The 115,091-nt window shown below is 65.2% G+C and carries 98 protein-coding genes (1 of these 98 running past the window's edge); 69 read left to right on the forward strand and 29 right to left on the reverse strand.

Annotation, left to right across the window (positions count from 1 at the left end):
* The first annotated feature begins 172 nt into the window (after window positions 1–172).
* A complete protein-coding gene (locus tag ACSU1L_RS09580) occupies window positions 173–592 on the forward strand; it encodes an RbsD/FucU family protein (RefSeq protein WP_438252834.1) in 420 nt (139 codons plus the stop codon).
* Window positions 593–666: 74 nt separating this feature from the next.
* On the opposite strand, the gene ACSU1L_RS09585 is transcribed toward ACSU1L_RS09580, so the two are convergent.
* Entirely contained in the window at window positions 667–1,539 is an 873-nt protein-coding gene (locus tag ACSU1L_RS09585) for a sugar phosphate isomerase/epimerase family protein (RefSeq protein ID WP_439255607.1), read from the reverse strand.
* Between the two features lie 201 nt (window positions 1,540–1,740).
* On the opposite strand from ACSU1L_RS09585, the gene ACSU1L_RS09590 reads away from it, so the two are divergent.
* The 3 genes from ACSU1L_RS09590 (at window position 1,741) to ACSU1L_RS09600 (ending at window position 5,350) form a co-directional block, all read left to right on the forward strand.
* A complete protein-coding gene (locus ACSU1L_RS09590; protein WP_438252836.1) occupies window positions 1,741–3,243 on the forward strand; it encodes a sugar ABC transporter ATP-binding protein in 1,503 nt (500 codons plus the stop codon).
* Window positions 3,243–4,274, forward strand: a complete 1,032-nt coding sequence (locus ACSU1L_RS09595) for an ABC transporter permease (protein WP_438252837.1) — start codon at window positions 3,243–3,245, stop codon at window positions 4,272–4,274. Before ACSU1L_RS09590 ends, ACSU1L_RS09595 begins: the two co-directional genes overlap by 1 nt.
* A gap of 71 nt (window positions 4,275–4,345) precedes the next feature.
* Window positions 4,346–5,350: an ABC transporter substrate-binding protein gene (locus ACSU1L_RS09600; RefSeq protein WP_438252838.1), complete on the forward strand. Its 1,005-nt coding sequence runs from the start codon at window positions 4,346–4,348 to the stop codon at window positions 5,348–5,350.
* A gap of 90 nt (window positions 5,351–5,440) precedes the next feature.
* On the opposite strand, the gene ACSU1L_RS09605 is transcribed toward ACSU1L_RS09600, so the two are convergent.
* Window positions 5,441–5,971, reverse strand: a complete 531-nt coding sequence (locus ACSU1L_RS09605; protein WP_439255608.1) for an adenine phosphoribosyltransferase — start codon at window positions 5,969–5,971, stop codon at window positions 5,441–5,443.
* A gap of 143 nt (window positions 5,972–6,114) precedes the next feature.
* On the opposite strand from ACSU1L_RS09605, the gene ACSU1L_RS09610 reads away from it, so the two are divergent.
* The 6 genes from ACSU1L_RS09610 to ACSU1L_RS09635 all read left to right on the forward strand — a co-directional run bounded on the left by ACSU1L_RS09610 (window position 6,115) and on the right by ACSU1L_RS09635 (window position 12,779).
* Entirely contained in the window at window positions 6,115–7,434 is a 1,320-nt protein-coding gene (locus ACSU1L_RS09610) for an ABC transporter substrate-binding protein (RefSeq protein ID WP_439255609.1), read from the forward strand.
* Between the two features lie 100 nt (window positions 7,435–7,534).
* Window positions 7,535–8,575, forward strand: a complete 1,041-nt coding sequence (locus ACSU1L_RS09615) for a carbohydrate ABC transporter permease (RefSeq protein ID WP_439255610.1) — start codon at window positions 7,535–7,537, stop codon at window positions 8,573–8,575.
* The gene (locus ACSU1L_RS09620) at window positions 8,572–9,462 is read left to right on the forward strand and encodes a carbohydrate ABC transporter permease (RefSeq protein ID WP_438252842.1); all 891 of its coding nucleotides are present in this window, start codon (window positions 8,572–8,574) and stop codon (window positions 9,460–9,462) included. The genes ACSU1L_RS09615 and ACSU1L_RS09620 overlap by 4 nt, the downstream gene beginning before the upstream one ends.
* Window positions 9,459–10,901, forward strand: a complete 1,443-nt coding sequence (locus ACSU1L_RS09625) for a GH1 family beta-glucosidase (protein ID WP_439255611.1) — start codon at window positions 9,459–9,461, stop codon at window positions 10,899–10,901. Before ACSU1L_RS09620 ends, ACSU1L_RS09625 begins: the two co-directional genes overlap by 4 nt.
* Before the next feature lie 21 nt (window positions 10,902–10,922).
* Window positions 10,923–11,918 (forward strand): LacI family DNA-binding transcriptional regulator, encoded by a 996-nt coding sequence (locus ACSU1L_RS09630; protein ID WP_438252844.1) that lies wholly within the window; start codon window positions 10,923–10,925, stop codon window positions 11,916–11,918.
* Window positions 11,919–12,107: 189 nt separating this feature from the next.
* Window positions 12,108–12,779, forward strand: coding sequence for an HAD family hydrolase (locus ACSU1L_RS09635; protein ID WP_439255612.1), 672 nt, complete (start codon window positions 12,108–12,110; stop codon window positions 12,777–12,779).
* 5 nt (window positions 12,780–12,784) lie between these two features.
* On the opposite strand, the gene ACSU1L_RS09640 is transcribed toward ACSU1L_RS09635, so the two are convergent.
* Window positions 12,785–13,639, reverse strand: a complete 855-nt coding sequence (locus tag ACSU1L_RS09640; RefSeq protein WP_439255613.1) for a VOC family protein — start codon at window positions 13,637–13,639, stop codon at window positions 12,785–12,787.
* 91 nt (window positions 13,640–13,730) lie between these two features.
* Between ACSU1L_RS09640 and ACSU1L_RS09645 the strand changes: the two genes are divergently transcribed.
* Both ACSU1L_RS09645 and ACSU1L_RS09650 read left to right on the forward strand, forming a co-directional pair.
* A complete protein-coding gene (locus ACSU1L_RS09645; RefSeq protein ID WP_439255614.1) occupies window positions 13,731–14,489 on the forward strand; it encodes a LamB/YcsF family protein in 759 nt (252 codons plus the stop codon).
* Window positions 14,489–16,033 (forward strand): carboxyltransferase domain-containing protein, encoded by a 1,545-nt coding sequence (locus ACSU1L_RS09650; RefSeq protein ID WP_439255615.1) that lies wholly within the window; start codon window positions 14,489–14,491, stop codon window positions 16,031–16,033. Before ACSU1L_RS09645 ends, ACSU1L_RS09650 begins: the two co-directional genes overlap by 1 nt.
* A 99-nt stretch (window positions 16,034–16,132) precedes the next feature.
* On the opposite strand, the gene ACSU1L_RS09655 is transcribed toward ACSU1L_RS09650, so the two are convergent.
* Window positions 16,133–17,473, reverse strand: a complete 1,341-nt coding sequence (locus ACSU1L_RS09655) for a uracil-xanthine permease family protein (RefSeq protein WP_439255616.1) — start codon at window positions 17,471–17,473, stop codon at window positions 16,133–16,135.
* Between the two features lie 161 nt (window positions 17,474–17,634).
* Here ACSU1L_RS09655 and ACSU1L_RS09660 point away from each other — a divergent pair, with 161 nt between their 5' ends.
* The gene (locus ACSU1L_RS09660) at window positions 17,635–17,898 is read left to right on the forward strand and encodes a type II toxin-antitoxin system VapB family antitoxin (RefSeq protein WP_438252850.1); all 264 of its coding nucleotides are present in this window, start codon (window positions 17,635–17,637) and stop codon (window positions 17,896–17,898) included.
* Window positions 17,895–18,287, forward strand: a complete 393-nt coding sequence (locus ACSU1L_RS09665; RefSeq protein WP_438252851.1) for a type II toxin-antitoxin system VapC family toxin — start codon at window positions 17,895–17,897, stop codon at window positions 18,285–18,287. Before ACSU1L_RS09660 ends, ACSU1L_RS09665 begins: the two co-directional genes overlap by 4 nt.
* Here ACSU1L_RS09665 and ACSU1L_RS09670 read toward each other — a convergent pair whose 3' ends face one another.
* Window positions 18,288–19,148: a phosphoribosylaminoimidazolesuccinocarboxamide synthase gene (locus tag ACSU1L_RS09670; RefSeq protein ID WP_439255617.1), complete on the reverse strand. Its 861-nt coding sequence runs from the start codon at window positions 19,146–19,148 to the stop codon at window positions 18,288–18,290. It abuts the gene before it with no gap.
* A 67-nt stretch (window positions 19,149–19,215) separates the two neighbouring features.
* On the opposite strand from ACSU1L_RS09670, the gene ACSU1L_RS09675 reads away from it, so the two are divergent.
* Window positions 19,216–20,763 carry an MFS transporter gene (locus ACSU1L_RS09675; RefSeq protein WP_439255618.1) on the forward strand — a complete coding sequence of 516 codons (1,548 nt, stop codon included), beginning with the start codon at window positions 19,216–19,218 and terminating at the stop codon, window positions 20,761–20,763.
* Between the two features lie 8 nt (window positions 20,764–20,771).
* Complete coding sequence (locus ACSU1L_RS09680; RefSeq protein ID WP_438253063.1) at window positions 20,772–20,831, forward strand: hypothetical protein; 60 nt, start codon at window positions 20,772–20,774, stop codon at window positions 20,829–20,831.
* Window positions 20,832–20,970: 139 nt separating this feature from the next.
* Here the strand turns inward: ACSU1L_RS09680 and ACSU1L_RS09685 are convergent, their stop codons facing one another.
* The 3 genes from ACSU1L_RS09685 to ACSU1L_RS09695 form a co-directional block, all read right to left on the reverse strand.
* Entirely contained in the window at window positions 20,971–21,975 is a 1,005-nt protein-coding gene (locus tag ACSU1L_RS09685) for a sugar phosphate isomerase/epimerase family protein (RefSeq protein WP_439255619.1), read from the reverse strand.
* Between the two features lie 31 nt (window positions 21,976–22,006).
* Entirely contained in the window at window positions 22,007–23,146 is a 1,140-nt protein-coding gene (locus tag ACSU1L_RS09690; RefSeq protein WP_439255846.1) for a Gfo/Idh/MocA family protein, read from the reverse strand.
* Window positions 23,147–23,227: 81 nt separating this feature from the next.
* Window positions 23,228–24,280, reverse strand: coding sequence for a substrate-binding domain-containing protein (locus ACSU1L_RS09695; RefSeq protein ID WP_439255620.1), 1,053 nt, complete (start codon window positions 24,278–24,280; stop codon window positions 23,228–23,230).
* A 295-nt stretch (window positions 24,281–24,575) separates the two neighbouring features.
* Between ACSU1L_RS09695 and ACSU1L_RS09700 the strand changes: the two genes are divergently transcribed.
* The 3 genes from ACSU1L_RS09700 to ACSU1L_RS09710 all read left to right on the forward strand — a co-directional run bounded on the left by ACSU1L_RS09700 (window position 24,576) and on the right by ACSU1L_RS09710 (window position 28,383).
* Window positions 24,576–26,060 (forward strand): sugar ABC transporter ATP-binding protein, encoded by a 1,485-nt coding sequence (locus tag ACSU1L_RS09700; protein ID WP_439255622.1) that lies wholly within the window; start codon window positions 24,576–24,578, stop codon window positions 26,058–26,060.
* A 5-nt stretch (window positions 26,061–26,065) separates the two neighbouring features.
* Window positions 26,066–27,121 (forward strand): ABC transporter permease, encoded by a 1,056-nt coding sequence (locus tag ACSU1L_RS09705; protein WP_439255847.1) that lies wholly within the window; start codon window positions 26,066–26,068, stop codon window positions 27,119–27,121.
* 83 nt (window positions 27,122–27,204) lie between these two features.
* Complete coding sequence (locus ACSU1L_RS09710) at window positions 27,205–28,383, forward strand: ROK family transcriptional regulator (RefSeq protein WP_439255624.1); 1,179 nt, start codon at window positions 27,205–27,207, stop codon at window positions 28,381–28,383.
* 45 nt (window positions 28,384–28,428) lie between these two features.
* Here ACSU1L_RS09710 and purD read toward each other — a convergent pair whose 3' ends face one another.
* Entirely contained in the window at window positions 28,429–29,706 is a 1,278-nt protein-coding gene (gene purD, locus ACSU1L_RS09715) for a phosphoribosylamine--glycine ligase (RefSeq protein WP_439255625.1), read from the reverse strand.
* A gap of 78 nt (window positions 29,707–29,784) precedes the next feature.
* The gene (locus tag ACSU1L_RS09720) at window positions 29,785–30,456 is read right to left on the reverse strand and encodes an NUDIX hydrolase (protein ID WP_439255626.1); all 672 of its coding nucleotides are present in this window, start codon (window positions 30,454–30,456) and stop codon (window positions 29,785–29,787) included.
* Between the two features lie 43 nt (window positions 30,457–30,499).
* On the opposite strand from ACSU1L_RS09720, the gene ACSU1L_RS09725 reads away from it, so the two are divergent.
* Complete coding sequence (locus tag ACSU1L_RS09725) at window positions 30,500–30,868, forward strand: sterol carrier family protein (protein ID WP_439255627.1); 369 nt, start codon at window positions 30,500–30,502, stop codon at window positions 30,866–30,868.
* Window positions 30,869–30,916: 48 nt separating this feature from the next.
* Window positions 30,917–31,225 (forward strand): potassium transporter Trk, encoded by a 309-nt coding sequence (locus tag ACSU1L_RS09730; RefSeq protein ID WP_438252863.1) that lies wholly within the window; start codon window positions 30,917–30,919, stop codon window positions 31,223–31,225.
* 107 nt (window positions 31,226–31,332) lie between these two features.
* On the opposite strand, the gene ACSU1L_RS09735 is transcribed toward ACSU1L_RS09730, so the two are convergent.
* Entirely contained in the window at window positions 31,333–31,938 is a 606-nt protein-coding gene (locus ACSU1L_RS09735; RefSeq protein ID WP_438252864.1) for a zinc-binding alcohol dehydrogenase, read from the reverse strand.
* A gap of 149 nt (window positions 31,939–32,087) precedes the next feature.
* On the opposite strand from ACSU1L_RS09735, the gene ACSU1L_RS09740 reads away from it, so the two are divergent.
* The 3 genes from ACSU1L_RS09740 to ACSU1L_RS09750 all read left to right on the forward strand — a co-directional run bounded on the left by ACSU1L_RS09740 (window position 32,088) and on the right by ACSU1L_RS09750 (window position 34,671).
* Window positions 32,088–33,134 carry a ThuA domain-containing protein gene (locus ACSU1L_RS09740; protein WP_439255628.1) on the forward strand — a complete coding sequence of 349 codons (1,047 nt, stop codon included), beginning with the start codon at window positions 32,088–32,090 and terminating at the stop codon, window positions 33,132–33,134.
* A 161-nt stretch (window positions 33,135–33,295) separates the two neighbouring features.
* A complete protein-coding gene (locus ACSU1L_RS09745) occupies window positions 33,296–33,997 on the forward strand; it encodes an IclR family transcriptional regulator (protein ID WP_439255629.1) in 702 nt (233 codons plus the stop codon).
* Between the two features lie 5 nt (window positions 33,998–34,002).
* Complete coding sequence (locus ACSU1L_RS09750; RefSeq protein ID WP_439255630.1) at window positions 34,003–34,671, forward strand: IclR family transcriptional regulator; 669 nt, start codon at window positions 34,003–34,005, stop codon at window positions 34,669–34,671.
* A 92-nt stretch (window positions 34,672–34,763) separates the two neighbouring features.
* Here the strand turns inward: ACSU1L_RS09750 and dctP are convergent, their stop codons facing one another.
* From dctP to ACSU1L_RS09775, 5 genes are all read right to left on the reverse strand, one after another.
* Window positions 34,764–35,816, reverse strand: coding sequence for a TRAP transporter substrate-binding protein DctP (dctP, locus tag ACSU1L_RS09755; RefSeq protein WP_439255631.1), 1,053 nt, complete (start codon window positions 35,814–35,816; stop codon window positions 34,764–34,766).
* Window positions 35,817–35,921: 105 nt separating this feature from the next.
* The gene (locus ACSU1L_RS09760; RefSeq protein WP_439255632.1) at window positions 35,922–36,359 is read right to left on the reverse strand and encodes a type II 3-dehydroquinate dehydratase; all 438 of its coding nucleotides are present in this window, start codon (window positions 36,357–36,359) and stop codon (window positions 35,922–35,924) included.
* A 28-nt stretch (window positions 36,360–36,387) separates the two neighbouring features.
* On the reverse strand, window positions 36,388–37,665 hold the full coding sequence (locus ACSU1L_RS09765; protein ID WP_439255633.1) for a TRAP transporter large permease: 1,278 nt from the start codon (window positions 37,663–37,665) through the stop codon (window positions 36,388–36,390).
* A gap of 2 nt (window positions 37,666–37,667) precedes the next feature.
* Window positions 37,668–38,255, reverse strand: a complete 588-nt coding sequence (locus ACSU1L_RS09770) for a TRAP transporter small permease (RefSeq protein WP_439255634.1) — start codon at window positions 38,253–38,255, stop codon at window positions 37,668–37,670.
* A 165-nt stretch (window positions 38,256–38,420) separates the two neighbouring features.
* A complete protein-coding gene (locus ACSU1L_RS09775) occupies window positions 38,421–41,096 on the reverse strand; it encodes an outer membrane protein assembly factor BamB family protein (RefSeq protein WP_439255635.1) in 2,676 nt (891 codons plus the stop codon).
* A gap of 135 nt (window positions 41,097–41,231) precedes the next feature.
* Here ACSU1L_RS09775 and purM point away from each other — a divergent pair, with 135 nt between their 5' ends.
* From purM to ACSU1L_RS09790, 3 genes are read left to right on the forward strand one after another with little or no spacing between them, the layout of a single operon-like run.
* Window positions 41,232–42,350: a phosphoribosylformylglycinamidine cyclo-ligase gene (gene purM / locus ACSU1L_RS09780; RefSeq protein WP_438252865.1), complete on the forward strand. Its 1,119-nt coding sequence runs from the start codon at window positions 41,232–41,234 to the stop codon at window positions 42,348–42,350.
* 6 nt (window positions 42,351–42,356) lie between these two features.
* Window positions 42,357–43,829, forward strand: coding sequence for an amidophosphoribosyltransferase (gene purF / locus ACSU1L_RS09785; RefSeq protein WP_438252866.1), 1,473 nt, complete (start codon window positions 42,357–42,359; stop codon window positions 43,827–43,829).
* Complete coding sequence (locus ACSU1L_RS09790) at window positions 43,826–45,118, forward strand: MFS transporter (RefSeq protein WP_438252867.1); 1,293 nt, start codon at window positions 43,826–43,828, stop codon at window positions 45,116–45,118. The genes purF and ACSU1L_RS09790 overlap by 4 nt, the downstream gene beginning before the upstream one ends.
* A gap of 94 nt (window positions 45,119–45,212) precedes the next feature.
* Here the strand turns inward: ACSU1L_RS09790 and ACSU1L_RS09795 are convergent, their stop codons facing one another.
* Window positions 45,213–45,398, reverse strand: coding sequence for a DUF3073 domain-containing protein (locus ACSU1L_RS09795; protein WP_438252868.1), 186 nt, complete (start codon window positions 45,396–45,398; stop codon window positions 45,213–45,215).
* A 150-nt stretch (window positions 45,399–45,548) separates the two neighbouring features.
* Here ACSU1L_RS09795 and ACSU1L_RS09800 point away from each other — a divergent pair, with 150 nt between their 5' ends.
* A complete protein-coding gene (locus ACSU1L_RS09800; RefSeq protein WP_438252869.1) occupies window positions 45,549–46,091 on the forward strand; it encodes a universal stress protein in 543 nt (180 codons plus the stop codon).
* Between the two features lie 22 nt (window positions 46,092–46,113).
* On the opposite strand, the gene ACSU1L_RS09805 is transcribed toward ACSU1L_RS09800, so the two are convergent.
* Entirely contained in the window at window positions 46,114–46,746 is a 633-nt protein-coding gene (locus ACSU1L_RS09805; protein WP_439255636.1) for a PadR family transcriptional regulator, read from the reverse strand.
* Complete coding sequence (locus tag ACSU1L_RS09810; protein ID WP_439255637.1) at window positions 46,743–47,582, reverse strand: DUF4097 family beta strand repeat-containing protein; 840 nt, start codon at window positions 47,580–47,582, stop codon at window positions 46,743–46,745. Before ACSU1L_RS09810 ends, ACSU1L_RS09805 begins: the two co-directional genes overlap by 4 nt.
* A 203-nt stretch (window positions 47,583–47,785) precedes the next feature.
* On the opposite strand from ACSU1L_RS09810, the gene ACSU1L_RS09815 reads away from it, so the two are divergent.
* On the forward strand, window positions 47,786–48,160 hold the full coding sequence (locus ACSU1L_RS09815) for a hypothetical protein (RefSeq protein WP_438252872.1): 375 nt from the start codon (window positions 47,786–47,788) through the stop codon (window positions 48,158–48,160).
* A gap of 4 nt (window positions 48,161–48,164) precedes the next feature.
* Window positions 48,165–48,986, forward strand: a complete 822-nt coding sequence (locus ACSU1L_RS09820; RefSeq protein WP_439255638.1) for a nitroreductase family protein — start codon at window positions 48,165–48,167, stop codon at window positions 48,984–48,986.
* Here ACSU1L_RS09820 and ACSU1L_RS09825 read toward each other — a convergent pair.
* Window positions 48,972–50,501 (reverse strand): FAD-dependent oxidoreductase, encoded by a 1,530-nt coding sequence (locus ACSU1L_RS09825; protein WP_439255639.1) that lies wholly within the window; start codon window positions 50,499–50,501, stop codon window positions 48,972–48,974. The two genes, ACSU1L_RS09820 and ACSU1L_RS09825, sit on opposite strands and share 15 nt — an antisense overlap.
* A gap of 102 nt (window positions 50,502–50,603) precedes the next feature.
* Here ACSU1L_RS09825 and ACSU1L_RS09830 point away from each other — a divergent pair, with 102 nt between their 5' ends.
* The 3 genes from ACSU1L_RS09830 (at window position 50,604) to ACSU1L_RS09840 (ending at window position 54,589) form a co-directional block, all read left to right on the forward strand.
* On the forward strand, window positions 50,604–50,984 hold the full coding sequence (locus tag ACSU1L_RS09830) for a fluoride efflux transporter FluC (RefSeq protein ID WP_439255640.1): 381 nt from the start codon (window positions 50,604–50,606) through the stop codon (window positions 50,982–50,984).
* Window positions 50,981–51,340, forward strand: coding sequence for a fluoride efflux transporter FluC (locus ACSU1L_RS09835; RefSeq protein WP_439255641.1), 360 nt, complete (start codon window positions 50,981–50,983; stop codon window positions 51,338–51,340). Before ACSU1L_RS09830 ends, ACSU1L_RS09835 begins: the two co-directional genes overlap by 4 nt.
* A 93-nt stretch (window positions 51,341–51,433) precedes the next feature.
* Window positions 51,434–54,589 carry an efflux RND transporter permease subunit gene (locus tag ACSU1L_RS09840; protein ID WP_438252877.1) on the forward strand — a complete coding sequence of 1,052 codons (3,156 nt, stop codon included), beginning with the start codon at window positions 51,434–51,436 and terminating at the stop codon, window positions 54,587–54,589.
* A gap of 52 nt (window positions 54,590–54,641) precedes the next feature.
* On the opposite strand, the gene ACSU1L_RS09845 is transcribed toward ACSU1L_RS09840, so the two are convergent.
* Window positions 54,642–55,538: an aldose 1-epimerase family protein gene (locus ACSU1L_RS09845; protein WP_439255642.1), complete on the reverse strand. Its 897-nt coding sequence runs from the start codon at window positions 55,536–55,538 to the stop codon at window positions 54,642–54,644.
* A 236-nt stretch (window positions 55,539–55,774) separates the two neighbouring features.
* On the opposite strand from ACSU1L_RS09845, the gene ACSU1L_RS09850 reads away from it, so the two are divergent.
* The 12 genes from ACSU1L_RS09850 (at window position 55,775) to ACSU1L_RS09905 (ending at window position 69,683) form a co-directional block, all read left to right on the forward strand.
* Entirely contained in the window at window positions 55,775–58,180 is a 2,406-nt protein-coding gene (locus ACSU1L_RS09850; RefSeq protein ID WP_439255643.1) for a DEAD/DEAH box helicase, read from the forward strand.
* A gap of 233 nt (window positions 58,181–58,413) precedes the next feature.
* On the forward strand, window positions 58,414–59,250 hold the full coding sequence (locus ACSU1L_RS09855; RefSeq protein WP_439255644.1) for a MurR/RpiR family transcriptional regulator: 837 nt from the start codon (window positions 58,414–58,416) through the stop codon (window positions 59,248–59,250).
* Between the two features lie 3 nt (window positions 59,251–59,253).
* Window positions 59,254–60,219: a phosphate/phosphite/phosphonate ABC transporter substrate-binding protein gene (locus ACSU1L_RS09860; protein ID WP_439255645.1), complete on the forward strand. Its 966-nt coding sequence runs from the start codon at window positions 59,254–59,256 to the stop codon at window positions 60,217–60,219.
* A 61-nt stretch (window positions 60,220–60,280) separates the two neighbouring features.
* On the forward strand, window positions 60,281–61,114 hold the full coding sequence (gene phnC / locus ACSU1L_RS09865; protein ID WP_438252882.1) for a phosphonate ABC transporter ATP-binding protein: 834 nt from the start codon (window positions 60,281–60,283) through the stop codon (window positions 61,112–61,114).
* A gap of 2 nt (window positions 61,115–61,116) precedes the next feature.
* Window positions 61,117–62,847: a phosphonate ABC transporter, permease protein PhnE gene (gene phnE / locus ACSU1L_RS09870; RefSeq protein ID WP_439255646.1), complete on the forward strand. Its 1,731-nt coding sequence runs from the start codon at window positions 61,117–61,119 to the stop codon at window positions 62,845–62,847.
* A gap of 38 nt (window positions 62,848–62,885) precedes the next feature.
* Window positions 62,886–63,320 carry a phosphonate C-P lyase system protein PhnG gene (locus ACSU1L_RS09875; RefSeq protein WP_439255647.1) on the forward strand — a complete coding sequence of 145 codons (435 nt, stop codon included), beginning with the start codon at window positions 62,886–62,888 and terminating at the stop codon, window positions 63,318–63,320.
* Window positions 63,317–63,961 (forward strand): phosphonate C-P lyase system protein PhnH, encoded by a 645-nt coding sequence (gene phnH / locus ACSU1L_RS09880; RefSeq protein WP_439255648.1) that lies wholly within the window; start codon window positions 63,317–63,319, stop codon window positions 63,959–63,961. The genes ACSU1L_RS09875 and phnH overlap by 4 nt, the downstream gene beginning before the upstream one ends.
* Window positions 63,961–65,082 (forward strand): carbon-phosphorus lyase complex subunit PhnI, encoded by a 1,122-nt coding sequence (locus tag ACSU1L_RS09885; RefSeq protein ID WP_439255649.1) that lies wholly within the window; start codon window positions 63,961–63,963, stop codon window positions 65,080–65,082. Before phnH ends, ACSU1L_RS09885 begins: the two co-directional genes overlap by 1 nt.
* A complete protein-coding gene (locus tag ACSU1L_RS09890; RefSeq protein WP_439255650.1) occupies window positions 65,082–66,890 on the forward strand; it encodes an alpha-D-ribose 1-methylphosphonate 5-phosphate C-P-lyase PhnJ in 1,809 nt (602 codons plus the stop codon). Before ACSU1L_RS09885 ends, ACSU1L_RS09890 begins: the two co-directional genes overlap by 1 nt.
* 8 nt (window positions 66,891–66,898) lie before the next feature.
* Complete coding sequence (locus ACSU1L_RS09895; RefSeq protein ID WP_438252888.1) at window positions 66,899–67,669, forward strand: ATP-binding cassette domain-containing protein; 771 nt, start codon at window positions 66,899–66,901, stop codon at window positions 67,667–67,669.
* Window positions 67,666–68,880, forward strand: coding sequence for an alpha-D-ribose 1-methylphosphonate 5-triphosphate diphosphatase (locus ACSU1L_RS09900; RefSeq protein WP_438252889.1), 1,215 nt, complete (start codon window positions 67,666–67,668; stop codon window positions 68,878–68,880). The genes ACSU1L_RS09895 and ACSU1L_RS09900 overlap by 4 nt, the downstream gene beginning before the upstream one ends.
* Window positions 68,874–69,683 (forward strand): alkaline phosphatase family protein, encoded by an 810-nt coding sequence (locus tag ACSU1L_RS09905; protein ID WP_438252890.1) that lies wholly within the window; start codon window positions 68,874–68,876, stop codon window positions 69,681–69,683. The genes ACSU1L_RS09900 and ACSU1L_RS09905 overlap by 7 nt, the downstream gene beginning before the upstream one ends.
* A 3-nt stretch (window positions 69,684–69,686) precedes the next feature.
* On the opposite strand, the gene ACSU1L_RS09910 is transcribed toward ACSU1L_RS09905, so the two are convergent.
* Both ACSU1L_RS09910 and ACSU1L_RS09915 read right to left on the reverse strand, forming a co-directional pair.
* Window positions 69,687–70,235: a YaeQ family protein gene (locus ACSU1L_RS09910; RefSeq protein WP_438252891.1), complete on the reverse strand. Its 549-nt coding sequence runs from the start codon at window positions 70,233–70,235 to the stop codon at window positions 69,687–69,689.
* 46 nt (window positions 70,236–70,281) lie between these two features.
* Window positions 70,282–71,328, reverse strand: coding sequence for an Rv2578c family radical SAM protein (locus ACSU1L_RS09915; RefSeq protein WP_438252892.1), 1,047 nt, complete (start codon window positions 71,326–71,328; stop codon window positions 70,282–70,284).
* An 84-nt stretch (window positions 71,329–71,412) separates the two neighbouring features.
* Between ACSU1L_RS09915 and ACSU1L_RS09920 the strand changes: the two genes are divergently transcribed.
* Both ACSU1L_RS09920 and ACSU1L_RS09925 read left to right on the forward strand, forming a co-directional pair.
* Window positions 71,413–72,339, forward strand: a complete 927-nt coding sequence (locus tag ACSU1L_RS09920; RefSeq protein WP_439255651.1) for a M15 family metallopeptidase — start codon at window positions 71,413–71,415, stop codon at window positions 72,337–72,339.
* A 141-nt stretch (window positions 72,340–72,480) separates the two neighbouring features.
* Window positions 72,481–73,644, forward strand: a complete 1,164-nt coding sequence (locus ACSU1L_RS09925) for an acyl-CoA dehydrogenase family protein (protein WP_439255652.1) — start codon at window positions 72,481–72,483, stop codon at window positions 73,642–73,644.
* A 118-nt stretch (window positions 73,645–73,762) separates the two neighbouring features.
* Here the strand turns inward: ACSU1L_RS09925 and ACSU1L_RS09930 are convergent, their stop codons facing one another.
* From ACSU1L_RS09930 to ACSU1L_RS09950, 5 genes are all read right to left on the reverse strand, one after another.
* Window positions 73,763–74,596, reverse strand: coding sequence for an energy-coupling factor transporter transmembrane component T family protein (locus ACSU1L_RS09930; RefSeq protein WP_439255653.1), 834 nt, complete (start codon window positions 74,594–74,596; stop codon window positions 73,763–73,765).
* Window positions 74,593–76,344 (reverse strand): ABC transporter ATP-binding protein, encoded by a 1,752-nt coding sequence (locus ACSU1L_RS09935; protein ID WP_439255654.1) that lies wholly within the window; start codon window positions 76,342–76,344, stop codon window positions 74,593–74,595. The genes ACSU1L_RS09930 and ACSU1L_RS09935 overlap by 4 nt, the downstream gene beginning before the upstream one ends.
* A 95-nt stretch (window positions 76,345–76,439) precedes the next feature.
* Window positions 76,440–76,982 (reverse strand): ECF transporter S component, encoded by a 543-nt coding sequence (locus tag ACSU1L_RS09940; protein ID WP_438252897.1) that lies wholly within the window; start codon window positions 76,980–76,982, stop codon window positions 76,440–76,442.
* 95 nt (window positions 76,983–77,077) lie between these two features.
* Complete coding sequence (locus ACSU1L_RS09945) at window positions 77,078–78,010, reverse strand: pirin family protein (RefSeq protein WP_438252898.1); 933 nt, start codon at window positions 78,008–78,010, stop codon at window positions 77,078–77,080.
* Window positions 78,007–78,333 (reverse strand): GNAT family N-acetyltransferase, encoded by a 327-nt coding sequence (locus tag ACSU1L_RS09950; RefSeq protein ID WP_438252899.1) that lies wholly within the window; start codon window positions 78,331–78,333, stop codon window positions 78,007–78,009. The genes ACSU1L_RS09945 and ACSU1L_RS09950 overlap by 4 nt, the downstream gene beginning before the upstream one ends.
* Window positions 78,334–78,438: 105 nt before the next feature.
* Between ACSU1L_RS09950 and recQ the strand changes: the two genes are divergently transcribed.
* From recQ to ACSU1L_RS09970, 4 genes are all read left to right on the forward strand, one after another.
* On the forward strand, window positions 78,439–80,457 hold the full coding sequence (gene recQ, locus ACSU1L_RS09955) for a DNA helicase RecQ (protein ID WP_439255655.1): 2,019 nt from the start codon (window positions 78,439–78,441) through the stop codon (window positions 80,455–80,457).
* A 312-nt stretch (window positions 80,458–80,769) separates the two neighbouring features.
* Window positions 80,770–84,204 carry a choice-of-anchor G family protein gene (locus tag ACSU1L_RS09960; RefSeq protein ID WP_439255656.1) on the forward strand — a complete coding sequence of 1,145 codons (3,435 nt, stop codon included), beginning with the start codon at window positions 80,770–80,772 and terminating at the stop codon, window positions 84,202–84,204.
* 118 nt (window positions 84,205–84,322) lie between these two features.
* Window positions 84,323–85,120: a DUF5819 family protein gene (locus ACSU1L_RS09965; protein ID WP_438252905.1), complete on the forward strand. Its 798-nt coding sequence runs from the start codon at window positions 84,323–84,325 to the stop codon at window positions 85,118–85,120.
* Window positions 85,107–86,135: an HTTM domain-containing protein gene (locus ACSU1L_RS09970; protein ID WP_439255657.1), complete on the forward strand. Its 1,029-nt coding sequence runs from the start codon at window positions 85,107–85,109 to the stop codon at window positions 86,133–86,135. Before ACSU1L_RS09965 ends, ACSU1L_RS09970 begins: the two co-directional genes overlap by 14 nt.
* Before the next feature lie 4 nt (window positions 86,136–86,139).
* Here ACSU1L_RS09970 and ACSU1L_RS09975 read toward each other — a convergent pair whose 3' ends face one another.
* A complete protein-coding gene (locus ACSU1L_RS09975; RefSeq protein ID WP_439255658.1) occupies window positions 86,140–86,562 on the reverse strand; it encodes an OsmC family protein in 423 nt (140 codons plus the stop codon).
* Window positions 86,563–86,636: 74 nt separating this feature from the next.
* Here ACSU1L_RS09975 and ACSU1L_RS09980 point away from each other — a divergent pair, with 74 nt between their 5' ends.
* From ACSU1L_RS09980 to ACSU1L_RS10065, 18 genes are all read left to right on the forward strand, one after another.
* Window positions 86,637–87,398 (forward strand): methionine ABC transporter ATP-binding protein, encoded by a 762-nt coding sequence (locus ACSU1L_RS09980; RefSeq protein ID WP_438252910.1) that lies wholly within the window; start codon window positions 86,637–86,639, stop codon window positions 87,396–87,398.
* Window positions 87,398–88,069, forward strand: coding sequence for a methionine ABC transporter permease (locus tag ACSU1L_RS09985; RefSeq protein WP_439255659.1), 672 nt, complete (start codon window positions 87,398–87,400; stop codon window positions 88,067–88,069). The genes ACSU1L_RS09980 and ACSU1L_RS09985 overlap by 1 nt, the downstream gene beginning before the upstream one ends.
* 52 nt (window positions 88,070–88,121) lie before the next feature.
* Window positions 88,122–88,946, forward strand: a complete 825-nt coding sequence (locus ACSU1L_RS09990; protein WP_439255660.1) for a MetQ/NlpA family ABC transporter substrate-binding protein — start codon at window positions 88,122–88,124, stop codon at window positions 88,944–88,946.
* Between the two features lie 175 nt (window positions 88,947–89,121).
* Complete coding sequence (locus tag ACSU1L_RS09995; protein WP_439255661.1) at window positions 89,122–91,182, forward strand: acyl-CoA dehydrogenase family protein; 2,061 nt, start codon at window positions 89,122–89,124, stop codon at window positions 91,180–91,182.
* Window positions 91,183–91,213: 31 nt separating this feature from the next.
* The gene (locus ACSU1L_RS10000; RefSeq protein ID WP_439255662.1) at window positions 91,214–91,783 is read left to right on the forward strand and encodes a DNA-3-methyladenine glycosylase I; all 570 of its coding nucleotides are present in this window, start codon (window positions 91,214–91,216) and stop codon (window positions 91,781–91,783) included.
* Between the two features lie 162 nt (window positions 91,784–91,945).
* On the forward strand, window positions 91,946–97,981 hold the full coding sequence (locus ACSU1L_RS10005) for an Ig-like domain-containing protein (protein ID WP_439255663.1): 6,036 nt from the start codon (window positions 91,946–91,948) through the stop codon (window positions 97,979–97,981).
* A gap of 30 nt (window positions 97,982–98,011) precedes the next feature.
* Window positions 98,012–98,983 carry an AAA family ATPase gene (locus tag ACSU1L_RS10010; RefSeq protein ID WP_439255664.1) on the forward strand — a complete coding sequence of 324 codons (972 nt, stop codon included), beginning with the start codon at window positions 98,012–98,014 and terminating at the stop codon, window positions 98,981–98,983.
* The gene (locus ACSU1L_RS10015) at window positions 98,983–100,245 is read left to right on the forward strand and encodes a DUF58 domain-containing protein (protein WP_438252923.1); all 1,263 of its coding nucleotides are present in this window, start codon (window positions 98,983–98,985) and stop codon (window positions 100,243–100,245) included. The genes ACSU1L_RS10010 and ACSU1L_RS10015 overlap by 1 nt, the downstream gene beginning before the upstream one ends.
* Window positions 100,242–102,626 carry a transglutaminaseTgpA domain-containing protein gene (locus ACSU1L_RS10020; protein WP_439255665.1) on the forward strand — a complete coding sequence of 795 codons (2,385 nt, stop codon included), beginning with the start codon at window positions 100,242–100,244 and terminating at the stop codon, window positions 102,624–102,626. Before ACSU1L_RS10015 ends, ACSU1L_RS10020 begins: the two co-directional genes overlap by 4 nt.
* On the forward strand, window positions 102,623–103,822 hold the full coding sequence (locus tag ACSU1L_RS10025; protein WP_439255666.1) for an RDD family protein: 1,200 nt from the start codon (window positions 102,623–102,625) through the stop codon (window positions 103,820–103,822). The genes ACSU1L_RS10020 and ACSU1L_RS10025 overlap by 4 nt, the downstream gene beginning before the upstream one ends.
* The gene (locus tag ACSU1L_RS10030) at window positions 103,819–104,631 is read left to right on the forward strand and encodes a PP2C family protein-serine/threonine phosphatase (protein ID WP_439255667.1); all 813 of its coding nucleotides are present in this window, start codon (window positions 103,819–103,821) and stop codon (window positions 104,629–104,631) included. The genes ACSU1L_RS10025 and ACSU1L_RS10030 overlap by 4 nt, the downstream gene beginning before the upstream one ends.
* Window positions 104,631–105,899, forward strand: coding sequence for an FHA domain-containing protein (locus tag ACSU1L_RS10035; protein WP_439255668.1), 1,269 nt, complete (start codon window positions 104,631–104,633; stop codon window positions 105,897–105,899). Before ACSU1L_RS10030 ends, ACSU1L_RS10035 begins: the two co-directional genes overlap by 1 nt.
* Window positions 105,896–107,530: a protein kinase domain-containing protein gene (locus tag ACSU1L_RS10040; protein ID WP_439255669.1), complete on the forward strand. Its 1,635-nt coding sequence runs from the start codon at window positions 105,896–105,898 to the stop codon at window positions 107,528–107,530. Before ACSU1L_RS10035 ends, ACSU1L_RS10040 begins: the two co-directional genes overlap by 4 nt.
* Window positions 107,527–108,777, forward strand: a complete 1,251-nt coding sequence (locus ACSU1L_RS10045) for an RDD family protein (protein WP_439255670.1) — start codon at window positions 107,527–107,529, stop codon at window positions 108,775–108,777. The genes ACSU1L_RS10040 and ACSU1L_RS10045 overlap by 4 nt, the downstream gene beginning before the upstream one ends.
* Complete coding sequence (locus ACSU1L_RS10050; RefSeq protein ID WP_439255671.1) at window positions 108,774–113,333, forward strand: FtsK/SpoIIIE domain-containing protein; 4,560 nt, start codon at window positions 108,774–108,776, stop codon at window positions 113,331–113,333. The genes ACSU1L_RS10045 and ACSU1L_RS10050 overlap by 4 nt, the downstream gene beginning before the upstream one ends.
* A 59-nt stretch (window positions 113,334–113,392) precedes the next feature.
* Window positions 113,393–113,689 (forward strand): WXG100 family type VII secretion target, encoded by a 297-nt coding sequence (locus tag ACSU1L_RS10055; protein WP_439255672.1) that lies wholly within the window; start codon window positions 113,393–113,395, stop codon window positions 113,687–113,689.
* Between the two features lie 110 nt (window positions 113,690–113,799).
* Window positions 113,800–114,024, forward strand: coding sequence for a hypothetical protein (locus tag ACSU1L_RS10060; protein WP_438252933.1), 225 nt, complete (start codon window positions 113,800–113,802; stop codon window positions 114,022–114,024).
* A gap of 10 nt (window positions 114,025–114,034) precedes the next feature.
* Window positions 114,035–115,091: the 5' portion of an ABC transporter substrate-binding protein gene (locus ACSU1L_RS10065; RefSeq protein WP_439255673.1), read on the forward strand. It continues 644 nt past the right edge of the window; only the first 1,057 of its 1,701 coding nucleotides appear in the window; the start codon lies at window positions 114,035–114,037; its stop codon lies beyond the right edge, outside the window.

Genomic DNA, 115,091 nt, shown 5'->3' on the forward strand with positions numbered 1-115,091 from the left:
GCTGCGACGCTGAATCGTCGGCCCCGACCCACCCTCGAGCTTCAGACCCCAGCCAACCGGCTGAACGAGCTGCTACTCGCCGCTTAAACCCCCGGCGTTGCTCCCACCATTTGACATTGCCTCGATTTGAGCAGCACCAATTGCGACCGGAGCGACAGGAAAGGAAAAGAACATGCTCGAAGGAATCAACCCGCTCCTCACCGGTGAGTTGCTGCTGCACCTGGATCGGATGGGACATTCGGATGCTGTCGTGATCGCCGACGCGCACTTCCCCGCGTGGGCGCTCGGCCGCAACGTGATCGACCTGCCCGGCACGACAACGCCCGAGGTGCTCGCCGCGATCCGCACGGTGATCCCCCTGGACGATGCGCCGGGGCTCGACCTGATGGAATCCGCCGACGCCGTGGTCCTCGACGTGCAGCGTGAGCTGATGGATGCTGCCGGAACGACTGTCGAGACCACCCGATTCGTCGAACGCTTCGCGTACTACGACCTCGCCGGGCCTGCGTACCTGATGGTGCGCACCGGAGAGACCCGCAAGTACGGCAACGCGCTGCTGCGCAAGGGCGTCGTCGGGCACGCGTCGGCGTAGCCGCAGGAGCGCGACAGCCCGGGTGAACGGCCCAGGCCTAGGCCCAGGCCTGGGCCTAGGCCTGGGCCCGCGACCTAGTGCTGGTCGATCGTTCCGACGGCGTGCAGGGCGTCGCGGATGTAGCGGTTCGCGTGGGCCGCGAGGTCATCGGAGTCCTGCCAGAGGTTGCGCCAGATGCCGAGGGTGTTACTGAGCTCTGCGCTGACCACGGCCGACGAGAACGACTCGAACACGACCGGGCCGTCGTAGGCGACGTCGTGCAGCGCCCGGAAGAACGTCGCGAAGTCGACGGTCCCGGTGCCGAGGTATCCGCGGTGGCTGTCACCGATGTGCACGTAGCCGAGCTTTCCTGCGCGCGCGACGTCGTGCACAGGCTGGAAGAAATCCGACTCCTCGATGTTCATGTGGTACGTGTCCAGGTGCACGCTGACGTCGCCGTCCACGCCATCGAGGAAGCCCAACGCGCCGCGACCCGTGTTGAACACGTTCGACTCGTAACGGTTGACGACTTCGAGCGAGAGCCGGATGCCGCGCTCAGCGGCCTTCGCGGCAAGCCCCGAGATCGCGGCCTGGCTGTTCGCCACGCCCCGTGCGGTCACCGGTGCCATGTACTTGCCCATTGCGGAGTAGATGACGCCGCACAAGACATCGCCGCCCATCGTCGCCACATGATCCAGGCAGCGCTCCAGTGTCGAGACGCCTGCGGCGACGACTGAGGCGTCGTCACTGGTCAGGTCGGTCGCGTTCGTCAGCCCGAGGGATGCCGTCACGGCGAGGTCGTTGTCGCGCAGCATCCGTCCGGCCAAAGCGGAGTCGAAGGCGGCGGCGTCCATCAAGGGGATCTCGATCAGGTCGAATCCGGCGTTCTTGGTGCCTTCGATCGCGCGCCGCAGGCCCGCCTCTTCGAAGGTTCCCGTAAAGACCAGGCCGTGCGCACCTATGAGCATTTCAATCCCTCTTTCTGCGCATGCGCGCATTCCGTGACGAAGTTGTTATTACAGGTCTAGCATGATGAGACGACGTTAGGTACATTTAGATACAACTTGCATCACACAGGATGCTGGTACACAATTGATCCGATGTTTGACGGTAATCTCGGTGTCGACATCTTTTCAGAAATCACGACCTTCAAGGGAGCAGGTGAACATATGAGCGATCCGATCCTCCGAGTAGACGGCATCAGCAAAGGCTTCCCAGGTGTGCAGGCACTGAAGGATGTGCACCTCGAGGTGCGCGCCGGTGAAGTGCTCGTTCTCGTCGGCGAGAACGGCGCTGGAAAATCGACGCTGATGAAGATTCTCTCGGGCATCTACACCCGCGATGAGGGAACGATCACGTTCGAGGGGCAGCAGGTCGAACTGACCAGCCCGTTGCAGGCGCAGCAGCTCGGCATCACGATCATCCATCAGGAACTGAATATGATGCCCGACCTGACGGTTGCGCAGAATATCTTCATCGGACGCGAGCCCACATCTGGTCCGCTGCTGTCCGAGCGCAAGCTCAATAAGCAGACCACTGAGCTACTCAAGGGGCTCGGTATCAAGCTGAACCCGAAGCAGAGCGTGGGCGAGTTGACCGTCGCCGAACAGCAGATGGTCGAGATCGCCAAGGCGCTGTCGTTCAACGCCAAGGTGCTCATCATGGATGAGCCGACATCGGCGCTCACTGACACTGAGGTTGAGACGCTCTTCGTCCTCATCGAACAGCTCAAGGCCAACGGCACCGGCATCGTCTACATCTCTCACCGCATGGACGAACTCCGCCGCCTCGCCGACCGTGTCTCGGTGCTGCGAGACGGTCAATACATCGGATCACTTGAGAAGAACGAGATCAGCGTCCCGAAGATCATCGAGATGATGGTCGGCCGGGTGATCGACGAGGGAACGCGTCCCAGCGCCCGCGATCACGCGAACGATCCGGTCGTGCTCGATGTCGCGAACCTGTCGACCAAGGCGCTGCTGAAGGATGTCAGCTTCCAGTTGCACCGCGGCGAGATTCTCGGCTTCGCCGGCCTCATGGGCGCCGGTCGCACGGAGACCGCTCGTGCCGTGATCGGCGCGGACGCGCGCAGTGCTGGCACGATCTCGATCAACGGCCGCGACGCCAAGATCCGTCAGCCCGAGGATGCCGTCAAGCGCGGCGTCGGCTACCTCTCCGAGGACCGCAAGCAGCTCGGCCTCATGCTCGAGCAGGATGTCACCTTCAACACGGTGCTGGCATCCCTTGGCCGCTACGCGAACGCGATCGGCTGGATGGGTGACAGCAAGGCGAAGAATCAGACCAAGGACTACGTGCAGCAACTGCGCGTGAAGACCCCGTCGGTCAACCAGATCGTCAAACTGCTGTCCGGTGGAAATCAGCAGAAGGTCGTCATCGCCCGGTGGCTGATGCGCGACTGCGACATCCTCATTTTCGACGAACCGACGCGAGGCATCGATGTCGGCGCGAAGGAAGAGATCTACCGGCTCATGCAGCAGCTTGCCGATGCCGGCAAATCCATCATTGTCATCTCGTCGGAGCTTCCCGAGATCCTGCGCGTCGCCAACCGCATCGCGGTGTTCGCGAACGGCCGGATCACCGGAACTCTCCGCAATGAAGAAGCCAGCCAGGAGAAGATCATGCAACTCGCAGCCCACGGGGAGGAAGACTGATGAGCACCCCAAAGCAGTCCGGAGAGACGACGACTGTCATTCAGCAGGCCGTCAACGAGAACACCGACAAGCGTGATGTCGTCGGCTACCTGAAGCGTCAGGTCCAGCAGTCGCTGGCCTTCGGCACGCTCATCGTGCTGGTGATCTTCTTCTCGATCGCCAGCCCCAACTTCTTCACCTTCAGCAACATCGCAACGGTGCTGCTGTCGACAGCGGTGATCGGCATCCTCGCCCTCGGCACGACGTTCGTCATCATCACCGGCGGCATCGACCTCTCACTCGGCACCGGTATGGCGCTGTGCGCGGTGATGACGGGTGTCTTCGTCACCAATATGGGCCTGCCGGTCTGGGTTGGCGTCATCGGCGGTATCGCCACCGGCGTCCTGATGGGGTTCATCAACGGCTTCAATGTCACGTTCCTGAACCTGCCTCCCTTCATCGCGACTCTCGCGATGATGATGATCGCCGGTGGCCTCGCCCTGGTCATCTCCGGTGTCGCCCCGATCTACTTCTCCAGCTCCGCACCGGATTTCAAGAAGATCGCGCTCGGCATGATTATCCCGGGCATCCCGAACGCCGTCCTCATCACCGCGCTGCTCGCGATCGTCGCGTTCCTCGTGCTGTCGAAGACGCTGCTGGGCCGGTACACCTTCGCGATCGGCTCGAACGAAGAGGCCACGCGCCTGTCGGGTGTGAACACCCGCCGCTGGACGATCCTCATCTACATGTTCGCGGGCGCCTTCACCGGTGTCGCGGGCATCATCATCGCCTCGCGCCTGGATTCCGCACAGCCGCAGATCGGCAGCGGGTACGAACTGCAGGCGATCGCCGCTGTCATCATCGGCGGCACCTCCCTGCTGGGAGGACGCGGTTCCATCCTGGGCACCGTGATCGGTGCACTGATCATGAGCGTGCTGGTCAACGGCCTGCGCATCCTGTCGATTCAGACCGAGTGGCAGAACGTTGTCGTCGGCGCTGTCGTGCTGCTGGCTGTTTTCCTCGACTCGCTGCGCAACCGCCAGCGAACCTGACCCTTCCCTTCCCTTCCCCATCCACACCGTCGGTCATATGACCGACATCCACACAGAACAATGGAGTTTCCATGCGATTTGGCAAGAAGACCGCATTCGCGGCACTCGTGGCCGCATCTGCGCTCGTTATGGCTGGCTGCGCAGGCGGCGGCGGCGAGGTCATCGAAGAGGGCGCCGGCACTGACGGCGGCAGCAGCAGCGACGAGATGTACATCGCCCTGGTCTCGAAGGGCTTCCAGCACCAGTTCTGGCAGGCCGTCAAGACGGGTGCCGAGCAGAGGGCTGAAGAGCTCGGCGTCAAGATCACCTTCGAAGGCCCCGCGGCCGAGACGGAGATCGCGCAGCAGCTCGAGATGCTGACCGCAGCTATCGACAAGAACCCGGATGCCATCGCGTATGCGGCCCTTGACCCCGAGGCGTGCGTCGCACCGCTTGAGAAGGCAGCGGCCCAGGACATCCCGGTCGTGTACTTCGACGCGCCGTGCAACGGTGACGTGGGCCTGAGCCTGGCGGCCACCGACAGCAAGGTGGCCGGTGCGCTGGCTGCAGAGCACATGGCAGAGCTGATCGGCGGCGAGGGCGAAGTCGCCATCGTCGGTCACTCGCAGATCAACTCGACCGGTGTCGAGCGTCGTGACGGTTTCGTCGACAAGATCGAGTCGGACTACCCCGACATCGAGATCGTCGACATCCAGTACGGCGATGGAGATCACCTGAAGTCGGCTGACATCGCGAAGGCCATGATCGCCGCGCACCCCGACCTCAAGGGCATCTACGGCACCAACGAGGGCTCGGCCATCGGCGTCGTGAACGCCGCTAACGAGCTCAACCTCGAAAAGGGCAAGATCCAGATCATCGGCTTCGACTCCGGTGCAGCTCAGCTCAACGCCATCAGGGACGGCCTGATGGCCGGCGCCATCACGCAGGACCCGATCGGCATCGGCGCGCAGGTTGTCCAGGCGGCTTACGACGCTGCCAACGGCGAGGCTGTCGAGGAGTTCTACGACACCGGCTCGTACTGGTACGACGCTGACAACATGGACGACGAGAAGATCGCTGCTGTTCTCTACGAGTGATCTGATCTGACGCAAAAGCGGCTCCTCACCTTCGGGTGGGGAGCCGCTTTCGTGTGCGTGCGGTGCAGTGCGGATGCGTCCGCAGTGCGGTTAGGAGTGGAAGACGGTGTGCAGGTCGCCGACGAGTTCGCGACCGCCGAGGCCGTCGATCTCGAACAGCACCGAGATGCCGGCGACGTGCGAGCCGAGGCGCTCGATCAGCTGGCGTCCCGCCGCGAGGGTTCCGCCGGTGGCGAGCACGTCATCGATGAGCAGCACGCGGGAGCCGGCGGGGATGTCGTCGTGCATCTCGATGGTCGCGGTGCCGTATTCGAGGGCGTAGTCGACGGATGCTGCGGGGCGAGGAAGCTTGCCTGCCTTGCGAATCGGTACCAGACCAACGCCGGCGGCGAGAGCGGCGGCGCTGGCGATCAGGAAGCCGCGCGCTTCGATGCCGGCGATGACGTCGAACTGTCCGAGGAAGGGCTCGATGATCGCCTCGGTGGTCGCCCGCAGGGCGTCGGCGTCGGCGAGCAGCGGGGTGATGTCACGGAACAGGATGCCGGGCTGGGGGTAGTCCGGGATGCTGCGGATCAGGGACTCGGCGCGGGTAAGAGCAGGGGATATTTCGGCTGAGGGCACTGATCGATGCTACTTCACCGCGCTGAGGGTATCTTTCGCTTGACATTCGTGGGAGCGCTCCCATAAAGTAACTGAGCAATGCGTGGGAGCGCTCCCACGTAGTCGCATGACCGACCCGCACCATTTCGCACAAAGGAGTGACCATGAACACACGCGCCCGCCGACGGATGCTGGCCACAGCAGCTGTCGCCTCCATCTCAGCCCTCGCCCTTGCCAGTTGCTCGGCCGACACCGGCAACGCCGACGCCGATGCAGGTGCCTCGTCTGACGAACAGGTCACCCTGTCCGTCACGACCTTCGGCACCTTCGGCTACGACGACCTCTACAAGGAATACGAGGACCTGAACCCGAACGTCACCATCGAAGCGACGAACATCGACACCGGCGGCAACGCCCGTACCGACGTCTTCACGAAGATCGGCGCCGGCGGCGGGCTCAGCGACGTTGTCGCGATCGAAGAAGGCTGGCTCGGCGCCATCATGGACGTCTCGGAGCTCTTCGTCGACCTGCGTGACTACGGCATCGAAGACCGCAAGGGCGACTGGCTGGAGTGGAAGTACGACCAGGGAACCGACGCCGAAGGCCGCGTGATCGGCTACGGCACTGACATCGGTCCGAGCGGTATCTGCTACAACGGCCCTGCCTTCGAGGCTGCGGGTCTGCCCAGCGACCGTGAGTCGGTCGCAGAGCTGCTCACGGGCGACTGGGACAACTACTTCGCCGTCGGCGCCGAGTACACGGCCAAGACGGGTAAAGCCTGGTACGACCACTCTGGATTCGTCTGGAACTCCATGGTCAACCAGCTCGACGAGGGCTACTACACCGCAGATGGTGAGCTCAACGTCGAGGGCAATGCCGAGCTCAAGAAGCGATTCGAGACGCTCGGTGCAGCAACCGAGGGTGGCCAGTCCGCTGCCGAGGCCGCCTGGGATTGGAACGGTGGCAAGTCGTTCGTCGACAGCACCTTCGCCACCCTGGTCTGCCCCGGATGGATGCTCGGAAACGTCGCCGGCAAGCTGGAATCAGGCGGCGGTGACGCATCGACAGGGTGGGACTTCGCCGATGTGTTCCCCGGAGGAGCGACCAACTGGGGTGGCGCGTTCCTCACCGTTCCCGAGACCTCTGAGCACAAGGAAGCCGCTGCGGCACTTGCCAACTGGCTGACCCAGCCTGAGCAGCAGGTCAAGCAGTCCGCTGCTGCTGGCAACTTCCCGTCGACGGTCGCCGCACAGGAGGAGCTGGCTGCTGCAGCGACTCCGAACGAGCTCTTCAACGGCGCACCGACGGGTGCGATCCTCGCAGAGCGCGCCAAGGGCGTCGTTGCACAGTTCAAGGGCGCGGATGACTCCGTCATCCAGGAGAACGTGTTCGGCCCGCCGCTGAGTGCTCTTGACCGTGGGGAGTTGGGCACTCAAGAGGCATGGGACAAGGCCATCGCGCTCCTGAACGAGCTCGTCGGCTGACCATCCCATCACGCTCAGGTCGCACTTTCTGTCGCTTCGGCGCTGCCTTAGCGACAGAAAGTGCGACCTGAACCGTGCAATCCCTCAGAGGTAGGAACACATGACTCTCACCGCCCAGCGCCGGGACACGGCATCCGCTGCGCCGAAGAAGCCGATCGACAAGGCCAAGCCCTCCTGGCGTCATCGCGCATCTCGGTTCGACCAGAAGGCCTCGCCCTACTTCTACATCTCGCCGTTCTTCCTGGTGTTCGGCATCGTCGGGCTCTTCCCCCTCATCTACACCGTTTACGTCGCCGTGCACGACTGGGATCTGCTCAAGGGCGAGGGAGACTTCGTCGGCTTCGCCAACTTCGTCGAGATCCTCGGCGACGGCATGTTCTGGAACTCGATCTCCAACACCCTGAGCATCTTCCTGCTCTCCGCGATTCCGCAGCTCGCGGTCGCGCTCATCGTCGCCTATCTCCTGGATCGCGGACTCCGCGCGCCCACGTTCTGGCGCATGAGCATCCTCATCCCCTTCGTCGTCACTCCGGTGGCTGTGGCGATCATCTTCTCCAGCATCTTCAGTGAGGCTGACGGCCTGGCCAACAACCTCCTCAACCTGCTCGGCATCGTCGACCAGGAGTGGAAGCACAACACCTTCCTCTCGCATATCGCGATCGCCACGATGGTCAACTTCCGCTGGACCGGATACAACGCACTGATCCTGCTCGCTGCGATGCAGGCCGTGCCACGTGACCTCTACGAATCCGCTGCCATCGACGGTGCGGGCCCGATCCGCCGCTTCATCTCCATCACGATCCCGACGATCCGTCCGACGCTCATCTTCGTGATCATCACAGCGACCATTGGCGGTCTGCAGATCTTCGCCGAGCCGCGCCTGTTCGACGTCTCCACCGCCGGCGGTATCGGCGGCAGCGAACGGCAGTTCCAGACGACGGTGCTGTTCCTCTGGGAGATGGCGTTCTTCCGGCGGAACCTGGGCGAAGCATCCGCGGTCGCGATCCTGCTGTTCCTGCTGATCGTCGGCATCGGCGTGATCAACTTCCTCATCTCACGGGGCATCTCCACAGGTGACGCACCCCAGAACAGAGCTGCGCGTCGTCGCGCCCGCCGTACCGCGAAGGAGCTGAACCGATGAGCGCCACCCAAGCACTGAGCGTGCCCGAGAAGATCCGTCGCAGGCGAGGTATGACCGGCGGCGCAGCCGGCATCGGCAGCCGTCCCGGATTCCTCACCTACGGACTGCTGGCCGCGTTCATCATCGGCAGCGTATATCCGCTCTGGTGGTCCCTCGTCGTCGCCAGCGGCACCAACGCCACCCGTGGTGAGACCCTGCCGATGATCCCCGGCGGAAACTTCTTCGCCAACGCCGCCAAGGTGCTCGATGCCATCCCGTTCTGGCTGGCACTGGGCAACTCGGTCATCATCTCCAGCGTCATCACACTCTCGGTCGTGACGTTCTCCACGCTCGCCGGCTACGCCTTCGCGAAGCTGCGATTCAAGGGCCGTGACGGCCTGATGATCTTCGTCATCGTGACCATGGCGATCCCGACACAGCTCGGAATCATCCCGCTGTTCATGGTGATGCGCGAGCTCGGCTGGACAGGCTCGATCGGCGCCGTCATCGTGCCGACACTGGTCACAGCATTCGGCGTCTTCTTCATGCGGCAGTACCTCGTCGACGTCATCCCGGACGAGCTCATCGAGGCCGCACGCATGGACGGGGCGAACCAGTTCCGCACCTTCCTCACCGTCGGCCTTCCCGCTGCGCGGCCCGCCATGGCGATCCTCGGGCTGTTCACCTTCATGACCGCCTGGACCGATTACCTCTGGCCGCTCATCGTTCTCCCACCCCAGAACCCGACGCTGCAGACGGCGCTCAGCCAGCTGCAGTCCGGCTATTACGTCGACTACTCGATCGTGCTCACCGGTGCGGTGCTCGCGACCCTGCCCCTGCTCATCCTCTTCGTGGTGGCAGGCAAGCAGCTGGTCAGTGGCATCATGGCGGGCGCGGTGAAAGGATGATATCTATGACCCCCAGGCCGTTCCCGGACAACTTCCTCTTCGGCGCAGCCACTGCCGCCTATCAGATCGAGGGCGCCGCTCACGAGGATGGTCGTACGGACTCGATCTGGGACGCATTCTGCCGCGTGCCCGGTGCCGTGATCGGCGCGGAGAACGGTGACGTGGCATGCGACCACTATCACCGGTACCCGGAAGATGTCGCGCTCATGACCGAGCTCGGACTGCAGACCTACCGCTTCTCGACGTCGTGGTCACGGGTGCGCCCCGACGGCGGGGCCGTCAATGAGAAGGGCGTCGACTTCTACAAGCGTCTGGTCGATGAGCTGCTCGGTGCGGACATCCTGCCGTGGCTGACGCTGTACCACTGGGACATGCCGCAGGCGCTGCAGGAGACCGGCGGCTGGACGAACCGCGACACGACCTCCCGCTTCCTCGAATACGCCGCCACCATGCACGACGCGCTCGGCGACCGGGTGAACGTGTGGACGACCCTGAACGAACCGTGGTGCTCGTCGTTCCTCTCCTACACCGGCGGCGAGCATGCCCCCGGGCACACGAGCGTCGCCGAAGGGCTGCTCGCCTCGCACCACCTGCTGCTGGCGCATGGCGCGACCGTGCGTGAATTGCGGTCGCGCGACGCGGACCTCAACCTCGGCATCACGCTGAACCACACCGTCGCTGACCCGGTGAACCCGCATGACCTGGCCGATGTCGACGCCGCCCGCCGCATCGATGGCCAGTTCAATCGCTGGTTCCTGGATCCGATCTACCGCGGCGAATACCCGTCGGATATCGTCAGGGACATTCGCGCGGTCGATGCGGATGCTGTGGACCAGTTCGAATCCGCGATCCACGACGGCGACATGCAGACGATCTCGCAGAAGATCGACACCCAGGGCGTGAACTACTACCACGGTGACTTCCTCTCCGGCACGGCTCCTGCCGAGAGCCCCGTCGCGGGCGGTCCGCCCACTGAGCGACGGGTGCGCAGCCCGTATCCGTCCAGCGAACGCATCCATTCCGTCGAGCGAGGACTTCCGCGCACCGCGCAGAACTGGGAAGTGCAGCCGGAGGGCCTCACGCGTCTGCTGCAGCGGGTCTGGACCGACTACGCGGAGCCGGCCGGAACGGTGCTCTACATGACGGAAAACGGCGCCGCCTACGATGACGAGGCGGTTGTGGAAGACGGTGTGACGCGGGTTCACGATGCTGATCGCACCGAGTTCCTGCGGCTGCACCTCGGCGCGGTTCTGGATGCGGCGGATGCCGGCGTCGACGTTCGTGGCTACTTCTACTGGTCGATGTTCGACAACTTCGAGTGGGCGTGGGGCTACGACAAGCGCTTCGGAATCGTGCGCGTCGACTACGACACTCAGCAGCGCGCTCTGAAGGACAGCGGTCGGGAGTACGCTCGCATCATCGCTGCACGTTCTCTCTGAGTGCGCGAAGAAGGGGGAGCCGTGCTTTCACGCGCAACCATCGAAGAGGTGGCTGCGGCCGCCGGAGTGTCCAGGTCGACGGTTTCTCGCGTGGTCAATGGCTCGACCGCGGTCAGTCCGGCCGCGCTCGAAGCCGTACAGAACGCGATCGCGACGTTGCGCTATGTGCCCAACCGTGCGGCGCGTTCGCTCGCGTCACGACAGACGCACGCGATCGCGTTGATTGTTCCGGAGGACACCACGCGGTTCTTCGGTGAACCCTTCTTCGCATCGATCGTCGCCGGTATCACCGGTGCGCTCGGCGGCTCGGACTACCTGTTGAATCTGCTCGTGGCCAGTGACGATCCCGGGGCGAAGATGACGAGTTTCGTGCGCAACGGGGGAGTGGATGGGGCGCTGATCGTCTCGCATCACACCAGTGACGCGTTCATCGAGCAGATCATGGATGCTGTGCCTGTCGTGTTCGGTGGACGATCAGCGAACCCGCGGCCCGGCGACTATGTCGTCGACGTCGACAACGTGGCCGCCGCTCGCGGGGCCACCCAGCACCTCGTCGACAGTGGGCGCACGCGCATTGCGACGGTCTCCGGGCCCTCGACGATGCTTGCCTCGGTCGATCGTGTGCAGGGTTATCGTGAGGTGCTCTCCGAGTCAGGGCTCACCCCCTTCGCCGAGGTGGAGGGCGACTTCAGCGAGGAGAGTGGTGTCGAGGCCGCGCGGCAAATCCTGGAGATCGGGATGCCGGATGCGATTTTCTTCGCCAGCGATCTGATGGCGCGCGGGGCACTGACTGTGCTGCGCGGTGCGGGGATCCGCGTGCCGGAGGACATCGCCGTTGTGGGCTTCGACGACTCGGCGGTCGCGCTGAGCGCGGTTCCGCAGCTGACGACAGTACGCCAGCCGATGTATCAGATGGGCGAGACAATGACCGCGGTGCTGCTGTCGCGACTGAAGGGCGAGGAGCCGCCGCAGACGACGATCCTGCCGACGGAACTGGTGGTGCGCGCTTCGGCGTAGAGAAACGGTCCGTTTGTTCTGGTCCTCTATCCTGTGCCACGTGGTGAGAGTGAGGACAGTGCGATGACCCGGTATCCGGAGATCGCCGATGACCTGCGCCGCCACCAGACGCGCGGTTGATTCACCCCTGCTCGGCCTCGTGCACGGCTTCACCGCCTGCACGAGGCCGAGCGCTGAAACAGGAGCACCATGAGTAACAGACAGCCCGCAAACCGCCGTCCGGCCGCGGTTCTCTGGGATATGGATGGCACGATCGTCGACACCGAATCGCATTGGATCGCCGCCGCAGACGAGATCCTCCGATTCCATGGCATTCAACCGAGCGCAGAGGATCTGACCCCACTGGTCGGAATGGCACTGACCGACGGCGCTGCGCTCATGCAGCGGCTCGGTGCTGACGCATCTGTGGCGGAGCTGGTCGAGCGGCACTTGGAGTTGGCCATGCGCAACACCGCTCTGGCCGGTCTCACCTGGCGTCCCGGAGCGCTCGAGATGCTCGCGGCGCTTCGCGGTTCCGGCATCCGACTCGCTCTGGTAACCATGTCGTATCGGACCTATGCCGACACGATTATCGCCGCACTGCCGAAGGACACCTTCGATGTCGTCGTGACCGGTGACGACGTCGAGCAGGGCAAACCGTTCCCGGACGCGTACCTGCGGGCGGTCGAACTGCTCGGGGTCGAGGCGAGAGACTGTGTGGCGATCGAGGATTCACTGATCGGTCTCGCGGCGGCTCGAGCAGCCGGGACGCAGACTCTGGGGGTGCCGCATCACATCGAGATTCCGACGGATGCCGCGGATGCTGTGTGGCCGACCCTCGCGGGCCGCCATCCTGCCGAGTTGCGCGTTCCGCTCGGCTGATTCGCTCAGGAAGCCGCCAGTTCCGCCTTCAGCGTGTTGTGCCACGGGTCGAGGAATGTGAGCGTCTTGCCGTCATCGGCGACCTGAGTGCCGAAGTGCTTCAGGCGCTCGCTGAGGTCAACGAGGGCATCCGTGTTCGGCAGGGCGAGGTCGACCTGACCGAGCCCGAGTGCGGGCATCCGTGGGCCTGCTCCGCGCGAGTTCCATACGTTCATCGCCATGTGATGGTGATATCCGCCGGCGCTGACGAACAGCGCCTGATCGCCGAGCGAGGCGGTCGCGTCGAAGCCGAGCTGGTCGACGTAGAAGCTGCGCGCGGTTGCCGCGTCGCCGACGGAGAGGTGCACGTGGCCGATCTGGGCAGGGGCCGTGTCGGTGGGGGCCTCGCCGAGGTGCTCGCGCAGAAAGGTGTTGGGGTCGAGGTAGAGGGTGGCCATCTCGACCTGGCCGTGCGTCCAAGACCACTCCGAGCGGTCACGATCCCAGTACAGCTCGATGCCGTTGCCTTCGGGATCGGTGAGGTAGAACGCCTGGCTGACGAGGTGGTCCGCGCTGCCGGTGAACGTCTGGGGCGCATGCTGCGCGACCGACAGCAGTGCCGAGGCGAGAGCTGCCTGCGTTTCGAACAGGATGGCGGTGTGGAACAGACCGGCCGATCCGGCGGCCTGGTGCTTGAGTGTCGGCTCGTGCTGCAGGATGACGATCGGTGTTCCGGAGCGTCCAAGCACCACACTGTCGCGTTCGGTGCTCAGCACCTGAAGGGTGACGATGTCGCGGTAGAACGCTGTCATAGCATCGAGGTCGCCGACGAACAAAGTGACGGCACCCATACTTGTTGCCGCGGCAAGTTTTTCGTTCATGCTGGGGATAACCCCGGGCCCGTGCGAGATATTCCCGACCGGATCACGCCTACACTCGGGGGTGAATCGCCAGCTGACGAATCGGAGCGCCATGGGAAGCATCGACCTGAACTCCGACCTGGGCGAGAACGTCGCAGACTGCATCGTCAGCGATGACGCAAGCATGCTGCGCATCGTCACCAGTGCCAATATCTCCTGCGGATTCCACGCCGGGAGCCCCGAAGGCATCCGCGAAACGCTCACCAGAGCTGCACGGGGCGGCGTCACCATCGGCGCGCATCCGAGCTACCGCGACTACGCGAACTTCGGGCGCATCCCGGTTGATATCGACTCAGCGACGCTGCAGGCACACGTCGAATATCAGCTTGGCGCGCTGATAGGGCTCGCGTCCGCGGCTGGTACGACGGTCTCGTACGTCAAGCCGCACGGTGCGCTGTACAACGCGATCGCGCACGATGAGCGTCAGGCGAAGGATGTCGTCGCTGCCGTCCGGGCGATCGACCCGAGCCTGGTACTGCTGGGACTGGCCGGCGGCATCGCACTGGACGTCGCCCGACAGACGGGGCTCGCCGTGGCCGCCGAGGCGTTCGCCGATCGTGCCTATACGCCCACCGGTCAGTTGCTCGCGCGCACCCAACCGGATGCTGTTCTGCACGATCCGCGCGAGGTGGCCGATCGCATGGTGCGACTTGTGACCGAAGGGGTGATCCGCGCGGTCGATGGCTCGGACATCCGGGTGGATGCGCAATCGATCTGCGTGCATGGTGACAGTCCCGGTTCTGTGGCCATGGCGGCGGAGACTAAGCGCTCGCTGCAGGGGGCGGGCGTGACGATAGCCCCGTTCGTCTGATGCGCATTCTTCAGGCATCCGATCGCGCACTTCTCGTTGAAGCCGCCGATCTTGCTGAGGCGATGCGGATGAACCGCGCCTGGGAGCAGGTGCCGGGAATCATCGAGCGCATTCCCGCAGCACGCACGGTGCTCGTGAGGTTCGATCCCGTGCAGGTCTCGGCCGCATCTTTGGCTGCGGCGTTGGAGGCGACCGGGACGGATGCCGCGCACGAGTCGGCGGAGCACGAAGTCGTCATTCCCGTGCACTACGACGGTGAAGACCTTGCGGAGGTCGCCGCGCTGCTCGGCGTATCGCCTGAGGAACTGGTGACTCGACACCTGGCCGCGCGCTGGGAGGTGGCCTTCTCGGGATTCGCGCCCGGGTTCGGATACCTCGTCGGCGATGATCCGCTGTTCCAGGTGCCGCGCAGGTCGTCGCCACGGACGCGTGTTCCGGCAGGGGCGGTGGCGCTTGCTGGCGAGTTCACCGGGGTGTATCCGCGGGAGAGCCCGGGCGGGTGGCAACTGATCGGCCGCACCGACGCCGTCATGTGGGACATCGACCGTGACCCGCCCGCGTTGCTGGCGCCCGGGGCCGCGGTGCGATTCGAGCGCGCCCGGCGGGACTCAGCCGCTGCTGTGGCCGTACCGGGACGGCGGGAGGTCCCAGATCATCCGGCAGTTGATCGGCGCGCGGGCGGCATCGAGGTCGTGCAGACCTCGCTGCAACTGCTGGTTCAGGATGCGGGCAGACCGGGCCATGCGGCGCTCGGTGTCTCAGCATCCGGAGCCGCCGACCGCAGAGCGCTGCGCGACGCGAATCGAGCGGTCGGAAATGAGCCCGGTTCCGCCGTAGTGGAGAGTGTCGGCGGCGTGGTGCTGCGCTTCCGTGGTGCTGGGGTCGCCGTGGTCACCGGCGCCATCGGAGCGCTTTCGCTTGTAGATGCCGCCGGCCCCCGCACTGCCGTGCACGGTGTGCCCTTCGCGACGGCCGACGGCGATGAACTCACACTGGGGCATCCGACCAACGGCCTGCGCTACACGATTGGTGTTCGTGGCGGTGTGGATGTGGCATCCGCTCTGGGTAGTCGGGCCAGTGACACGCTCGCCGGTCTCGGTCCTGCGGCACTGCTGAGCGGAGATTCGATCCCGATCGGTTCGACCAGGCGCGGGGTGGTGGAGCCCATTGCCGCTGAGCGGATGCTGCCAGCACCCGGAGATCTCGTCGAGCTGCAGATCACGCTCGGCCCCCGCGACGACTGGTTCACCGCGAAGGCACGCGCGACGTTGACCGAGCAGGAGTGGCTGGTCACGTCCCGCTCCGATCGCGTCGGCATGCGGCTGCAGGGCGACGTGCCGCTGGAGCGCAGCATCCTGAGCGAACTTCCCAGTGAGGGCGCGGTGACGGGAGCGATCCAGGTGCCACCGGATGGGCAGCCGGTGCTGTTCCTGCCGGATCACCCGCTCACCGGCGGCTACCCGATCATCGGCGCCGTGACCGATCGGTGCTTGGACCTCGCCGGGCAACTGCCGCCGGGCGTGCGCATCCGATTCCGCGTGTGAGGGTGTTACGCACAGCGGAGCCTGTTGCATCTGTCGGAGGTTTCTCTAGAATTCCTCCGACGGATGCAACAGGCTCCGACAAGTGCAACAGGCGAGAGGCTACTCCGGGTCGCCGCCCAGCGGGCCGACAGCGGGAATGGGGCCGCCGTCATCGGCACCGGTCTTGCGAGCGCGAGCGATCGCGTTGCCCAGGTGGTAAATGAGGAGGGCGGCGACGGTGCCCAACACGATGGCGCCGAGCTCGAAGCCGTCCCAGTTCATGGCGTATCCGCCGATGGCGAGCACGAACGACACGGCCACCGTGTACTGGTTGACCGGCCGGGAGAAATCGACGCGGTTGTCGACCCAGATCTTGATGCCGATGACGCCGATGAGGCCGTACAGCGCCGTCGTGACGCCACCGAGGACCCCTGCGGGGATCGTGTTGAAGATGAATCCGACCTTGGGTGAGAAGGCGAGCAGGATGGCCGCTGCGCCGGCGACCCAGTAGGCCGCGGTCGAGTACACGCGAGTCGCCGCCATCACGCCGATGTTCTCGCCGTAGGTGGTCGTGGCCGAACCGCCGAATCCACCCGCAAGCGCTGTGGCGACACCGTCGGCGAGGAGTGCGCGACCGGTGTGCTTGTTGATTGACGGGTCGTTGGTCATGGTCGCGACGCCGCGGACGTGACCGACGTTCTCGGCGATGAGCACGAGGATAACGGGCAGGAACATCGGCACGTAGGCCCATGCCATCGGGTCGGTGATCGCGGCGAGGTGGAAGTCGGGCAGGCCGATCCACGCAGCATCCTCAATGCCCTCGAACCGCACCTGATCGGTGAAGATCGCCACGATGTAGCCGACGATGACGCCGAGGAAGATCGAGATGCGTCCGAGGAAACCCCGGAACAGCACGCTGAACAGGATCACAGCGATGAGGGTGATGGAGGCGAGCTCGGGCTGAGCGTTGAAGTTGTTCCAGGCTGCGGGGGCGAGGTTGAAGCCGATGAGGGCAACGATGGAGCCTGCCACCACCGGAGGCATGAGCTTGTCGATCCAGCCGATGCCGACGGCCTGAACGATGAAACCGATCACCGCGAGCGCGACACCGACGACGAGGACGCCGACGAGCGCCTGGGTGATCTGCTGCGCCGTCTCGAGCGACTGGCCGGCGTTGATCGCCGTGATCGGCGCGAGGAACGCGAAGGACGAACCGAGGTAGCTGGGCAAGCGGTTGCGCGTGATCAGCAGGAACAGCAGGGTGCCGATACCCGAGAAGAGCAGCGTGGTCGACACGGGGAAGCCGGTGATGATCGGCACCAGGAACGTCGCGCCGAACATCGCGACGATGTGCTGTGCGCCGATTGCGAAGGTGGCCGGCCAGTTCAGTCGTTCTTCGGGTTTGACGACAGAACCGGGTGCGACGGTGTGACCGTCACCGTGAATTTTCCACACGGGCATGCGGGAGCTCCTCATTTCGGGATGGCGGAAGTGCTGGAGTAACACTACCGATTCCTGAGGGTTAGCTGGATGCTGGCGCGGTCCTGCACTGGGCGCGGCAATGGCGGATGCCGAGGGTAGAACTGTGGCCGTAATGGTAGAAGGGTGCGAAAATGGGTGCCATGAGCCTGAACATCAAGAATGAAGAAGTGCACGCTCTCGTGCGCCGGCTCGCGGAACTCACCGGCCAGAGCCAGACGAGCGCGGTGGAGGATGCTGTGCGCCGAAGACTCGAAGAGGTGGACGGAGCGAAAGAGAAGCAACGCGCGGAGAAACTTGCGGGCATCGCCCGGATCGTGGAGGAGGCCAGCAGAGTTCGGTACACGTGGGCTGATTACGAAGCGATCATCGATGAGATGTATGACGAGAATGGATTGCCGCGATGATCGTCGACTCCTCGGCTTTCGTCGCCGTTCTGCTCGATGAGCCCGAAGGCAAAGCGTACGGCGCGCTTCTCGCGAGCGAACCCGTGAAGCTTTCGGCGGCGACTTTGACTGAATGCAGCATCGTGCTCGAAGGGAAGCGTGAGCGAGGACTCACCGAGCGCTTCGAAGAGCTGTTGCGCGTGACAGACGCCGAAGTCGTTCCCGTCAATGAGGCGATCGCCCGAACGGCGTTCGCCGCGCATCGTCGATACGGGCGCGGCTCCGGAAGCCCGGCGAAGCTCAACTTCGGTGACTGCTTCAGCTACGCTCTCGCGATCGCGCGCGACGAGCCGCTCCTGTTCAAGGGCGACGACTTCATCCACACCGACGTGCGAGTGGCTGCGCCCTGATTACGTGGTCAACCGGGTGATGAGCTCGCGGTAGCGGTCGGCGGTGCGCACGACGATCTCCTCGGGCAGCACGGGCGGCTCGCCCTGCTTGTCCCAGTTCGCGGCCAGCCAGTCGCGGACGATCTGCTTGTCGAAGCTTGCCATCCGCTCGGTGGGAGTCGTGCCGGCCTGCCAGGCCGCGGCATCCCAGTAGCGGGAGGAGTCGCTGGTGAGAACCTCGTCGCCCAGGCGCAGGGTGCCTTCGGCATCCGTTCCGAACTCGAACTTCGTGTCGGCGAGGATCAGACCGTGTTCTTCGGCGATTGCGGCAGCGCGCGTGTAGATCGCGATGGATGCGTCCCGCAACTCAGCCGCACGCTCTGCTCCGACGAGCTCGACGACCTTCTCGAACGTGATGTTCTCGTCGTGTTCGCCCATCGGCGCCTTATAGGCGGGAGTGAACAGCGGCTCGGGAAGGCGGTCGCCGTTCTGGAGACCGGCGGGCAGCGGGATGCCGCAGACAGTGCCGTTCTCGACGTACTCGGCCCACCCCGTTCCCGTGATGTATCCGCGCACGACGCACTCGATCGGCAGCATTTCCAGCGACTGCGCGAGCATGGCGCGGTCGGCGACAGCATCCGGGACTTCACCCTCGGCGAGGTGATTAGGGAAGTCGAGCTGCGCGAACCACCAGCGACTCAGCTCGGTCAGCAGCGCGCCCTTGTCCGGGATGCCGGGGGACAGAACGAAGTCGAATGCGCTCACCCGGTCGCTGGCGACGACGAGGATGCGGGTGTCTGCCGGATCCTCGGAGGCGTAGAGGTCGCGGACCTTGCCCGAGTAGAGGTGACGCCAGTTGGGGATTCTCGTCGCTTCGCTCACGTGTTCATTATCCCGGGTGGGACGGATGCCGGGAACCAGCGTCCCCGGCCGGGTGTAGCGTGGCGGCGTGACCGAGCAGCGCCCATCATCGACAGCGTCCACGCCCGCGCCCGAGCGCAGCCCGTGGCCGGCGCTGTGGGCGCTCGTCATTGGCTTCTTCATGATTCTGGTCGACACGACGATCGTCTCGGTCGCGAACCCGGCCATCAAGGCAGCGCTGGATCCCACCTCGAACAACCTTGACCGGGTGGTGTGGGTCACCAGCGCCTATCTGCTCGCTTACGCGGTTCCGCTGCTCATCACCGGCCGCCTCGGCGACCGCTTCGGTCCGAAGAACATCTATCTCGCAGGACTCGCGATCTTCACGCTGGCATCGCTGTGGTGCGGTCTGTCGACGACCCTCGATGGGCTGATCTGGGCGCGCGCCGCGCAGGGCATCGGCGCGGCATTGCTGACGCCGCAGACGATGGCGGTGATCACCCGCACGTTCCCGCCCGAGCGGCGCGGAGCGGCGATGGGGCTGTGGGGCGGAGCATCCGGCGTCGCTATGCTCGTCGGTCCGCTGGCCGGCGGATTCCTCGTCGACGGGCTCGGCTGGGAATGGATCTTCTTCATCAATCTGCCCGTCGGCGTCGTCGGGTTCGTGCTCGCATGGATGCTGGTGCCGAAACTGGAGACGCACAAGCACCGTTTCGACATTCCGGGTGTCTTCCTCAGCGCCGTGGCGATGTTCCTCATCGTCTTCGGCCTGCAGGAGGCGGAGGCTTACGACTGGGGAGTGATCTGGGGCCCGATCTCTGTGTGGGGTCTGATCATCGCGGGTGTCATCGTGCTGGGACTGTTCCTCTGGTATCAGTCGCGCACCAAGAATGAGCCGCTCGTACCGATGGACCTGTTCCGAAACCGCAACTTCGCCTGGTCGAATATCACGATCGTCACGGTGGGCTTCACCGTGACAGCGCAGGGGCTGCCACTGATGTTCTTCCTGCAGACGGCGCGTGGACTCACACCGACCGAGTCAGCGCTGCTGCTGATTCCCATGGCGATCGCAGCCGGGGTCGTATCGCCGTTCGCGGGCCAGCTGCTGGACCGCATCGACCCGCGTCTCATGCTGGTTCCCGGGCTGCTGCTCGTATCGGTGTCGTTGTTCCTGTTCGCCGCGATGATGAACACCGAGATACCGATCGGCTGGCTGCTCATTCCCTCGGCGCTGCTCGGCTTCGGCAACGCGGGAATGTGGGGGCCGCTCGCCACCACAGCAACGCGCGATCTGCCGATGCACCAGGCCGGTGCCGGAGCGGGCATCTACAACACCGCGCGCACGATCGGTTCGGTCCTCGGCTCCGCCGCCATCGCCGCGTTCATGCAGAATCGGCTGGTCGCGAATCTGCCGGGCTCAGAGGATGGATCGGGCAGCTTCGGTGGTGGCAAGCTGCCGGATGCCGTCGCCGCACACTTCGCAGATGCCATGGCGCAGACGATGCTGCTTCCGGCGGCCTTCATTCTGCTCGGCGTTGCCGCAGTGCTGTTCCTGCGGCGTCCGAAGCATCTGCCGCCGCGACGTAAGCGCGGCCAGGAGATTAAACGCACTCATTCTCCACGGAAATCGGCGTAGGCGAAGGCATCCATTGGCCACAGATCGACGAGGATATCTCGATAGCGGCGCTTCTTCGCGGCCGCTGAGCGGTGTCCGTTGAATCCTGCTTGCGCGAATGAAAGTGGCACGCGCTGCAGAAAGAAATGCAGCGCGTGCCACGAACGACAGCGCGAGTAAGGGAACGACACCGCGAGCCGCAGTCGACTCAGCGGGTCGAGAAGACTCTCATTTCGTAGAGAACGCCGAGTCGAACGCGGCATCCGACGGCCGGTACTTCGACAGCTTCCGCACGAACTCCAGTGCCTCTGGAGCTCCGACGAGCCGGTCCATGCCTGCATCCTCCCACTCCACCGACAGCGGCCCGGTGTATCCGATGGCATTCAGCATCCGGAAGGCGTCCTCCCACGGCACGTCACCGTGACCGGTGGAGATGAAGTCCCATCCGCGGCGCGGGTCAGCCCAGGGAAGGTGCGAGGAAAGGCGGCCGTTGCGGCCGTTGCCCAGGCGCTTCTTGGTGTCCTTGCAGTGCACATGGTAGATGCGGTCCTGGAAATCCCAGAGGAAGGCAACCGGGTCGATGTCCTGCCACACCATGTGCGAGGGGTCCCAGTTCAGTCCGAACGCCTCGCGATGCCCGATTGCCTCGAGGGTGCGCTTGGTCGTCCAGTAGTCGTAGGCGATCTCAGACGGGTGCACCTCGTGCGCGAAGCGGACACCGACCTCATCGAACACATCGAGGATCGGGTTCCACCGATCGGCGAAGTCCTGGTAGCCGGCCTCGATCATCTCGTCGGTTGCCGGCGGGAACATCGCGACGTACTTCCAGATCGATGAGCCGGTGAATCCGGTGACCGTCTTCACGCCGAGCTTGGCTGCCAGCCGGGCTGTGTTCTTCAGCTCTTCCGCTGCGCGCTGACGCACGCCCTCGGGATCGCCGTCGCCCCAGACGTGGTCCGAGACGATGTTGCGGTGGCGCTCGTCGATCGGGTCGTCGCAGACGACCTGACCCTTGAGGTGGTTGGAGATCGTCCAGACTTTCAGGCCGTTGCGCTCCAGGATCGCAAGTCGGTCCTGGATGTACTCGTCGTCATTCCAGCGCCAGGGGTCGAGGTGATCGCCCCAGCAAGCGATCTCCAGGCCGTCGTAGCCCCATTCGCCCGCGAGGCGACACACCTCTTCGAACGGCAGGTCGGCCCACTGGCCGGTGAACAAAGTGACTGGTCGTGACATCGTCGTCCTCTTTCTCTTGTCTGTTTGTCGTTTAGACGTCGGTCCAGGCGGATCCGCCTGCCGCGCTGCGCGCAACCGCATCCAGAACCCGCTGCACGAGCAGGCCCTCGGCGAATCCCGGGTGCGGGTCGGTGCCGGATGCAACCGCCTCGACCAGGTCTTTCACCTGATGGGAGAAACCATGTTCGTAGCCGAGCATATGGCCGCTCGGCCACCAGCCCGAGAGGTAGGGATGCTCGGGTTCGGTGACGAGCACGCGGGTGAAGCCCTGCGTCGCGGTATCTGCGGTCGCGTCGTAGAACTCGAGCACGTTCATGTCTTCCAGGTTCCAGTGCAGCGCACCGGCATCGCCGGATATCTCGATGTCGAGGGCGTTCTTGCGTCCGGTTGCGAATCGCGTGGCCTCGAAGGATGCCAGAGCGCCAGAGTCGAGACGCCCGGTGAAGATGGCGACGTCATCGACGGTGACCCGGCCGCGACCAGCACCTGCGGTGCCGCCGAGGCCGACGCTCTCGCCCATCAACGGGCGTTCCTTGACGAGTGTCTCGAGCACACCGGACACACTGGTGACGTCCTGGCCGGTAACGAACTGCGCCATATCGATCGCGTGCGCACCGATGTCCCCGAGGGCGCCGGAGCCGGCGCGATCCTTGTCGAGGCGCCAGGTCATCGGGGATTCGGCGTCGGCTAGCCAATCCTGTCGATAGCTCGCCCGCACCTGGCGGATGCTGCCGATCCGACCCGCGGCGATCATGTCGCGCATGAGGGTCACTGCCGGCACTCGCCGATAGGTGAATCCCACCATCGCGCGCACGCCGCGCTCAGCGGCTTCGGCAGCGGCCTGGGCCATCGCCTCCGCCTCAGCTACGGAGTTGGCCAGTGGCTTCTCGCACAGCACGTGCTTTCCGGCGGCGAGTGCGGCGATGGCGATCTCGGCGTGTGATTCGCCGGGGGTGACGATGTCGACGAGGTCGATGTCGTCGCGTTCGATGACAGCGCGCCAATCCGTAGAGGTCTCGGCCCAGCCCCATTTGCGGGCAGCGGAGGCGGTCTTGTCCGCGTCGCGGCCGACCAGCACGCTCATCTGCGGTGCGAGAGGCAGATCGAACGCGGCCGGTGCCTGGCGCCAGCCGACGGAGTGCGCCGCTCCCATGAATCCGTGGCCGATCATGGCCACTCGCAGCTCAGTTGTCATCTTTACTCCAAGAAATAGCGTGGGGCGAGCACGGAAGTGCCCGCCCCACAGAGGTGATCAGGACTCGAACGCGAGATCGATGAACTCGTCGACGTTGTCCTTAGTGACCACGGGAGCATCCAGCACGATGCGGAACGGGACGCTCGGTGTGATCAGGTCGCTCATCGTCTTGCCCTGCGCGATCAGTCGCGCCAGCGCGATGCCGTCGGCAGCCTGCGTGGACGGGTAGATGACGGTCGCCTTCATGACGCTGTCATCCGCCTTGATCCGGTCCATCATGTTGACGCTTCCGGCGCCGCCGACCATGAAGAACTCGTCACGGCCCGCGGCCTCGATCGCGGCCATGACGCCGACACCCTGGTCATCGTCGTGGTTCCAGATGGCGTCGATCTTCGGGTTCGCTGCAAGCAGCTGGGAGGTCGCGCTCTCGCCACCAGCGACGGTGAAGTCTGCGGCCACGCGCGGGCCGACCTCGAGGCCGCACGCCTCGAGTGCGTCAGTGAAGCCCTCGGAACGGTCCTGAGTCAGCGGCAGCGAGTCGATGCCCGCGATCTCGGCGACGATCGCGTCGCTCTGACCATCGAGCTGCTCGCAGATGTAGGTACCGGCGCTGACGCCCATGCCGTAGTTGTCACCGAGGATGGTCACCCGAGACGCGAAGGTGCTCGAGAATTCGCGGTCGACGTTGATGACGGGGATGCCGGCATCCATTGCCTTCTGCGCGACCTGGGTGAGGGCTGCGCCGTCGGTGGGCAGCAGGACGATGGCGTCGACGTCATCGTTGATGAACTTCTCGATAGCGGCGATCTGCTGGTTGGCGTCGTTGGTGCCCTCCGCCTGGAGCAGTTCCACGTCGTCGAAGCTCTCGGCGGCGTTGATGGCGCCGGTGCTGATCGCGCCGAGCCAGCCGTGGTCGTTGTCCGGGCCGGACCAGCCGATCGTGACCGTGTCGCCAGAAGCAGTGTTCTCGTCGCTGGTCGTGCCCTGGTTCGCGGTGCCTGTGTCGCTCTCGGTTCCATCGCTGGTGCAACCGGCCAGCAGGGTGACCGCGAACAGTGCGGCCGCTCCTGCCATCAACGGACGAAGCCTGCGTGTGCGCATGCTGTGCATGTCTTTCCTCCTTGAAATGTGATGCAGATGCGTTCGATGCGCACGCGGAGCGGATTGCTTTACTCACGGACGCACGAGCACTGACACCGTCAACGTAGCAGAAGCATGCGCACGTTGGCCAGCTTTTGCATTTGTTTAGGCAAAAGATTATGCAACGTTGGAATCCAGTCGTTCAGCAGGACCTCCGTGCTGTGCCGCACCGATTTGGATCCAGCGGCGTGGTCTCGCATTCGCAAAGAGAGCGTGTTATGTTCCTGCTGTGATCAAAGACGACCAAACTTCGGCATTACTGGAAATGCGTGGAGTCGAGAAGACCTTCGGTGCTGTCCGAGCGCTGCGCGGGGTCGACCTCGCGATTCTCCCGGGCGAAGTGCACTGCCTGCTCGGGCAGAACGGCGCGGGAAAGTCCACGCTGATCAAGACGCTTGCCGGCGTCTACCAACCCGATGCCGGCGAGATGCGCTGGAACGGGGAGATCGTCACGATCGACAACCCGCAGGCAGCCATCGATCTCGGTATCGCCACCATGTACCAGGAACTCGATGTCGTCGACGACCTGACCGTGGCCGAGAACATCTTCCTGGGGCATGAACTCTCTCGTGGCGGATTTACTCGTCGCAGCGAGACCACCGCGCAGACCCGTGCCCTGCTGAAGCGGCTCGGGCACGAATCGCTATCGCCGCACGCCGAGGTGGGTTCGCTCAGCGCAGCCGAGAAGCAGATCGTGAGCATGGCCAGGGCGCTGTCGCACGACATCAAGCTGATCGTGATGGATGAACCATCGGCCGTTCTCGACTCCGAAGAGGTGCGCAATCTCTTCCACATCGTGAAGGACCTCACAGCTGAGGGCATCGCCGTGATCTACATCACGCACCGCCTTGAGGAGATCCGCACGATCGGCGACCGGATCACCGTGCTCAAAGATGGCGCGAGCACTGCGAGTAACCTTCTGGTCGCAGATACGCCGACCCCCACGCTCATCAAGCACATGACCGGCCGAGTCGTGGAGAACGTCTTCCCCGCAGCCGTGCCGATCGCCGCCGACGCCCCCGTTCTGCTCGAGGTCGAGGACCTCAGCCTGGACGGCGTCTTCGATGACGTGTCGTTCTCGGTGCGAGCCGGCGAGATCATCGGACTCGCGGGGCTGGTCGGCTCCGGTCGGTCCGAGATTATCGAGACCGTCTACGGTGCTCGGTCCGCGACCTCGGGCAGCGTCCGAGTCGAAGGCAAGCCGCTGCGGAAGGGTTCGGTGTCCGCCGCCGTTCGGGCAGGGCTCGGCCTCAGCCCGGAAGAGCGAAAATCACAGGGGCTGGTTCTCGGAGAGCCGATCTTCCGCAACATCACCCTGTCCTCGTTCGCTCGGGAGGCGAAAGCGGGCTGGCTGGATGAGCGGGCTGAGCGCGCGATCGCCCGGGAGCAGATCGCGGCGATGGAACTGCGTCCGGCTGACCCTGACCTCCCGGCTGGAACACTCTCCGGCGGTAACCAGCAGAAGATTCTGCTGTCGCGCTGGCTCGTGCACGGCAGTCGCATCCTCCTGCTGGATGAGCCCACGCGCGGCGTCGATGTCGGCGCCCGTGCTGAGATCTACGCACTGATCCGCAATCTGGCCGCGGACGGCCACGCGATCATCATCATCTCCAGCGAGATCGAGGAAGTCCTCGGTCTCGCCGACACCGTGCTCGTCATCGGCGACGGGCGCGTACTCACTTCTCTTCCCGCTTCCGAGATCGACGAGCACGGTGTGCTCGATCTCGTCATGAAAGGAACCGCCGCGTGAGCGAGCTGACCCAGAATCCCGCCGTCGACCAGAAGCCGGCGTCGCCGCTGAAATCGCTGTTCTCCGGTGCCGCCGGCCGCAACATCGGCCTCGTGCTGGCGCTGCTGGCGATCATCGTCGTGGGCATGATCACCGCATTCGACACTTTCACGAACTTCGGTAACGCGCTGGTGATTTTGCGACAGTCGTCCATCGTCGGCGTGATCGCCGTCGGCATGACATTCGTCATCATCGCCGGTGGCATCGACCTCTCCGTCGGCGCGGTGCTGGCACTGGCGTCCGTCGCCGGCTCGCTGGCTGCGATCCAGGACATCGCCAAGTCATCCCACTGGATCGTCACCGTTATTGTCGCGCTGCTTGTCGGAACCGGGGCGGGCCTGGTCAACGGTGTCATCATCGCCTATGGCAAAGTCGCGGCCTTCATGGCGACGCTCGCCATGATGGTTGGTGCGCGCGGACTCGCGGAGGTGCTCGCCGATAACCGCACGCTCGTCGTTTCGGATCGCGACTTCCTCAAGGCTATGAACGTCGACCTGCTCGGCGTCGACATCCTCGTCTGGATCTTCGCCATCGTCGCCATCGCTGGCTGGCTGTTGCTGAATCGCACCACTTTCGGCCGTCGCACCGTCGCGATCGGCGGCAACAGTGAGGCCGCCAGGCTCGCCGGTATCAAAGTGAAACAGCACGTCATGTGGCTGTATGCGCTCGTGGGGCTGACCGCGGGCATCGCCGCAGTGATGATGCTCGGGCGTACCCAGGCAGGAACATCGACCCATGGCAACTTCTATGAGCTGGATGCCATCGCCGCCGTGGTTGTCGGTGGAACCCTGCTGATCGGCGGACGGGGAACCATCACCGGCACAGTGTTCGGCGTTCTCATCTTCCAGACACTGAGCAACGTGTTCGTGCAGAACAACATGTCCTCGTCACTGCAGGCGATCGCCAAGGGCGTGATCATCGTCGTCGCGGTGCTGCTGCAGCAGCGTTTTGCAGGAGGGAGCGGCGCCAAGAAGACGCCGAAGGCGTTGACGGCGATGAAGACGCCGACACCGCGCGGCTAGACTTCCCCTTCGGAAGACGAAGCGCCGACCAGCACCGGACGGCGCGGCTTTCAGACGCTGATCACGACATCTACAGGGGCACCATGGCAAGCAATTTGAGCGGTCCCGGCGTCGGGGAACTCTTCCAGTTGCTCCGCGATGGCGAGCCGCGCACCCGGGCCGAGCTGGCGAAGACGTCTGGTCTCGCGCGCTCGACGGTGGCCGCACGCGTGGATGAGCTCATGCGAATGGGGCTCATCACCCCGGTCGCCGACGCAGTCTCGACGGGAGGGCGTCCGCCCTCGCAGTTCGCCCTGAACCCTGCCTCGAGGGTGGTCATCGGCGCTGATATCGGCGCCTCGCACACGACCGTCGCCGTCACAGATCTTGCGGGCACCATCTTGGCCGAGCGCACCGGCGACATCGCCGTAGCGACCGGACCCGAGGCAGTGCTGAACTGGCTGGTGGACGCGGTGACCGAGCTGATGATCGAGATCGATCTCGAACGCAGCCTCATCGCTGCCATCGGCGTCGGTGTTCCGGGGCCGGTGGAGCATTCCACCGGTCGCCCGGCTGGTCCGCCGATCATGCCCGGCTGGGACGGCTTCGACGTGCCCGGTTGGGTGCAGCAGCATCTGCATGTTCCGGTTCTCGTCGACAACGACGTGAACATCTCGGCTCTCGGCGAGAGGGCAGCTGCCTGGCCGACGACCGATCACCTGATCTTCGTGAAAGTGGCGACCGGCATCGGTGCGGGCATCATCTCCGGCGGTCAGCTGCTGCGCGGGGCCCAGGGAATCGGCGGCGATCTCGGACATGTGCGCGTCGCTCGCGGCGCGGACGTGCCGTGTCACTGCGGCAACACCGGATGCTTGGAAGCGCTCGCCTCCGGACCCGCGATCGCACGCAATCTCGCTGCGCAGGGGATCGAAGCTCGCAGCGGTCACGACGTTGTCGAACTCGTCAAGGGTGGCAGTCTCGACGCGGTTCAAGCGGTGCGGCAGGCAGGACGCGACCTCGGCGAGGTGCTCACGGCATCCGTCAGCCTGCTGAATCCCTCGGTCATCGTCATCGGCGGGGCAATGGCTCGCGTCGGAGAGCATCTCATCGCCGGGGTGCGCGAGGTCGTCTACACCCGTTCGATGCCGCTGGCCACCGAGCAGCTCGCGATCGTGCAGTCGGCGACAGCCGGGCAGGCTGCCGTCCGCGGGGCGAGCATGCTCGCTGTGGAGTACGCGCTTTCACCCGAGATTCTGCCGCGCAGCTTCAGCCTCACCAGGTGAGGCGCTCGGCCGCGAGGTGCTCGGCAGCCGGTGCTCGGCCGCTGGTTATTCGCTGACGCGGGCGGCGATGTCGCTGCGGAAGTGTGCGCCATCCAGGCTGATGCGGTTCATCGCCTCGTAGGCCTGTGCGCGCGCGGCGGCGAAGTCTGCTCCGACCGCGACGACGTTGAGTACGCGACCGCCGGTGGCGACGAGGTCTCCGCCCGGGGCATCCGGACCCGCAGTCGCAGCATGAACGATGCGCACGCCCTCGACGCCTGAGGCATCCGCGAGCCCGGAGATCTGGCGACCGGTCTGCGGGGCCTCTGGGTAGCCTTCGCTGGCGAGGACGACGGTGATCGCGACGTCGTCGCTGAAGACGGGCTGCGGCTGGTCTTCGAGGGTTCCGGATGCTGCGGCCAGCAGCAACTCGGACAGCGCCGTGACGAGCCGGGGCAGCACGACCTGCGTCTCAGGGTCGCCGAAGCGCGCGTTGAACTCGATGACCTTAATGCCCGCATCGGTGAGGATGAGTCCGGCGTACAGCAGGCCGATGAACGGGGTGCCTTCGGCATCCAGCTGGCGGATGACGGGGAGGGCGACTTGCTCGGTGACCAGGTCGACGAAGGCTGCTTCGCTGCCGAACTGCTCATCCAGCCACGGCAGTGGTGAGTAGGCGCCCATGCCGCCGGTGTTGGGGCCCGCGTCGCCGTCGTAGGCGCGTTTGAAGTCCTGCGCGGGGCTGAGCGCGCGCACCGTGTCGCCGTCGGAGAGGAAGAACAGCGAGACCTCAGGGCCTGCGAGGAACTCCTCGATCAGCACCGGGCCGGTCGGCAGATAGTGCTCGGCGTGCGCGAGTGCCTCGGCGCGGTCGGAGGTGACGATGACTCCCTTGCCAGCTGCGAGGCCGTCGGCCTTCACCACGTAGGGTGCGCCGAGTTCATCGAATGCGGCTTCGACTTCGGCGGCGGATGCTGCGCGCACGGCACGTCCGGTCGGCACGGATGCAGCATCCATGATGCGCTTCGCGAAGGCCTTCGACCCCTCCAGTTGAGCGGCAGCCTTGCCCGGTCCGAACACCGGGATGCCGCGCTCGCGCAACGCATCAGCGACGCCGGCGACGAGCGGAGCCTCGGGGCCGATGATGACAAGGTCGACAGCATTCTCGTTGGCGAAGGTGGTCACCGCTCCACCGTCGAGCTGATCGACGGTGACGAGCGTCGCATCCTCGGCGATGCCGGCGTTGCCGGGGGAACAGAGCAGTTCGTGCTCCGTCTGCTCGGCCTTCAGGGCGAGGATGATCGCGTGCTCACGGGCACCGGAACCGAGGACGAGGATCTTCACCCCTCCAGACTAGCGACGCTCGCGTGCCCGGGGTGGCGAGACGGGGTCTGCGCGCCGGGACGAACGGGCCCGGACCGGTCAGATGGGCCGTTCGATCGTGGCATCCCAGGGAACCGTCCACCCGGCTGCATCGAAGATGCGGTCGAGCACGATGGCGGTGAAACCCCACACGATCGTGCCGTTGATGTCGAATGCCGGGCTGCGGAATCCGACGTTTTCGCGGCTGACCACCGAGGTGTAACGGTTGGCGGGGTCGAGCAGCTGTGCAACCGGAACCCGGAACACCTCGACGGTTTCGGCATGATCGACAGCGGCCACCTTCGACGGCTTCGTCCACCAGGCGAGCACCGGAGTGACGCGGTGGTTACTGGCGGCCAGCGGCAGCTCAGGCAGGGTCGCGAGCACTTCGACTCCGGTTGGGTCGAGTCCGGTCTCCTCTTCAGCCTCGCGCAGTGCGGTTGCGGCAGGATCGGCATCGCCGGATTCGCGCCGACCGCCGGGGAACGAGACCTGCCCGGGGTGCGATGAGAGCGTGGGCGCGCGACGTTGCAGCAGGACGTCGAGGTCGCGGGCGACAGCGGCGTCCGCAGTCGGTGCGGGGATGCTGTCGAGCACCCCGAACAGGATGAGTACCGCAGCCCGGCGCGCGGCCGAGGCATTGGCGAGTTCCGGGAACGGACCCGCCCACCCGTGTGAGAGCGCCCCGAGCAGCTGAGCGCGTGCGTTTTCCGAATGCTGACTGTCACCCACAGTCCGACCATACGCGGTGCGCACGATCAGACAAGATGGAGACATGGCCAAGAAGATCGACATCTCGGATGGGCGAGCGGCACTGGATGCTGTGCGCTCTGCGCTCGCCGCGGGGGAGAAGCCTGCGCGTCCGGCGTCGGCGACGGCCGTTCGCTACCTGCTGCAGTTGCTCGATGAGAAGGCCCCGGGCAACAGTGTCGAGGTGCGGGTGCCGCCGTTCGGCGCCGTGCAGGTCGTGCAGGGACCGCGGCACACGCGTGGCACCCCGCCGAATGTGATCGAGATGGATGCGGCGACCTGGATCGCTCTGGCGACCGGGGTGGAGGATTGGGCCGATGTGTACGCTGCGGGCCGGGTCCACGCATCCGGAACTCGCGCCGATCTGCGCGACCTCTTGCCGTTGCGCCCGTAGCGCCCGGTATTCGGCGTGCACCGAGGTGAACAGTGGGACAATGGAGACATGTCTGCCCCTGACTCTCACCACACCGTCGAAGCGACCGTTCGGCGGGTGCCGCGCTATGGAGTGTTCCTGGGCATCGGCATCGTGGTCGGCATCATCGCCGCAGGCATCCTGACGATGGTGGGAAACTACGAGCCGTCTCCCGTGCTCGATGTGGTGTACCCGCCGAGCCAGGTCTTCGGTTTCGCGCTGCTGTGGACCGTTCCGATTGGTGTCGGCCTCGGTGGCATCGTCGGCATGGTGCTTGAGCGCATCGCGCGTCGCCACGACCGCGTCGTCCGCGTCGATCGCGAAACCATCGTCGAGTAATTCTCGTTGCGAGTGGCCGGTTGTGGCTCGCTTTTGCGTGATTTTCGAGCCACGCGCGCCCACTCGCAGGGGTGATATTGGGGGCGCAGGGGCTACGGGGGGTGGGGCTACGCTAGCTCGCCGATAACGGGGCGGATGGCCTCGTCGAACGCGACCACATCGCGCCGCAGGCCGTCGGTGACGGCGACAGTGAGAGCGCCGATCCACCAGATGCCGCGCTGAGTGAACGGCAGCACCTGCACATTCAGCTCGAACGAGTGCGCGCGGCGACCGATCTCTCGTTCGAACTCGGCGATTGCACTCGCGTAGGCCCGGTACGAGTCGCCGCCGGTGGAGGTGTTCATCGAGTCCACGTAGCGGTTGTGCGCGGTCTGGGCGTACTGCTGCGCAGGCGTGGCCAGCGGAGTGATCGCCTCGCGCAGCTGCTCGGCACCGCTCGCGGGCAGTGCGACGATCGTGTCGAATCCGTCGACGAGTTCCAGCGGGCCCTCGGCAGGATGCGCCCGCGGCTCCACGGTCATATTCCAGTAGTCGCGCCACTGCTTCTCCAGCGCGAGGGTGGCATCGGCAGCATCCGGAGTACGCACCGGCAGGTCGCGCAGTGCCGGCAGGTCTTCGGGAACTCGGATGCCGAGGTGCTGGCGCAGCGCAAGGGCGACGAGCACCGGGACTCCGGCGTCTTCGCGGATCAACCACTGCGGCTTGTCGGCCATGGCACCATCCTAGGGAGACTGCGCACGCTTTGCCGGTGCGGGTCTGACTTACTGGATGGAACACGCGTTGCCACAGCCTCCACTGATGCCTAGGTTCAGGGTCGAGCCGGCTCTTCTGGCTTCCGATTCGAATGATCGAGGGAGATCACGTGAAATCCATATTGCGTTCGGGCATCGCGCTGGTGGCGGCTGCCGTTCTCGGCGCTGGCCTCTTCGCCGCGAGCACGTCGACCGTGAGCTTGAACAACGGAAACGGGCACAGCAACAGTGGGAACAACGGCAACGGCAACGGCAACGGCAACAACGGCAACAACGGCAACAAAGGTAACGGCAACAAGCCGGTCACGGCCGATGCGGTCTACCTAGACGGCATCAAGGACTACGGTGTCTGCCGCGGACTCAGCGCCGACTGCTACCACGACTGGGGCAACACCTGGGAAGAGGGCGAGGAGAAGCGGATCCTCATCTGGAGCCGCACCGGCGGCCCCCGCCACGCCCACCTCGGCACGCCGCTCGAGCCCGGACTAAACCCGCCACTGAACGCGGACAACGTCGCGCAGGCCGGGCTGAAGACCTGGGCCGAGGAACGTGGCATCGCGGTTGACTACACCGAGGACCTGTCCGCATTCTCCCGCCTGAACAACTACCAGGCGATCGTGTTCCTGAGCTCCACCCGCGACAGCCTCGACGACTCGGCACAGACGGCGCTCATGCAGTTCGTTCGACGCGGCGGCGGTTTCGTCGGCATCCACAACGCTTTCGGCACCGAGTACCACTGGCAGTGGTACGAAGGACTGCTCGGCGGCACGAACTTCTACGATCACGCGCCGAACCGGCCCGGCACCGTGGAGGTCATCAACGACAAGGATGTGTCGACGGAGTTCATGCCTGAGACGTGGGGCTTCACCGACGAGTGGTACAACCTGCACCCGTACCCGAGCTACGTCAACGTGCTCCTCGAAGTCGATGAGCAGACGAGCCTCAACGGACGCGAGTCGGGTCACCCCGGCCACGGGGCCGAGCACCCGGTCAGCTGGTGCCACTACTACGACGGCGGCCGTGCCTGGCTGACAACGCTCGGTCACTCCGTCGAGGTATGGACCGATGCCGAAGCCGAGAACGATGACCTCTTCCAGAGTCACGTCATGGAGGGACTCGAGAGCGTCATGGGAATCAAACCGTTCTGCGCGGTCTGATCCACCCGCAGGGCCCGAACGTGCAACACGCGTTCGGGCCCGTTGCGCTCCCTCACACCACGCAGTAGCTTCGATCCCGAGCGGATCGAACAGACCGCCTCTTTCGAAGGGTCCCGATGTCGAGTCTCTCTCCCGTTCCGGCAGAACGTCCCTCAGTATCCGTGCTCACGCGTATTCTGTCGATTTTGGATGCCGTCAAGAGTGCGGACGGTGCGATCTCCGTCACACAGATCGCTTACGCCACCGACATTCCGAAGTCCACGGCTGCACGGCTCGTGAGCGAATTGGTCTCGCAACGCTATCTGGTGCGCGGCGATGGCGGCATCAGTCTGGGGCTTCGACTCTTCGAGCTCGGCGCCAGGGCAACGATGCCGCGCCGGCTGGTCTCCGCGGCGGCACCGATTATGAGCCACCTCGCGCAGCGCACGGGCGAACGCGTTGGCCTGTGGGTGCAACAGGGCACGGATATGGTTTCGCTGGCCGCGGCGCCGGGCAGGCTCCCCATGCTCCCCACCTGGGCCGGCATGCGCTCGCCCGCCCTGACCACCGCGAGTGGCAAGGCCTTCCTCGCCTTCTGCGAGGACGAGCGCGTCATCGACCTGGTCAGCGCACCGCTCATCGCCGCAGAGATGCTGCGCTTCCGCCGAGAGCTCACCGACGTGCGCTCCTCAATGCTGGCGACCGACTCCGGGGCTTCCTACCGAGGTGTGCTGGCTGTCGCGAGTCCCATCATCGGCTCGGACAGCAGCGTGATTGGCGCGATCTCTGTCGCCGGTCCCTCCGATGCGATGCGCCCGGACAACGTGGCGCCGCTGGTGCGCGCCGCCGGTGTCTCGCTGGCCAAACGACTTCCTGCGGCCTGATCGTCATGCGTACGGCGTCGTGGACGGAAGCTGTCAGCGTGCTCGATCGGATGAGCGCGATTCTTGATGCCTTCGGAGAGCTGGGCGAGGGACTCGGAGTTACTGAACTCGCGCGGCGAGCGAACCTGCCGAAATCGACGGTGTCGCGCATCGCGGCCGACCTTGTGGCGGAAGGCTACCTCGATCGCGTCGACGCCAATCTCTACCTCGGGCTGCGCCTGTTCGAGCTGGGGCAGAACGTCGAGCAGCCCCGGCGGCTGCGCCGGCTCGCGATCAGCACGATGACTGCGCTTCGCGATGCGACGGGGCAGAACGTGCAGCTTGCCATCGCCGACGGCGAGGAGATCGTCATCATCGCCAATGCGCACGGGCGTGAAACCGACCACCCGGTTGCGCGCATCGGCGAGCGGCTGCCGCGCGCATCGACTGCTCTCGGTGCGGCCTTCGAGATGTTCACCGCACACGACAGTGCGCGCGCACGTCACGATGTTGCGCCGGTGTCTGAGGTCGTCCATGGTGGCCACGTGTGCCTGGCCAGCCCCGTGTACGAGCGGGCCAGCGTGATCGCGGCGCTGGCAGTGAGCGGCGGGATCGGTGACCTGGTCCCCGGCGACGCCGCACCCTTCGTGCGCCGCGCGGCCGTAGCGCTCAGTAAGCGCATCGCTGCAGACTGAGCAGCCGAACCCTGCCCCCAAAAGCGAACCCTGCCCCCCAAAAGCCCTGTGGGGCAGGCGCCGACGCGCCCGCCCCACAGATTCAGCTCAGATCAGCCGGCGCTTTCGCGGATCGCCTGGTAAGCCTCGAGGGTCTCCCCTGAGTAGTACTCGCTGAAGAAGTCCTCCGACTGCGAGATGAAGGCATCCATGTCGATCTCATCCTGTTCGATAACGGTGAAATCGGGGTTCTCACGGTAGCCGTCGATGATCTCCTCGGTCTCCTCCTCGACGCAGGTGCGGTTCTCGCCGCGGATCTCGCGGATCGTCTTCTCCAGCAGTTCGGTCTGCTCGTCGTTCAGCTTCTCGTAGGTCTTATCGCTGACCACGGCGAACTGGATGCCGACGTTGTGGTTGTTGAGAACCGCGACGTTGAGCACCTCGTCGTAGCTGGACGAGTGGGTCGCCACGATCGGGTTCTCCTGGCCGACGGCGATGCCCTGCTGCAGAGCGGTGTAGACCTCTTCCACCGCGACCGAGACCGGACTGTCCACACCCAGGGCCTCGGCGTTCGCCAGGAATCCGGGGGAGTTGGGGAAGCGGATGGGGACGCCCTTAAGGTCTTCGGGGCTGCGGATCTCGACGTCCTTGGTGGTGAAGGTGCGGTTTCCGAACAGCCAGCCGTCGACGATCTTCACACCGGTGGCGTCGTGGAACGCGGTGAACAGGTCCTCGGATCCGTTATCCATCCAGGAGAAGGCATGATCGACGTCATCGAACGCGTACGCGGCATCGACGGCTTCGATAGGAGCGAATGTGGTCGCAAGCTCCGAGCCGCCGAGCAGGTCGATGTCGATGTCGCCAGCCTGCACCATCGGGAAGCGATCGGCGTGCGGGCCGAGCTGGCTCGATGGGTACAGCTCGACGGTGAATCCGAGATCTGACGCCTCCAACCGGTCCTTCAGCAGTTCGACGCCGCAGTAGTAGTTCGGCGTCTGCTCGTTTTGCGTGAGAGACACCGTGAGGGTCACGTCGTTCGCGTCTGACCCGGACGCGCCGTTCTCAGCGGGCGCGGCACCACCGCTGCAGCCCGCGACCATGAGCGCGGTGGCGGCGAGCGCCGATACTGTGACGACGCTGCGACGCATCGTGATGTTGTTTACCATGTGACTCTCCTCTTATCTCGCGCTTCATCGCGCTGGTCTGGGGCTTATGTTGACTCTTGCCTGCGGGTGCCAGATCACAAACAGGGCTCTCGACGAGTGGAACGCTCAGCTGGCGAGCGCGTCTGCTGCGCGGACGGCGAGCTGATATCCGAACGCTCCGGCGCCGGCGATAACCGTGGTCGCGACGGTCGACATCAGCGAGTGGCGGTGCGCCTCGTCGCGAGCGTGGATGTTCGAGATGTGGACCTCGACAATCGGGATGCTGAGGATGCGCAGCGCATCGAGCACCGGAACGGACTGGAAGCTCAGTCCCGCTGGGTTGATGACGACGGCGGCACCGTCGCGATGCGCATCGTGCAGCCACCCGATGATCTCGTGCTCGGCGTTGGACTGCTCGAAGGAGAGCTCGAACCCCAGCTCTTCGGCGAGGTTTGCGCACTCGGTCTCGATGTCCTGCAGGGTCACAGTGCCGTAGATGTCGGGTTCGCGCATCCCCAGCATGTTGAGATTCGGGCCGTTGAGCACGTAGAGCTTTCGGATCACGGTCGGGTCCTTTCGAGGCGACGTCATGTCAGAGGTTCAGCAAGGTCGGCACGATCGTGACGATCGTGGGGAAGAGCGTCAGCAGGAGCAGCACCGTGCCGAGTGGGATCAGGAAGGGCAGGATGCCCCGGAACAGCTCGCCCATCGGCCGTCGAGTGACCGAGCCGACGACGAACAGCACGGCGCCGACCGGTGGAGTGAGGGAGCCGATCATGAGGTTCACGATCATGATCACGCCCAGGTGCACCGGATCGATGTCGTAGGTCGCCGCGATCGGCAGCAGGATCGGCACCAGCACGAGGATCACCGGCGTCGCTTCGAGGAAAATTCCGAGCAGGATCAGCAGCACGTTCAGCAGCAGCAGGAACACGACGGGATTGTCGGTAAGGCCGAGGAGCAACTCGCCGAGGTTGCGCGAGACCTGCTCGCGGGTGAGGACCTGGCCCAGCAGGTTCGAGGCGCCCAGGATCAGCAGGATGCCACCTGACATCAGGACCGTCTCCTTGGCTGCCTTCCAGAAGGCGCTCCAGGTGAGTGTGCGGTAGACGGCACCGAGTGCGAGCACGACGGCCGCGGCGATTCCCGCGCTTTCGGTCGGGGTGAACCAGCCGCTGAAGATACCGCCGAGGATGATCACCGGGATCATCATTGGGCCGAGCACGCGTACGGTCGCGCGGCGCAGCATCGTTCCGTTGAAGGGCCGGCCTCCGGCGATGTTCGGGTGGAAGCGCACCCAGACCGCGATGTAGACGCCAAGACCCAGCGCCATCAACGCCGCCGGGAGCACGGATCCGGCGAACAGCGCGCCGGTCGAGATAGAAGCTGTGGCGGCGAACAGCACGGCCGGGATGCTGGGCGGCATCACGGTGCTCAGCAGCGAGCTTGACGCGGTGAGGCCGGCGGAGAATCCGTAGGGGTAGTTCGCCTTCAGCATCTGCGGCACCTGCACCTTGCTCGTGGACGCGGCATCCGCAAGAGCAGAGCCACTGATCCACGAGAAGCCGACCGCGGTGGTGAGGTTGACGTAGGCGAGGTTGCCGGGAAGGCGCGGCAGCAGGGCGCGGGCGAAATCGTACAGCCGCGTGGCGATGCCGAGATGGTTGGCGACGGTGCCGACGAAGATGAACAGTGGCACCGCCAGCAGCGGGAAGCTGTTGATGCCGTTGACGATCGCGGTGGTGGTGTACCCGGCTGAAAGATTGTGGGTGTAGAAGTAGAGCATGCTCGGCGCGATCATCGCGAAGGCGACGGGCACGCGCAGCAGCAGCAGGACGACCATCAGGACGACGAAGAGCCAGAGGTCCATGATCAGCCCTCCATCTCAGAGATCTCGAGTTGCCGTTCCGGCCGGTTCGCATGCGGGATCTTCCACAGCGAGTGGATGCCGGTGGACACACCACCGATGAAGGCGAAGATGTAGAGGATCCCCAGGGGGATGCCCATCGCGGCGCTGACGCGCATCCACTCGAGGCTGACCTTCACGTAGGCGTCGTAGACGAGCGCGATGCTGGTGATCACCATGATCACAGCCGAGACGATGCGCAGGGCGACGAAGAGCTTCTTGCCGCGCAGCACGCCATCGAACACCTCGATGACGATGTGGCCGTTGCGTCCGGTGAGATACCCCATCATCATGAACGTCATCGCAATCATCGACAGCAGTGCGAGCTCACCCGCACCGACCCAGCTGATGACAGGGAAGTAGCGACCGGCCACCTGATACATGACACCGAAGAAGATGCCGCCGAACAGAATGACGCCGACGATCATCTCGGTGTGCGAGAGCACCCGGATGAACAGTGACTCCTTCGGGACATCTGAGTTCAGCTCCGGTGTCGTGAAGACGGTCTCGGTGTGGCCGTAGATCGACGCCTCGCGATCCTTGCGTCCTCGCATGGTTGACCTCTCTGTCTCGGCGGTTTTCTGACCGCCGTGCTGGCAACTCTGGTCGGGCGGGCCTGGTGTGACCAAGCCTCGTCCCGACGAATGGAACGGCCCCCACGCGCACGTGTGCCGCGCCGCCGGGGAAGGCGACGCGGCACACGCGATTGCGAGATCCGTCTACTTGGTTACGGTAACGCTCACCGTCGATCTGATCTGCTTCTGGACACCTTCATGTACGGCGTGCGTGATGACGGTCAATTCGGTCACTCCCGCCGGCACGTTGTTGTCGAGGTCAGCCTTGTCGAACTTCAGGACGACGTGATTCCTGCTGCCAGTGACCTTCGACGCGGGGACGGGCTGGAGTCCGAGCTCGGTCTCCAGCAGCACTTCACCCTCGTGTACGTATCCCTTCGGCAGATCGAGGTGCGCGTTGACGGTGCCCTTCACCTTCGTGAAGAGTCCCTTCTTCGCGCTCAGATCCAGCGAGCCAGGGCGGAACGTCAAGGCGCCGGGGTGGTCCTCCGACTCGGCATACACTTCGATCTTTCCGGTGGGTCGGGGATCGGTGCAGTCGTTGAAGAAGTAGTCGCCCGCCTTGTCGAACGTGTGCTGGTAACTCTCCCCTGGCTGCAAACGCGCGTTGAACTCCCCTTCGAAGAACTGGGTCGCGCAGTGCTCCAGCTGGTTCGGATGCGTGGTGAACGTCTCCGCACCCGGGTTGAGGAATGTCACCGCGGTTCCGACCGGCACCCGCAGGTGCGTCGGCTGCATCGCTGCCTGGTTCGTGCTGTCCGCAGCTTCGGCAGTGTCAGAGGTGCGATCCGAACGGGCCAGCAACACGGTGTTGTCGACCGTTGCGCCCTCGACCGCTGAGCCCTGCACCGGCCGCCGAATCGACAGCGGAGCGGTCAGTGGGCCTTCCTGGCTGCCGGATGCCGTCACGAAGTCACCGCCGAGCTTGAACGCCCACAGGGCGTCGCCCTTGGTCACCGATCCGCCGTAGGGGTTCGTGGTGCCAGCCGCGAAGACAGCGACATACTGCTCGCCGTCGACCTCGTACGTCACCGGTGCCGAGCCGATGCCGGTTCCGGTCTGGAACTGCCAAAGCACATCTCCCGTGACGGCATCCATCGCGAGCAGTCGTCCATCGATCTGGCCGACGAACACGAGATCGGATGCTGTCGCCAAGGGCCCCTGACCGTGCGACATGTCGGTGCCGAGGTGCTGCAGCCACTCGACGGCTCCGGTGGAAGCGTCATAGGCGACGATGCCGCCGGTCTGGTACTGACCGATCGCGCGCTGCCCGTTGGCGGATGCGCCGTTCCAGTGCGCCACATTGTTCGTGCCGTAGGGGAAGTACACGAGGTTCGTGTTGTGGCTGTAGGCGTTGTTCGACCAGTCGCCGCCGCCGTTCTGGCTGGTGGTAGAGAGGATTGGGAGATCCCACTGCGGGTCGTACATGCAGCCCTCGCGATGTCCTACATGGCCGTCGGGATAGGTCAGGTGCTCTTGATCTGCGGCGACGTAGCTGTCCGGGTTGAATACGAGGTTGCCGTCTTCGTCCGGCTGATAGCCGTTGTAGTTGGGCACGCCGCGCCAGGGGTCGCCGGGCACGTTGTCGGGACCGAGCTTCTCCCAGGCCACGCATTCCGGAAGCAGCCGCTCGAGGGGGAACGGCTGGGTCTCAGCATTCGCCTGGCGGTCGTCAGTGATCACCGGCTTGTGCTCAGTCGGCAGTACCGGTTCACCGTTCGTGCGATCCAGCACGAACTGGTGGCCGGACTTGCTGCCGTAGAAGATCACCTGGCGCTCCACACCATTGACCTCGATGTCGGCGAGGTTCGGGGCGTGCACGTTGTCCATGTCCCAGATGTCGTGGCGGATCGATTGGTAGTGCCACTTGTAGTCGCCGGTGGCGGCGTCGACAGCGACGAGGGTGTCGGAGAAGACGTTGTCGCCGGGGCGGCCGGAGCCGTCCTGCGAGGTGTTGCAGCTGCGCGGGTTGCCGAACGTCATGTAGTACATGTCGAGTTCCGGGTCGACGGCGCCGTGCATCCACGATGTTGCGCCGCCTTCGACCGCGCAGTCGGTACCGTCCTCGTGCACCGGCCCCCACGTTTCGGAAGCGTCGAAGGATTCTCCGTTGACGCCGGTGAAGATTTCACCGCGGTTGGGGCCGCCGAAGAAGTGCCAGACGTAGCTGCCGTCGCTGGCGTCGAGAGCGACGACGGCGCCGCGGTCGCCGTCAGCAGCGTGCGCGTAGACGATCCCCTCCGAGTAGACCGTTGCGACCTTCGCCACCCGGCCGAGGTTCTCGCCGTCGGGTCCGACCGGCTGTACCGCCCAGATCTCCTCGCCCGTGGTCTGATCCAACGCCACGACACGGTTGTCGCCTGCGAGCGTGTAGATGCGGCCCTCACCGGCAGAGACCCCGCGGCGCGTGCTCGACATTCCGTACTCGTGATTCTCCCACTTCCAGACAGAATCGCCGGTGGCGCCATCCACGGCGATCACTCCGCCGCTGGGGGTATCGAGATACATCACACCGTCGACGACGATCGGTGTGGTCTGCTGACCGGTGGCACCGGATGCCGGAGCGACTGCCGAGACGTTCGTACGCCACGTTGGTGCCAGCTGGTCGAGGTTCTTCTTCGTGATCTGGTCAAGGGCGGAATAATGCTGGTTTCCCAGATTTCCGCCGACAGTCGGCATATCGTGCCCGGTCGGCGCTGTGGCGGTCAGGCCATCGCCTGCGCCTTCGTCGACTGCGTAGACGGGGCTGACGGCGAGGGAAAGCGTCACAGCCGCTGCGATCCCCGCCACCCCCAGCCGTGTTGCGAGATGGGTGGACATCGTTCGGCTCCTTGGTCGTCATCGGTCCCTGGATGCTTCGGAAGCTAGCGCGGTTGCCCGGTGCTGCCAATCGATGGCCCATCGGATGAGACGCCGGCGGAATCCGGGGGCCCGCGGCGGCGGTAGTCTTGTCACGTGGCTGCCTCTCCCACTAATCCCTATTCCGAAGCCGGCGTCGATACCGCTGCGGGTGATCGCGCTGTCGAGCTGATGAAGTCGTCTGTGCGCGCAACGCACGGACCTGAAGTGCTCGGAGGCGTCGGCGGGTTCGCCGGGCTCTTCGATGCCACAGCTCTTCTCGGCTACACCAAGCCGTTGCTGGCAACCAGCACGGATGGTGTCGGCACGAAGGTCGCGATCGCGCAGGCCATCGACAAGCACGACACGATCGGGCAAGACCTGGTCGGCATGGTCGTGGACGACATCGTCGTGGTGGGGGCGAAGCCCCTGTTCATGACCGATTACATCGCCTGCGGCAAGGTCATCCCCGAGCGCATCGCCGACATCGTGCGCGGTATTGCGGATGCGTGCACCGCGACCGGCACGGCGCTCGTCGGTGGCGAGACCGCTGAGCACCCGGGCCTTCTCGGCGTCGACGACTACGACGTCGCTGGCGCCGCAACCGGAATCGTCGAGGCTGGTGCCGTCCTCGGTGCCGAGCGCGTGCAGGACGGCGATATCGTTCTGGCGCTGGCATCCAGCGGTCTGCACTCCAACGGCTACTCGCTCGTGCGTCACATCATCACCGGTGCTGGCATCGGCTACGGCGACACCGCAGCCGACTTCGGCGCGACGTGGGGCGAGACGCTGCTCGAGCCGACCCGCCTCTATACGCTTCCGCTGCTGCGCCTGATCGACACCCTCGCCGATGGCAGCATCCACTCCCTCAGCCACGTCACCGGCGGCGGCATCTCGGCGAACCTCGCCCGTGTGCTCCCCGTCGGCAGCTGGGCAGAGGTCGATCGCTCCACCTGGTCACCCAGCCCGATCTTCCGCGTGCTCAGCGACATCGCCGGGACCACGCTCGAGTCGGCCGAGGGCACCTGGAACCTCGGAATCGGCTTCCTCGCGGTGATCGACGCTTCGCAGAAGGATGCCGCGATCGCAGCGCTCGCCGAAGAGGGCATCAACGCCTGGCAGGTCGCGACCGTCGGAACCGGCGCACGTCCGGCCGGCGAGTTCGAAGAGGGCGCCAAGGGCGTCGACGGTGGTGCAGTGCGTCTGATCGGCGCGTACGCGGACGGAGCGAAGTAACACCCCATGTGCGGAATCGTCGGAGTGGTCGCAGGCGGCCCGGTCAATCAGGACATCTACGACGCGCTCCTGCTGCTGCAGCACCGCGGTCAGGATGCCACCGGTATGGCCACTGCAGAGCCCAGCGGTGTCATGCACATCATCAAAGCCGAGGGCATGGTGCGCGAGGCCTTCCGCACCCGCGACATGCGCTCCTTGCTCGGAAACGTCGGCCTCGGCCATGTTCGCTACGCCACCAAGGGCACAGCATCCAGCGAAGAAGAAGCCCAGCCGTTCTACGTGAACTCGCCCTACGGCATCATCCTGATCCACAACGGCAACCTCACCAACACCCGCGAACTCACCGCCGACATGGCCAAGCGTGATCGCCGGCACCTGAACTCCTCCAGTGACACCGAGCTGCTGCTGAACGTGCTCGCCGGTGAGCTGCAGGCGACGACCTCCGATGTTGATCTCGACTCCGAGCGCATCTTCGAGGCGGTCAGCCGCACGCATCAGCGTATTGAGGGTGCCTATGCCGTGATCGCCGTGATCGCCGGTCACGGGCTCCTCGCATTCCGTGACCCGCATGGCATCCGCCCGCTGATCCTCGGCCGTCGCGACGGCGCTGGGGCGAACGGTGAGACGCAGGACGAATGGATTGTGGCCAGCGAGTCGCTCGTGCTCGAGAACGGCGATTACGAGGTCGTCCGCGAGGTCGCACCGGGTGAAGCAGTCTTCATCACAGACAAGGGCGAGCTGTTCACACAGCAGTGCGCCGAGCAGCCGCAGCTGTTCCCCTGCGCGTTCGAGTACGTCTACCTCGCCCGTCCAGACTCGACCATGAACGGCATCGCGGTGTACGAGTCGCGACTGCGGATGGGGGAGCGCCTGGCCGACACGATCGCGAAGCACGTGCCGCGCGAAAAGATCGACGTCGTCATGCCGATCCCGGACTCGGCCCGTCCCTCCGCGATGGAGGTGGCCCGCAAACTCGGCATCGAGTACCGCGAAGGCTTCTACAAGAACCGCTACGTCGGGCGCACCTTCATCATGCCGGGGCAGGCAGTGCGCAAGAAGAGTGTGCGGCAGAAGCTCAACGCGATGTCGACGGAGTTCCGCGGCAAGAACGTGCTGCTCATCGATGACTCCATCGTGCGCGGTACGACGAGCAAGCAGATCATTCAGATGGCGCGGGATGCCGGTGCCCTCTCGGTCACCTTCGCCTCGGCCGCCCCACCCGTGCGGTACCCGCACGTCTACGGCATCAATATGCCGTCCAAGCATGAGCTGATCGCCTACGGCCGCACGATTCCGGAGGTTGCCGCCGAGCTCGGCGCCGACCACCTGGTCTACCAGGAGGTCGAGGATCTGAAAGCGGCGATCATCGAGGGGTCGGATATCACCGATCTGGACATGAGCTGCTTCGACGGCCGGTACGTGACCGGCACGGTCACCGACGAGTACCTCGAGTGGGTCGAGAGCTCGCAATCTTCGTGACCCGGCCCCTGTGGCGCGGGCGTGCCCTCGCGGTTCTCGGCATTCTGCTGTGTGCCTTCTCGCTGCGTTCGGCGGTGGCTTCGCTCTCACCGGTAATCGACTACATCGGCGCGGACTTCCCCCTGCCCACCGCGGTCGTCGGGTTGATCGGAACGGCGCCACCGGTGTGCTTCGCGATCTTCGGACTCTGCGCACCTCTGCTCGAGCGGCGCTTGGGGTTAGAAGCGGTGACCGTCATCGCGCTCTCCGCGATTGCAACGGGGCTGGTGCTGCGCGGGCTGTCGTTCGGATCGGTTTCTCTGCTTGCGACGACGGCACTGATCTTCGCCGGCGTGGGCATGGGGAACATTCTGGTGCCGCCGCTGGTCAAGAAGTACTTCCCCGACCGGCTCGGCCTGATGCTCACGCTTTACACAACGGCGATGGCGCTGTCGACGTTCCTGCCGCCGCTGATCTCGGTTCCGGTGGCGGACGCTGCGGGCTGGCGCGTATCGCTGGGGCTGTGGGGTGTGTTCGCTCTTGCCGGGGTGCTGCCGTGGATGGCGATCCTGGTGAGCGGTCGGGCGGCACGTCGGCCGGCGATGGATGCTGCGCCCGCTGGCGCGACGAATGCCACGGCATCCGATCCTGCTGAACTGTCGACCGGGCCGATCGCCGTCGTGCCGACGAACTCGCGGGCATTCGCTCGGCTGGTGCGACTGCCGATGGCCTGGTCGATCGCCGTCGTGTTCAGCACCTCGTCGATCGCCGCCTACGTCTCGTTCGCCTGGCTGCCGGCCATCGTCACAGATGTCGCCGGAGTCTCGGCGAGCACGGCGGGGCTGCTGCTGTCGGTTTTTGCCGTCATGGGGCTTCCGGCTTCACTGCTCGTGCCGGTTCTGGTGGTGCGATTCCAGGCCACGCGCCCGCTGTATGCGGTGGGCTCTGCCAGTGCGCTGCTTGGTGTCGCAGGTCTCCTGTTCTGGTCGAACGCGGTCACCATCTGGTTGTGGGTGACGATCTTCGGCATCGTCGGCGTGATGTTCCCGTTGGCGCTGGTGCTCATCAGCATCCGCTCGCGTACGCCGGAAAGCGCTGTGGCACTGAGCAGTTTCGTGCAGAGCGCCGGTTATGTGATTGCTGCGGGCTTCCCGTTGCTGATCGGCGTGCTGCACGACATCAGCGGCAGTTGGACTGTTCCGCTGCTGGTGCTGGGCGCTGTATTCCTCGCCTCGATCCCCTTCGGAGTCATCGCCGGTCGGCGGCGGACGGTCGAAGAAGAGTGGGAACGACGCCACGGAACCTGGTGACAGGTCACCGAACCTGGTGACAGGTTGCCGAACCTGTGACAGGGTACGACGAAGGCCCCGCTACCGAAGTCGCGGGGCCGCGCACGAAAAGCGGTCAGGCCTTTTCGAGCTCGTCTTCGTCTTCATCCGCGTACTCGTCCGCCCATTTATCGACGTAGGCGTTTTCGTCCGTCGGATGAGCCAGCTCGCGCTCCAGCGCAGAGTAGTTCACCGAAGGACTGTATGCCTTGAGTTCGCGGGCGATCTTTGTGTGTTTCGCCTTTTGACGGCCACGGCCCATGCGCGAGACCCCCTCACGAGTTAAGCTGTCGGACAAGCGAGTGCCCGAAGCGTTTCACGACACCGGCGCGCAGCCGGTAAGAGTAACATTTAGGATAGCACGAGGGCCAGGTCCTCTGGCCTTCGCCGGTTGGTGAAGGGAACGATTCTCATGGCAGATGCAACCTCCTCTCCGTCCGACGAAGCGGCTCAGGATGCCGCCCTGCAAAAGGCGGTGATCGTCGGGATGCAGCCGGATCAGGCGCCGCACGTCCTGCAGGAGGCGGCCCGCTTCGCAGCCCTGCTGAACGTTCCCATCGTGGTCGCTCACGTCGACGTCACGCGATTTGTCACCTATGAAGACCCGGACGGCTACGTGCACTCGGCGCCGATCGATCTGAACATCGAAGCGGGCGTCGCTGAGTTCGAAGAGGTCCAAGATCAGGCGCGGGCCCTTCTTGAGGGCAGCGCCCTCACCTGGGCCGCACGACAGCTCGTCGGCGACCCTGCTCTTGCCATCAAGCAGCTCGCGAACAGGCTCGATGCGCAGCTCATCGTCGTCGGAACCCGCAAGCGCGGTCTCGGCGAATCGATCCGCGAATTCTTCACCGGCTCCGTGGCTGCTCGTCTCGCCCACCGGCAGCACCGCTCGGTGCTTGTGGTTCCGTTGGAGCAAGAGGTCCCGGACGACCAGGCCGAGATCTGGACCGAGTAGCCGCACGGCCGCGGCTCTCGGCCTAGCTGCTGGATGAGTGCAGCGCACCGGTCACGGCGTGAGCTGCGGCATCCATCGCACTTTCGAGATCTTTCACCGTCGCTTCACTCAGCGTTCCCCCCCGCGCGACGTGGGTGCGAAGGTCGGTGCGCACGCGTGCGCGGAAGTCGTTGATCGCAGCGTCGGCGCGGTGCAGCTGCTCACGACTGGATGTGCGCTCACTGGTTGCCGGCTTCGATGTCGACGGGCGACTCTTCGCGGTAGCTCGCTCATCGTGCGCTGCTGATGCGAGGTCGGCACGAAGGCTCTTCATGGCGTCCTGCACGCTCTGTCGCACCTCGTTGGCGATCAGTCGAACGGAATCGGCGAGGCCCGACTCGATGCCGGCCAGGTCGTTCTCGCGGCTGGCGAGCTCAGCGCGACCGGCGCCGGTGATCGCATAGATCGTGGTGCGACCATCGATGGTCTTACTGACCAGTCCCTCTTCCTCAAGCTTCGCAAGCCGAGGATAGATGGTGCCCGCGCTCGGGGTGTAAGTGCCCCCGGTGCGATCGGTCAGAGCCTGGATGATGCCGTAACCGTGCTGCGGCGATTCGGCCAGTAGCGACAGCAGATAGAGGCGCAGGTCGCCGTGCGAGAAGACGGCGGGGCTCATGAGTCCCACTCCTCGTCGTCGGCAGCGGTGGTCAGCGGGCGACGCAGAACTGTCGTGTCCCCGGAGACCGAATTCGTGCGGATGTCGACGAAGGAGCCAGCCAGCTCACCGGTGGAACCAGCGAAGCTGGTGGGTCCGGAGCTGGCGCGGTCGATGCCGTCGATCGTCACGGCGCCGCTCATCGAGCGCGCCACGTAGTTGGCAGGCAGCGTCTCTTCGAGTCGAATCGTGTTGTCGCCCGAGACGGTGTTCAGAGTGATCGAATTGACGGCGCCGCCAGCATCCACCCAGATGGCACCGGAGACGCTGTCGACAGTCGCCTTGCGGATCGAACCGGTGATGGCGACGTCGCCGGAGACGCTGTTCGCGTTCACGGAACCCGTGAGACCGCGCACCTGCACGTCGCCGGAGACGGAGTTCAGCGTCAGATCTCCGGTGTGCGTGTCGACGATGAGTTCGCCGGAGACCGTGTTCAAGCGCGCGTCGTTGGTGAGCCCGGAAATCAGGGCACCAGCGCTGACGACGCCGAGGTTCAGGGCGATGCTGCGGGGGACTGCCACGCTGACTTCGGCACGCGGCCCGCCAGAGCCGAAGTTGCGGAACACCTCGAGGAAGTTGTCCCACCCCAGCTGCGGGTGATCGATCTCGATCTGGGTGCCGTCAGATTCGATGCGCAGGTCTTTGACGCTGACTCCGTGCACCTCGATGCGGATGCCGGGTTCGTCGTGTGCGATGACATCGACCTGGCCGCGGACGAGGCCGACCTTGAGCCGGGTCGCCTGGGGGATGTCGATGACACGTTCTTCGCCGGGGGCGATGAGCCATTTCTCGGTCATGTTCTCTCCTGGGGTTGATCGTGCTTCGGTTGGTCCGTCTGGGGTTGATCGCGATATATCGCGTGTTTCGACAATAACACGATATATCTCGAGTTTGTCAAGCCTTCTTCGTTCGACAAGCACAAATGGCTCGATCCGTGGTTCCAATGCAGCCATTTGTGCCTGTTGAACGCAGCCGGAAGCGAACGGCATAGGGTCAAGACATGGACCGCCGTCGGCACCCCACGAACGCAGCGCCGCTGTTCGCCGCAGCAGCGCTGAGCTATACCGCGAACTGCGCGCTGGGGACAGCTGTCGCCGCAAAACTCATTGACTCCAGTGGCTTCCGCTGGTTGCATCATGCGCTGTACATCGTGACCTGCGCAGCCAGCGCGGCCGCCGTCTCTGCGGCATGGTGGGCAACGCCGCGGAGCGCGAGTCGTCGAGCGGCGCTCGCGCTGCTTCCCGCCGCAGTGCCGCTCGCTGCGATCGCATATGTGCGAACGCACAGCCGACAGCATCCACTCATCGCTCTCGCTGCTGCCCCGTTCATCGCCAGGGGCTTCGCATTGTCGCGTCGTCCCGCAGACCGGAAGTGATCGCATGGAACTTCTCGACGCCATCCGCCGCCGTAAGACGACCAACGGTGCCTTTCTTCCCGACGCCGTCTCCGAGGAGCATCAGCGCCTGCTTCTGGAAGCCGCCGGCCGGGCACCGTCGCAGCTGAACAGCCAGCCGTGGCGATTCGTCGTCATCGAGAACCGCGAGACGATCGACGAGATCGCCCGTGTCTCCGGCGAGAGCATGACAGAGGCGATGTCCAACGGCACGTTCTTCGAGCGCTACAAGCCATACTTCCGCTTCAGCCAGGCCGAGATGGACTCCCAACGCAGCGGAATGCTGTTCGACAAGCTCCCTGCGGCGCTTCGACCCTTCACAAGCCAGGTGTTCACGAAGCGTGGACAGACGCTGATGAACGCCTTCGGAGTGCCGAAGACACTCGGCGCGGAGAACCGGAAGCTCGTCGCCGGCTCCCCACTGCTGCTGGGCGTGATGCTCGATCGCAGTGAGTATCGCCCGGGACAGCTGTCATCGTTCTATTCGGTGTTCAGCATGGGCGCGGCGATGGAGAATATCTGGCTGACGACGGTCGAGCTCGGCATGGGCATCCAATTCATCTCCTTCCCGATGGAAGTCCCTGGCCGCTGGGATGAGATCGTCGGGCTGCTGCGCGTTCCGGATGACCTTGAGCTGATGGCCGTCTACCGGCTCGGATATCTGCCACCAGAGCAGCGCCGACCGGCGATCGACTGGTCGAGCAGCCAGCGCAAGCTCGTCTCGCAGTACGTCTATCGCGAGAACTGCGAGACACCGCAGCAAGGCTGGGATGCTGCCACACCCGGGGCTGCGTCAACTCGGCCCTGACCTCGGGAGATTCGGCAGGTCTCGCAGTGCCGGGCCTTCGATTCGCGTCCCGTCCGGCGCGAAGCGCGACGCGTGCAGGGGGCAGTCCCACGTGCACTCCGCATCGTTCCAGTCCAGGACGCCGCCGAGGTGGGTGCATACGGCACTGACAGCGCGGGTGACGCCGTCGACAGTCGAAACGCCGACCGGGCGGCCCGCACGATTGGCCACCACACCACTGCCCTCGGCTGGCCGCGGAACCGGTACTGGCCGAGACTGGGCTCCGGACCAGCCCGAGGCGAGGGCGGCTGCGACGCGGCCGGTCTCGGCGGCTCCTCTGCCGATGTCGGCGGGCACCGTCAGACGCGTCCCGATCGTCCTCATCCAATCCGGACGGTCGCGCCGGCTGGTACCGACGATCTCGGCGGTCAGGCGCATCGCGGCAGCCGGAGCGTTCGACAGCCCCCATTTGGCGTATCCGGTTGCGAAGCGGATGCGGCCGAGTCCGCGCGGCATCGCGCCGACGAAGGGGATGAGGTTGTGCGATTGGTAGTCCTGAGCCGACCAGCGGTGCGTCTCCTCGGCATCGGGAAAATGCTGCCGGGTCCAGGAGATGAGGTCGCCGATGGCCGCGGTCTCTCCGTGAGATCGTCCAACCGGATGCCCGTTGCCGCCGACGATGAGCCGTGCGACGCCGCCCGGCCCATCCTCGTCCGAGACCGGACGGAGGGAACGCGTCGGCCCGTCTACGGAGATGAACGTGCTGTCCGGTACCTTCCCCGGCACCCGGAACGAGACGCAATATGACCTCAGCCCCCGCACCTTCGCGAAGTAGAGGCCGCGGTCGATGACCGGCGTTCCGGTCGCGAGCACGATGTGTGTGCTGAACAGCGGTCCGGCCGCGGTCTCGACGCGCGGTTGCGGAAGTGCGTGCGCTCCGGTGACGCGGATGCCGGTGTGCAGCGTGCCTCCTTCAGCGAGCAGCTCCCTCGCCATTGCGTGCGTGACGAGTACCGGATCGATTGTCACCTGATCGTCGAGAGCGACAGCGCCGGTGATCGGGAACGATGCCGCCGGCATGTCTTCGGCCGCTAGCATCCGGGCGGGAAGTCCGGCTTCGCGAGCGGCGGCGTGCTGGGCGCGCAGCGCATCGACGCCGCTCGCCGTCTGCGCGTACGAGTGATCTGTCCGGCGGGCGTAGGGCACGCCGGCAGTGTCGGCGAAGTCGGTCAGCCACTGCATCCCCGCGCGGTTCGCGTCGACATACGCGCGCACGAGAGCAGCCGGGTGGTGGCGACGGATATTCGCCAGTGTCAGGCCCTGGAGGAGCGACACTTTTCCGGTGTTCCCGCCCGAGGCGAGTTCGGCGACCTCGCCAGAGTCCACGACGGCCACATCCAAACCCTCCCGCGCCAGCATCACGGCGGTCGCAAGCCCGGTCAGGCCTGCGCCGACGACGATCACGTCGTGATGCACGCCGGGTTCGAACGGAGAGCGGGGAGGGGCCGTCGGGGAGACCTTCCAGAGCGGTGTCATGGCGTCAGTCAACGCCGTTATCTGCCTCGCTCACACCGCCTTGACATCGCCGTGGCGCACTGGCAAGGGAGGGGATCGGATGCCACGACTAGAGTTGCCGACGTGACCTTTCGCCGGCTGTTCCTCGTCATCGCCGGCGGCACTGTGGGAACTGCGGCTCGGCTCGGCATCGCCCTGCTGATCGCGGATGCTGGGGGCATACCGCTCGGAACGCTCGCGATCAACGTCACCGGAGCCCTGCTCATCGGTGTGCTGGCAGCCCGGATGCCACAAACATCTGACCTGCGAGTCTTCTTCGGCACCGGCATCCTGGGCGGCTTCACGACCTACAGCGCGTTCGCGGTCGGTGCTGTCGGGCTGTGGGCGGACGCGCCTCTCGTGGCAGCGGCATACGTCGTGCTGACGCTGGCGGGTGGGATCGGCGCTGTCATTCTCGGTCTGCGCCTCGGTCGGCGCCTCGGTCGGAAGCGGGCGATCGCGTGACGCCGCTTCTGTTCGCACTCGCATCCCTCGCCGGTGGCATCGGCGCAGGCCTGCGCTACCTCGTCGATCTCGGCGTCATGTCGGTGACGAAGGGGCGCTTCCCATGGGGGATCGTCATCGTGAACGTCACCGGATCGTTCGCGCTCGGGGTGGTCACAGCATCCATCCCAGAGTCGGCATTCATCGTCGGCGCCGGTCTTCTCGGTGGGTATACGACCTTCAGCACCGCGATGCTCGACACGCTCGCGCTGTGGAAAGACGGGCGCCGGCCCGCCTCGGTCATGCACCTGGTGGGCACACTGGTCGCATCCGTGATCGCCGCAGTCGCCGGGCTTGGAGTGGGCGCACTGCTGTGACCGCGGAATCGCTCACAGCATCCTGAATATTTGCTGTGGAATACTGACCGCGCACCTTTGTCGAGCAAATTCCTCAATCGAGAGTCTCCTGCCTTGTCGAAACTCGCTTTCTTCAGCCTGCGCAATCGCGCGCTGATCGCCCTCATCACGATCGTCGCTGCCGTGTTCGGCGGTTTGGCGTTGACCAACCTCAAGCAGGAGCTCATCCCGACGCTCGAGCTGCCGGCGCTGATCGTTATGACGACCTACCCGGGGGCGTCGCCTGAAGTTGTGGAGAACGACGTCTCGACGCCGATCGAGACTGCGATCCAGGCCGTTCCGGGCCTGGAATCCACGAGTGCGACGAGTACGACGAACGCCTCGATCATCCAGGCGATGTTCACCTATGGCGAGAACCTCGCCACGGCAGAGCAGAAGATGCAGCAGGCGATCAATCGCATCTCCTCGCAGCTGCCGGCCGATGTCGAACCGCAGGTGATGACCGTCTCGCTCGATGATCTGCCGGTGATCCAGATTGCTGTCACCGGCTTCGGTGAAGCGGATGCTGCGCAGACCGAGCTCGAGAACGTCGTGGTGCCCGAGCTCGAAGATGTCGATGGTGTGAACACCGCCGCGATCATCGGCGGCACGGGGCAGCGCGTCACGATCACCCCGGACAACGCCAAGCTCGCGGCGGCAGGTGCGAGCACCCAGGCGATCAGCAGCGCTATGGAACAGAACGGCATGCTCTTCCCCGGCGGCGACATCACCGAGAACGGTGAGACGCTCACGGTGCAGACCGGATCGAAGATCACCTCCGTCGAAGAGATTGCAGCCCTTCCTCTCATCGGCGCGGGCGTCACGATCGCCGATGTCGCCACAGTCGCACTGGAGAACGACGCGATCTCCTCGATCTCCCGCGTCAACGGCGAGGATGCCCTCTCGATCTCGATCTCCAAGCTTCCTGCCGCGAACACGGTGGAGGTGTCGGACGGGGTCATCGCCGCGCTCGACGAGCTCTCCAAGACATTCCCGGATGCCGAATTCACGATCATCTTCGATCAGGCGCCGTTCATCGTGCAGTCCATCGAGACCCTCGCCGTCGAGGGACTGTTGGGCCTGGTGTTCGCGGTTGTCATCATCCTGGTGTTCCTGATGTCGATCCGTTCGACCCTGGTGACGGCGATCTCGATTCCCACCAGCGTGCTGATCACGTTCGTCGGGCTGCAGGCCTTCGGGTACTCCCTGAACATGCTCACCCTCGGTGCGCTGACGATCGCCATCGGACGTGTGGTGGATGACTCGATCGTTGTCATCGAGAACATCAAACGTCACTACGTCGGCAGCGCTGACAAGGGCAAGTCGATCCTGCTCGCCGTGCGCGAGGTCGCCGGGGCGATCACGGCATCGACTGTCACGACGGTTGCGGTGTTCCTGCCGATCGTCTTCGTCGGCGACATGGTCGGCGAGCTGTTCCGACCGTTCGCGATGACGGTCACGATCGCGATGGTGGCATCGCTTCTGGTGTCGTTGACGATCGTGCCGGTGCTGGCGTACTGGTTCCTGCGTCCGGGTAAGGAACTCGCGGATGCGAACGGCGTCGCGATCGACCCCGAGCACCCGGATGCTCCGCCCACACGCCTGCAGCGCTCCTACCGGCCCATCCTCACCTGGACGCTGAAGCACTCCGGCGTCACGCTGGTCATGGCGCTCGTCGTTCTGGGGGGAACCCTGGCTGCGGCGCCGCTGATGAAGATCAACTTCCTCGGCGACACCGGCCAGAACACCATGACTGTCACGCAGGATCTCGGTCCGACCGCGAGCCTGGAGACCAAGGACGCCGCCGCGGCTGTCGTGGAGGAGGCGCTGCAGGGCATCGACGGAATCGAAGCCGTGCAGGTCTCGGTCGGCTCGAGCGGTTCGCCGCTGGCAGATGTGTTCTCCGGCGGCGCCGGTGTGACGTATTCGATCATGACGGCATCCGGCGCGGATCAGGAGCAGATCCGTGCGGACGTCGCTGACGCGGTCGAGCCACTCGAAGACGTCGGCGATATCGATGTGAGCGCCGCAGCCGGATTCGGATCCACCGACATCGCCGTGAACATCTCCGCACCGAACGGAGAGACCCTCACCGAGGCGACGGAGGCGGTGACTGCAGAGCTCGACGGACGAGAGGGCATCGGCGCAGTCTCGAACAACCTCGCAGCGTCCCTGCCCTACATCGCCGTGGTCGTGGACCGTCAGGCGGCAGCCGACGTCGGTCTGTCCGAGGTCGCCGTCGGCTCGATCGTGTCGAGCACGATGCGTCCGCAGCAGATCGGATCGATCGAGCTGGACGACTCCGCCCTGACGGTGTATCTCGCGGCCACCGAGCCACCGGCGAGCCTCGAGGCACTGCAGACGCTGGTGATCCCGAGCGCTCTCGGAATGATCGAGCTGCAGGACATCGCGGTCGTCGAGCAGCGAGAAGGCCCCACCTCGATCACCACCGAGCAGGGTCGTCGCACTTCGACGGTCACTATTCCTCCGGCGTCCGACAACCTCGCCGTCGCGACCGCTTCGGTCACCGCGGCGCTGGAAGCCGTCGACCTGCCTGATGGTGCCCGCGCCGACGTCGGCGGTGTCGCTTCGCAGCAGGCTGATTCGTTCTCGCAGCTCGGCTTGGCCATGCTCGCGGCTATCCTCATCGTCTACGTCGTGATGGTGGCGACATTCAAGTCGCTGCGTCAGCCGCTGCTTCTGCTGATCTCCGTGCCGTTCGCGGCTACCGGCGCGATCCTGCTGCAGATCATCACCGGCGTGCCGCTGGGGGTGGCCTCCCTCATCGGCGTGCTCATGCTGATCGGTGTGGTGGTGACGAATGCGATCGTGCTCGTCGACCTCGTGAACCAGTACCGCGAGAAGGGGCTCTCCGCGGTCGATGCCGTCATGGCCGGCAGCGAGAAGCGCCTGCGGCCGATTCTCATGACGGCGCTCGCGACGATCTTCGCGCTCATCCCGATGGCGCTGGGCATCACCGGGCACGGCGGGTTCATCTCGCAGCCGCTCGCCATCGTGGTGATCGGCGGTCTGATCTCCTCAACCGTGATGACACTGATCGTGCTGCCGACGCTCTACAACCTCGTGGAGGGCGCTAAGGAACGTCGCCGTGCGCGTAAGGGCGGACCGGATGCTGCCGCTGCTGACTCTGCCGATGGCGACGAGCCGACACCCGAGGCGCCCGCAGGGCAGCTGACCCGCCGCGAACTGCGCGAGCAGCAGTCAGTCTGAGGCGTTTCGGCTCGCCCCGCTCGCGCCGGTCGGGGCGAGTCGAAACGCGGCTCTAGCTGAGTTCGACGCCCCAGGACACGCTCCAGCTCTCGCCGGTTGCGAGGCGGCGGATGCCGAGACCGCTGTTGAGCGCATCGGCTGGAGCCGTCATCGGCTCGATAGCGACGGCGAGCGACTGGCCGGGGTAGCTGCTGGTGGTGTACACCTGCACGAAGTCGAAACCCTCGCCCTGCCAGAGGGAGACCCGGCGGCCATCCGGTGTGGTCAGACTGTGGCGCACACGTCCATCGGAGTCACGGTCCAGGTCGGTGAATCCGGTGTCGAGTGTGATGTCGCCCAAGCGCACACCGGCACGCAGATTTTCCGGCGCGGCGGATGTTCGCGTCGGCAGCATTCGCTCGTCGGTCTCGAACTGCGTTGCGGCGGGAATCGTGAGCATGAGATCGTGCGGATCAACGTCGCCGATCGTGACGAACGGGTGGGTTCCGAGGGCGACCGGAGCTGCGGCATCCGATCGGTTCGTTAGCGTGTGCGTCACCTCGATGCCGGCATCCGTCAGCGCGTACCTGACGGACGTTTCGACCTCATAGGGGTAGCCGGTCTGTGGGTGGATCGTCGCGCTGAGAGTAGCCGTGGCATCCGTCTGCTCGATCTCATAGGCGCTGAATCGGAGGAGTCCGTGACTGGCGTTATCGAGCTTCGGCTCGGTGAGCGCCAACTGCTGCCCGGTGCCATTGTCATCCCAGCGTCCGTCGCGCACGCGATTGGGCCAGGGTACGAGCACGACCCCGGAGCAGGAGGGGGTAGGAATGTTCTCGGGATAGCGCGCGATGAGATCGACGCCGCCGACGGTGAGGCCGCGAAGGGATGCTCCGACCTGAGCGATCTGCGCCGTGACGGCGCCGTGCTGCAGGTGGATCTGGATGCCAGTGGGAGAGAGAGATGTCACCACGCAATCGTACGGGGGTCTTTCCCAGGTCGCTCGGATAAACTTGTGGGGTCGGCTTCGGGCAGCCGCGCTACTGCGCGGGTGTTTTTGTTCCAGTGTGAGCCCAGGGGCCGATGGTTCAACAACCATCACATGAATGGCCCCGGCCGACGAACGCCCGGGTATATCCGCCGTGCGCTGATCTCTGTGCGCCGGAGCGGACGCTGTTCTCGTGTCAGAGACAGTCAGGAAATACCATGCCCAAGAACGGCAAGCCCAAGGGCGGACGCCCCGCTCGCAACTTCGAGCCGCGTTACGCCAAGAAGACTCCCTTCCACGAGCGTCACGCTGGCGGACGTCCGGCACGCGACGAGCGGTCGGATGCCGGTGAGCAGCGCTCATCGTCGACGCGCGGTGGTTACGACCGCCGTCCGGGAAGCACAAGTCCCAATCACCGCGGCTTCCGCGCCGATGAGGGCGGTGCCCCCAAGCGTCGCTGGACCGATCAGGAGCGCGCCGGACGCGATGAGGCCCGGGGCATCCGTGGCCGCGCCGAGTCCGGACGCCGCGAGACCCCTCACCACCGTGATGAGCGCCCGCGCTATGACGAGCGTCCTCGCACTGAGGGTCGTCGCTCGAACGACGACCGTCCGCGTCGCGATGATCGCGGTGGCGCCGGTGAGCGTCCTCGGTACAACAGCGAGCGTCCGCGGTTTAACAACGATCGTGGTGGCGAGCGTCCTCGTTTCAACGACGATCGTGGTGGTGACCGTCCTCGTTTCAACAACGACCGTGGTGGTGACCGTCCCCGTTTCAACAACGATCGCGGCAACGACCGTCCTCGCTTCAACGACGATCGTGGTGGTGACCGTCCTCGCTTCAACGACGATCGTGGTGGTGACCGTCCTCGTTACAACAACGACCGTGGTGGTGACCGTCCCCGTTACAACAACGACCGCGGTGGCGACCGTCCCCGTTACAACAGCGATGACCGTCCCCGTCAGAGCAACGACCGCGGCGAGCGTCCCCGTTACAACAACGATCGTGGAACTGAGCGCCCCCGCTTCAGCGACCGCCCGCGTTTTAACAGCGATCGCACGAACGAGCGTCCCCGCTTCAACGATGACCGCGGCGGTGACCGCCCGCGTTACAACAACGACCGAGGCAGCGATCGTCCGCAGTTCAACCGCGACGAGCGTCCGGCACGTGACACCCGTCCGGCACGCGACACCCGTCCGAACCGTGACGAGGGCGACGACCGCCCCCGGTACAACGCGCGTCCCCGTGTCGAGGGGCGTCGTTTCGAAGACGACCGTCCCCGCCGTGATGACCGCCCCCGCCGCGACGACCGCCGCGAGCAGCGCCCGAGTCGCGACGACTGGAACAAGACAGCTGCGAAGCCGTTCGAGCGGACTGAAGACGTCGTGCACGAGCGTCTTGAGGCTAAGACCATTGCCGCTCCGGAGGTCGAAGGCGCGTCATTTGCTGGCCTGGGACTCGGGGCCAATATCGTCGAGACGCTGAACACCCTGGGTGCGGCGGCGCCGTTCGCGATCCAGGCTGCGACGATCCCCGCGATCCTCGCCGGCCGCGACGTGCTCGGCCGTGGCCGCACCGGCTCTGGCAAGACCATTGCCTTCGGTGCGCCTCTTGTTGAGAACGTACTGAAGTCGCAGGCCGGCAAACGTCGTGAGTACGGGCGCAAGCCTCGGGCGATCATTCTCGCTCCGACCCGCGAGCTTGCCCTGCAACTGGATCGCACGATCCAGCCGATCGCCCGGAGCGTCGGCCTGTTCACCACGCAGATCTACGGTGGTGTCCCCCAGGGGCGTCAGGTCGGTGCGTTGATGAAGGGCGTCGACATTGTGATCGGCACCCCCGGTCGTATCGAAGACCTCATCAAGCAGCGCAAGCTCGACCTCTCGGAGTGCCGCATCGCAGTTCTCGATGAGGCCGACCACATGTGCGAGCTCGGCTTCGTCGAGCCGGTGCAGCGGATCCTCCGCCACACCGCAGACGGCAGCCAGAAGCTGCTGTTCTCGGCGACGCTGGACCGTGAAGTTGCAGCTCTTGTCGACGAGTTCCTTGTGGACCCGGCTGTGTATGAGGTTGCTGGCGAAGACCAGGACTCCAGCACGATCGAGCACCGTGTGCTGGTGATCGAGCACCGCGACAAAGCTGACATCCTGAGCTCTTTGGTCGACCGTGAAGGCAAGACGCTTGTCTTCGCCCGCACCCGTGCGTACGCCGAGATGCTCGCCGAGCAGTTCGATGATGCCGGCATCCCGGCGGTTTCGCTGCACGGTGATCTCAACCAGGCTAAGCGCACGCGCAACCTTGAGCGACTGACCTCTGGTCGCGTCAACGTTCTCGTTGCCACGGATGTCGCAGCACGCGGCATCCACGTCGACGACATCGATCTGGTGATCCAGGCCGATGCCCCTGACGAGTACAAGACATACATGCACCGTTCTGGTCGTACCGGTCGCGCCGGCCGTTCAGGCCGTGTGGTCACGTTGATCACGCGTCAGCGGCAGCGTCGCATGACCGAGCTGCTGGATCGCGCCGAGATCGACGCCCCCTTCGAGCCCGCTCGTATGGGTGACGACATCATCGAGGAGATCACCGGGCGTCTGCTCACGAACTCCCAGCTGACCGCGTAACCCCGCAAGCGCGTTCACAACTCCTGAGAATTTGGCAGGATCTGGGCCCCGGAAGCGATTCCGGGGCCCTTCTGCGTCGTTCTTCAGGAGTTATGAACCGCGCGGCGCAACGCGAACCGCAGAATCCACCAACGCACGGAACGATCTTCCATTTCCCAATGGCAAACGGAATGTTCGTTCCATAGCCCCAGCGCGACACCTGCCTGTAACCGTCGATTCTTAGCGTCGTAGACATGCACACGGCGATCGAACGGGAACGGGCTTGGGCGCGTGCCGACCCTGCGCCGATCGGCGTGCTGGAGAGTCTGCGCGCAGCGCTCCCCTCGCTGTCCGCACGCAGTCGCCAAGCGGCCGGTTTCGTGCTCTCTCATCCCGACCTCATCGTCGGGATGTCAGCCGCCCGAATCGCTGGAGCAACGAACACCTCTGTCGGCACGGTCGTGCGGCTGTGCCACGCCGTCGGACTTCCCGGCATCCAGGAGCTCAAGCTCCGGTTGATCTCTGAACTCGGACTTGGCCGCATCGCCGACTCCGTGCCGACCGACAGCCAGGGCGCAGCAACCCTGGCGCGCATCATCGAAGACCTCTGCCGCACTGCCGCCGCGCTTGATCACGATCTCATCGAGCGACTTGCCGCCGCTCTCGGGGGAGCGGATCGCGCGCTCCTGGTCTCCAGCGGCACATCTCAGCCGCTCGCGATTGAGTTCGGCAACTGGCTGAGCTCACAGGGCCGCGCGGTGTCCTACCCGACCGACAGTGGCACCCAAGCGGCAGTCTCCCGTCAGCTGGGACCCAGTGATGTCTGCTTCGCCATCAGTCACTCGGGCGTCACCGAAGCCACGCTCGCTCCGATGCGCACGGCCGCTGCCAACGGCGCACGCACCGTCGCCCTGACGAGCTACTCCGGCGCGCCCCTGGCCCACCTGGCGGATATCGCGATCGTCGCTGGCGCCGCCGCTGACGGCGCGCGCAGCGAGGAGATGGCAAGCCGCATGGTGCACCACGCCGTTCTTCAGGTGCTCAGAACACTTCTCTCCGTCTCCCACCGCACCCCTCTCCCCAAGGAGTAATCGATGTCCAAGCGCATTCTCACAACAGTGGCCGCCGGTGCCCTCGTGCTCGCCACCACTCTTCTCACTGGTTGTGGCCCCAGCGCCGCAGGCGATGAGGCCACTCCCGCCGAAGACGGGGCATGGCCCGAGAAGATCGTCATCTCGCAGATCCCGACCGAAGATCAGACGGAGCTCGACATCGAGAGCTCTCTGGCTTTCGAGATCCTCGAACGTGAACTCGGCATTCCGATCGAGTTCCACATGGCAACCAGCTATGCGGCGACCATTGAGGCGCAGCGCGCGGGCAAGGTCGATATCGCACGGTATGGTGCCTTCTCGTACGTGCTCGCCAAGGACAGCGGCGTGAACATCGATATCCTCGGCGCGCAGGCATCGACGGCCGACGGCGAACTCGGCTACTACTCGGTCGCCAGTGTTGCTGCCGGCAGCGACATCACCTCGCTCGAGGATGCTGCGGGTAAGACGGTCTGCTTCGTCGACCCGGCCTCCACCTCGGGCTACCTCTTTCCTTCCGCCGGCCTGATCGAGGCGGGCATCGACCCGGAGGTCGATATCACGCCGATCTTCGCGGGCGGACATGACGCCTCGGTCCTCGCTCTCGTGGACGGCCAGTGCGACATCGCCTTCAGCACGGAGGGGATGGCCACCAAGCAGCTCATCGAGAGCGGTCAGGTCACCGAGGGGCAGCTCACCCAGATCTGGGAGTCGGAGCTCATCACCCCGACGCTCGCGACGGTCAGCAGTGAGCTGCCCGCTGACCTGGTCGAGAAGATCAAGGCCGTCTACCTCGAGCAGCTGAACGTGCCGGCGCTCACGGCGAGCGGCGAATGCGACACCAGCGATCCTGACGAGAAGTGCGGCATCGGCGTGTACAGCTATGAGCCGATCGAGGACGCGGACTACGACGGCGTGCGCAAGGTGTGCGAGGTCACGAAGTCCGAGGCGTGCGACATCACAAATCAGTAAGCAGATCATCCACCGGTAAATAACGGATCATTCCGCCGAGCAGTACCAGAGGAGAACAGACATGACGCACACGCCTGGCGAAATCGCCATTCGCCTCAGCAACGTCACGAAGCAGTTCAACGAGGACGTCCGCGGCCTCGATGATGTCTCCTTCGCTGTCCCCAAGGGGCAGCGACTGGTGCTGCTCGGAAAATCCGGATCCGGCAAGTCGACGATGCTGCGCACCATGAACCGGCTGCAGCAGCCGACTTCCGGAACCGTCGAGATCAACGGACGCGATATCAACGAAGTAGGGCGTCGCGACCTGCGCCGTACGCGTCGGGAGATCGGCTTCATCTTCCAGAACTTCCATCTCGTGGGCAGTATCACCGCCCTCGAGAACGTCTGCACCGGGTTCCTCGGCGGGCTTCTCGGGCCTCGCTCCGGACTCTGGATGTACCCGAAGTCGGATCGGCGCAGGGCCCTGGAACTTCTGGATCGCGTGGGACTCGCCGATCGCGCGTTCCAACGCACCGACACGCTCTCCGGCGGACAGCAGCAGCGCGTCGCGATCGCTCGAGCACTGGCGCAGAACCCGTCGATCCTGCTCGCGGATGAGCCGGTGGCATCCCTCGACCCTGACTCGAGCGCGGCGGTGCTCGAGCTGCTCACTCGCGTCAGCGACGAAGACCGGTTAACGGTCGTCTGCAGTCTTCACCAGGTGGAATATGCGCTCGGTTTCGGCGAGCGCATCATCGGTCTCAAGGATGGACGGGTCGTGCTCGACAAGACCACCGAGGGACTGAGCCGCGAAGAGGCCATGACGATCTATCGTGAGCCGATGAGCGCTGAGGGTCTGCCCACCACTGCGCAGATCACGCAGGCGACCCAGCCCAGCGCGGCAGCCGCGGTCTGACCATGAGCATCCTCCTTGAGCCTGCTGTCTCGTCGAGTGCGCAGCCTCCGATGCCCAAGAAACCACCGATGTCGTGGAGCAAGCGCGGCCTCATCGTCGTGATGCTGGGTGTGCTGGGGCTGGGCATCTGGTCGACTGTCGAGCTGCGCATCAACATCGCCACCTTCATCGACGGCTGGGACAATGCCGTCAACTTCCTCAGTCGCACGGTGCCGCTGAAGTTCCCAGAGCCGCTACGGCTCGTAGAGATGATCGGCCAGACGATCGCCATCGTCGTACTCGCCACCGTTCTCGGGCTCGTGCTCAGCCTGCCGATCGCCTTCCTTGCGGCGAAGAACACCACGGTCAACTCGACGGTGCGCGCCGTCGCCCGCTCGCTCATCGTGCTCGAACGCGCGGTTCCTGACTTCATCATCGCCATCTTCTTCGTGCGGGTGTTCGGTCTCGGCGCCCTCCCCGGCATCCTCGCCCTCGGCATCGGGTCGATCGGCTTCATGGCGAAGCTCTTTGCGGATGCCATCGAAGAGGTCGATCCCGGTCCTCGCGAGGCACTGCGCGCTGCCGGTGCCAGTACGTTCCAGCAGATCGTTGGCGGGGTCCTGCCGGGGCTGCGCCCCACCCTCGTGGCGACGACCCTGCACGCCTTCGACATCAACCTGCGTGGGTCAGTGATCCTCGGGTTCGTCGGCGTCGCCGGCATCGGTATGTACATCTCGGCTGCGCTGGACACGATGAACTATCAACTCGGCCTCGGGCTGACGCTGGTCCTGCTGATCCTGTGTCTGATCGCGGAGCTCGTCTCCGGCCTCGTACGCAAGGCCCAACTCGGGCACGAGTCTGCGTCTTCATCGAAGTCGCGACGCTGGCTCACCGTTCTGCTTCCGCATCTGCCGGAGAAGGGCTGGGCGAAGGGTAAGACGACTCCCGCCGAGCGTCGCGCCGCGGCCGCAGGCCGCGTCTCGCCGCCGTGGAATCGCCAGCGCATCAACCGGACCTGCTGGAGCGTCTTCACCGCGCTGCTCGTGCTCGGCTCGGCGATGGCATCCGGTGTCTCTCTCAGCCAGCTCGCCGGCGGTTTCGCCAAGGCGCTGGAGACCATCGGGCTGTACTTCCCGCCGTCGGACGGTGGCATTCCGGAGAAGCTGATTTTCTCCATGCTCGAGACCGTGCAGATGGGCCTGGCTGGTACTGTCATCGGTCTCATCGTCGCGATTCCGTTCGGGCTGCTCTCGGCCCGCACGATCGCGCCGAATGACACGGTGGCCGCGATCTTCCGTGGCATCGTCGTAACCATTCGAGCGGTGCCCGGAATCATCGTCGGTATCTTCTTCGTGGTGATCACCGGCCTCGGCGCGACGGCAGGAGCGCTCGCGCTCGCGGTTGGAGCCATCGGATTCTTCAGCAAGGTGATTGCTGATTCGCTGGAGGAGGTCGATGTGCGAGTCGCGCACGCCATTCGCTCCTCCGGGGCGAGTAGTACGCAGACCTTCTTCGCGGCCACGCTGCGCCAGGTCGCCCCCGCTCTCTCGGCACACACGCTGCATCAGCTCGACTCCAACCTGCGTGCTGCCACCGGCCTCGGCATCATCGGGGCCGGTGGCATCGGCTTCTACATGATGAACGCATCTCGAGTGCTCGAGTACGGCGTCGTCACCAGCTGCCTCATCCTCGTCGTGATCACCGTGCTGCTCTCCGAAGCGCTCGCGGTGTGGGCGCGACGCGAAGTCCAATGACCCCGTCCACGGACGGGGCCGAAGAAAGAAGGGTCACCATGACCGATTCGCTCACCAGGGCGGAGATCACCTCCGAACTGAACATGGCGGATGCCACAGCCGTGATTGCGCTCTCGCACGCGTGCCTGGCGGATGACGCAGATGTCGTCATCACCCGCTCGCCTGTCGTCGGCACCGTCGTCACCCAGGTGCGGGAGCCGGTCGCAGAGGAGCGCTTCATCCTCGGCGATGTGCTCGTCACGCAGGCAGAGGTGCGCCGTCGCGGCGTCGACGGTTGGACGATGCGCATGGGCGCCGACCGCCTCGCCGCGCTCGCCGCGGCGATCTGCGCCACCGAATACCTCGCGGACGGACCCCGCAGTGGCGAGGTCGTCGCACTCTGCGAGAGCACTCGCACCGCACGCGAGACGGCGCGCGCGACGGAATGGAAACGGCTGTCCGCATCCATCGTCGAATTCGAGGAGATCCCGTGACTTTCATCGACGTACCCCGGGTTGCACCCGCCTGGGATCAGCTGCGTGAGCTCACCCCGACCGTCTCGCAGCAGGTCTTCCGGGCGATCATGGATGCTTTCGCTCGCCCAGGAACCGTGCAGCGCGTCTCCACCGAGGGTCTTCCCGAAGGCGTGCCTGCGGCAGCGCTGCCGCTGCTGGCGCTGGCCGACATCATGACCCCGATCGGTGCCCTGCGTTCTGCGGATGATGCACACCTCGACGCGGATGCCGTCACCGCTGCGATCGCGGCGATCGGACGTGTCGTCGCCGCGCGCGTCGTCGATGCCACCGACGCTCGCTACGCCTTGGCTCTCGCCGAGTCCGCCGAGTTGGGACTGCTCTCTCCCGGCATCCACTGGGCGCCCGAGAAAGGGACGACGCTCGTGCAGCGCGTCGAGGCGATTCACGTCGGCGCGGCCGCTCCGCGGTGGCGACTCACCGGCCCGGGCATCCCGCCGCATGCTCCCGTCGAACTGAGCGTCGACGGGCTCGGCGATCGCTTCGTCGACGCCCGCGACCTGCTGGTCTCCGACTACCCGGCGGGCATCGACAGCATCCTCATGGCTGATGACGGCGAGCTCATCGCGCTGTCCCGGACCACCCGAATCGAGAAGATCTGATGTACGCAGGAACCAACAAGGGCGGCACGGAGGCGATCATCGCTGCCGAGCGCCTCGTGCTCGAGCGTCGTTCCAGCCTCGACCAGGCACTCACGGTCGAGGCCGTCATCCAGAGCTTTCCGATGGCGATCGACCGGATCATGGGTGAGGGCGGTCTCTGGGATCCGGCCACGGCCGCGGCGGCTTACCTTCAGGGCAGCGGAGACATCTCCGAGGCCGTGCACCTCATCCGTGCGCACCGCTCGACGCTGCCGCGGCTTACGCACAGCGAGCCGCTGAACCCGCGCGAGATGAAGCTGCTGCGTCGCGTCGTCTCCACCCAGCGTCAGCCCGACGGGCCCATCCTGCTCGGCGAGACGGTCGACTACACCGCCCGCATCCTTCATGACGGCCCTGACCTGCCGCTGCCGATCGTCGAGCCCGTCGATGAGACGCCGCTGGAGCACCCGGCTGATGAGCCGTTCCGCCGGTTCCGCGACTATCTCGCCGACAAGGGAGTGCTGGTCGATCGTGCGTTGGAGACCGACGAGGAGCCGTTCGACATCCAGATGGTCGCCGCTCAGTTGCCTGCCCAGCGCTCAGCTGTGCTTTCGGCATCGGCCCAGGCCGACACCGGTGCGCTGATCAACATCTGGTACCAGTCGATCCTCGGCCCTGACTCTTATGCCGCAGAAGCAGTCGCTCTCGGCGAGGTGCGCCACGGCCGCCTGCCACTGCGCGTCGCCGATCCCCACACCGGCGAGTTGGTGCAGATCGGCGAGTTGCGCGCATCCGAATGCGAGGCGGTAGCCTCACTCGGCGGCATGCGGGGAGAGGATCCGACGACGTTTGACGTCGGCTACGCGATGGCGTTCGGACACAACGAGCGCAAGGTGATCGCGGCAGCCAGCCTCGATATGTCGATCGTGCGTTTCAAGGACACCGAGACCGGTCGGCGCCTGGAGCAGGTGATGCTCTTCACCACCGACGGGCTCTCCGCGAGCGGATTCCTCGAGCACCTGAAGCTGCCGCACTACGTGACGTTCGAATCCAAGCTGGATGCCTCATTGGCCGCTCGCGCCGAGCAGGATGCTGAACTCGAACGGCTTCTCGCCGATCACCACCAGGAAGGGGGCATCTGATGACCATGCTGGCCGATGCCGAGACGCCCGTCGATGAGGGCGTGGATCTGCTCGCCGAGATGCTGCCGGAGGACGCCCACGAGGGGCGTCCGGTGGTCATGGACGAGCAGGCCAAACGCGAAGCCCGTCGCGCCGTGATTGCCGGGATCTGCGTGCCCGGATACATCGTTCCGTTCGGATCCCGAGAGATGCCGGTGGCTCGCGGCTGGGGCTCCGGTGGCCTGCAGGTGACGCTGGCGATCGGCGGTACCGACGACCAGGTCAAGGTCATCGATCAGGGCGATGAGGAAGGTGTGAACGCGGTGAACCTCCGTCGCCTGATTGTCGGCACGCTGGGAGCTGCTGCCACCGCCGACACCGAGGTCGCCACGATCGTGCAGTCGCGTCACCGCGTGCCGGAAGAAGCGATGAGCGTTCAGCACACCCTCGTACTGCAGGTTCCGCAGTCTGAGCCGTTGCGCGCGGTAGAGAAATCCGTCTACGAATGCAAGCGTCGGCATGCCGAAGCCGACTACGCCAAGATGTGGGTGCTGCTCTACGAGCGGCTCGCGTTGACGGGCGTGATGGGAACCGGCACCGGTCACCCGGTGATGGTGCACGACCGCTACCTCATGGCGCCGAGCCCGATCCCACGGTGGGACATCCCTCGTCTGCACCAGAGCGAACATCTGACGCTGCTCAGCCACGGTCGCGATAAGAAGATCTATGCGGTGCCGCCGTACACCGATGTCGAGCCGCTGAGCTTCGATGACGTGCCATTCGAGGTCGAGTACCTCGAGGGTGTGCGCTGCGCGAAGTGCGGCACCGAGGCGTCCTTCATGGTGGAGACGAAGACGAACGAGCACATCTGCTCGGACGTGCAGTTCTGCCTCAAGGTGCGCGCCGGTGAAGCCGATCTCGATGCGCATGACGTGCTCATCCCGCACCGGTACTTCCCCGATCCGAGAAAGCGCGTGCGCGCGCGGTCGTCGGTGGAAGTCGGCCTGCCGGTTCCGCCACCGGCGGGTGTCACCGCCCCGGGTGAAGACTGGTCGCTGAAGGTTGACGGCCTCGGCAAGATCTACCGCGGCAGTCGGGGGTCGAGCGAGGTCATCGCCGCAGCCGACGTTTCGTTCGATGTCGCGCCGGGGGAAGCGCTCGGTGTGATCGGCGAGTCAGGTTCGGGCAAGTCGACGGTGATGAAATGCATCATCGGCGATGAGGCGGACGCCACCGGATCGGTGCGCATCGGCGCTGTGCAGGAGGGGATGAGTAACCTGCTCGACCTGGATGCTTCGGCGAGGCGCCGCCTGCGCACGAACACTCTCAGCGTCGTCTACCAGGACCCGGCGATGGGTCTGGACCTGAACATCTCCGCCGGTGGTAACATCGCCGACGCCCTGATCGCAGCCGGCTGGCGTTCGTACCATATGATCCGCAGGCGCGCCGCAGAGCTACTCGCCCGCGTGGACGTCCCGCTGGAACGCATGGACGACGTGGTTGGACAGTTCTCTGGTGGCATGCGTCAGCGGGTGCAGATTGCGAAGGCGCTCGCCACCGACCCGCAGGTGCTACTTCTCGATGAGCCGACCACAGGTCTGGATGCCTCGGTAGCCGCCGGCGTCCTCGACCTGCTGCGCGAGCTGCTGACCGAACGCGAGCTCGCGGTGGTCGTGGTCAGCCACGATTTTTCGGTTATCAAAGCGCTCACCGACCGCGCCGTCGTGATGCGTCAGGGCCGTGTGATCGAACAGGGCCTCACGGATCAGTTGCTCGCCGATCCGCACCACCCCTACACCCAGCAGCTCGTCGCTGCCGCGCAAAGCTGAGAGGCATCATGAATACGAGCATCCGGAAACCGATCCTTTCGGTTCGTGAGCTGAGTAAATCATTCACCCTGCATGCGATCGACCGCACGGTCGCCTCGCTGCGCGCGGTGTCGTTCGACCTGATGCCCGGTGAGCACCTTGCGCTGGCCGGTGCCAGTGGTGCGGGCAAGTCGAGCCTGCTGCGCTGCATCTACCGCAACTATCTGCCGGACTCCGGCACTGTGGTTCTGCACGACGGGGAGCGCGACGTCGAGCTGACCGCCCTCGACGACCGGGCGATGGCGCGGATCCGCGGTCGTGATTTCGGATATGTGTCGCAGTTCCTTAACGCCCCGCCGCGGCAGGGGCCGCTCAAGCTCGTCGCCGCGGCCGCGCGTCGCCGAGGGCTGGACGACGCGGTCGCCACGGAAGCGGCAGCTCTGGCCCTGCGCAGGCTCGGCATCGAAGAGCGGCTGTGGGATGTCGACTGCAGTGTGCTCTCCGGAGGCGAGCGCCAGCGTGTGAACCTGGCCGCGGGCACAGTCAGCCCGCCCCGGCTGCTGCTGCTCGATGAGCCGGTCTCCGCGCTGGACCCAGCGAACCGCGTCCTCGCGCTCGAGGTGATCGAGGATCTTCGACACCGTGACGTCAGCGTGCTGGCGGTCTATCACGACATGAAGATCATCCGCCGGGTGGCGAACCGCGTGCTCTACATGGAAGATGGCGCGATCGTCGCTGACGGCGGTGTCGATGAGGTGCTCGACGCCGGGCACCGGGTACTGGATGAGGTGTACGCATGAGCGGCGTGATCGCTGAAGAACGTACAGGCGGGCGCTGGTCGTTCGGTGCGAATCCGTCGAGCTACGTGCTCGGTGACGTGCGAGTCGTGCTGCCGCATGCCGTCACCGAGCGTGCGAGTGTGGTCGTCGAGGACGGCCGGATCGTCGAGATCATCGAGGGTTCGTCGCTGGCCTCCGATGTTGAAGGCTCCGGGATGCTGTTGATGCCCGGTCTCATCGACGTGCACAGCGATGCGCTGGAGAAGGAGCGCGTGCCGCGTCCGGCGGCTCCGCTGCCTTTGGACTTTGCGCTGCGTTCCTTCGATGCGAAGGTAGCGGCGGCAGGCATCACGACGATCTTCCACGGTGCAGGATTCCATCGGAAGATCGCCGGCGGAATCAACCGCACGCCGGTCTCGGCGTTGGAGACGTGCGAGGCGATCGACGTGTTTTTCAGCGATCGGGTCGATCACCGCGTGCTGCACCGTTTTGATGTGCGCGGCGATGAGGGGGCCCAGCTGATCCGGCAGCGTCTGGAAGCGCGCCCCGCGGATGCCGAGCCGATCCTGCTCTCGCACGAAGACCACACGCCAGGGCAGGGGCAGTACGCCGACGTCGAGCACTTCATCGATGCTCTCGTCGTCGGTGGAACAGATCGTGAGACCGCGCGATTGAACGTCGAAAATCGGATGGCGGATGCTGCGCGCACCGATCCTATCCGCGACGAGAACCTCCGCTGGGCGGGTGCTCAGGCACGGGCCGGACGGGCGCGTCTCGTCGGCCATGACCTCGACTCCGCGGATGCCGTGGATGCGCTGGTCGAACGTGGGGGCGCGGTCGCCGAGTTTCCCACCACGCTCGAAGCCGCGCGGCGCGCGCGTGAGCAGGGCCTCGTGATCGTCGCCGGTGCGCCGAACGTTCTGCGCGGCGGCTCGCACTCGGGCAACGTCGGGGCGGTCGAGCTTGTGCGTGCCGGTCTCGTCGACGCTCTAGCATCCGATTACCTGCCCAGCAGTCTGCTCGCGAGTGCCGTGTTGCTCGCTCGCGACAGGGTGCTGGCGCTTCCCGAGGCCGTCGGGCTGGTCAGTGCGGGGGCAGCGCGGGCAGCCGGGCTGAGTGATCGCGGCCGCATCGTGCCAGGGGAGCGTGCGGACTTCACCCTGGTCGATGATCGCGCGCAGTGGACGACGGTCGTGACGACCTTCAGCGCGCCGAAGGATGCCGCATGCTGACGCCGAAACGCCATCTTCTCCTCATCGGCATCGACGGACTGCGTGTTGATCGCGCATTCGGCACCGGGCTTGCGCCCGCTCTGGACGCTCTGGCCGCTCGCGGTTCGATGCAGCCCGCGACAGTCGAGGGACCGACGATCTCGGGGCCCAGCTGGCTGAGCATCCTCACCGCCAAGACGCAGGAAGAGCACGGGGTGTTCGATAACACCTTCGTCGGACGCCGCACGCCGGTAGACGAGGATCTCTTGGCCCGTGCCTGGCGTGAGGACCCCGCGGCGCGCACGATCGCGCTGTCGAGCTGGCCGGGCATCGCCCACCCGGACGGACCCGGTCCGGTCGTCTCGACCCGCACCGAGCAGATCGACGAGGGGCTCCACAAGAACATCGTGATCAATCGGGAAGATCACGATGACGATCCGGATGTTGAGGTCTGTCGGCAGGCGCTGATCGAGCTAGATGAGCACACACCCGATGTCGCGTTCGTCTACTTCTGGATGACAGATCATGTCGGTCATGCCTCGGGTGGACTGTCCGTCGAGTACGACGAAGCCATTCGCACTACGGATGCTCGCGTCTCGCAGCTGCTCGACGCTGTGGAGCGTCGTATCGCCGAGGCCGGGGAGGAATGGCTGGTCGCGGTCACCACCGATCATGGGCACCGGGACGAGGGCGGTCACGGCGGCGACTCCGAGCTTGAGCGCCGCACGTTCCTGCTCATCGCGTCCTTCGGCACCCCGGCGGTCGAAGTGCCGGCCGGCATCCGTCCGGTGGAGTTCTCGACGCTCCTGTTGAACGCCCGCTGAGTCTCAGCCCTCCGCGGTCGCGCCGCGGACGTGGAGGGCTGAGCTCAGGTTCGTCCCGTTCAGGTCAAGGTAAATCTGACGTTCGGTGACCGTCAGGGTCACGGAGTTACGGCGTTCGATCACCCGGACGGCGTCGTCGATGAACCCCGGGTCGAAACTGAAGACTTCGATCTTGTCGATGTCATGAATGCGCTTGCCTGCCCAGGGTGCGGTCACCTTCGCCGGATCACGATGGGTGTAGACAACGGTGCGGTCGGCGAGGCGGCTGCCGTAATGCATCCGTTCGGCGTCTGGTGCACCCACTTCGATCCATGCGGTGATCATGCCGGTGAGATCGCGAGCGAGCACTGCTGGTTCGTCCGTTGACGAGAGCCCCTCGCTGAATGCGATCCCCTCGCCGTACTCGAGGCAGTAGGCGAGCAGACGGGTCACCATGTACGCGTCCGTCTCTGACGGATGCCGCGCGACACGGAGCGAGAAGTCGTCGTAGACGCCGCGATCGGTGTCGGCCAACTGCACTGTGAATGTGTGGATCATTGCGCCGATTGCCATAGCTGTTGAGCCTACGCGGCCCGGTCTGTGTGTTCTCACCTGGCTGTCAGAACAGCATCGGGGCTGAGTGTGTGGGGGCAGACGAAAGTACGGATGTCGGCCGGTTCAGCTGTCGTGTCGGATGCGCATCATTGGAGTGCCGTGCATCGAGTCCGTGCATGCGGATGAGCGGACGTGCCCTCTTCGCCAGCCATTGCCGGTAGGGCTTCGGCGCTTCGGAGGTGGACCCGGGGTAGAGGCCGCGGTACGACGACATGAGTTCCGGATGCTCGCGCTCCAGCCACTGCATGAACCAGGGTTTCACTCCCGTGCGCAGGTGCAGAGCGCCGTAGATGACGTGGTCGGCTCCGGTGTCTTTGATGCGCCGCAGCGCATGATCGATGGCCTCAACAGAGTCGGTCAGATGTGGCAGGACCGGCATGAGGAAGACACCGACGCGGAATCCGGCATCCGTCAATGCACGCACAGTGTCCAGGCGCGCCTGTGTCGACGGTGTGCCCGGCTCGATCGAATGTTGCAGTTCATCGTCGTACATCGCGATCGACATCTGAATATCGATGGACACGTGTTTCGCGGCATCCACCAGCAACGGGATGTCGCGACGGATCAGCGTTCCCTTCGTGAGAATCGACATCGGCGTGCCTGATTCCGCTAGCGCGCGGATGATGTCGGGCATGAGTTTGTAGCGACCCTCGGCGCGCTGATAGGGGTCGGTGTTCGTTCCCAGCGCCACGCTGTCGTGCTGCCAGGTGCCGCGGCGCAGTTCTTTCTGCAGGACTTCGGCGACATTCGTCTTCACGACGATCTGTGAGTCGAAATCGCCGCCGCCGTCGAGGTCGAGATACTCGTGTGTTCCCCGAGCGAAGCAGTAAACACAAGCATGGCTGCAGCCGCGGTAGGGGTTGATCGTCCACGAGAACGGCATCCGCGATCCGGCGGGCACACGGTTCAGCGCAGACTTGGCGAGCACCTCGTGAAAGGTCATGCCGGCGAACTCCGGCGTAGTCACCGATCGGACGATTCCCGTGCGGTTCTCCATGCCGGGCAGTGCCGCGGCATCCGCGTCGTCGATCGTTTGTCCCTGCCATCTCATAGTATGAATTCGAACAAATAAACGAGATTAAGTCAAGAGGAGGTGAGAGTTATGTTCGAGTAAATGTTAAGCGACAATGGGATGATGAGTGATGCAGCGCAGCCCCGGCATGCGTCGCGTCGACCCTCGTCGTTGAAGTTCGCACTGCCCATCGGGTTGGCAATCACCGCGCTCGGTGCGCTGTGGGCGATCGCCGACGATCCGGGTTTCAGCGCCCCTGAGCTCCCGCCCATGCCGATCGCTGCCGCGCATTTGCCGTTGATTGACGTCGCCGCGGTCACGGCCGCCGACCCGTGCTCGAGCCCGGCGGTCATCGATGCGCTTGCTGCCGGTGATGATGAGGCGGTCATCGCTGCGTTCGGCGACGGCTTGGCATTTCGGGATGCCGTCGTGGTGGGTAACGCTCCATGTATCTCTCTCACCGATCCTGCGCGGCGGTGGGTCATCGTCAACAAGTCGCTCTCGCTGAGTCCTGTCGACTATCAGCCTGCTTCGCTGGGACGGGCAGCGGTCGAAGCGACGACGCCGTCCGACCTGTTGCGTGAGGACACGATCGCGGCCGTCAATGAGATGGCCACGGCGCTGAGTCAGGCTGGCGCCGGTGTTTTGGGGATGAATAACGGCTATCGCTCCTACCGGCTCCAAGTCGCGACGCACTCCGGCCATGTGAATGCCCGCGGCCAGGATGGCGCCGACCAGATCTCGGCCCGTCCGGGGTTCAGCGAGCACCAGACCGGCCTGTCGCTGGATGTCGTTGCCTGCAGCAATGGCTGCGGTGAGATCGAAGCCTTCGGTGATACGGCCGAGTCGGCGTGGATTGCCGAGCACGCGTGGGAGCACGGTTTCATCGTCCGTTACGAGGACGGTGTTTCAGACACCACGGGTTACGTGCCAGAGCCCTGGCATCTGCGCTACATCGGTCCGGCGCTCGCGGCCGCCTATCACGAGAGCGGATGCCACTCGCTGGAGGAGTTCTTCGGGCTGCCCGCTGCGCCCGACTACGTCCACTGACGTCTGTTCTGTGGCATCCCACAAACCCGGCACGCAGTCCCATTGATCGTGAGATGCATTCTCACAAGCCTCTGCTCAAGCATCCATCGTCCGGCATAGAATCGCGGGAGCAACGACGCCACAACCGTTCGGGAGGACGACATGGAACGCGACATCTACGAAGAAGATCACGACGCCTTTCGCGAGCTGGTCAAGGACTTCGTCAAGCGTCACGTGAGCAACGAGAGCATTGAGAAGTGGGATGCCGCGGGCGAGATCGACCGCGAGACCATGCTCGCCGCGGGCGAGGCCGGGATCATCGGCCTCTCCGTCCCGGAAGAGTTCGGCGGTGCGGGCATGCTGCAGGACTACCGCTTCCGCACGATCGTGAACGAAGAGGTCATCGGCGCAGGCGCCGGTTCGCTGGCGGGTGCCTTCGGCATTCAGGACGATCTGGCAGTTCCCTACCTCGTGCACATGGGCACGCAGGAGCAGAAGGAGAAGTGGCTGCCGCGGATGGCGACCGGCGAGATCCTCGGTGCTCTGGCGATGACCGAGCCGGGCGCCGGCAGTGACCTGCGCGGCATCAAGACCACGGCGAAGAAGACCGATGGCGGCTACATCGTCAACGGCGCGAAGACGTTCATCTCGTCCGGCAAGACTGCCGATATCGTCGTCACCTTCGTCAAGACTGGTGAGGGAAACCGCCCCGACGCATTCAGCCTTGTCATCATCGAAAACGGCATGGAGGGCTTCGATCACGGCAAGAAGCTCAACAAGATGGGTTCGCACGGCCACGACACCGCTGAGCTGTCGTTCAGCGATGTGTTCGTTCCGGCGGAGAACCTCATCAGTGGTCAGGAGGGTCAGGGCTTCTTGCAGCTGATGATGAACCTGCCTTTGGAGCGCCTGTCGATCGGCATTGCCGCGGCATCTGCATCGCAGGCGGCGTTCAAGTGGACCGTCGATTACACGAAGGACCGCGAGGCTTTCGGCGAGCGGATCATCGACTTCCAGAACACGCGCTTCAAGCTCGCCGACGTCGCCACCACGGTCGATGTGATGTGGGCATACCTCGACCGCGCCCTGCTGGCGTACAAGGACAAGAAGCTCACGGGCGAAGAGGCCGCGAAGATCAAGTTCTGGACGACCGAGCGCGAGTGGGAGATTCTCGATACCTGCGTGCAGCTGCACGGTGGCTACGGATACATCACGGAGTACCCGATCGCGAAGGCATTCCTCGACGCCCGGGTGCACCGCATCTACGGCGGCACCAACGAGATCATGCGCGAGATCGTCGGGCGTCAGATCGCCGGGAAGCGCTGATTCTCTGAGCGGCTCCGGTGGCACGGTTATCGCTACCGGAGCAGCAGATTCCCGCGAGACTTCACGAATGTCACCATTTGCGTGCGATTTAGAGACATTGGTGAAGTTTCGCGGGCTGTTAGAGCAGCGTGATGAAGATCGCGGCGGATGCTGCGAGCAGCGCAACGATGAACACGACGTCGCGGGTGCGGAAGGGCACGAGGTACCGCTCCGTACGAGTGGGGTAGGCGCCGAAGGCGCGGGCATCCATCGCCAGAGCCACGCGCTCGGCGTGACGGATCGCACCGGCCAGCAGTGGCACGATGTAACCCCAGCCGCGCACAATGCGGGCGAAGGGTCCGCGTCCACCCCACAGGCCGCCCGCGCTGTGACCGCGCACGCGATGCGCGGCCCGGATCACGCTCAGCTCATACCCGAATCGGGGTACGAAACGGTACGCGGCTAGCGCCGTGTAGCCGATCCGGTACGGCACCCGCAATTGTTGGATGCTGGCACGAACGAGGTCAGGACCGGTCGTGGTGAGTCCGCCGATGAGCGCGAGCGCGAGGATCGCACCCAGGCGCAGCGCCGTGGCGAAGCCGACCTGCAGCGCGCCGCTGAACAGGGTCCAGTTGCCGATCTGCAACAGCGCGGTCGTATCGTCGACGCCGGCCGCATCCACCCAGAGCGAGAATCCGACTCCGACTGCGCTGATTCCGAGGGGCAGTACGAGAAACAGCAGAGCCGCGGAGCGCCAGGTGATGCGTGCGCCGACAAGGATCACGGCGTATGCGAGCACGAGGAAGGATGCCGGGATCGCAAGGTCGCGCACGAATACGAGAGCGACCATCGCCGGTGCGACCGCCGCGACCTTCGACAGCGGATTGAGTCGGTGCAGAAAGCGCCACGACGGCGCGGGAACTCCCGGTGTGTACGGATCGATCGTCTTCGTGGGGGAGGTGATGGTGGTCATCGCACACCCTCGGTGAGCAGGCCGCGCATCTGCGGAGACAGTGCGCGATGCAGGACCGGCAGTCGCAGCCCGGCGGATTCGAAGAGCGACTCAGTCGCGAACAGGTCGGCGGTGGGGCCGGAGGCATGGAGGCGTCCGTCGTTGAGGATCACCGTGTGGGTGGCGTGCTCGGCGACGAGCTGCAGATCGTGAGTGACGATGATGATCGTCGTACCCTCGGCGCGCAGCTCGCTGAGCAGGTGCAGCAGTTCAGCTGCCCGGGCGCGGTCTTGTCCGAACGTGGGTTCGTCCAGTGCGAGCACGCGCGGGCGGGTGATGAGTGCCGTGCCCACCGAGAGACGTCGCTTCTCGCCGCCGGAGAGGAGGAACGGATGAACGTCTGCCTTCTCGGTCAGGCCGAATCTCTGCAGCAGCTCGCCCACGCGATCGGCGATCTCCGCCTCGGACGGTTTCGTGGGGTGTGACCACGCTTGGCGCAGGCCGTGCGCCAACTCGTCGAACACGGTGTGCGCGATGAACTGATGCTCAGGATTCTGGAACACGAAACCGATGCGAGAGACGAGATCGCCCGGCGACGCGGTGGCGGGATCGAGGCCATCGATCGAAACATGCCGCTTCGGTGGTGGAACGACGCCCGCAAGAGCCTGGATGAGTGTGGTTTTCCCGGCGCCGTTGGCTCCGACGATCGCGGTGAGGGAGCCCGCGGGGATGTCTAGGTCGATGCCGTGCAGGATTTCGTGGCGGCCGCGCTTCACTTTCAGACCGCGGGCGCGGATGACGCTGGTCGAAGTCGCCTCCGGCCGGGCCGGATGCAGGGCCGATGCACGGATGTCGGGGGAAACCTCGGCGTGTTGCCCTGCAGGTGTGATTTCTCCCTGCAAGTGTGCCGTCGGGATGCCGGAGGTCAGTGCGGCCAGCTCGTCCGGGGTCAGCGGGAGCGGGGTGTGCGGAGGTAGGATGCCGCGCTCGCGCAGTGTCCGTCCTGCCAGAGTCGCTGCAGGCAGCCAGACACCCATGTCGATGAGTTCTTCGGTGTTTCCGCGGAGGATCTCATCGACCGGGCCGTCGAAGGCCAACCGACCCTGCTGATCGAGCACGATGGTCCGGGTGGCGAAGCGCATGGCGGCATCGAGATTGTGCTCCACGAGGATGACTGCCCGATCGCCGACCGAGACCAGATCGCTGAGGGCGTCGTACACATCGTCGATGCCCTGCGGGTCGAGGTTCGCGGTCGGTTCATCGAGCACGATCAGCGCAGACCCGGTTGCGATGGCGCAGGCGATGGCCAGGCGTTGGCGTCCGCCGCCGGACAGTCGGTCGGGGTTCTCGTTGCGTCGCTCCCAGAGGCCCACCCGGCGCAGCGCGAGTTCTGCGCGTTCGAGCACCTCGTCGACGGGAACAAGCAGGTTCTCGAGCGCGAAGGCGACTTCATCGAACAGTGTGCCGGTGACCAACTGCGCGTCGGGGTCTTGGAAGACCATCGCTACTGAGGTGCTGAGTTCTGCGACCGGGGTGTCGATCGTGCTGCGCCCCGCGACGTCGACGGTGCCGGTCACTTTTGCCGGGATCGACTGTGGGATCAGACCGTTCAAAGCGAGCGTCAGGGTGGACTTGCCGGATCCGCTCGGGCCGAGGAGGAGGATCACTTCGCCCGGATGCACGTCGAAGGTGACGTTGCTCGGGGAAGGACGCTCAGCACCAGAGTGGGTCAGCGAGAGGTTACGCACGCGAAGCAGAGGTGTGCGCACGGCAACCCTTCGGCAAGCTCAGGGACGGCAGTCCCGGTGAAACGGTACGAGTATAGGTTAGCCGACCCTTACCTGGCGCGCACCACCGGGTTGACTCAGACCCGGATGACGCCAGCGCGGCGCAGCGCGGATCCGATGCCGAGTCCGATAACCGTCCACAGCACCGGGCCGAGAATGAAGAGGACGACGAAGCCGATGTTGCCCCAGAGCGGGAAAGAGCCGACGTCGAACGCGAACCAGAGGGGGACGGCGATAACGACGCCAGTGACAGCGGCGGACAGCAGGAACCGCCATGCTTCCCAATGGCGGTAGCGCAGCAGAGCGGAGACGCCCTCCTGTACTCCGCCGAAGACGACAGCGGCCAAGATGTAGCGTCCGGCCATGGCCGGTACGAATGCGATACCGATGAGCGCTGCGATCGCGTGCGTGATCAGGGCGACCCAGGGAGCGCGGAGCACCTGCTGTGCGATCACACCGGGGAGGGCATGGAATCCGAGTACGAGTCCGTACAGTGGCACCGCGCCGAGTGCGACGACCACGTGCAGACCCGCCCAGGCTGCGGAGACGAGGCCTGTCGCGACGCCGATGGCCGCGCAGACGAGGAGCACTCGGGTCGACAGCACACGGGTTTTCGGCACAGGATCAGCCTACTGTCGCGCGGCTACACCCGGCTTCGCAGCATCCCGGAACAAAACATCCCTGTCCCAGCTGCCGGCATGCCCGGCGCGAGGTCCTAGATCCGTCGATGCCGTGGTTTCAACACCACACGCGGCAGCTCCGGCGCGGGGATGCGCTCGGTGCCATGGGTGACGACATGACCGAAACGCTGTGCCGACGCATCCGGATTCTCCCAGTCGGCACGCGCACTGGCGATCTCGTCGTGCGTGCGAGCGGCAAAATTCCACCACATGATGAGGTCTTCTTCGAACGGCTCACCGCCGAGCACGAAGAGCAGCGCACCATCGGTCGTCGACACATCCACGTGTTCGCGCGAGTCGCCGAGATAGAGCATCTCGTTGCGGGTCAGGGGCTGCTCGGCGACCGAGACATCACCGTCGACGAGGATGATCGCGTGCTCCCACGCAGGATTGAGCGGCAGCGTGACGCGACCGCCGGCGGGAATCGAGATCTCAGTCCCGACGATCGGCGTGTGCACGGTCGCGGGTGAGCGCATTCCGGCGAACTCGCCGAGCACGATCGTCGCTGTGGCATCCGCTCCCTCGGTGGCGGGAAGTCTCACCTCAGGCAGCGAAGTGTGCTGCTCGAAGCCAGGTGCACCATGGCGCGCTGACTCCGGCAACACAACCCAGAATTGCAACGCATCGAGGGGGAGCGCCTCTTCACCGAGCGAATACTCGGAGTGCGAGATGCCGTTGCCCGCGGTCATGAGGTTCAGCTGCCCGCGTTTGAGGGTGACGTCACTGTCCAGCGAATCGCGGTGGCGCTGCTCGCCGACCAGGGGCCAGGTCACCGTCTGCAAGCCGATATGCGGATGCGGTTCGACCCGCATGCGCACTTCGTCGGGGCCGAACCGGTCGAGGAAGCACCAGGCTCCGACCGTGGGCAGATCGCGGTTGGGAAGCGTGCGCAGCACCGTCATCGCGCGCACACCACCGAGGGGGACTTCGCGCGGCTCGAGCGAGATCACGCGTTGCCCGATGGTCATGTGCCCGCCGCATCCACGGGGTCTGTGGGAAGCTGCGGCCAGCGCACGGTTGCGCCCGCGACCTCGTTCTTCTTCAAGTAGCTCGCGATGTACGGGCAGTAGGGCACGATCGTGGCGCCTGAGGTCACAGCATCCGCCAGCGCATTCGAAGCGAGGATCGACGCCAATCCCTTGCCCTGAAAAGCCGGGTCGACTTCGGTGTGGGTGAACAGGATCTCGCCGTCCCGACGCCGGAAATCAGCGAAGCCGGCGAGAACCCCACCGAGATGGATCTCGTAGCGGGACGCCTCGTCGTTGCGGGTGACGGTGGGTTCATCAGTCATGGCTGCTCCTTCGCTGTGCTCCCACCCTAGAACAGGGCGCGGACACAGCGGCCGATCTGTGGAAAGACGCCCAGCGCTGTCAGCCCGGATGGATACGCTGGAGGGATGCAACAGATTCCCGGTGACCCGTACGAGGACCTGCCGTGGGATGACCGGGCGCCCGAGCCGTGGGACGACGAGCAGCCCCCGGAGCCGATGGACTGGGAGCCGCAGGGGGCAGGCTACGAGCCGCCTTTGGATTGGGGGCCGGGCCCTGTTACCGCGGTGGGGGCTCCTGCCGCGGCATCCGCTGTTCGAAAGGCGGCGCCGTCGCGTTACGCGACCGCTGGCGAGGCCCTGCACACGGTCTTCGGTTATGACGCGTTCCGGGGCGACCAGGCGGCGATCGTCGATCAGGTGATCGGCGGTGGGGATGCTGTCGTGCTGATGCCAACCGGTGGGGGAAAGAGCATCACCTACCAGGTGCCCGCGCTCGTGCGGGAGGGCACCGGGTTGGTGATCAGTCCGCTTATTGCGCTCATGCACGATCAGGTAGATGCGCTGCGCGCCAACGGCGTGAATGCCGGGTACCTGAACTCGACGCAGTCCGCATCCGAGCGTGCGGAGATCGAGCGCGCCTACATCGCCGGTGAACTCGACCTCATCTATGTCGCTCCCGAGCGGCTGTCGTCGCCGGCGACGACGCGACTGCTGCAACAGGGCGTGCTCAGCGTGATCGCCATCGACGAGGCGCATTGTGTGTCGCAGTGGGGGCATGATTTCCGCCCCGACTATCTGACGCTGGGCGACCTGGGCGAGCGGTTCCCCGGGGTTCCGCGGATGGCGCTGACGGCGACCGCAACCCGCGCCACGCACAAGGAGCTCACGGAGCGTCTGCAGCTGGATTCGGCGAAGCATTTCGTCGCGAGTTTCGACCGGCCGAACATTCAGTACCGCATCGTTGCGAAGGTCGAACCGCGCAAGCAGCTGGTGGCCTTTCTGCGGTCGCAGCCCGAGGGATCTGCAGGCATCGTCTATGCGCTGAGCCGCAAATCTGTCGAGCAGACGGCGACGTATCTGGCCGCGCAGGGATTCGATGCATTGCCGTATCACGCGGGGCTCCCCGCTGATGTGCGCATGTCGAACCAGTCGCGATTCCTGCGTGAGGACGGCGTCGTCATGGTCGCGACGATCGCCTTCGGGATGGGCATCGATAAGCCGGACGTGCGTTTCGTGGCGCATATCGATCTGCCGAAATCCGTCGAGGGCTACTACCAGGAGACCGGTCGTGCCGGGCGAGACGGTGAGCCGTCGGTGGCGTGGATGGCATACGGGCTCGGTGACGTGGTGCAGCAGCGGCGCCTGATCGATAAGAGCCCGGGCGATCGCACGTTCAAGATGCGGATGGGTCAGCACCTCGACGCGATGCTGGGGCTGTGCGAGACGGTCGAGTGCCGTCGGCAGAACCTGTTGAACTACTTCGGTCAGCGCTCCGGGGCGTGTGGGAACTGCGACACGTGCCTCGAGAAGCCCGAGACGTTCGACGGGTTGGTTCCGGCGCAGAAGCTGCTGTCGACGATTGTTCGGCTCAAGCGCGAACGGAATCAGGCTTTCGGTGCCGGGCACCTCATCGACATTCTGCGTGGGACGTCAAACGATCGCGTTCGCCAGCAGAAGCATGACGGCCTGGCCACCTTTGGAATCGGCGCAGACCTCTCGGATCAGGACTGGCGCAGTGTTGTGCGGCAGTTGCTGGCCCGGGGCATCCTCGTCGCGCAGGGAGATTACGGAACGCTCGCGCCGGGTGGCGCGGCCGGGGGAGTGCTCAGCGGCGAGATGACTGTGCCGCTGCGTAAAGACACGATCGGACGCGTCAGCGCGAGTCGTGCGCGTAAGGCGTCGGCAGCATCGGATGCTGTGGCCGAGGGTGACCGTTCGCTCTTCGAAGCCCTGCGGGTCTGGCGTGCGGAAACCGCCAAGGAGATCGGCAAGCCCGCGTACATCGTGTTCGGCGATGCGACGCTGCGTGCGCTCGCCGAGTTGCGTCCGGCATCGCTAGCCCAGCTCGACGGGATCACCGGTATCGGTGAGAAGAAGCGCGAAGCGTACGGGGATGCCGTGCTCGCGGTGGTCGCTGCGAACTGACGCACAACGGCGATAACGATTTCATTTCGGTTCGAGGAGGCGGACAGGCGCGCGGTCACGCGGAGCTTCGCGAAAAGTTCACCTGGACCGGCGCCTGAATCCTGAGAATCTGCTGGACAGTTTCTTAGGAAATAGACCATACTGGCTGGACACGAGCTCTGTCGGCATGCGTCGGCGCCTGGGGAGGGTCTTGTGACGCGTACTTAGTCCGCATCACGGGAGGGGCAGTTAGTGAATACCAAAAAGAAGGCTCTGCGTAGAAGCAGAGTGCTGGCGGTCGGTGCGGTTGGAGCACTGATAGTCGGCCACGTTATGGGCGCCACTCCGGCGCTCGCAGCGCCAGGGGATCATTCGGAGGCGAGATCTCAGTTCCTGAGCGGCTCGATCCTCACCGGCATTGATCTCGACGGTGTTGCGGGCCTGGCCGGCACCGAAGCGATGAACGAGGGTGGGGCGACGGTCATCGACACGACTGACCTCGACCTGACAGTTCTGAGTGCACTGAACGTCACGATTCCGAGCGGAGTATCTATCCCGCTTGGTGACCTTCTGGCTCTCGGCGCGGTCAACCAGTTCTCGCAGGCGGATGACGCTGGTGTATCGAAGGCGGCTTCGGGTGCCGTCAGCGATGCAGGCATCATCGACACGTCCGGTACGGGTGAGTTCCCGGCGAGTGCGACGCTCGATTTGATGGCGTTGCTTCCCAGCACTCCGTTGCTGACGGAAGCGAACCTGTCGCTCGCTGGCGTCACAGGCGTTGCGGCGCTGGATGCTTCAGTCGATGGTGGCCCGGCAGCCAACTGCGGCGATATCTCCGCCCCTGAGAACTGCCGCGATTACACGATCGCAGGCGCCACCACGAACGTAACTTCTCCTGCAGTCGGTGCAGTCAGCACTACTGCGACCGCCGCGCTCACTACGCTCTCGACGACGCTGAACGGCTTGTCGGAGGACATCCTCGACGGCCTGCTCGGTGGTGTGCTCGACTCGCTCGACACAATCAGCGGCCTGATCCCCGGTGTGGGTGTTGGAGCGAACGACCTCGAGGTCGCTGTCACCGCGGATCTCGCGGCTGCGCTCGACCCGGTTCTCGCTCAAGACATCACGGTCTCCGGTGTGACGCTGAACGCGGCGGCCGGTACGGTCACCGTTGATTGGGAAGATGTTGTCGGCCTGAACGGACTTGCTCCGAACACGCCGCTGCTCAGCCCGACCACGCTGTCGACGGTGGCGGCCAATGCTGCGATCGCGTTGACAGAGCTGCAGACGGAGATCAACGCTGTTGTCTCCGGCTTGCTAGACAACGTGAACGTCACAATTAGCGGTGGTGTGTGTCTCCTCACCGTGGTCGTTTGTACCGCTGGCATTGACCTGTCTTTCGACGGTTCATTGCAGGATCTCCTTGACGCGTCTGCCCCGCTGGATGTCACCGCAACTGGCGTTACAGGAGTCCTCTTGGACCCGATCGTAGGTGCTCTCGCCAGCACTATCCAGGGTGCTACTTCCACGTTGGTCCTCCCGCTGGTGAACACTGCCGTGGCGACTGCTGGAACAGCAATTTCGACGGCCGTCACTGCAGCCAGCACTGGTCTCGCCGATGCCCTCGCGTTGATCGGCACCGTTGCTAACGTGATCGTCAACGTGCAAGAAGAGGGCACCGCAGGCGCTGGCAGCTATGCCGAGGTCGCAACGCGGGTCACGCTTCTCGGCGGATCTGCAGTCACCATCGACCTCGGCCGCGCCGAGGTCGGCGTCAACGAGGTCGTAATCACTGAGGTTGCGATCACGTCTCCAGCAGACGGCGATGAGTTCACCGTTCCGACGGCGGACGGTACGAGTGACGTTCCCGTCACTGGTACCGGCGAGCCAGGCGCGACCGTGACAGTCACGATCCCCGGTGTCGACGGTTCGCAGACCGACGTCGTCGGCGAGGACGGCACGTGGACAGTCACCTTCCCTGCAGTACCGGTCGGCGATCACACGATCACGGCCACGCAGATCGTCGGCGATGGCACCACGACTGCCACGGTCGGCGTGACCGTCGTCTTCGATGACGCAACGGATGCTGACGCGACGGACGCTGACGCGACCGATGCAGACGCCACGGATGCTGACGCGACGGATGCAGACGCGACGGACGCTGACGCAACCGACGCTGACGCGACTGACGCTGACGCAACGGATGCAGACGCGACCGATGCTGACGCAACGGATGCAGACGCAACGGATGCTGACGCAACGGATGCTGACGCGACGGATGCTGACGCGACCGACGCTGACGCCACGGATGCTGACGCCACGGACGCTGACGCCACGGACGCTGACGCGACGGACGCTGACGCAACCGATGCTGACGCAACGGACGCTGACGCAACCGATGCTGACGCAACGGACGCTGACGCGACCGACGCTGACGCCACGGATGCAGACGCGACTGACGCTGACGCAACGGATGCTGACGCAACGGATGCTGACGCAACGGATGCTGACGCAACGGATGCTGACGCAACGGATGCTGACGCAACGGATGCTGACGCAACGGATGCTGACGCAACGGATGCTGACGCGACCGATGCTGACGCGACCGATGCTGACGCGACGGATGCTGACGCGACGGATGCTGACGCGACGGATGCTGACGCGACGGATGCTGACGCGACGGATGCTGACGCCACGGATGCTGACGCGACCGACGCTGACGCCACGGATGCTGACGCGACCGACGCTGACGCCACGGATGCAGACGCAACTGACGCTGACGCCACGGATGCAGACGCGACCGACGCTGACGCAACGGATGCAGACGCCACGGACGCTGACGCAACCGATGCAGACGCCACGGACGCTGACGCAACGGACGCTGACGCGACCGATGCTGACGCAACGGATGCAGACGCAACTGACGCTGACGCGACCGACGCTGACGCCACGGATGCTGACGCCACGGACGCTGACGCCACTGACGCTGACGCAACGGACGCTGACGCCACGGATGCTGACGCGACCGATGCTGACGCCACGGATGCTGACGCAACGGATGCTGACGCCACGGATGCTGACGCCACGGATGCTGACGCCACGGATGCTGACGCAACGGATGCTGACGCCACGGATGCTGACGCGACCGATGCTGACGCAACCGATGCTGACGCAACCGATGCTGACGCGACCGATGCTGACGCGACCGACGCTGACGCCACGGATGCAGACGCAACTGACGCTGACGCAACTGACGCTGACGCCACGGACGCTGACGCAACGGATGCAGACGCCACGGATGCTGACGCGACCGATGCAGACGCCACGGACGCTGACGCAACGGACGCAGACGCAACCGACGGTGACACCGACGCGGCCGAGCTCGGCATCACAATCACGAACCCCGTGATCGAGCGCGAGCAGACGCAGTCGTCGACTGGTACCGGCTTCGAGCCGGGCGAGGTCGTGACTGGTGTCATGAACTCCGACCCGCTGGCGCTGGGAACCCAGACAGCCAACGCAGCCGGAACGGTCACGTTCACGTGGAAGATTCCTGCTGGCACTGACCTCGGTAACCACACGGTGACCCTTACGGGTGCCGATTCGGGATCAGTGAGCATCGGATTCAAGGTTGTGGCGAAGGGGCTGGCAGCCACCGGTTCTGATTCCGGCCCGGCTATTCCGCTGGCTCTGATGCTGATCGCTGCTGGAACACTGGCGGTTGTCGGGTCCCGACGGATGATCAAGAAGGCACAGGCGTCAAGCTGAGCCTGACCGGTACGATCACTCGTATCGGATGAACGACGGCTGGCGGCCCGGACTCCGGGTCGCCAGCCGCGTTCTCGTCTGCTGAATCAAACATCAAACCAAAACTCAAGGGAGTTCGGTGCATAGCAAGCCTTCGCCTCCGGCGACGCTGAGTAGATCCGCACGAGTGGCCGGAGTCATCGCCACGCTGATTGTCTTCGTGGTCGTAACCGGGACGGCACTGATCTTCACGCCCAGTGGAAACCCGCTACGCAGTGCGGTCCAGTCAGTCGCATTCCCGTACTTCTCGCAGAACTGGCGTGTCTTCGCTCCGAACATCCTCAAGAGCAACCGCACCCTCGAGATCCGTGCCCAGTGGCAGGATGAGAATGGCGAACTGGTCACCTCAGGCTGGGTCTCGATCACTGACATCGAACAGCGAACCGTCATGGGGAATGTTGCCCCGTCGCGAATCGAGAAGAACGGCTGGAACGCTTCGAATACCTATCTGAAGCGTTACTTCGCCTTGGATGACGAGCAGCAAGAGCGCGTCCGTGACACTTTTATTGAGGCCCACGACGGGGGATTCCGGCCGGTCCCGGTCGAGGATCTCATCGCAGACCTCGGCGAGGATGACGGCGACGTCGTCCGGTTCCTGCGCGTCGACTACATGCTCATGCGCTACGCCACGATGTACGCGACCGCTGGCTTTGGCGAAGATATCGAACGCGTGCAGTGGCGGGTCGTCACCGAGCGACCAAACGACTTCACACATCGCTTCGATGACGAGCGGCAGTTTACGCCGACGATCCGCACCTTCGGGTGGCGCCAGTCAAACCTGACCGTCGACCCGAATGTGCTGGAGCAGTACAGTGCGGTCATTAGCCGCTACGGTGCGGTCTCCGCCTTCGAGAGGGCAGCCGATGAAGCTGAGTGAATTGTTCGACCGGTGGTTGCGGTGGCTTACCGGCGCGCAGCACAATCTCCGCAGCTTTGCGGTGCTGCGGATCCTGTTCGGCGTCGGTCTGCTCTTCACCGTCGTCCCGAGCATCGCCGACCGGTCGATGATCTGGGGTGCTGCGTCATTCTGGGTCGATCCTGAAGCGAAGCGTCGGGGATACTTCACGTTCGACCTGCTGCTGCCCAAAGACAACGCGATCCTGTTCGACATCGTCTTCTTCGCACTGATCGCCCTCATCCTGCTTTTCACGATCGGATATCGCACCCGCATCGTCACACCTATATTGTTGATCCTCATCGTCTCTTTGCAGTCGAACAACGGGTTCGTCCTCAACGGCGGTGACACCCTGTATCGCATCACCCTGCTCTTCCTGGTGTTCGCGAACCTGAGCGAGCACTACTCGCTGGACGCGAGACGGCGCAGCCGTCGCCCCGGGTTGCCGTCGCCCCGGCGTTGGGGGATCCCTGCTTACATCTCAAACGCTGCGCACAACACCGCGCTGGTGCTGTGCTGCTTCCAGATCATCGTCGTATACGTCGTCTCCGGTGTCTGGAAGCTCACGGGCGAGGAATGGCTCGGCGGAACGGCGCTGTTCTACGCTCTGCGCATCGACGCCTTCATGGCCTACCCGGCGATCAACGAACTGCTGTGGCAGTCCTCGTTGCTCATCTACATCGCGACTTTCATCGCCCTGTGGGTGCAGACGCTCTTCCCGCTCGCCCTGCTGTGGCGACCGACCCGCATATTCGTTCTCGTATCGCTGATCTTCATGCACCTCGGGATCGCGGTTCTGCTAGGCCTGTGGCCGTTCTCGCTCGCGATGATCGCGCTGGACATGCTGTTCATTCGCGATTCGACGTGGGCATGGGCAGGTCAGTGGCTTCGCGCAACGCGGGTTGGGCAGTTCTTGGAGGAGCGGCTCCGGATGCCGGCGGGCAAGCCGGTAAAAGTAGCGGTGGGCGACCCTTCGACAAGCTCAGGGATCGGTTAGCGGTTCATCGACCGACTGCCGCCCACTCCTCCGCGTGCACAGCGACGGTCGCCGCGCCGCCGATGAGCTTCGACACGGGGCAGCGGGCATGCGCGGCATCCATCACGCGCTGTGCCTCCTCCATCGAAGCGCCCTCCACCGACAGGAACGCATCGACGTGAAACTCGTAGCCCGACCCCTCTGAAGCGTGATGCAACTCGACCTCGACGCGCACGGCCGTCCGCGAGCGGCGAGCAACAACAGCCTGCGCCGTAGCATTCAGACACGTCGACCAAGCGAGCGCCAGGAGCTGCTCGGGGTTCGTCCCCGATGGATCGCGGCGCGGGTTCAACGGCGATGACACGGTCACGGTGAGCCCGTCGGGAATCTGGGCGACCCCATCGCCGCCGTCACGGTTGATTGCCTCGGTCCGGTACTTCATGCTCATATGTCAACTATAGTTGGACGCAGTACACCAACTCTGGGCGATGGAGCCGCGAGCAACGGAAGCGGCAGGCATCGATGGAATCAACGAGCACGACGATCGTCGAGTTCGACGACGTCACCAAAGACTACGGTCGGCGCGGCCAGCATCCGGCCCTCGACAGCATCGCCTTCGCCATCAAACGCGGTGAGATCTTCGGTGTCATCGGCGAGAGCGGCGCGGGTAAGACGACCCTTCTCGAACTCATCAACGGCCTCACCATCGCCGAACGCGGAGAAGTGCGCGTCGACGGCGCACCGGTCGCCGGTCGCACTCGCCGAGAACTGCGTGCACTCCGCCGCGATGTCGGCGTCGTCTTCCAGGGCATCCATCTGCTCAGCAGCCGCACGGTGCGCCAGAACGTCGAACTGCCCTTCACGATGTCGAAGACGCGAACAACCCGCGCCGAGCGACGTGCTGCCGTCGACGAGATGCTCGCCTTCGTCGGACTCACCCACCGCGCCGACCATTTCCCCGCCCAACTCAGTGGTGGCGAGAAACAGCGCGTCGGCATCGCCCGCGCACTCATCACCCGTCCGGCCCTGCTGCTGTGCGACGAGCCCACCTCATCACTGGATGCCGCAACCACCGCCGAAGTGCTCAAAGTGCTCCTCGCGGCCCGAGAAAAGCTCGGCACCACCATCGTCGTCATCTCGCACGACCTCGACGTCGTCAAAGCGATCTGCGACCGCGCCCTGCTGCTCGAACGCGGCCGCATGCGCGCACTCTTCTCGGTCAACAAGAGCGACCTGAACGCGATGCCCAGCTACTACGAGCAGGTCAAGCGGGAGCTGATGTGATGACCTGGCTCACTGACCTGCTCGCCGAGTACGGCGAAGACATTGCAGAAGCCCTCGCCGAGACCGGATACATGATGATCGTCTCGCTCGCGGCGGCCGTGCTGCTCGGGCTCCCGCTCGGGATGCTGGTATTTCTCACCCAGCGCGGCGGCATCGCCGAGAACCGGCCAGTCTGGTCGACGGCGAACATGTACATCAACATCGTCCGCTCCTTTCCGTTCCTGCTCCTGGTGGTCTTCCTCATCCCCTTCACCCGCACGGTGATCGGCACTAGCTTCGGCACCCAAGCCGCAACGCTGCCGCTGTGCTTCGTCGCTGTCGCGATCTACGCGCGTCTGGTCGAGCAGATCCTGCGGGAGATCCCGCCGGGCATCTCCCGCGTCGCCGTGGCCATGGGAGCCACGCTCCCGCAGGCAGTCTGGCGCGTGCTGCTGCCGGAGGCGCGCTCGGGCCTGGTTTACGCACTCACCTCGGCCGCGATCAGCCTGCTGTCGTACTCCACCGTGCTCGGCGTCGTCGGAGGCGGCGGCATCGGCGACTTCGCCATGCGCTACGGCTACCAGGAGTACAACGACGCCCTCATGTACATCACCATCGCGATCATCGTCGTCTGCGTGCTCGCGATCCAAGCGGTCGGTCACCGCACCTCCGAGCGGCTCGACCACCGCTGACGAACACCCACCACCACGCACAGCACTGCACCTCATATAGAGAGAAGGAATCATGCGAGCTCCTCGCCTCGGCATCCTCGCCGCAACCCTCGGCCTCACCGTCGCACTCGCCGGCTGCACAGCATCCGGAACCACAACCGGCGAAACGGATGCCGCAGCCGCCGAACCCACCATCCTCAAAGTCGCGGCCGTCACTGCTCCGATGACCGACGTCGTCGAGGCTGCTGGCGAAGCGATCGATGACGGCTTTGAGATCGAACTCGTCGAGGTGTCCGACTATGTCACGGCGAACACGATCGTCAACGACGGTGAAGCGTACGCGAACTTCTCGCAGCACGAGCCGTACATGCAGGAGTTCAACGCCGGCAACGACGGAACCCTCGTCGCTGTGCAGCCGGTCTACAACTTCGTCATCGCGTTCTACTCGAAGACGCTCGACGACATCGCCGACTTGCCCGACGGCGCCACCGTGGCAGTGCCGAACGACGCCTCGAACCTCGGTCGTGCGCTCAAGCTCCTCGACGCGAACGACGTAATCACCCTGGAAAGCGGCGTCGACCCGTACGCGGCGACGATCGATGACATCGCCGAGAACCCGAAGAACGTCGAGTTCCTCGAGGTGCCGATCAGTTCGCTCAACGCCGCTTATGAAGAGGCCGACCTCGTCTACCAGTGGCCCTCGCACATTTCGGCGCTGGGCCTGAATCCGGAAGACGACGGGCTCATCACCGAGCTCGACGACCGGTTCGCGCTGTACGTCGCCGTGCGCGGTGAGGATGCTGACAGTGAAGCCACCGCAGCGCTCAAGGCGGCATTCGCCAGCGATGAGGTGCGCGAGGTCATCGAGTCCAACGGCACCATCGACGTAGCGTTCTAAGCACGCCGACACAGCGCGCCGAACAGCACGCCGAAACAGCGCAGACTGTGGCCTGGTGACAACAGCACCGGGGCACAGTCTGCGTTGTCGTTGGAGGACTTGCACAGCCCGCTTGGGTGAGCGTTGGAGGACTCCTACGGTTGAAGCATCCTTACTTCTCTCTGAGGGGAAAACCATGGTCGACGCCGCTGTCCGCACTTCGAAGAACACCGATGCCGCAGACGACACTCCGCGCATTGATATCGCGCGCGTTAATGATCTACTGCTGGGCACCTGGGCCGACACTCGCCGCACCGCCCGCGAGATGATCAAGGACCCGGCCTTCTGGCGCATCGATGATCTCGGCAAGGACGAACACCGCGAGCGCGTGCTCAGCCAGCTGCACCTGCTCGTCGAGAACAAGTCCGTGCACCGCGCTTTTCCGAAGGCTTTCGGCGGCGAAGAGAACAACGGCGCGAACATCTCCGGCTTCGAAGAGCTCGTCGCCGCCGACCCGAGCCTGCAGATCAAGGCCGGCGTGCAATGGGGGCTGTTCGGCTCAGCGATCCACCAGCTCGGTACGGACGAACACCACCGGAAGTGGCTGCCCGGAGTGATGGATCTGTCCATCCCCGGCGCGTTCGCGATGACCGAGATCGGGCACGGATCGGACGTGGCATCCGCCAGCACGACCGCCACCTACGATCCCGAGACCGAAGAGTTCGTCATCAACACTCCGTTCCGCGCAGCGACGAAGGAGTTCCTCGGCAACGCCGCCCTGCACGGCATCGCGGCCACCGTCTTCGCGCAACTGATCACGAACGGTGTCAGCCACGGCGTGCACTGCTTCTACGTGCCGCTGCGCGGCGGCGACGGGAACGATCTTCCCGGAATCACCCGTGAGGACGACGGGCTCAAGGGCGGGCTGAACGGCATCGACAACGGCCGGCTCTCGTTCGACAACGTTCGTATCCCGCGTACGAACCTGCTCAACAAGTACGGCGACGTCGCCGTCGACGGCACCTACACGAGCCCGATCGACAGTCCCGGCCGCCGCTTCTTCACGATGCTCGGCACCCTGGTGCAGGGCCGCGTTTCGCTCGATGGCGCGGCGTCGTGGGCATCCGCCCTCGCCCTGCACATCGCCATCACGTATGCGACCCAGCGCCGCCAGTTCGATGGCGCCGACGGGCAGGAGGTCCTGCTGCTCGACTACGGCAAGCACCAGCGCCGCCTGCTGCCCCGCTTGGCTACCACCTACGCGCAGATCTTCGCGCACGACGAGTTCCTGCAGAAGTTCGACGGCGTCTTCTCGGGCCGCACCGACACCCCGGATGACCGCGAAGACCTCGAAACGCTGGCCGCAGCGCTCAAGCCGCTGTCGACCTGGCATGCGCTGGACACCCTGCAGGAGGCCCGCGAAGCCTGTGGCGGTGCCGGGTACATGTTCGAGAACCGTCTCGTCGGCCTCCGGCAGGACCTGGACATCTACGTCACGTTCGAAGGCGACAACAACATCCTGTTGCAGCTGGCTGGCAAGCGGCTACTCACCGATTTCGCCGCGCAGTTCAAGGACAAGGATGCTGCCGCCCTCGCGAAGTATGCGGTCGGGCACACCGCGGGCAAGGTGTTCCACGGCGCGGGGCTTCGCCGCTTCGGCCAGAACATCGCCGATTTCGGATCGACCGCGCGTTCGGTGGAGAACGGGCTGCGCGCTGACCAGCAACACGAACTGCTCGCCGACCGCGTGCAGCAGATGGTCGCGGACATCGCCGGACGCCTGCGCCCGGCGGGCAAGGACCGGGTCCTCGGCGAGAAGCTCTTCAACGAGAATCAGGCAGACCTCATCGAAGCCGCGCGTGCGCACGGCGAACTGCTGCAGTGGGAGGCCTTCACGGATGCCGTGAACAGCATCCCCGACGAGGACACCCAACAGGTGCTGACGTGGTTGCGTGACCTGTTCGGTCTGCAACTGATCGAGAAGCACCTCGCCTGGCACATCATCAACGGCCGGCTGTCGACGCAGCGCGCGGCCGCCGTGTCGAGCTACATCGACCGGCTGTGCCTGCGGCTTCGTCCGCACGCGCTCGACCTGGTCGGGGCATTCGGCTACGAGCCCGAGCACGTGCGCGCACCGATCGCGAGCGGTATCGAGCAGCAGCGCCAGGACGAGGCGCGGGCGTACTACGCCGATCTCGAAGCATCCGGCACAGCCCCGATCTCGGAGAAGGCGATGAAGAAGAAGGCGAAGGGCTGACGGCGTCGGAGGCCCGCCATACCCTGGTCTCATGACCTCTCTTCTCACCGGAACTGACGGCCGTGCGCGCTGCGCGTGGATCGGGGTGGATGCCGAATATGCGCGGTACCACGATGAGGAATGGGGCGTCGCCCTGCACGGCGACCGCGCCCTGTTCGAGAAGATGGCGCTGGAGGGGTTCCAGGCGGGCCTGAGCTGGATCACCATCCTGCGGAAACGCCCGCGGTTTCGCGAGGTGTTCCACGGGTTCGAGCCGAACGTCGTCGCCGCCTACGACGACGACGATGTGGAACGCTTGATGACGGATGCTGGAATCATCCGCAACCGCGCCAAGATTCTCGCGACGATCGGCAACGCGCGGCTGGTGACCGACATGGAACCGGGCGAACTCGATGACCTGATGTGGTCGTTCGCCCCGGCCGTGGGCATCCGCCCGCGCTCATTCACCGACGTCCCGGCGATCACTGCTGAGTCGAGCGAGATGAGCAAGACGCTCCGCAAGCGCGGTTTCCGATTCGTCGGCGCGACCACGATGTACGCCCTCATGCAGTCGTCCGGAATGGTCGATGATCACGTCGAAGGGTGCTGGCGCGCTCAGTGACGATGGGCAGTTCTCCCCGCCTGTGCCCGGAGAAACGGCAGTTAGGATGTACCGGTGTGTCGGGGCCCGCTGTGGCCGAACGACCTATCAAGTACACCGGGGGGAATACTGACTATGAAGGCGCTGTCATGGTTGCGCGCGAAACCGAAGACAGCTGCCTCCGTGTCAGCAGTCACGGCCGCGGTCGTCGCCATCGGCACACTCGCCTTCGTCTATGACGGCAATCCCACCACCAAAGTCGACCTGAACGACGGCGGCGTCTGGATCACCAAAACCTCCAGCCTGCTCGTCGGCCATTTCAACCACGAGTCGACGGTCCTCGACGGCGGCCTGCGCAACAGCGGTGAGCAGTTCGACATCCTGCAGGACGAGGAGACCGTACTCGTCGTCGACTCAGGCGACTCCGCGCTCACCTCGGTCGACCCGGCCCGAGTTTCACTCGGCGACAGCACGACCCTGCCCGCGGATGCAAAGGTCGCACTCGGCCACGACACCGCTGCGATTCTTGATCAGAAGTCCGGCGATCTGTGGGTCGTGCCGGTTGCCGGCATCGCCGGGCTGGAGATCCGCGGCAGCGAACCGCTCGTCGAACTCGGCCCGAACGCCGACGTCGCAGTCGCCCAGGACGGCACCGTGTTCGGGCTGTCCGGCAAACGCGGCGAGGTCGTCACCGTGCCCGTCGACAACGAGGGCGCGCCGCTGGAACCGACCGTTGAATCCGTCGGCGAGATCGGCACATCCGTCACGCCGAGCATCACCGCGGTGGGCAGCACACCGGTGGTACTGGATGCCGCTGAGGGCGCCGTGATGACTCCCGGCGGGTTCCGCACCGAGATCGAGCGCGCAGACGGCGCCGTGCTGCAGATGGCATCGGCACAGACGGATGCTGTGGCCATCGCGACAACGTCGGAACTGTTGAGTGTTCCCCTGGATGGCAGTGAACTGCAGCGGACCAGCACCGGAGCGCAGGGCGCTCCGGCAGTCCCGGTTTCACTGCGCGGCTGCGTCTACGGCGCGTGGGCGGCATCGGGGAAGTTCATCCGCGAGTGCCCCGGTGACGGCAGCGACGTGCTCGCCGATATCCCGGAGGGCACCGAGTCCGCCAGTCTCACCTTCCGCGTGAACCGCGACGTCATCGTGCTCAACGACGCCATCGGCGGCGCAGCCTGGCTCGCAGACGAGAGCCTCCAGCGCATCGACAACTGGAGTGACCTCACGCCTCCGGAGGGCGATACCGAAGAGGATGAGGAATCCACTGAGGAGACCGTCGAGACGACGCTGCCCGAGCGCACCGAGATCAACACCGTTCCGGTCGCCGAAGACGACTCCTACGGCGTGCGTCCTGGCGGTACCGCGCTGCTGCCGGTGCTCGACAACGACAACGACTCGGACGGCGACGTCCTGGTGGCATCCCTCATCCAGGACCAGCCCTCTATCGGCACCGTGCAGCAGATCCAGAACGGCGGTGCGCTGCAGATCGCGGTCGACGAGAACGCGTCGGGCTCAGCCTCCTTCGCCTACGAAGTCGATGACGGCCGCGGCGGAAAAGACACCGCGACCGTCACCCTGAGCGTTCATGATTCGACCAAGAACGGCGCGCCGAAACCGAAACGGCAGACCACGCTCGCAGTGGAGAGCGGCGGCACGCTGTCGTACAACATCCTTCCGGACTGGATCGATCCTGACGGCGACGACATCTATCTGAAGGATGTCGTTCCTGCCGAGGGCGATGAGGTCGACTTCACCACGGACGGCCAGATCACCTATCGCGCTGTCGCGAGTCCACAGGGTCGTAAAGAGATCCAGGTGATCGTCGCCGACGGTCAGCAGAAAACCGCCACCAGCACGATCATCCTCGATGTGCGGCCTCCCGGATCGACGGATCCGAAGACGAACGCCGATCACGTGGTGACGCGAATCGGTGAGCAGGTCACCGTCGCGCCCCTCGCCAACGACACCAGCACCAGCCGCGAACCGCTTCGGCTCGCACGCGTGTTGGAGGTGCCCGGCACGACGATCCTTCCCGACTTCGACAACAAGACCTTCACGTTCTCGGCAGATAAAACCGGTGTCTATTACGTGCAGTATCTCGTCACCGCCGGCGCGAAGGGTGGCAAGGGTCTCGTCCGCATCGACGTGGTTGATGCCGAAGAGACCGACCTGCCCCCGGTCGCGGTGCGAGATGTCGCACTGCTGCCGACCGGCGGCGATGCGCTCATCGGCGTGCTCAACAACGACTCCGACCCGGCCGGCGGCATCCTCGTCGTGCAGTCGGTCTCCGTGGAGCCGAGCAGCGGCATCTCGGTGTCGGTGCTGAACCACGAAATGCTGCGGATCACCGACCAGGGCACGCTGCAGGATCAGGTCCGCGTCACCTACCGCATATCGAACGGCTCGAAAACGGCCGAGGGTGAAGTCATCGTCATCCCGATCCCCGCGCCAGAGGAGATCCTCGCGCCGGTCGCGAACGACGACAGCGTGCAGGTGCGCGCCGGTGACGTCGTCACCATCCCGGTTCTCGACAACGACACGCACCCCAGCGACGACGCCATGCACGTCTCCCCGGACCTCATCGATCCGCTCATCGACCCGGAGGACGGCGAAGCGTTCGTGTCGCAGGACACCGTCCGGTTCCGCGCCGGCGATGAGCCGAAGACCGTCTATGCGACCTATGAAGTGGTCGACTCCCATCAGAACAAAGCAGCCGGATACATCACCATCCAGATCCTCCCGGTGGATGTCGAGACCAACGCCGCCCCGCGCCCCCGCGATGTCGTGGCGCGAACTCTCAGCGGCAGTACGGTGCACATCCCGATTCCGTTGCACGGCATCGACGAGGACGGCGACTCGGTCGAGCTCATGGGTCCGGCGACCAACCCCACCAAGGGGCGCATTGTCGATGTCGCAGCGGACTACATCACCTATGAGGCACTCGACACGTCCACCGGAGCCGATACCTTCACTTACCGCGTGCGTGACCGCCTCGGCAAGGAAGGCGTCGCTACGATCCGTGTCGGTATCGCCCCGCCCGAGCAGATGAACCAGGCACCCTTCGCGGTGAAGGACGCTGTCGTCGTGCGACCCGGACGCGAAGTGGCGGTACCGGTCACGGAGAACGACTCCGATCCGGAAGGTGACCAGGTCGCGCTGGTCGAAGACGGGCTGCAGCTGCCCGACATCGAGGGCTTATCGGCGCGGGTGTCGGGGGACCGTGTGCTGGTCCAGGTGCCGGATCGTCCCCTGGAGACGTCGTTGCAATACACGATCCAGGACTCCCGCGGTGCCACGGCCTCTGCGGTACTGAGCATCACGGTCAATGAGGACGTGCCGTTGCTGCCGCCGATCGCAGCAGATGATCGGGTGCAGCTCACAGACCTCGAGGAGGATCAGCTGACCGCCGATCTCGACGTCCTCGCCAACGATGAGGATCCGGACGGCACGGTCGAAGAACTGGAACTCGCCGTCGGCGCGGGAGCCACGCTGCTCGACGACGGCAAGGTGCGCGTCACGGTCGGCGAGACCCTCCAGCTCATCCGCTACACGATCACCGATCGTGACGACCTGCAGACATCGGCATTCATCTTTGTTCCCGCGTCGAAGGACCTGCGACCCGACCTGAACCCTGCTGTGGAGCCGATCGAGGTTGTCAGCGGCGAGACGAAGATCGTACCGCTCGCGGACTACGTCACCGTCGCCGGCGGCGGCAGAGTGATGATCACTGAGCACGCCAAAGTGAGCGCGATCCACTCCAACGGCGCCGATCTGGTGCAGGACGCGCACACTCTCGTCTACACGTCAGCCGAGCGGTACTTTGGCCAGGACGTTCTGATGTTCGAGGTCACAGACGGCACGAGCGTGGACGACCCGAACGGTCGCAAGGCAACACTGTCGATTCCCGTCACCGTGCTGCCGCCGGCGAACGAACCGCCCACATTCACCGGGGCCACCGTCACCGTGGCGCCGGGAGAAGAAGCGGTAACTGTCGATCTCGCCGCGCTCACGACGGACCCGGATGAAGACGACACCCACGACTACACACTTGTGCGCAACCCGGGCGACGGCGTATCGGCGAGCATCGAAGGCAGCGTTCTGTCGGTCGAGGCATCGACCGACGCCGATAAGGGAACCGCGCTGACCCTGCCGCTGCGCATCACAGACGGCGAGACCGACCCGATCGAGGGCTCCGTCTCGGTGACGGTTTCGGCGTCGACCAGGCCTATGCCTGCAGCGAACACGGACACGTTCACGCGAGCGGATCAGGGCGAGATGATCTCTGTTCCCGTGCTCGAGAACGACTTCAACCCCTTCCCGGAGACGCCGCTGAAGGTGGTGCGGATCGAGCGGGAATCGGGCGAGGGTGCAATCGCTATCAAGGACGACCGCGTCGAGGTCACCCCGGATGCCAACTTCGTCGGAACCATGGTTGTGAGTTATCGCATCCAGGATGCGACCAAAGATCCCGACCGCGAGGCCGATGGCCAGATCGTGCTGACGGTCCAGGGCGTTCCGGATGCCCCGGGGATCCCGGTCGTAACGAGCGTGCAGGATCGCACCGTGGTGCTGTCGTACTCCGCCCCGTCGAACAACGGCGCAGAGATCGATCACTACACGGTGAAATCGGTCACGGGCAGCCCGTACACGAAGGAGTGCACGTCCACGACGTGCACGCTTTCGGGGCTCACCAACAACGTCGAATACGCCTTCGAGGTCACCGCGACGAACCGGGTCGGAGAGTCGGAGCCCTCGCAGAGCTCCGAGATCGCGCGACCTGATGCGCGCCCGGACACTCCGAACCCGCCGACGCTGGTCTTCGGCGACCGCTCGCTGAAGGTGGCGTGGAAGACGCCGACGACACCGGGGTCGCCGGTGGACAGTTTCACGCTGGAGATTTCGCCCGCACCGCCGTCCGGAATCGTGCAGAAGGTCGTCACCGGCAACTCCGTCGTCTGGGAGGGGCTGGAGAACGGCGCTGACTATGAGGTGAAGGTGCGAGCGCACAACCAGGCGCCCGAGCCGTCGAGTTGGAGCGGCTGGTCGGCATCGGTGATCCCCGCCGGGCCTCCGATGAAACCAGCACAGCCGACCACGGCCGAGCTCACCTCGGTGGGCGACCAGGCACAGATGCAGATCAACTGGGTCGCGCCCGCTAACAACGGTGATGGCATCGACGGATACCAGTTGGAAATCCGCCGCGGATCGACCGTTGTGAGAACCCACGATGTGGCCGCAGGGACGACCAGTTTCGCAGCCACCGTGGACACCTCCGAGTCCGGGTACACCTACCGGATCCGCGCACAGAACAAGGCCGGCTGGGGCGAGTGGAGCGACCCCTCGGTCGAACGCCGCGGCGTCATCGCCCCGGGCGCACCGACCGCTGTCACCGCGGCTCCCGGCGACAAGTTCATTGACGTCGCATTCACTCCCGGTCCTCGCAACGGCGCCCGCGCCGACGAGATCGTCTATGAGTACCGCCTGAACAGCGGGGCGTGGCAGCGCAACTGGGATGGCACGCGCATCGGCGGCCTGACCAACGGCACCACCTACGCGGTGCAGGTGCGTGGGGTTGCGACCGTGGGCGGAAGCACATACGCGGGAGCGGCATCCGGTTCCGCATCGGCGGTCCCGTACGGCACACCATTCGCGCCCACCGCCGACGCTGTCGGCCACGCGCAGAAGGTGACGCTGTCGTGGAATGCCAACGGCTCCGGGAACGGCCGGCCGATCCAGGTCGATATCAGCATCAACGGCGGCGCGTGGCAGCTCAATGTCGGTAAGACCGGAACCCGCGATGCGGGTAACGACTATGACCAGACCCACGACATTACGGTCCGCGTGACTGATTCGCTGGGCAATGTCGCACCGATCGCCTCGGCAGTAGCCAACACTGCCCCCAAGCCGCCGCCACCACCGCCCCCGGCTGAGGTGCTCACAGCCGGCAAGGGCGACCCTGTCAACCGAGCCGAGTGCTCGACCTATTCGTGCGCCTACGTCACGCTCACCACCAAGAACTTCCGTAGCTCCGGCAACTATGCGCTGTATTGCGATGACGGTGGAAGGCCTCGTTTCGGCGGAATGACGAAGAATGTTCCGGCGAACGGAACCGTCCAGTTGAGCTGCTTCTACGGCAACCCCGGCAACACAATCCGCGTTTACATCCAGGAGCTTGACCGCTACTCAGAGCCTTTTACCTGGCGCTGATCACGCGAAGAATTCGAGAATGGAACACCCATGACAATGACCCCCGAACAGGCCTCCTGGTTCCAGGGCACCTTCCAACGCCTCGTCGAGAACATCGACAAGGCGGTGCAGGGTAAGAAAGAGATCGTCTCGCTGGTCGCCGCGGCCATGCTCGCCGAGGGCCACGTGCTGCTTGAGGACGCGCCGGGAACGGGTAAGACCAGCCTCGCGAAGGCACTGGCGGCGACTGTGCAGGGCACGAGCAGTCGCATCCAGTTCACTCCCGATCTGCTGCCCTCCGATGTCACCGGTGTGACTATCTACGACCAGCAAGCGCACCGGTTCGAGTTCCACAAGGGCCCGATCTTCGCATCCATCGTCCTGGCCGATGAGATCAACCGTGCCTCACCGAAAACGCAGTCGGCGTTGCTGGAGGTCATGGAGGAATCGCGGGTGACCGTCGACGGCACGACCCACGAGGCCGGGCGGCCGTTCCTCGTCATCGCGACGCAGAACCCGATCGAGCAGGCCGGAACCTACAAGCTTCCCGAGGCGCAGCTCGACCGCTTCCTGATCAAGACGTCCATCGGATACCCCGACCTCGCGGTCACCGAGAGCATTCTGGCCGGAGCATCCGATCGCAACCCCTCGGCGAAGCTCACCGCCATCATCACCACGAACGCGGTCGCCGACATGGCAGACCTCGGATCCACCGTGCACGTCGAGCCGGCCGTGCTGCGCTACGTGGCCGAACTTGCCGAGGCCACACGTCAGGACGCCGCGATCCGCCTGGGCGTCTCCGTGCGCGGAGCGATCGCCATGATCCGTCTCGCGAAGGTCTGGGCTGCAGCGCAGGGCCGCCACTACGTGCTGCCCGACGACATCAAGCTGCTCGCGCGCCCGACGTGGCAGCACCGCCTGCTGCTGGACGCCGAAGCCGAATTCGCTGGCACCACGCCCGACATCGTCATCGCACGGGTGCTTGACAGTGTGGCGGCCCCGCAGGCACGAACGGTGGCCTGATGACCTCGGAGACGATTCAGGCTTCGCCTGCCCAGACAGATCACGACGCCGGTTGGCGTGACGTCGTGGTCGTCCTCGGCATGCGCGCACTGGAGCGTCTCCGCAAGATCACCGCCGTGTTCCGTCCGCTGGCCTGGGTGCTGATTGCCGCGGCCATCGTCCTGTGGACCGCGGGTCAGCTGCTCGGCTGGTCGGAGCTCGTCATCGCGGCCCTCATCATCGCGCTCACTGTCGCCATCTGCGCGCTCTTCCTGATCGGGCGCACCGAATACGACATCGCGCTCGACCTCGCCCGCACTCGGGTCGTCGTCGGTGAGCGTGCCGTCGGCGCGCTCACCCTCGCCAACCACGGCGACCGCGCCATCCTCCCGTCGCGCGTCGTGCTGCCGGTGGGCGCCGGACGCGGTGAGTTCGGCATTCAGCGACTTGCCCCCGGCGAGGAATCAGAAGAGCTCTTTGCCATTCCCACGCAGAAGCGTGCCGTGGTTCAGGTCGGGCCGGTCAGCATCGTGCGTGGTGACCCCCTCGGACTGTTCGAGCGCGCGCACCCGCGCGACGAGCCGGTCGACCTCTTCGTGCATCCGCGCACGGTCCTTTTCGGCGGGCAGTCGCTCGGGTACCTGCGCGACCTCGAAGGTCTGCCGGCAGCCGACCTCTCCCGAGACGATGTGTCCTTCCACGCGCTCAACGAGTACCAGCCGGGTGATGACCTGCGCCATGTGCACTGGCGTTCCACCGCGCGCACCGGCGTCATGATGGTGCGCCAGTTCGAAGAGACCCGCCGCTCGCACTTCGTGATCGGGCTCTCCCGGTCGACCGGCGACTATATGAGTGATGACGATTTCGAGTTAGCGATCTCGGCGGCCGGGTCCATCGGACTGCGCGCGATCCGCGACTCGCAGCGGGTGGATGTGCGCGTGCAAGGGCGCGCTCTCTCCGCCGGGACGGGCAAGCAGCTGCTCGACTCGCTCTCCGCGCTCGAGTCCAGCAAACCGCGTGAGGGCGGCATCGCCGAACTCGGCGGCATCATCGCGGCGACGATGCCGCTGGCCAGTGTCGTCGTCCTGGTCTGCGGAACCAAGGTCTCCACAGATGAACTTCGTCTTGCCTGCGCACGCGTACCGTTCGGCGCGCGTGTGATCGCCGTGGTCGCAGATACCAGCGCCCCGTCGCCGTCGTTGCGTCGAATCGGGGAAGCGGATGTCGTCACCGTCGGTGACCTGGCACAGGTTCCCCTCGCCCTGCAGAAGGTGCTGGCATGATCGCGCCGGCCTCAGACATCATCCTCCGTCGTTGGGTCCTGGACCTCGGCGCGAGCGCGCTTCTCGTCGCCGTCGCCTTCGTCGGTTTCTGGCCGACCTTCGGTGGACCCAGCTATCTGGGCGCCGCGATCGGCGGCACACTGCTCGGTCTCGGAATCGCGGCCGTGGCCGCCTGGCGCCAGTGGAGCATCCTCGTCATCGCAGGACTGGTCGTCGGGGCGTATTTCGTGTTCGGGGGTGCGCTCGCGCTGCCGCATACGACGATGTTGGGGTTCGTGCCCACGCTCGAAACGCTGCAGAAATTGGCCGTGGGAACGGTGACCTCGTGGAAGCACATGCTGACCACGGTCGCCCCCGTCGGCGCCGCCGACGGCCACCTCATCGTCCCGTTCCTGTTGTGCCTGGTCGTCGCCGTGTGCACGGCATCCTTCGCGCTGCGCCTGACGAGCGTCGCGTGGGCGCTGCTCCCCGTGGCAGCCATGCTCGTGCTCACGATCGCGCTGGGCACACCTGAGCCGGCGTTCCCCGTCGCGCAGGGCCTGCTGCTGGCGGTGCTGGCAATTGCCTGGCTTGCCGTCCGGCAGCTGTGGGCGCCGCACAATGACGCCGTTTCGGTCGGCCAGGTCGACCCGGCGCGTGCCGGTCAGATGCGCCGACGACGCCTCATCGCCGGAGCCGCGGTGCTCGCCGTCGCGAGCGGCGCTGGTGTCGCCGTGAACGCGGTCGCCGCTCCCACCGAGGTCCGCCACGTCTTCCGCGACGTGATCATCCCGCCGTTCAACGTGCGCGACTATCCCAGCCCGCTGCAGAGTTTTCGTAAGCACGTGCGCGATGACGCCAACAAGACGCTGTTCACTGTGCAGGGCCTGCCCAAAGACGCTCGCATCCGCATCGCGACCATGGACCAGTACGACGGCATGGTCTACAACGTCACCGATGGTGGTCCGCACTCCTCGAGCGCATTCACGCAGCTGCGTTCAAATATGTCGCCCGATGCCGAGGGCATTCCGGTGACGCTGCAGATCGAGATCGACAATTACAGCGACGTGTGGGTTCCCGATGCCGGATCCGTCACTGAGATCGACTTCACCGGTGAGCGCGCCGATGCTCTTCGCCGCAGCACCTATTACAACCAGTCGACGGGAACAGCTGTGACGACGTCCCCGCTGACCGCGGGCGACACCTACACCGTGCACACGATCATGCCCGCTGAGCGATCTGACGCGCAGCTCGCCGATGACAAGTTCGGGAAGGTCGCACTGCCGATACAGAGCAACGTTCCAGAGGAGCTCACAAACCTCGCCGGCGAAGCCGTCGCCGCAGCGGAAACACCGATCGAGAAGGTCCGGGCGCTGGAGACGTTCCTCTCCGAGGAGGGCTTCTTCAGCCACGGGCTCGAGGGCGATGTGCTCTCCCGATCCGGACACACCGCGGAGCGTATTTCGAGCCTGGTCGGCGGCGATCAGATGATCGGCGATGACGAGCAGTATGCGGTGACGATGGCGCTGCTCGCCCGCGAGCTCGGAATCCCGGCCCGGGTGGTCCTCGGCTTCTACCCCGAGAAGGAAGATTCCGGAACCGGAGCGTTCTCGGCCAGCGGCAATGACGTGCATGCCTGGGTGGAGATCAACTTCGCGGCCGCCGGTTGGCTCGCCTTCGATCCCACACCGCCCGAGGACCAGATTCCGAACGCGCAGAACACCAAGCCGCGCGCCGACCCGAAACCTCAGGTGCTGCAGCCGCCGCCTCCGCCGCAGGAGCCGGTCGATCTGCCGCCGACGCTGCCGGATGATCGCGAATCCGAAGAAGAGAAGACGGACGTCGCCGGAATCATCGGTCTGATCCTCGCTATCGGCGGGATCTCGCTCGGAGTCATCGCGCTGCTTGCTTCGCCCTTCATCATCATCGGTGCGTGGAAGGCTTCGAGGCGGCGCAGCCGACGAACCGCCGAGCGCAGTGCGGATCGCATTTCCGGCGGCTGGGACGAGCTCACCGATCGCGCGGTCGACTACGGGGCACGGCTCAACTCCGGAGCGACACGAGGCGAGGAGGCGGCTCTCGTGGCTGGCGCACTCGCGGTGCCGACCGTGACGGTCCTGGCTGAGCGGGCGGATGCTGAAGTCTTCGGCCCACGCGAACCGAGCGCTGAGGACGTTGAATCCTTCTGGAAGGAAGTCGACGAGATTGTCGTCGGTGTGGGCCGCGAGGCCGGTTTCTGGAAGCGGATGAAGGCGCGATTGAGCCTGCGCTCACTGCTGGGTGGTTCGTCGCTTTCGCGTGGCGTCCAGGGCCTGAAGGACGCGGCATCCGAGCGCAGACGGCGTGAACCTGGCACCATCAAGAACAATGAACCTGTAGCACCCGAGAGTGAGAAACCATGACACAACTGACGTTTGGCACCGTCGCTCCAACGTCGCGACGTGCCGTGGCATACATCATCGATGCAGTGATCGCCGGCGGCATCGGCATCGTTCTCAGCATCATCCTCTCCATTGCCATGTTCACGGCAGGCAGCCCCGAGGCGATCCTCGGCGTGCTCGCGATCGGCGGGCCGCTGATCAGCCTGGTGCTGCTGGGATGGTTCATCGTTTACACGTTCATGCAGAGCGGCACAGGCTCTATCGGGATGCGTGCGCAGGGTTTGCGCCTGGTCCAGGAAACCGACGGCTCACGACTCGGCTTCGGCCGGACGCTGCTGCGCAACATCATCTTCGGCCTCGCCGCAGCGATCATCGTCGGCTATTTCACGCCGCTGTTCGACAGCTCGGGCCGGTTCCAGGGCTGGCATGACAAGGTCGCCAAGTCGCTGATGATGGATGCCCGCACCGTGACCGCTGCGACCCCCGCCCCGCCGACGGAGGCGATGCCGATCCCGCCGCGTCCGCCCCTGCCGAATGCAGCACCCGCAGCGCCCGCTGCGCCTGTCGCTCCTTTTATGCCCGGCCTGCGGGGTACGCCCGGACTCGCCAGTCCCATCCCGGCACCGGTGGTTGCGCCGCAGCCGGCGGCACCTGCACCGGCACCGGTAGTTGCGCCGCAGACAGCAACGCCAGCAGCGCCAGCACCGCTCGTACAGCCGGCGTCACCCGCCACCGGTGAGGAGACACTGATCGCGTTCGTCCCCGGCATCACGCAGGACGGCCCACCGGCGGCGACCCCGCCGACACCCGCGCAACCGGTCTCGCCGGCACCCGCGCACCCAGCGCCCGCCGACGACCTCGGCGACATCGAGGACACGCGCATCAGCATCCCGGGTCACCGTCTCGTGTTCACCTGGGATGACGGAACCCGCGTGACCGTCTCACGCCGCACACTGTTCGGACGCAACCCCTCGCCGGAGGACGGCGCTGTGGTCGTGCCGGTGCGCGACGAGACCCTCTCGCTGTCGAAGACCCATTTCGAGGCGGCGGCCGAACCCTCCGGCGGATGGATAATGGATCGGCACTCCACGAACGGCACCGTCGTCGTGCGCGACGGCCACCGGATCACGTGCACGCCGGGCGAGCAGACCCCGATCCGGCTGGGCGATGCGATCGAGATCGGTGATCGCATCGTCACCGTCGGCGGCTACGCATGAGCGCCCCGATGATCGTCACAGCCGGAGCCTGGACCCACGCCGGACTGCGTCGCTCGCTGAACGAGGATGCGCTCCTGGCCAGCGCACCGATCTTCGTCGTGGCCGATGGCATGGGCGGACACGAAGCGGGGGAGCGGGCCAGTGCTGCGGTCGTCGCTGAGTTCTCGCGATACATCGGGCGTTCGAGCCTTGTCCTCGACGATGTGCTCGAAGCCCTCAGCCGGTCACGAGACGCCGTAGAGGCGCTGTCGGACTCAGCGATGGGACGAGCCGGCACCACTCTCAGCGGAGTGGTTCTCGCCGATGTTGACGGAATGGGGTACTGGCTGACTCTCAACATCGGAGACTCCCGAACCTACCGTCTGGCAGACGGTGAGCTGGAGCAGATCAGCGTTGATCACTCCGTCGTTCAGGAGCTCATCGAGTCGGGAGAGCTCGACTCGGAGCAGGCGGCCAGCGATACTCGCCGAAACATCATCACCCGGGCTATCGGCGCCGGAAGTGCGGGAGAGGCAGACTTCTGGTTGTTCCCGGCTGAGGCGGGGGATCGGATGCTGGTCTGCTCTGACGGTCTGTCCTCAGAGGTGCCTGATACCCGAATTCGTGAGATCCTCACGGTGGAATCCGACCCGCAGACCGCTGCCGCGGCACTTGTCGCCGAGGCGGTCAGCGCTGGCGGCCGCGACAACATCACCGTCGTGGTCGTGGACGCCGTCTCCGTCGCATCCCGCCCTGGCGTTCAGATGCGCGACGACAATATCGATGAGAACACTCGGCCTCGCGAGGCCTTCGCAGGAGGGATCGACTGATGCAGACGAACTACCAAGCAGGCCAGTGGTACGTGCTGGTTGCGCCGGGCTCTCTCATCGCGCTGTCTCCGGATGCCTCGACGGAACTTGTCACGCGCATCTGGGAACGGCAGCAGGACTCGATCGATCTCGCCGCGGTGATCGACACGCTCACCGATGATGCGGCAGGGTCGTTCGCCGCGATGCAACCGTTCGCCGCCGTCGTGCTGGAAGGTCCGGATGCCAGAATCGCGGTACGCGGCGACGTGACCGTGGAGGTCACCGGACCACAAGGTGCCGAGAGCTTCACGGGAGCGAACGTCACCACCTGGAGCGAACGCTTTGTCGAGAACGCGGCCCGGATCTCCGTGAGCGTCAACGGCAGCGAATCCGGCGTCGACCTTCCGATTATCGGCGGCATCGTGCGCGCGGCGCGTGCCAGCGCCGAGATCGAGCCGGCTGATGTCGAGATTCCGGATGCTGCGCCCGCCGTCGCTTCGATTGAGGAAGCAGTCGTCGCGGAGCCTATCGCGGAGGAGCCGGTCGAGGAGCCCGCTGCTGAGCCGGCCGAGGAACCCGTCGAGGAGCCCGTCGTCGAGGAGGAGCCTGCCGTCGAGGAGGCGCCTGCCCCGGCGGAGCCGGCACCCGAGACAGCGCCGCAGCCCATCGATGACGCCGTTGACGGCGCGACCCTGGTGCCGACCGAGCCTACCGAGCAGGCCCACACGTCAGACATCGATGAGTTCGAGCAGCTGTTCGGGCAGACGGTCGCCTCGCGGCCAGCGCCCGCCCCGCCGGCCCCTCCTGCTCCGCCCGCACTCCCGGCCCCTGGCGCCGGTGATCACGACGGTGCGACGATCTCGTCGGCTCAGGCTCGCGCGCTCCGCCAGACCGAACCGGCCGTCGACCCGGATGCCCCCACTGCGGTGCTTCCCGTGGTGCCGAGCGCGCAGGGACGTGTGCGGGTGTCTACGGGCCAGCAGGTCACACTCGATCGCACGGTGATCATCGGTCGTAAGCCCCGGTCCACGCGTGCATCCGGTGCTGATCTGCCGCATTTGGTCGCCGTGGAGAGCCCGCAGCAGGACATTTCGCGCAGCCATCTCGAGATCCGCCCCGAGGGCGACACCGTCGTGGTCGTCGACCTGCACACCACGAACGGATCGACACTGCTGCGTCCGGGCGTCGATCCGCTGCGCCTGCACCCGGGTGAGCAGACCCTTGTGCTCTCCGGCGATGTGGTCGATCTCGGCGATGGCGTGACGGTCACGTTCGAGGACCTTCCGTGAGCAGACCCCCCTCGCCGCCGCCGGAGCTTCCCGGCTTCACCTATGTGGAACCGCTCGGCACCGGTGGCTTCGCGGACGTCTTCCTCTACGAGCAGCAGATGCCCAAGCGCCGCGTCGCGGTGAAGGTCCTGCTGGCCGATCGGCTCTCCAGCGGCGCCGCGCAGGAGTTCGCCGACGAGGCGAACGTGATGGCGATGCTGTCGACGCATCCGGCAATCGTGACGATCTATCAGGCCGGGGTTGCCGGCGACGGCCGCCCCTATCTCGTGATGGAGTACTGCCCGCGCCCGAATCTGCAGGTCCGTGCCCGCAAGGAACCGTTCTCGGTCGCCGAGGCACTGCGCGTCGGCATCCAGGTCGCCGGTGCCGTTGAGACCGCGCACCGCGCGGGAGTGCTGCACCGCGACATCAAACCGGCGAACATCCTCGTCACCGCATACAACCGTCCGGCGCTGACGGACTTCGGTATCGCTTCGACCACCGGCGCAGTATCGGAGTCGACCGGGATGTCGATTCCGTGGTCACCCCCGGAGTTCTTTGCAGACCCGCCGGTGAGTGGCCCGCGCTCGGACGTGTTCGCGCTGGGTGCGACGCTGTACACCCTGCTCGCCGGGCGCTCGCCGTTCGAGCGGCCAGGAGAGCGCAACTCCGGTGCCGATCTGATCGAGCGCATCGAACGGGCACCGCTGCCGTCGCTGGCGCGACCGGACTCGCCGGCGAGCCTGCAGCAGGCGATCGAGCGAGCCATGTCGAAGAACTCCGATGCGCGCTACCCCAGCGCCGTCGCATTCGCGCGAGCACTGCAGAAGGTGCAGATCGAACTGAGCCATTCGGTGACTCCGATCGACATCATCGATGATCACCCGGTCGCCGAAGATCTCGAAGACGAGGCCGATGGCCTGACTCGCGTGCGTGACATCGTCAACATCGAGCCGGATGCTGGCGCGACGCGGCCCTCGGCCACAACGCGCCCGCTCACCACCCCCGAGCCTGCCCGCACTGTCGTCCCCTCTCCCCGGTTCGACCCGGCACCGCAGACCACCGATTACGCTCCGATCGAGGAGACGGTGTTGCGCCCGACGGCTCCCGCTGCCGCCCCGGCGGCTGCGCCCGTCGATGACGACCCGACGATCATGCGCCCACCGCGCACGCTCTCGCCCGATGCCGACGCACCGGTCGCCCCGGTCACCGAACCCGCCACAGCGCCACCTGCTCGGCGGCGACTGGGCGCGGGGGCGTGGGTCGCGCTCGCCGCAACTGCTGTCGTGCTTGTGGGCGCGACGGTCGTCGGCGTCACGATGCTCTCCGGCGGCGAGAAGCCCGAGCCGATCGCCACCCAGGATGAGGTCGTCCCGCAAGACCCGATCTCGGCGGCCGTCCCCGACGTGGACGATCTCTCCGGTACCCGAGACGGCACGGCGATCACATTCTCCTGGACCAACCCGGCCGCCGAAGACGGCGACTCGTACCTCTGGAGCACGGTCGATCTCGCCGGTGCCAGCAAACCCGCGGCCACGGATGAGACGTCGGTGACGTTCGAGGGATCGGCAACCGGACAGGTGTGCATCGACGTACTGCTTCGTCGCAGCGACGGGCGCGCATCGGAACCGGTGCGGGGGTGCGTTGAATGACGACGCCCGGTGAACGCGAGGCGGCAGCCCCCACCTCGATCTGGGAGATCGACGACAAGCCCGAGCAGATTGAGGGGCTCGACGCCGAAGGACGTCCTGACCCCGCCTATGCTGCCTCGCTCGGCCTGCTGCGCGCCCCGTTCGGACGCCGTGCCCTGGCCTTCGTATGCGATGTGGGCTTCTGGACCATCGCACAGCTGCCGCTGTGGCTCGGCGCCGTGCCCCTGCTTCTGAAGCTGGCCACCGGATCAATCTCACCCTACGGGTTCATCAACCATCCGAGTTTCGTGCTCGCCATCGTGATGACAGCAGCGACGGTAGGAATCACCCTGGCGCTCAGTATCGTCCAGTTGGCTCTGCACGGACGCAGAGGGCTCACGATCGGCAAGTCCATCGTCGGCATCCGAAGCATCAACGTGAAGACTCTCGAGCGTCCGGGCATCGGCGCCGTACTGCTGCGCTACCTGATCGTCGGAGCATCCGGCATCGTGCCCCTGCTGGGACCCGTCCTGTTCTTGGCCTCGCCCACGTTCGACCCGGACGGCCGTGGTCGCGGACTGCACGACAGGGCAACGGGAGTCTGGCTCGTGGATGTCAGGCGCGGCCTCAACCCCTACGACGACAAACGGATGCGCGTTGCGCGCAAGGTCGTCACAGCCGAACCCGCCCCGGAGCGCTCCGCGCTTCCCTCCCTCGCTACCCCGCGGGACCCGGCTGCGCAGCCGGAGTACCGACCAGGCACCCGGACCAGCGCCGGAGTGATCGGGATAGCGCGCACGCACACGACCCCCGAACCGGCACCACAGGCACAGCCCCAGCCGGCCCCGACTCCTGCTCCGGCCCCGCAGCCCCAGCCGGCCCGGCAGCCGACGCCCGCTCCGGCCCCCGCTTCCGCAGTGCCGAACCCTTCGCGTTTCGCGCTTCGCCTCGATACCGGCGAGAGAATCTCGGTTTCGGCCGCGATTCTGCTCGGGCGCAATCCGGATGCCGCGGAGCATCCCGGAGCGCACCCGATCCCGCTGCCCGATGACAGCAAGTCGATCTCGAAGACTCACCTGCTTGTGCGCCCCATCGACATCGGGCTGGAGGTCATCGATTGCCACTCCACGAACGGCTCCGGGTTGATCCGCGACGGTGTGGAATACGCACTCACGCCGGGGGCTCCCGTGGTGACGGTGCCCGGCGACACAATCCGATTCGGCGATCGCATCGCCGTAGTTCTGAACGGAACCGAGGAACAGTCATGAGGCTGAAGCTGACACTGCACCGGCAGGGCGCTGACGCGGTCGACATCGTGATCACGACAGATTCGACGGCCACGACCGGAGATGTCGCCCGTCATATCGCCGCAGCTGATCCCACGCGTTCGACCCCGGTCGCTGATGGTGATGTGCTCACCCTCGCGGTCGCACCTCCGACCGGGGATCGGTTCGTCGCGCTGCAGCCGGACGTTCCGATCGGCGAAGCGCCGATCGGCTCGGGGTTCGTGGCATCCATCCTCAACTACGGACCCGACCATGTCTCGACCGGACAGCGCGAGATCGTCGGCGTGCTGCGCGCCACGGCCGGCCCGCTCGCCGGCCAGGAGTTCCCGATCGGATCCGGCCAGGTGATCGTCGGACGCGACGCATTGGCGGATGTCGTGCTCGCGGACCCGATGGTCTCGAAGCGCCATGCCCGACTCGAGGTCGGCCAGCACATCGAGGTCATTGACCTCAACTCAGCCAACGGCGTGCTCGTCGACGGCGTCGCCGTGCCGCGCGTTCGGTTGGAAGACGGGGAGCCGTTCGTCATCGGTGCAACGACACTGGTGCTGCATCTCGCTCGATCCTTCGACGGCACCGCCGACGAAGAACCGATCATCGAACGCGGCAGCGGGCTGATGTTCAACCGCAGCCCGCGCGTCGAGGTGCGCTACCCGGGAACGCTCTTCAAAGCGCCTCGGCTGCCCACCGAGAAACTCGGCAAGCTCTTCCCCTGGCCCATCCTGATCACGCCGATCCTCATGGGCCTCGCGCTCTACATCCTGAACGAGAATCCGCGTTCGCTGCTCATGATCGGTATGACGCCGCTGATGGCGCTGGGCAATATCATCAACCAGTCGCGGCAGTCCAAGCGGGCTTCCAACCACGAGTTCCTGCTGTTCGAGCGGCAATACGAGCAGCTTGAAGAGGACTTCTTCCGCGGTAAACCGGAGGAAGAGCAGGCACGCAACGCCGAAGTCCCGCCGGTCGCGGAAGTCTTCGACCACGCGATGCGCCTGGGACCGATGCTGTGGACCAGACGTCCCGAGCACTGGAACTTCCTCGGTCTGCGCCTGGGCAGCTGCCGTCTGCCAGCCCGCAACTCGATCGCTGAAAACGAGACTCCCGAGGGCCTGCCCGAGTTCATCGAGAGGATCGAACGCCTGCAGGAGCGCTATTCGTTCGTCGACGATGTGCCGGTGTTCGAGCTGCTCGCCGATGCTGGCTCCGTCGGCATCGCCGGCCCGCAGGGCCTTGCCGCCGACGCGATGCGGGGAATCGCTGTGCAGCTGTTTGGGCTGCATGCGCCGAACGATCTGGTCGCCGTCGCCTTCGCCGATTCCACATGGACCGCTGAGCTGGACTGGCTCAAATGGATGCCGCACACCTCGAGCGAACGCAGCCCGTTCCGTGGCGTGGCGCTCGCGGACTCGGCACCCACTGGCGCTGCACTGCTGAGCACGCTCGAAGAGTATGTGCAGCGGGCGAGCGCCGGAGGAGGAGACAGCGGAGAACCGCGCGGACCCTTCAAAGACGACTGGAACCCGCTGCTGTACGGCACGGATGTCGCGCGTGCGGCAACCGACCACAAGAAGACCCCACCGGTATCGGTCATCGTCTTCGTCAGCAATGACGCACCCGTCGATCGCGGCCGGCTCACCGATGTCCTCGATCGCGGTGCCGACTACGGTGTGCACGCGGTGTTCGTATCGCCGACGGTCGAATCGCTCCCGGCCGTCTGCCGCAGCTACATTGACGTCACCACCGGCCTCGAAGACGCGCAGGTGGGTCTGGTGCGTACCGGCGACCACTTCGAGCACGTGCAGGTTGAAGGTGTCTCCAACGCCTACATGGATATGCTGGCGCGTCGCATGGCTCCGGTGGTGGATGCCAGCACCGTGGTGCATGACGCCTCTGACATTCCGAGCTCCGTGATGTTCCTGCAGCTCGTCGACCCCGCGATCGCCGAAGACCCCCAGGTCGTGATCGAACGGTGGCGTCAGAACAACACGATCGTCGATCGATCGCCGGCGTCGCGACCGAGGCTGAAGAAGACGGGCACGCTCCGCGCCATCATCGGGCAGGGCCCCAGCGACGCGATGGCGCTGGATCTGCGCACCCACGGGCCGCACGCCCTGGTCGGCGGCACCACCGGCGCGGGAAAGAGCGAGTTCCTGCAGGCCTGGGTACTCGGCATGGCCGCGGCCCACAGCCCCGACCGGGTGACGTTCCTGTTCGTCGACTACAAGGGTGGCTCGGCGTTCGCCGATTGCGTGGACCTGCCGCACTGCGTGGGACTCGTCACCGACCTCAGCCCACACCTCGTGCGCCGTGCGCTGACGAGCCTCCGCGCTGAGCTGCAGCATCGAGAGCATCTCCTGAACCGCAAAAAGGCCAAGGATCTGCTCGAACTCGAAAAACGTCAAGACCCGGAGTGCCCCCCGGCACTCGTGCTGGTGATCGACGAATTCGCCGCGCTCGCCTCAGAGATGCCGGACTTCGTCGATGGCGTCGTGGACATCGCGCAGCGCGGTCGCTCCCTCGGCATCCACCTCATCATGGCGACCCAGCGCCCTGCCGGCGTTATCAAAGACAACCTGCGGGCGAACACGAACCTGCGCATCGCACTGCGCATGGCCGATGAGGCCGACTCCCGAGATGTCGTCGACGATCCCGTGGCGGCAACATTCTCGGCATCGATTCCCGGCCGTGCGATCGCGAAGACCGGCCCTGGCCGACTGGTTCCCTTCCAATCCGCGTACGCGGGAGGGTGGACCGGTGAGGACGAGACCGCGGCGGCCGACGTGCGCGTTGCGGAGCTGCGATTCGGATCCAGCGCGGAGTGGGAAGCCGAACGCTCCGCGGACGCGGAGACGCACGAGGAGGACCTCGGCCCGAACGACCAGAAGCGGATCGTGTCGACGCTCGTCAGCGCGAGCGAGGTCGCAGGGCTCATCCGGCCGCGTCGTCCCTGGCTTGATGATCTCGCGACGGTGGTCGACCTGCACGATCTTCCCAACGATGGCGATACGCGCATCCCGATCGCCCAGATGGACGTGCCGGAGAAACAGCTGCAAGAGGCAGCGGTGTTCGTGCCAGACCGAGACGGATCGATGGTGGTCTACGGAACGTCCGGCTCGGGAAAATCCACGCTGTTGAAGACGATCGCCACTGCCGCGGGCATGCAGCCGGATCGCGGGCGCGTCCAGGTGTACTGCCTCGACTTCGCCGCGGGGGCGCTGGGGGCGCTGGCCGCGCTTCCGCACGTCGGATCGGTCGTCGACGGCACCGATGTCGAGCGGATTCAGCGACTGCTGCGCACGCTCGATCGGGAATTGGATCGCCGCTCAGCTGCGTTCTCATCGGCCAGCGCGGCATCCGTTCAGGAATATCGCGAGATCGCCGACCCGAACATGCCGCGCATTCTGCTGCTCATCGATAACTATCCCGAGTTCAAGAAGGACTGGGAGTACGCCCCGGGGCGCGGCCCGTTCTACCGTACGTTTATGCGGATCCTCGGCGAGGGACGCACGCTCGGTGTGCACATCGTGCTGACGGCCGACCGCGGAACCGCGGTGCCCAGCGCCGTCGCGTCGAACATCTCGCGCCGGGTGGTGCTGCGTCTGGGGGACCCCAGCCAGTACATGCTGTTGAACGCTCCGCGGGACATCCTCGATGAGCAATCTGCGCCTGGACGCGCGATCATTGACGGTCACGAGGCGCAGATCGCCGTTCTCGGCGGCACGACCAACGTGGTCGAGCAGACGAAGGCGCTGGCTGCTCTGTCCGAGAGTCTGCGCGAGCGGGGCGTGCGCGACCTTCCCGAGGTCGGGGCGCTGCCGACAATGGTTCCGGTCGCCGATATGCCGGCGATGGTGGATGGGATGCCGGTGTTCGGCGTCGCAGACGACACGCTCGCGCCGCGCGGATTCGAACCAGTCGGTTCCTTCGTTGTCGCAGGACCGCCGTCATCCGGCAGGACGAACGCGCTGAAGGCACTGGTGGTGGCGATGGAGCGGTTCGATCCGAACGTGCGGATGTACCACTTCGGCAGTCGACGCTCGCAGCTGAAGGACTTCCGACCGTGGGTGCGTAGCGCCATTCGTCCCGAGGACGAGAAGGACCTGGCAACAGAGCTGACAGAGCTCATCACCGCGGACTCGGACGAGGGGCGCATCATGGTCGTCATCGAGGACATGCCGCACGTCGCGGATGGACCGGCAGACCGGCCGATGCGCACGATGCTTCAGGCGATAAACAACAGCGATCATCTGCTGATCGGTGACGCTGAGATCAGCCGCGCCAGCGGTGGCATCGGCGTGCTCGGCGAATGGAAGGCGGGACGGCAGGGCATCGTCCTCAAACCAGACACCTACGATGGCGAGTCGATCTTCAAGACGCCGTTCGGGAGAGTCAAGCGTTCGGAGTTCCCGGCCGGTCGAGGCATCTTCGTGCAGGCGGGACGGATGACCACCATGCAGATGCCATTCGTCGCGGATGCCGCGATGGGCACAAGTTCCATGGGTACCGCTCCCCGTTTGCGAGATCGGAATCGTTAACTAGTCTCGATTACGAGGCCGCAGGGGCCCGAAGACCACGAACGCGGAAGGCAGTTCTCATGGCACATGATTTCGGTGCAACATACAGCGAGATGGAGGGCGCAGCCCAGCGCCTGCGCGACGGACGCACCACCATCTCCGACACGCTGAAGGAACTCCAGGGCATCATCGACGACCTCGTCCAGGACGGGTTCAAGACTGAGAATGCCTCTGAGGCCTACTCGACGTCGTACGAAGAGCTCACCACCTCGCTCGACGACGCATCCGAGGCAGTGAACGACATGGCCACCGCCCTCGACAAGATGGCAGACGTCATCCGCGACACTGACGGATCGATGGCCGGCGGCGGTTCCTAAGCCTTCGCAGTTGCCAGAGGCCGTGAGGCCAGTCCGGGGGGACTGGCCTCACGGCCTCTGCTTTATCCTTCATCTGACTTGTACAAACGACGGCGAATAGAATCGGGAACATGAGCGGAGCACAGAGCTACTGGTACAACCTGTCCACTCAGTCGGTGGTGCGCGCTGACGAACGACCCTCCGAAGACACGTTGGGGCCGTTCGCCACAGCCGATGAAGCGCAGGATTCGCCTGCGGTGCTCTTGGAATACGCTCGTGCCTGGCTGGAAAGCGACGAGAGCGAGCCGTATCGCGCCTTGGCTGAGGAAAACCCAGACGACCTCGATTACGCGTGATCGACGCGGAATGAGAGGCAGGCACGGCGCGGCGGCGCTTCTCGCCGTTTCGCTCGCGATCGGGCTGACTGCGTGCACACCGGCGCTGCCGGAATCAGTCATCCCGGGCACTGAGGTCACCGTCGGGTGGAGCGGCGAATTTACCTCGTTCAATGCGCAGGCTTCGCCGACGTTAGGCAATCGTGACATCGCCCAGGCGATTCGCGGCGATTTCGGTGATGTCATCGACGGCGAGTTCGTCGCGGACGAGGGCTTCGGCACGCTCGCGATCGTCAGCGAGGACCCGTTCACCGTGCGCTATGACCTGACAGAGCCGGTGTGGTCCGACAGCATCCCGCTCGACGCCGCCGATCTCCTGCTCGGGTGGGCCGGGGCATCCGGATATTTTGAGCCGCCGAGCGCAGACGTGGGCGGCGCGGAACAGGCAGTCCCTCTCACGGTGCCCCGGATCGATGAGTTCGCCCGTTCCATCGACGTGACCTTCCCGCAACCGGTGATGCAGTGGCAACAGGCCGTTTCCGTGCCTGTTCCCGCACATGTGGTCGGCCAGCGCGCCTTCGGTCTCAGTGACGCGATGGAGGCGAAGCAGGCTGTCATCGAAGCGATCCAGACAGGCGATGCGGACTCTCTGGCGGCTATCGCGGCAGTCTGGATTGAAGACTTCACCGTCGCCGGCGACGGTTCGACCCCCGAGGATGTGCTCCTATCCAGCGGGCCGTATGTCGTGGATGAGATCGAGGCATCGGATGCCGGGCAGAGCGTGACGCTTGTACCGAATCCTTCGTACCGGGGGATCTCCACCTCGCAGGTCGCGCGCATCGGTCTGGTTCCGGCCGGTGATGCACCTCTTGCGGCGATCGGAGACACGCTCGACATCGCTCAGGTTGCACCCAGCGCGGCCAACCGCGAGACGGTGCGCGAACTGGAGCGCACCGATCGAGCCGTCGACATCTCGCACGACGGCACCGTCTGGGCGATGCTCCTGGACCCGGCAGGGCTCTTCAGCCAACACGCGACACGCACCGCGTTCTTGCACGCCGTGCCGATACGGGTGGTGAGCGACGGCG

Source organism: Microbacterium sp. A94 (assembly GCF_051842855.1).
Lineage (GTDB): Bacteria > Actinomycetota > Actinomycetes > Actinomycetales > Microbacteriaceae > Microbacterium.

What these genes read in the sequence shown, in the direction of transcription:
- ACSU1L_RS09620 (WP_438252842.1), top strand. Translation starts at nt 8,572, where the DNA reads ATGAGCGCCACCCAAGCACTGAGCGTGCCCGAGAAGATCCGTCGCAGG.
- ACSU1L_RS09925 (WP_439255652.1), top strand. Translation starts at nt 72,481, where the DNA reads ATGGAACGCGACATCTACGAAGAAGATCACGACGCCTTTCGCGAGCTG.
- ACSU1L_RS09985 (WP_439255659.1), top strand. Translation starts at nt 87,398, where the DNA reads ATGACCTGGCTCACTGACCTGCTCGCCGAGTACGGCGAAGACATTGCA.
- ACSU1L_RS09995 (WP_439255661.1), top strand. Translation starts at nt 89,122, where the DNA reads ATGGTCGACGCCGCTGTCCGCACTTCGAAGAACACCGATGCCGCAGAC.
- ACSU1L_RS09765 (WP_439255633.1), bottom strand. Translation starts at nt 37,665, where the DNA reads ATGGACCTCTGGCTCTTCGTCGTCCTGATGGTCGTCCTGCTGCTGCTG.
- ACSU1L_RS09970 (WP_439255657.1), top strand. Translation starts at nt 85,107, where the DNA reads ATGAAGCTGAGTGAATTGTTCGACCGGTGGTTGCGGTGGCTTACCGGC.
- ACSU1L_RS09660 (WP_438252850.1), top strand. Translation starts at nt 17,635, where the DNA reads ATGAGCCTGAACATCAAGAATGAAGAAGTGCACGCTCTCGTGCGCCGG.
- ACSU1L_RS09665 (WP_438252851.1), top strand. Translation starts at nt 17,895, where the DNA reads ATGATCGTCGACTCCTCGGCTTTCGTCGCCGTTCTGCTCGATGAGCCC.
- ACSU1L_RS09655 (WP_439255616.1), bottom strand. Translation starts at nt 17,473, where the DNA reads ATGCCCGTGTGGAAAATTCACGGTGACGGTCACACCGTCGCACCCGGT.
- ACSU1L_RS09945 (WP_438252898.1), bottom strand. Translation starts at nt 78,010, where the DNA reads ATGACCATCGGGCAACGCGTGATCTCGCTCGAGCCGCGCGAAGTCCCC.
- ACSU1L_RS10050 (WP_439255671.1), top strand. Translation starts at nt 108,774, where the DNA reads ATGAGGCTGAAGCTGACACTGCACCGGCAGGGCGCTGACGCGGTCGAC.
- ACSU1L_RS09915 (WP_438252892.1), bottom strand. Translation starts at nt 71,328, where the DNA reads ATGAGATGGCAGGGACAAACGATCGACGACGCGGATGCCGCGGCACTG.
- ACSU1L_RS09815 (WP_438252872.1), top strand. Translation starts at nt 47,786, where the DNA reads ATGGACCGCCGTCGGCACCCCACGAACGCAGCGCCGCTGTTCGCCGCA.
- ACSU1L_RS10025 (WP_439255666.1), top strand. Translation starts at nt 102,623, where the DNA reads ATGACACAACTGACGTTTGGCACCGTCGCTCCAACGTCGCGACGTGCC.
- ACSU1L_RS09860 (WP_439255645.1), top strand. Translation starts at nt 59,254, where the DNA reads ATGTCCAAGCGCATTCTCACAACAGTGGCCGCCGGTGCCCTCGTGCTC.
- ACSU1L_RS09895 (WP_438252888.1), top strand. Translation starts at nt 66,899, where the DNA reads ATGAATACGAGCATCCGGAAACCGATCCTTTCGGTTCGTGAGCTGAGT.
- ACSU1L_RS09580 (WP_438252834.1), top strand. Translation starts at nt 173, where the DNA reads ATGCTCGAAGGAATCAACCCGCTCCTCACCGGTGAGTTGCTGCTGCAC.
- dctP (WP_439255631.1), bottom strand. Translation starts at nt 35,816, where the DNA reads ATGGTAAACAACATCACGATGCGTCGCAGCGTCGTCACAGTATCGGCG.
- ACSU1L_RS10045 (WP_439255670.1), top strand. Translation starts at nt 107,527, where the DNA reads ATGACGACGCCCGGTGAACGCGAGGCGGCAGCCCCCACCTCGATCTGG.
- ACSU1L_RS09650 (WP_439255615.1), top strand. Translation starts at nt 14,489, where the DNA reads ATGCGCATTCTTCAGGCATCCGATCGCGCACTTCTCGTTGAAGCCGCC.
- ACSU1L_RS09600 (WP_438252838.1), top strand. Translation starts at nt 4,346, where the DNA reads ATGCGATTTGGCAAGAAGACCGCATTCGCGGCACTCGTGGCCGCATCT.
- ACSU1L_RS09735 (WP_438252864.1), bottom strand. Translation starts at nt 31,938, where the DNA reads ATGGCCGACAAGCCGCAGTGGTTGATCCGCGAAGACGCCGGAGTCCCG.
- ACSU1L_RS09595 (WP_438252837.1), top strand. Translation starts at nt 3,243, where the DNA reads ATGAGCACCCCAAAGCAGTCCGGAGAGACGACGACTGTCATTCAGCAG.
- ACSU1L_RS09585 (WP_439255607.1), bottom strand. Translation starts at nt 1,539, where the DNA reads ATGCTCATAGGTGCGCACGGCCTGGTCTTTACGGGAACCTTCGAAGAG.
- ACSU1L_RS09730 (WP_438252863.1), top strand. Translation starts at nt 30,917, where the DNA reads ATGTCTGCCCCTGACTCTCACCACACCGTCGAAGCGACCGTTCGGCGG.
- ACSU1L_RS10055 (WP_439255672.1), top strand. Translation starts at nt 113,393, where the DNA reads ATGGCACATGATTTCGGTGCAACATACAGCGAGATGGAGGGCGCAGCC.
- ACSU1L_RS09950 (WP_438252899.1), bottom strand. Translation starts at nt 78,333, where the DNA reads ATGACTGATGAACCCACCGTCACCCGCAACGACGAGGCGTCCCGCTAC.
- phnE (WP_439255646.1), top strand. Translation starts at nt 61,117, where the DNA reads ATGAGCATCCTCCTTGAGCCTGCTGTCTCGTCGAGTGCGCAGCCTCCG.
- phnC (WP_438252882.1), top strand. Translation starts at nt 60,281, where the DNA reads ATGACGCACACGCCTGGCGAAATCGCCATTCGCCTCAGCAACGTCACG.
- ACSU1L_RS09710 (WP_439255624.1), top strand. Translation starts at nt 27,205, where the DNA reads ATGGCAAGCAATTTGAGCGGTCCCGGCGTCGGGGAACTCTTCCAGTTG.
- ACSU1L_RS10030 (WP_439255667.1), top strand. Translation starts at nt 103,819, where the DNA reads ATGAGCGCCCCGATGATCGTCACAGCCGGAGCCTGGACCCACGCCGGA.
- ACSU1L_RS09615 (WP_439255610.1), top strand. Translation starts at nt 7,535, where the DNA reads ATGACTCTCACCGCCCAGCGCCGGGACACGGCATCCGCTGCGCCGAAG.
- ACSU1L_RS10010 (WP_439255664.1), top strand. Translation starts at nt 98,012, where the DNA reads ATGACAATGACCCCCGAACAGGCCTCCTGGTTCCAGGGCACCTTCCAA.
- ACSU1L_RS09875 (WP_439255647.1), top strand. Translation starts at nt 62,886, where the DNA reads ATGACCGATTCGCTCACCAGGGCGGAGATCACCTCCGAACTGAACATG.
- ACSU1L_RS10035 (WP_439255668.1), top strand. Translation starts at nt 104,631, where the DNA reads ATGCAGACGAACTACCAAGCAGGCCAGTGGTACGTGCTGGTTGCGCCG.
- ACSU1L_RS09900 (WP_438252889.1), top strand. Translation starts at nt 67,666, where the DNA reads ATGAGCGGCGTGATCGCTGAAGAACGTACAGGCGGGCGCTGGTCGTTC.
- ACSU1L_RS09640 (WP_439255613.1), bottom strand. Translation starts at nt 13,639, where the DNA reads ATGAACGAAAAACTTGCCGCGGCAACAAGTATGGGTGCCGTCACTTTG.
- ACSU1L_RS09975 (WP_439255658.1), bottom strand. Translation starts at nt 86,562, where the DNA reads ATGAGCATGAAGTACCGGACCGAGGCAATCAACCGTGACGGCGGCGAT.
- ACSU1L_RS09795 (WP_438252868.1), bottom strand. Translation starts at nt 45,398, where the DNA reads ATGGGCCGTGGCCGTCAAAAGGCGAAACACACAAAGATCGCCCGCGAA.
- ACSU1L_RS09625 (WP_439255611.1), top strand. Translation starts at nt 9,459, where the DNA reads ATGATATCTATGACCCCCAGGCCGTTCCCGGACAACTTCCTCTTCGGC.
- ACSU1L_RS09805 (WP_439255636.1), bottom strand. Translation starts at nt 46,746, where the DNA reads ATGAGCCCCGCCGTCTTCTCGCACGGCGACCTGCGCCTCTATCTGCTG.
- ACSU1L_RS09980 (WP_438252910.1), top strand. Translation starts at nt 86,637, where the DNA reads ATGGAATCAACGAGCACGACGATCGTCGAGTTCGACGACGTCACCAAA.
- purF (WP_438252866.1), top strand. Translation starts at nt 42,357, where the DNA reads ATGTGCGGAATCGTCGGAGTGGTCGCAGGCGGCCCGGTCAATCAGGAC.
- ACSU1L_RS10000 (WP_439255662.1), top strand. Translation starts at nt 91,214, where the DNA reads ATGACCTCTCTTCTCACCGGAACTGACGGCCGTGCGCGCTGCGCGTGG.
- ACSU1L_RS09685 (WP_439255619.1), bottom strand. Translation starts at nt 21,975, where the DNA reads ATGTCACGACCAGTCACTTTGTTCACCGGCCAGTGGGCCGACCTGCCG.
- recQ (WP_439255655.1), top strand. Translation starts at nt 78,439, where the DNA reads ATGCAACAGATTCCCGGTGACCCGTACGAGGACCTGCCGTGGGATGAC.
- ACSU1L_RS09825 (WP_439255639.1), bottom strand. Translation starts at nt 50,501, where the DNA reads ATGACACCGCTCTGGAAGGTCTCCCCGACGGCCCCTCCCCGCTCTCCG.
- ACSU1L_RS09690 (WP_439255846.1), bottom strand. Translation starts at nt 23,146, where the DNA reads ATGATCGGCCACGGATTCATGGGAGCGGCGCACTCCGTCGGCTGGCGC.
- ACSU1L_RS09725 (WP_439255627.1), top strand. Translation starts at nt 30,500, where the DNA reads ATGGCCAAGAAGATCGACATCTCGGATGGGCGAGCGGCACTGGATGCT.
- ACSU1L_RS09855 (WP_439255644.1), top strand. Translation starts at nt 58,414, where the DNA reads ATGCACACGGCGATCGAACGGGAACGGGCTTGGGCGCGTGCCGACCCT.
- ACSU1L_RS10060 (WP_438252933.1), top strand. Translation starts at nt 113,800, where the DNA reads ATGAGCGGAGCACAGAGCTACTGGTACAACCTGTCCACTCAGTCGGTG.
- ACSU1L_RS09610 (WP_439255609.1), top strand. Translation starts at nt 6,115, where the DNA reads ATGAACACACGCGCCCGCCGACGGATGCTGGCCACAGCAGCTGTCGCC.
- ACSU1L_RS09990 (WP_439255660.1), top strand. Translation starts at nt 88,122, where the DNA reads ATGCGAGCTCCTCGCCTCGGCATCCTCGCCGCAACCCTCGGCCTCACC.
- ACSU1L_RS09920 (WP_439255651.1), top strand. Translation starts at nt 71,413, where the DNA reads ATGAGTGATGCAGCGCAGCCCCGGCATGCGTCGCGTCGACCCTCGTCG.
- ACSU1L_RS09960 (WP_439255656.1), top strand. Translation starts at nt 80,770, where the DNA reads ATGGGCGCCACTCCGGCGCTCGCAGCGCCAGGGGATCATTCGGAGGCG.
- ACSU1L_RS09700 (WP_439255622.1), top strand. Translation starts at nt 24,576, where the DNA reads ATGCGTGGAGTCGAGAAGACCTTCGGTGCTGTCCGAGCGCTGCGCGGG.
- ACSU1L_RS09930 (WP_439255653.1), bottom strand. Translation starts at nt 74,596, where the DNA reads ATGACCACCATCACCTCCCCCACGAAGACGATCGATCCGTACACACCG.
- ACSU1L_RS10015 (WP_438252923.1), top strand. Translation starts at nt 98,983, where the DNA reads ATGACCTCGGAGACGATTCAGGCTTCGCCTGCCCAGACAGATCACGAC.
- ACSU1L_RS09770 (WP_439255634.1), bottom strand. Translation starts at nt 38,255, where the DNA reads ATGCGAGGACGCAAGGATCGCGAGGCGTCGATCTACGGCCACACCGAG.
- ACSU1L_RS09810 (WP_439255637.1), bottom strand. Translation starts at nt 47,582, where the DNA reads ATGACCGAGAAATGGCTCATCGCCCCCGGCGAAGAACGTGTCATCGAC.
- ACSU1L_RS09590 (WP_438252836.1), top strand. Translation starts at nt 1,741, where the DNA reads ATGAGCGATCCGATCCTCCGAGTAGACGGCATCAGCAAAGGCTTCCCA.
- ACSU1L_RS09695 (WP_439255620.1), bottom strand. Translation starts at nt 24,280, where the DNA reads ATGCACAGCATGCGCACACGCAGGCTTCGTCCGTTGATGGCAGGAGCG.
- ACSU1L_RS09885 (WP_439255649.1), top strand. Translation starts at nt 63,961, where the DNA reads ATGTACGCAGGAACCAACAAGGGCGGCACGGAGGCGATCATCGCTGCC.
- ACSU1L_RS09645 (WP_439255614.1), top strand. Translation starts at nt 13,731, where the DNA reads ATGGGAAGCATCGACCTGAACTCCGACCTGGGCGAGAACGTCGCAGAC.
- ACSU1L_RS09750 (WP_439255630.1), top strand. Translation starts at nt 34,003, where the DNA reads ATGCGTACGGCGTCGTGGACGGAAGCTGTCAGCGTGCTCGATCGGATG.
- ACSU1L_RS09635 (WP_439255612.1), top strand. Translation starts at nt 12,108, where the DNA reads ATGAGTAACAGACAGCCCGCAAACCGCCGTCCGGCCGCGGTTCTCTGG.
- ACSU1L_RS10020 (WP_439255665.1), top strand. Translation starts at nt 100,242, where the DNA reads ATGATCGCGCCGGCCTCAGACATCATCCTCCGTCGTTGGGTCCTGGAC.
- ACSU1L_RS09905 (WP_438252890.1), top strand. Translation starts at nt 68,874, where the DNA reads ATGCTGACGCCGAAACGCCATCTTCTCCTCATCGGCATCGACGGACTG.
- ACSU1L_RS09910 (WP_438252891.1), bottom strand. Translation starts at nt 70,235, where the DNA reads ATGGCAATCGGCGCAATGATCCACACATTCACAGTGCAGTTGGCCGAC.
- ACSU1L_RS09890 (WP_439255650.1), top strand. Translation starts at nt 65,082, where the DNA reads ATGACCATGCTGGCCGATGCCGAGACGCCCGTCGATGAGGGCGTGGAT.
- ACSU1L_RS09820 (WP_439255638.1), top strand. Translation starts at nt 48,165, where the DNA reads ATGGAACTTCTCGACGCCATCCGCCGCCGTAAGACGACCAACGGTGCC.
- ACSU1L_RS09775 (WP_439255635.1), bottom strand. Translation starts at nt 41,096, where the DNA reads ATGTCCACCCATCTCGCAACACGGCTGGGGGTGGCGGGGATCGCAGCG.
- ACSU1L_RS09850 (WP_439255643.1), top strand. Translation starts at nt 55,775, where the DNA reads ATGCCCAAGAACGGCAAGCCCAAGGGCGGACGCCCCGCTCGCAACTTC.
- ACSU1L_RS09800 (WP_438252869.1), top strand. Translation starts at nt 45,549, where the DNA reads ATGGCAGATGCAACCTCCTCTCCGTCCGACGAAGCGGCTCAGGATGCC.